The organism is Enterobacter cloacae complex sp. 372C4 (genome assembly GCF_050030615.1).
GTDB classification, from domain to species: Bacteria; Pseudomonadota; Gammaproteobacteria; order Enterobacterales; family Enterobacteriaceae; genus Enterobacter; species Enterobacter intestinihominis.
Genome location: NZ_JBLGUQ010000001.1, coordinates 1951577 through 2063979, shown reverse-complemented (window position 1 = coordinate 2063979; position 112403 = coordinate 1951577). Strand labels below are relative to the sequence as shown.

The window sequence follows — 112403 nt, the reverse complement described above, 5'->3', positions numbered from 1 at the left end:
CAAGTGGACCCCGATTGCCAGCGGTAAAACTGACCACGACGGGCGCATCAAATCGCTCTATCCGCAGGATCAGGATATGGCGCCAGGCGTGTATAAAGTGACCTTCAAAACCGCAGATTACTTCCACGGCAAAAAGCTGGACTCCTTCTTCCCGGAAGTGCCGGTGCTGTTCACCGTCACCCGCACCAATGAAACACTGCACATCCCGCTTCTGCTCAGCCAGTACGGTTACTCAACCTACAAGGGCAGCTGATTGCTCTTGATTTTAAAGACGATTAAAAAATAATCCCGTCAATACTTGGACAAAAACGCATTGTTGTGTAACTTTTAGATATGAGATCGGGAGGTGCACATCATGACAACAAAACCTGTGCTGGGTATTAGCGGATGTTTGACCGGTTCCGCCGTTCGCTTTGACGGCGGACATAAGCGTATGGGCTTTGTGATGGATGAGCTGGCGCAGTGGGTCGCTTTCCGCCCGGTATGCCCTGAAATGGCTATCGGCCTGCCCACGCCCCGTCCGGCGCTGCGCCTGGTGATGACCACTGGCGGCGAGACAGAAATGCGATTCAGCAAAGCGCCGCACGATGACGTCACGCAGAAGATGGCCGCATTTACGGCAGATTATCTGCCGAAAATCGGCGATCTGTCAGGGTTTATCGTCTGTGCAAAATCCCCTAGCTGCGGCATGGAGCGCGTGCGGCTGTACGACGAAAACGGCAACCGGGGCCGCAAGGAGGGTGTCGGGCTGTTCACCGCCGCCCTCCTTGAAACTTTCACCTGGCTGCCCGTCGAAGAAGACGGTCGCCTGCACGATCCGGTACTGCGGGAAAACTTTGTTGAGCGCGTTTTTGCTCTCCACGAACTGAACGTAATGCGTAAAAATGGCCTGACGCGCCGTGCCCTGCTGGACTTTCACAGCCGCTATAAGCTTCAGCTTCTGGCGCACCATCAGGCAGGCTACCGTGAAATTGGTCCGTTTGTGGCATCACTGCATGAGTGGGACGATCTGGACGCGTTTTTCGTGGCCTATCGCGACAAACTGATGAATATCCTGAAAAAACCCGCTTCGCGGAAGAATCATACTAACGTGCTGATGCACATTCAGGGCTATTTCCGTAACCAGCTGAACAGCCGCCAGCGCGGAGAACTGCGTGATGTGATCCTGCATTACCGGGACGGACTGCTGCCGATCCTCGCGCCGCTGACGCTGCTTAAGCATTATCTGGCTGAATACCCTGACCGGTACCTGATGACGCAAAACTACTTTGATCCCTATCCTGATGATTTGGGTCTGCGTCTGGCCGTTACCTGATAAGAAAGAAGCGAAGGCCCATTGACCCACAGAGGCCCAAAGCTGTACCCCGTTTAGACGACACCCTCACTGTCGTCTTTTTTTTGCGCTCAGCGTAAAATACTGTAATTCTGTACAGGTTAAGCATGCACAGCGGAGTACCCCGATGATCAAAAATCTGCATATTCAGAACTACCGCTCAATTCGCGATATGTCGCTTGAGCTGGAACAGCTCAACATCGTGTTCGGCCCCAACGGCACCGGAAAATCCAATATTTATAAAGCGATTTACCTGATGCACAGCGCGGCGCAGGGGCAATTCTCCCAGGCGCTGGCAAACGAGGGGGGAATTTTGAAAGTGTTCTGGGCGGGCAAAACCCGCAGCGATCAGCTGCGGCGCATGAACCTGGCGGTGGAAACGGAAACCTATGAATATGAGCTTCAGGTCGGGTTCGTGGAAAAGCTGCCCTACCCCTCACAGTTTCAGCTCGATCCGGTGATCAAAGAGGAATCTATCTGGCTGAGCGGCCAGCACCGTCGTCCGTCGTCACAGCTGATGAAGCGTAAGAACCAGGCCGTATTCCTGAACAACGTGCATCACGAAAAAGTGACCCACAGCGGTACGCTGTATGAGAACGAGTCGGTGTTCGGGCAGCTCGGCGAACCGCACCTCTACCCCGAAGTATCGCAGATGCGCGAGTCCCTGCGTAACTGGCGCTTTTATCATGAGTTTTCCGTCTCATCCGGCTCGGCGATCCGTGCGCCGCAGGTGGGTTTTCGTTCCCCGGTGCTGGCCAGCGACGGCGCGAACCTGGCCGCCGCGTTTCAGACCATTGTCGAAATTGGCGACGAGCTGCTGCTGATGCGCATTCTCGACCAGGCCTTCCCCGGCTGCGTGTTTTACAGCGACAACACCGGCGGGCGCTTCCGCATGATGATGCAGCGCGAGGGGCTGAGCAGGCCGCTGGAACCGGCAGAGTTCTCCGACGGCACGCTGCGTTTTTTGTGCCTGGCGGTGGCGCTGCTAAGCCCGCGCCCTCCCGCATTTATCGCCCTCAACGAACCGGAAAACAGCCTGCATCCGCAGATGCTGCCCGCTCTGGCAAGCCTCATTGCCGAGGCCAGCCGCTACTCGCAGATCTGGCTCACCAGCCACTCGCCGGAGCTGGCGCAGTTGATTGAGAAGCACCGATCGTTTGCGCTGTATCAGCTGTCGATGGTGGAGGGGGAGACGCGGATGGAGCGGCTGGGGTAATGCATTTCTTTTATGCAGTCACCACTTTCAAGGTCGCCATCAACGACGAAGATGATTTCCGTCGGTATATACCTTCGGCGAATTCTGCGCTCGCGACAGATTATCAATACTGCGAATATTGTCGGAGGGCAACATCTCAGCGACGGACTCGCACGGATTAAATTTATGGATGATATTCGGCAGTTTGTGATGCAACAATTTAGCGCTACCCGGGCGGCCAGAAGTGATGAGGAGTGCATGGAGTGCCTGAAAAACATCCGGGCTGAGAACGAAAGTCTTCTTGAGCAAAGCAGAATGCTTCGCTCCCGTACTGCTCAGCTTTTTGCTCAGATTAACTAGTTAAAGAAAATAACAAAGTCGTCGGTCACGTTATCTCCCGCTGGATTTCTACCGCAAAGTCGACGGAATGAATCGCGCAGCGCTCACTATGAAAATTGTCGGCTGGGGTGTCTCTGCAAAAGTCTCGTTTGATTTAATTTCTAATGCGTCTGGCCAGAACGAATGTATTTCTTTCTGAAGCGCCAGGCTTTGTAAGCAATGATTGGGGGTTGAAAAAACCAGGCAATAATCAATACGATGAAAAGAGAAATACCGCCGGAAACAATATTGTAATGTTCAGCGAAAAAAAGAAGCGCCAGGAAAATCAGAGCCACAGCCGCAGTAATACACAGTACCATGATGAAACGCTTGCCCAACTCAAGCACCACCTCGAGCAGGGATGAACCATAACGGCTAATGTTTCGGTTCAGATACGCTAATTCTTTTACGGTGAAACCTGATTCAAGTAACTGCGTTTCAATATTGTTCATGCCACTACCTTTTCTTCTGGAAAGTAACGTGGATTATCTTAACCGGAAGAGAAGTGCTAGTAACCCGTCTGATGCATACCCATTACCGCCCGCTTTAAAGGCAAAGAAGTCGCCCACGTCTTTTTATTCCATCTCGCCAGCGTTATTTTTCGCTGCAAACGGCTTAACGCGAAACGTCTTACGCCACTCCGCCGGACTGACGCCAAAGCGCGCCTTAAATTGCTGCCGATACGTCACCGCTGATAAAAACCCCACCTGCTCAGCGACGCTTTCGATTGGCAGACTGCCGGACTCCAGCAGGATCTGGCTGCGCCGCAGGCGCTCGGCGGTAAGCCAGTCGGCAACGCTCATGCCCGTCGCCTTGATAAAATGGCGGGTCAGCGTGCGTCGGCTCATCGACACCACGTCCGCCAGCGAATCCAGGTTATGCGGCTCGGAAATGTGCTGCTGAAGGTAGTCTATGAGACAGTTAATCCGCCCGTCGCGGGTATCTTTCGGCACAGGCTGCGCAATAAACTGCGCCTGCCCACCCTCGCGGTGCGGCGGGACGATCATCCGGCGGGCAATCTGATTGGCGACGACGCTGCCAAAGCGCTGGCGGATGATATACAAACAGCAGTCGAGCGCGGCGGCGGTACCTGCCGAGGTGATCACATTGCCGTCGTCCACGTAGAGCGCGTTGATGTCCAGTCGAACGTCCGGAAACAGCGTCTGAAACTGGTGTTCAAACTCCCAGTGGGTGGCGGCCCGTTTGCCGCTGAGTATGCCGGCATAGCCCAGCACAAACGATCCCAGACACAGCCCAACAATTTCCGCCCCGTTGTCTCTGGCCTTAACCAGGCTGTCGAGCAGCGTCTGAGGCGGGCGCTCCAGTACGTGCTGCCAGTAGGGTACAACCACAATTTCAGCCGATGCGATCGCGGAAAAATCCTGCGTCGCATGCAGGGCAAAACCGTCTTTCGAGGTCAGGAATCCCGGTTTTTCAGCGCAAATCGTGACGTTAAAGCGCTTTTCTCCGGATACCGTATCGCCAAACAGAATGCAGGGGACGGAGTAGTGGAACGGGCTAAACCCGTCCACCGCGACAATAGCAACGTTAACAAGCGGCATCTGTCTCTCCTTTCCCCTTTAACACTCAGAATATAACGGTTTCGCCGTCCTGAGGAATGCTCACCGCGTCACTTATCTCGTTGGCGTCAACATACTCGCGCAGCGCGCGGCGGGTCAGCAGGCAGTGGTTGATAGCTTCCATATGGGTCGCCACGATTTTCGCCTGCGGCAGCAGGAAATGCACGTTAAGCAGATCTTCTTCTCCCATGATAATTGGCCCAAACCCGATGACGTGGGCGTAACCAGCGTTGAGCACGACAACGTCCGGCTGATGCTTTTGCAGATCGGCCGCAACCGCGTCGCGCCAGATGGTATCCCCTGCGATATAAAGCGTCTTCTCATCGGGATGACGGAAGACCACGCCGCAGGCTTCACCCAGACGCTCTGCCAGCTCCGGCACGGCGTAAGCGCGGTCAGTGCCGTGCTGGCCGCCATAAGTTTTCGCAATCCGGATATCGCCGAACGTCGTTTCGTCGGTCATGACCGTCAGGTTGTGAAAGCCCTGTCCGCGCAGCAGCGCGGCATCGCTATCATTTTGCACGTAGATCGGCTTGTCTTTGGCGATCAGCTCAACGGCATACTGATCCCAGTGATCGTCATGGGTATGGGTGACGATCACCGCATCGGTGTCCAACAGCGTTTGAACGTCAACGGGAAGCTCGACCATCGGGTTGCGAATATCGGCCCGCGCCGTGCCGGGAAAACCCGGATAAGCGCCTTTTGGCGCCAGCATTGGGTCGATTAAAAAGCGTTTTCCCGCGTAAGTGATCAGCTGGGTGGCATTGCGAATTTGCGTAATGTTCATGGGCTATCCTCCGGTTGGTATGAGAAGGAGAATAGCCCCAGGGTGCCGTTAAGAATGTGGGCTAAAGGGCGATGATCGATGAAATCAGGTCAATCGATAAACCGCTTGCGTACCCTTTCCAGCGGCGCAATCAGCAGATTGATAAGCGGCTTACGATCGATAACGATATCGGCGTTCACCGTCATCCCGCCCATCAGCATGCGCTTTTTCTTGTCCGGGTCGGTAAACCAGGAGGGGACGCGCACTTTAGCCAGGTAGTAGTTCTGCCCTTCCTGGAGCGGGATCAGCGCCGAATGGGCATCAATGTTTACCTCATAGAAATCGGACAGCGTCGCCTCCACGGAACCGTATTTGTCCACGGGCCAGGAGTCGAAGCGCAGCTTGACCTTATCGCCTTTCGCCACGCGCCCCACCCCCGTTGCCGGAACATACAGGTACCCCTCCATCGTCGCCGCGGTATTTTTACGGATCACCACCACCACCTCGCTGTTTTGCGTAATGGCCCGGCCTGGCGGGAAGTTAATCGCCACCACGTAGCCATCTGAAGGGGCCAGCATCGCCATGGTGGAACTCCCCCGGCTGGACAGGTTGCGATCAATTTCGCTGATGCGGTTTTTCACGTACAGCTGCTCTTCGCTCAGCGAGTCAATTTGCGACTGGGTGCTGTCGGTCAGGCTGGTTTTGCGCGCCTCAAGCTCAAGAATAGTGCTCTCCTCCAGCGTCAGGTTGAGCTGGGCGTTGAGCACATCGTTATGGCTTTTATCGAGATCCACTTTGGAGACATAGCCCTTCCCGGAGACGGATTTCCACGCCTCGTAGGTGTCGGTGCTGTTTTTTAACAGCGCGCGCAGCTTCTTCACCTTATCGCGGGAAACGGCGATCTGCTTGTCAGTGAGAGCCAGCTGCTGTGCCAGATTTTTGCGATACGACGCAATCGAGTCCTCAATGGCCTGGATGCGCTGCTCGCTGCGCTTTTTCTCTGCTTCCATCTGCTGGCGGTCAAACTGCACCACCGAGCCCTGCTTGCCGCCATAGTCCTGCGACACGGTGAACAGCGGATCGTTTTCCTTCACGTACTGGCCGGGCCGGACGGCAAAATCAACAAGGGTTCCGGACTCTCTGGCGCGCACCTCCACATCGCCCTGAGCCGGGATCAGCACCCCGCGTGCCAGCGTGGTTTCCGAAAAGTTGAAAGCAATCGCAAAGACCAGCAGGCAGAGAAAAAAGGCGATGAACAGCGTCAGCACGGTTTTCAGCCGCGGCGCGTTGATTTGATAGCTTTTTGAGAAGTGGTGCGGGATTAGCGCCCGACGCTGTCGGCTTCGGTTTTTTAATTTCACGATATGTCATCCATGATAAATCACTGAAAGATCGTCCCATCCACTCCAGAGCGTGGGGGTTTTGCGCAGCGCGTTCAGCGTGTCGGCGGCGGCCAGACGGTAATCCTCTGGCGCATACGCCTGGCTCTCCAGCCCAAACTCTGCCGCGTGCAGCGAACAGACCGGCAGCAGCGTTCGGACGCTGTAGCCATAACGGGATAAAAACCGCGTGGAGACGTCCGTTAACCACGCCTTGCGATCGCCTGCCTGAATTGGGAACAGTGGCGCATCCGGCAGGCGTTCATCCATCAGCAGCACCGTCACCAGGCGCTGAGGGGCGAAAAACGAGCCGGCGCGCCGTCCGTCGTGTGCGGCCATCAGCTTGTGCAGCGCAGGGTGACGGGTAATAAACTGAAAGCGCACATCATCTGGCGCGGTGGCGAGCAGCGCATCCATAATCAGGCCAAAGCCCGCCCAGCGCATGCCCAGAAGCAGGGTGCGAGGCGAACTGTAAAACCCCTGATCCTGCGTCCACTGCGCCATGTACGCATGCAGATCGAAGCGAACGTTGCGCGCCCACAGCGCGGGCGGGAAAATCTGTTCCACGAAGTTAAACCCGCTCAGCTCATGGGCGTTCTGATGCAGAAAATCAGCCGGCACATCGGCCTCCGGGCAGGGCATAAACTGGCTGTAGTTTTGCGCAATCCGGTTTGCCATTAAGGTGCGTCCGGCCTGGCGCGCGCAGAGTCGGGCATAGAGACGCGGCAGAAACATCATGGCGCACTCTCCCGCAGGGTGCCGTTTTCCATGGTATAGAGACGCCCCTGACAGCCCACCACGTCCGGCGAGTGGGTAACAAATACCAGGCCAATCCCCAGGCTACGCAGGTTCGCCAGCACCTTTTGCGCGGTGGTCTTATCCAGGTTCGCCGTCACTTCGTCGCAGAGCAGTAGCTTAGGCTGGCTGTACAGGGCGCGCGCCAGGACCAGACGCTGCATCTCCCCGGCCGAGAAAAAGGTGTTCCCCGGCAGCATCTCCGTTTCGTAACCGTGCGGCAGACGGGCGACGACGTGGTCCACTTCCGCCAGCCGACACGCGGCGATGACCTGCTCTTTATCCGGCGCGCTGTCAAAGCAGGCGATGTTGTCCAGAATCGAGCCGGTGAAGAGAATATCGTCTGCATGGACAATGCGGATGTGCTGGCGTAGCGAGGAAAGATCGCACTCTTCAATGGGGATCTTATTGATCCGCAGCGTGCCAGACGATGACAGCAGCATGCCGGAGATCAGACGCAGCAGCGTGGTTTTTCCCGACCCGCTCTGGCCCACAATCACCGCCTCTTCGCCCTGCTTCAGGGTCATGTTGATATGCTGTAGCGTGGCCTCCCGGCCCGGATAGGCAAATGAGACATCCTCAAATTGCAGACAGACCGGCGAGGTGACAATCCGCTTCCCAAACTGGCTGGTTTCAGAGGGGGCAAACAGCAGGTCGCCCACGCGATCCAGCGGCCCCTTAAGGGCATTTTTGTCCAGCAGCTTCTGCGCCACCTGCACCATGGCATCGGAAAAATAGCGCTTATAGCTGATATAGGCGTACAGCATCCCGATGCTCATCTGCCCTTCCAGGATCAGCCACGCGCCAAAGCAGACCACCAGCAGCTGCTCGGCATTGATCACCAGCAGCGAAGCCACGTCAAAGCGGGCCAGCAGCCGCTCTTTACGCATCAGCCCGGCGATGTGTTCGCGCTGGGATTTGTCCATCACCGCATCCCGGGCCTGCTCCATGTTGTTCGCCTTGAGCGTAATGATCCCTTTCTGTGTCTCTACCAGCAGAGATTCATACTGGGCGGTACGCTCGATGGAGTCATCCACCGCGCGTTGATAGGGGCCGATCAGCGAAAAGCGGATCAGGAAAAACACGCCCATCAGCAGCATCGTCAGCAGCGCAATTTTGACGTTATACAGCAGCATAAACAGCAGGCTGGTGACGGCGATCAGGCTGGAAAAGAGAATTTGCACGTAACCATTGCTGATGAACTCCGCGCAGGCGTGGAGCGATTTTTCAATAGCCAGCACGATGCCCGGCGGGCGCGAGCGGAACCAGCTGGTCTGGGTGCGCAGCATGTAGTGGCGCACGGACTGGCTTAAATCGTCATAGGCAATATTACGCATCAGGATCTCAAGCAGCTGCTTGAGGAATTTACCGATGACTTCAAAGATAAAGACGATAGCGAAGATCGCGGTGAGCAGGATCACCAGATCGCTGTCGCTGCGGGAAATGGCCTCATCCATAATCAGCTGCACGTAGGTGGGGCTCGCCAGCATGGTGATGAGAGTAAAAATACAGAGCACAAACAGCAGCAGCTGGCGCTGGAACAGGCTCGGAGATTTATTGGCTAACCGGCCAAGCGTGAGCTTTTCATCCGGGGATTTCTTTTCGAAACACGGCGTGGGCTTAAGCTCAAGCACATACCCGGAAAACAGTTTTTCCGCCTCTTTCAGGCGGTAACGACGCACGCCGCTGGCCGGGTCGTGAACGGTCACGCTGCGGCTGTCGATCTTCACGATGACCACGAAATGGTTGCCGCGCCAGAAGGCGATGAGCGGCAGCTCAGACGTTTCTATTTCAGTGATTTCGCCTTTAAGCACCCGGCCAGACATATTTTTATCGCTGGCAAGGGTCAACAATTCCGCCATTGAGGTTCCCGCATCGGCGGAAACGGAAATCTCCCGGCGCAGCTGGCTGACGGAGACATGGTGGTCATAGTGCCCCAACACCATCGCCAGGCAGGCCAGTCCACATTCGGTAAATTCATGCTGGCGAATAACAGGGGTCTTACCCTGTTTTTTATACTGAAAGAGCGAAAACATAATGATCCGTGGCTGAAATAAAAAAATGGCCCGGCAATGCGGGCCATGCGTACACCGTGCTTCTCGCTTAGGCGCTGAAGAAACCGCCGATGAAGCCGCCCACCAGGCCGAATACGCCGCCGATGGTGCCGCCCAGCGCGCCTAACATCTGGCTGCCCGCGTTATAGCCCGCGCTTGCGCCCTGAATAGCGGCAGCAAACGGATCCCAACCACCGATGATGGCCTGTGCTTTTTTGAAATCGATAACTTGCATGATACTTTTCCTGTAAACGTGAATTAGTTGTAGCTACCAACCAGCGCGCCCAGGAAGCCCATTGCGCCACCCAGAACTCCGCCAACCACACCGCCAACCATGCCCATGATGCTAGCGCCAGTGTCGTAACCCAGCTGTGCACCTTTAACCAGACCAGCGAACGGGTTTAACGCGCCGCCAATAATGTCTTTCGCTTCTACGAATGAAATCGCTTTCATTTTTATCTCCTGTAGTAATGGATCTTTAGCATGATGCTAAAGGCTAATTTCCTTTTATGAAGGAAAGCGGTTGCTACGGGCAGGTGGTCAGCGGAATGATTTTATTGCCATAAATAATCATTCGCCTTGCAGCCTGCCCGGCATTATCTATTTCCAGCCGTTGCCCTGGAGGAATATATTTTGAATTATTGTATTGCGTACTGCACCCGACCGAGGAAACATATTTAAAATAGGTATTCCCGGTATTACTCACCACCCCGTTGCTAAACGCATAATCAAAATGTCGTGTCCATGGACGGACAATCAAAATAGCCTCAAGCGAGACCACCACATCAGACTGGATGCGCTGGCCTTTGCGCGTGATGACCTTTGCCTGGAGCGGCGTCTCGGTGAATTTTACGCGATAGTATCGCTCTTTGTTGTCATGCGGGCCGGTATAGTAAAATTTAAAACCCGCGCGCTCACCGCTCCCCAGCGTTAATTGCTTAGGCGAATACATGACTTCGCCGTCTTTTATTTCGGTTTCTTTTCCCTTCTCTTTAGGAACGTCTACCTGAATAAGCGAAACGGTATAATTCTGACGTTCGCTGGTATCGTTTTTTATCGGCTGAAAAACAACTTCTCTTTCGGGAAGAAAATCAATATTCAGACTTTCGATAATTAAAGCATTTGCCCCTGTGGAAATGAAGCAATTTATTGCAAAAATAGCCAGGAATTTTCCAGTCATGGTTGATTAATTCCAGGATGCGCTAACATCTATTCTTCCCTGCGCGGTCACTTCGCCAAACCAGCTATTTCCGTCATAGGTGGTCTTCGATACCGGATTATCCATAACGAACTGGAGGATCAGCGGTGTTTTCCAGAGCCACATATCGGTCACGCCGGAACTCATTTTGTCCCACTCTTCCGCATGGGTGGCCGGCGCCGGGATCGACAATACCTCGCCTTTACAGTTATGCGCCATGCGCGTCTGGCTTTTCCCCACCAGCACGTTGCCCGGAATGGGAACCGTAAAGCCGTTGCCGCTGAAGGCGCAGTAGTCCACCCCATTCAGGCTTTGAGTAGGCCCGGTGACTTTTACCGTGACCGCAATCGCCGCATCTTTTTGCGCCCCGCTGTAGGTGATGGTGTAGGGGATCTCAATGGGCGTTTCGCCGATGGTGCCTTTCCCGGAGCCGCCCAGACCGTCAGGATCGAGGGCGTAATCCGGGTTGTCGGGCGTAATCTCCAGCCCCGGCTGAATAGGGTTAATCACCAGGCCGCCCCCCGGCTGGAAGCAGAAATCCGCCGCCAGCGAGCTGTTGCCGGGCGTCAGGCACAGGCTGACGATATTGCCAATGCTGCTGCCGTCCCCCGCCTGCGCCACGCTCAGAATTAACGCTTTCGGCAAAAATATTTTAAGGTACGCTTTGCCGCCGTTTTTCTGCGGCGCCGCGAGGAAGGTGTTTGCCAGGACACGCGTATCACTCAGGATACCGCCGGAGATACTGTACCAGGTGTTTTCATCGAAGGTCAGCTCGGCAGCAAGCCCGGTGCCGCCGTTCATGTGCGATTGCAGCACGCTGTTGACGCGGGAAGAGGTGAGCGCCAGCCCCCCGTTGTAACCGGAGATATCTTCCCCAACAAACGTGTATTCAAGCAGGTCGCACAGCACGCCAGAGATCGTGTTGCGGGTGTATTTGGTGCAGGTGGCCCCTGTTGATCCATCGACAATCGTCACCTCGCCGCTGATCGGGTCAATCCCCAGGTTGAGCGCCCTGGAGTTGGTCATGGTCAGCGTGCCCACCTTGTGAAGCGTATTGGTGGTGGTCACTTTGTTGATGGAGCTGATTTGCGGCGTGGAGGTGATGGTCACTTCATCCCCTGGCGCGGCGTTGAGCAGATAGTTAAAGAACGGATCGCCCAGGACCCAGCGCCCGTATGACGTGCCGGGCTCCATCACCGGCGGCTTGACCACCATCGACGTATCGGTATAGCGGGTCGTCGGGGTGTAACCCGTGTTGCCGCAGGACGAGGAACACGCCGTCCCTTTAAAGAACGGAGAGGCGCTGGAACCGGTCACCGAAAAGTCGATGGTCAGCGCGCTGCCTGCCGGACCGCTGTAGCTGTTGTCCGGGATGTAAGTGGCGATACCGTTATTCGTTTTCGCGCTCAGCGTCGGCCACTCACGCGAACCGTGTAAAAACGCGGTCGAGGTGCTGTTCAGACTAAACAGCCCCGCGCTGTTTCCCGTACCGTTATTGTCCGGATTATTAATGGCGAAATAGGGCAGCTCCTGCGCATGGGCCACCGCGCTCATCAGCAGCAAATTAAGAGCGAATATCTTTTTCATCGTCACGTTCCTGCGTTCCTTTTGCTTCCTGCCAGACGAAATCGCCTTTGTCGCAGGAGATGTCCCCGAGCCACAGCGCACCGCGGTTAGACTCAATGTCCAGGCGCACTTCGCAGACGCTGTCGTCCGGCGTGGCGATACTCAGGACAGGGTTGTTCTTATCAACGTCGATCACGAAGCGTCCGTCGTTCTCCGTCCGGGTCAGCCCAACGTGGTTTTTGATCTGCGTGGCGCCAATCGGATTGCCGTTTGCATCCACAAGGCGGCCAAACAGGGTGACGATTTTCTTCACCTGCGGCTTCATCACCACGGTATTGCCCGGATAAACCGTGATATGGCGACGCGCATTCGCGCCAATCTCATAGCTTTCCGTACCGGTTTCACTGTTCATCACTTCCAGGTCATAAGCCTGGTATGCCGGCAGCGACAGCCAGGTTTTATCCCCTTTGATGCGTTCTGCCCGGCCGTTAAGCTTCAGGGTCAGCGCTTCATCAGATTTGAGACCGGTACTGACAATCACCCCTGCGCTTTCGGTGCCTTTCCCGGCGGCGATGGCCTCTTTGGACCAGCCCACGCTGCCGTCACTGGTCAGCGTGGAGTTCCAGCCTTTACTCATGCCGCTCTGGACGCTGAGGATGTTGCTGTTCCACGGCGTGTCGAAGTTCACGCTGCCGCCGCCGCTTACGCTGCGATCCTGGCGGCTGTTAAAGGCTTTGGAGACGTTGGCGGTGGCCGATTTCAGGTAATCGCCTTCAAACTGGCGGCTGGCGCTGACGTTCAGCGCCGTGCCGGTATCGCGATTGTGGGAAACGCCAACCGACACGGTATTGCCGAGCGGTATGGCGAAATCGAGCATCACGTAGCGATCTTTCTCTTCGTAATACCCGTCGTATTTGTTGCGCGACATCCCCACCCGCAGGCGCGCCGTACCGTAGCGACCGGCGTATAACCCCTGGGAGTAGTCCAGCTGATAGCGTTTATAGCGATAGAGGTCGTCCTCCTGACGCATCAGGCTCAGGTTGCCCGCTGAGGGCAGGCCGAACGACGGCAGGCTAAAGGAGGCGCCCCAGGTGTTGCCCTTGCTCTCATAGATATCGAGGAACTTGCCGCTGGAGAGCTGTTCATGGGAGTACCAGACCGAACCGATCTGCCACGGCAGGCTGAGATTCGCGCCGTAGTTGGCGCGGTACGTTCCGTCGGAGGCGGCCATGGTCTGGGTATTCACCGAGAAATAGCCCGTCAGGTTCAGGGAGGCCCACAGCTCGCTGACGATGTGTTCCCGCATCATGTAGGTGGAGGCGTTCCAGTCGACCATCCCGCTGCGCTTGCTGAACGAGGCCCCCACCAGCGACATGGTGTCTTTATGTTTGGTGTCGTAATCGTAGTAGTAGGTGTTGTCCTGCTCGTTTTTGTGTTTCGCGTATTTTTTATAATTGACGACGGATTTATCGCGGCTATACATCCCGCCCCACATCTGCCAGCGCAGTGTTTCCGACACGTTGCTGGAGAACGGCTTATTCACGGTGTACATGCTACGCGACACGGTGCGGCTTCCGCTCACCACCTCAACTTCGATGCTGTAGATCCCGTAGGGCAGGCTGCTGGTGTCAATTTCATGGTTGCCGACGTCAAAGCGCTGAATCCCGATAAGCTGCCCGTCACGACGAATACGGGCCTCGCCCGCCGTGGGGAAATAGACCACCACAGGCGTCAGAGAGAGCGTGTTATCGCGCTTACGGGAGTTGGCCTGGTTGCCCATGGAAACGCCGTAGACTTCACCGCCGGAAATCCCGCTGACGCTCGCCAGAGACTGCATCGCCCAGCCGTTCAGCATGCCCGCGGCGTAGCGCATCCCCTGATAGTCGCGCTCCCACATAACCGCGTTCATCTGGGTATCGCTGCTGCTCTCGTTGACGTAGCCAGAGCCGTCGATCAGCACATGATCAACGCCCATTGAGATCCAGTTTCTTGCGTTCAGATACCCCGACGACCAGCTGTCACCGTAGCCGCTCTCGGTGTGATACGCCCCGAGGTTGTAGGAGAACGTGCCGCTCAGGTCGTCAGACTCCGGCGCATCAATGTCCACCTCACGCGGGCGAATATTCACCCCGTAGTCGCTCTGCGACAGATTCAGCAACAGGCGCATTTTTTTCTGATCCAGCTCGAACGCCGAACCCGTACTTACCGGAATGCGCATCTGGTCATCAAACTGCTTGTCGTTAATGCTTTGCAATAACGTTCTCATCTCTTTTGACAGACGAATGCCGTTATCAGACTCCTGGACCTGAACGTCCCTCAGCCCCAGCTTCAGATCTTTTGCAAAGAGCGTCACGTCACCGATACGAACATATTCGCTCGCCGTGCCTTCGTGGTTCCCTTGTTGTGCTGAGTGTGGACGCGTATTCACCAGATAGACGGGAATTTTGATCCCCTGCTCCAGCAGTGCATAAAGCGAGTCGGGAAAACGGTAATTAGCGATAACCACGGAGCTTGAGGCTGCATGCGCAAGCGCGGGCAGCGTGCCGGATGCGCAAGCCATCATCACCGGCAACACTAATTTATTTTTCACCATGCATCCTTACTTAACAGGTATGAACTGTTTCAGGTCCCATATTCCGAGATGAAAATGGTTATCCGTAACGTTGATATCCTCAATAGCGCGCGAGGTATCCGGCATCAGGTAGAAGTTTTTGGTACACGGCGTAGTCGGTGATTCCGGATTCGGCTTCAGGCAGGTTCCGGTCGCATTGACGCGAAAAGCGGTGTTGCCCTTATTCGTTATTTTTCCCGCCACATAGACGAAGTCGATCTTCTTATCACGGGGCTGAACCACCAGAATGGTGCTCACCACCGCGCGCGTCATCCCGGTACCGTTTTTTGGTGAACCGCTGTCCACCTCTTCGCTCACCCCTTCATCCGTGAAGGTAATGCGGTAGTAACGCTCTTTGTTATCGGCGTTCCCGTGATAGTAAAATTTGACAATATTGCTGGTACCGGCGGGCATTACCATGCGCGTGGGCGTCAGCAACAGCTCGTCCACTTTCTCCGGATTAATGACGATCCCTTCATCCATTGGGCTGCTGATCCGCTGTGCGCGAACAGAAACAATACGCACGCTGTCTGCTTCGTTTTTTATTTCCTTGGCGGTGGAGTCAGCATCCGCAGGAATAATGGTGGTGACTTTTCCCACATTAATGGCCAGCGCGGAGGAAGAGATAAATAATAAAAATAAGAAGGCGGATTTGAGGTTAAACATGCTATTTCCCTAAACAGGGGCTTGCGCCCCTGGATCGATCAGGCCTTAGCCCCAGGTTGCGCGGAACGCAACAGATACGGTCCCTTCCCACAGGCTGTTGGTCAGGTCTTTGAACTCTTTCGCAGTACCCGCGTTGTCCTGAGCGGAGTCAACGTAGAAGACGAATTTGTCCTGGCCGGTAATTTCGGTATCTGCCGCCGCGCCTGCGCTGGTGGTCAGGTTCCACAGGCCAGAAGAGACGCCGGTGTTAGAAGAAGAATCAACCAGCGTGGTCCATGCGGTTGATTTCGCCCCCACGGTGCCACCGATAGAGCCCAGGTCGTTACCGCCCCAACGCGCACCCACTTTCAGCTTGGTCGCTTCACCGCCCACGCTGAACAGCGTGTTGTTTGAATCGTCGAGGATAGCTTCGAGTTTGAAGCTGGTCGCCGTAGAGTGATCGCCACGGATAGCCACATCAAACAGACCGGTATCGGTGTTGAAAGATTTGGTATTGGCGCTGTAAACGAAGTTCAAAGCACGCGTTGGCGTAACAACCAGGTCGGATTCGCTGTCTTTGGTCGCGGTTGCCTGCCAGGTGGCAGAAGCCGTCGTTTCTGCTGCATTAACTGCGCTCAGCGCAGAAACAGACAGCAGGGAGCCCAGAACGATAGCGTTCAGTTTGTTCATTTATTTAGTCCTTCAAAAAAGAATCCACGTGTATAAAAAGGGGAGCCCCTTTTTCGAGGCGGAGTATAGACAGCCGCAAAATAACGAGGCAATACAGAAAAATTCACTCGCCGGAGAATAACAATAAAAATATAAATAAATTTCTCGTATCTTATTGTTACGTATTGAGTAAATCACTCAATTTCCCGAGCAATAGATAAATATCGATTTTTCAATAAAGAGAAATATCAGGACGTCGGAACAGCCACACACATCATTACAGGCAAAACCAGCCCCTTAATTAACCAGGCGTGCGGTTTAACGCGGGTAATATAGAAGAAGTTGATATTATCAAGTAACATTTCGTTTACAACGCCATCCGGTGCCGCATCATCTTCAGATTTATTCAGCTTTTTATCCTTAATATAAAAGATATTGCTTCCGTCGACTTTTTCCACGCTGAGCGTGTAATTTCTGTCAATCAGGTAGCTTTTGCCCTCTTTCTTGAGTACGCCTTTATGAATAACCGTCACAACATCTTTGTTGTTAAACAGGAAAAGCGTGGTTAGCGACATATCGGTTAACTCACCCGTGGAATAGGTTTTCCAGGAAATGGTATCTGACTGGCAGCCAAACCCCTCATCCTGCGTTCTGGTAAAATAGATCCACAACAACGCGATGGCAGACAGCGCCAGTACGATACTGAACAGTACACTCATTTTAGTCCTTGACATATTTTAACTCCCGGTCAGGCTTCTGTAAGAAATGCAGTTCTTATAATCGTCGATACTGTCCTGCTGATAACAGATGGCCAGGAAATAATTTTCTATCTGCGACTTTTTAAACCTGGAATAGTAAGCATCTGCAACCTGGTGTTGACAGTCGATATGTTGACTGGCAATGACCTCTTTTACGTGATTAAAGTAGTGCTGTCGCGGCTGATACATATTCTTATCGATCAGGTATACCGTACACCGGTCCACTTTACCGAGCAGATGCATATCAGAATCTTTCAGGCTCTCGGCATAGGAATCCCTTTGGTGCAACAGTAAAACAGCGGTGCCGATAACGGTAATCAGTAATAACGTGCAAAGAGAAATAAAGAGTCTGTGCAGCGATATTAATTGTTTAGGCGGATCGGCATCTTTCTTATGCGCTAGCGTATCGAATGCTTCAGAGGCAGATTGTTCACTAAGCGTTGAAACAACCGGCGGCCTGACCGTGTGATGTTCAATATGCGCGGCAAGGCTAAATCCCTTGCCACGTATCGTTTTTATCAGTAAAGGATCGCATCCTAATGTACGAAATGCTTTTCTGATTTCACTTATGGCAACATTCAGACTCACCGAAGAACCAGAGAAACCATGATCCTCCCAGACCTTCTTTATCAGGTCGTCTCTGTCGAGAGTTTTACCATTATTGATGATAAGTTCATAAAGCAGACGACCCGCCTGGTTAGATAACTTAATGGATGACTCTTCCTCTCCATTAATCATGATCATACCGGTGTCGACTTCATAAAGCATTGTAAGATCAATGAGATACTTCATATTATTATTACGCCATTGTTAAAATTATGTGCATTTGCCAGGCAATAATAAGTCTAAAGTTTGTGTGGTCAAGTCGCGTGATATTAATTGAGAGATGAATTCATAAAGCTTCATTAATTAACAATTATTAAATCATTAATAAAAATATTCGAACTAACGCATTTAGGTTAAAACATTAAAAAAAACTAACTCGCAAGATTATAATCTTAAACTTTAGAAGTTGTTGGAATAATGTTTTGTTATGTACTTTTTTAGTGCAACATAATATCGTCAAAGCATTCTCCCGAGTCGCCATGCGTCTAGCCGGTACATCAGGGACATGTGTAGCCGATTAACATTCATTTTAAATAACACAAATCTTCATGGAGTTTATCATGTTCAAATCGATCATGACCGTATCACTGCTGGCCGCCGCTATTGCTTCTACCAGCGCAGTTGCCGCAGACAATTCAGCGGGTGGTATCATTAACTTTACCGGCGCTATTACCGATACAACCTGTACCATTAACGGCGGTAAAAGCGCGGACTTTACCGTTGCGCTTTCCCCTATTTCGGTAAAAGATGCAGGCACCACGGTTGGCCTGATCACTAAGAATAAAAAATCTATTGCGCTGACGTTCTCAGGTTGTTCACCAGCAGCCGGAACAACCGGTACCCCGCTGAAAGTGTATTTCTCCAGCGCGGATAATATTTCCACTGACGGTAAATACCTGCTGAATAACAGCGTGAACGAAAGCGATGCCAGTGTGGCACGTAATGTCGGTTTTGCGTTAGTGGAGCCAGGTTCGTCTACGCCAATTACCCTGAACCAGCCTTACACTACGGATATTATGGGTACAGCGACCGCGCCAGATTCCGAGACGCTGACGCTGGATGTTTATTACTATAAAACGAACGCCGCTGCCGCCACCGTGGGCGAGTTAAGCTCCAACGTAACGTATACCATTTCCTACCTGTAATAATGATTATTCAGGCTCTGTTTTCGCAGAGCCTGTATTTAAGGTTGCAATCATGCGCAAGGCAATTTTGCTGGCAGGCTTACTGCTAAGCACCGGTCACTCATGGGCCAATATTGTCATTAATGGCACCCGTGTCCTTTATCCTGAAAATAACAAAGAGGTGATCGTCCAGTTAATGAATACGGGCGATGCGCCCGCTCTGGTGCAATCCTGGATAGATGACGGTGATATTAATTCCACGCCGGAAACAGCCAATGTGCCGTTTCTGCTGTCGCCGCCGGTGATAAAAGTTAACGAACATAATGGCCAACAGCTTCGTATTAAAAAGCTGCCGTCCAGCTTGCCTGCGGATCGCGAATCCGTCTTTTTCCTGAATGTCCTCGACATTCCGCCCAGACCTGAAAATCTGCAAAATCAGAATACCGTTCAGCTGGCGATTAAATCCCGTATCAAACTTTTTTACCGGCCCGCTGCGCTGAAAGGCACGCTGGATGACGCGGTGGCGAAACTGACGCTCGCCGCCGAAGGCGATCGCTTTCGCATTACAAATAACAGTCCGTTCCATATTACGGTCGCCAATATTTCGCTGGGTAAAACGAAAATGCTCCAGGAGTCCCCGATGGTTTCCCCGTTTGGGCAGCTGACGGTCGCCGCAAAAAATACGGTTAATCGCGGACAGACCTTCCAGCTGATGTATGTGGACGATCTTGGCGCGTATAAAACCCGGACTTTCACCAGTCAGTGATCGGAAAGACTCACCATGAAAATGAAACAAAACAGACTCTGTCTGCTGGCAGTCTGCACGCTTCTGCTTTCGCATAAATCAGGGGCCGTCTCGTTTGATCCCTCCCTGCTTGCTGGCGCATCCGGTGAGTCCGATCTGTCTCGCTTTTCCGAAAACAACGCCATGCCTGCCGGCAGTCAGGAGATGGATATCTACGTAAACGGCAGCTGGAAGGGACGTTATACCGTCATCTACGGCGAGCAGCGTGACGACATCCGCCTTGCCTGGAAAGATGCCCGGTCGCTTGGCATCAACACCACGTCCGTACCTGCGCCCGCCATTGCGCACGGGCAGGTGCAGCTGCGCGATCTGGTTCAGGGCGGTGAAGTCAAAACCGATACCAGCACCCTGAGTCTGGCGCTTACCGTTCCGCAGGCGGCTGTGCTGCGTACTGAAGAAGGTTACATTGCCCCCCAGTTTTGGGACGAGGGGATCCCGGCGCTGATGCTCTCGTGGAACACGACCTGGTATAACACCCGTGCAAAAGGCGCTGCGAAAGACACAAATGATGATTTTTATGCCGGGCTGGATTCCGGCGCCAACCTGTTCGGCTGGCAGTTTCGCGACAGCAGCGCCTGGCGGAAAACGGCCAGCGGAGAGAGTAGCTGGCAGAATAATACCCGCTACCTGCGCCGTCCCCTGGCCTCGCTGAAATCCAACCTGACGCTGGGTGACTTTTATATTCCTGGCTATCTGTTTGATTCCCTGCGCGTGCGCGGCGTGTCGCTGGCGTCGGACATGAAGATGCGCCCAAATTCACAGCAGGGTTTTTCACCGGTGGTTCACGGCGTGGCACGGACGAACGCCCTGGTGAAAGTTATCCAGAATGGCAACGTGATCTATCAGGAGAACGTACCGCCGGGCCAGTTTACCCTCGACAGCATTCAGCCTACCGGCTCCGCGGGCGATTTGCTGGTGGTGGTGCGTGAAGCGGACGGTTCACAGCAGTCCTTCACGGTGCCGTTTTCCGCCGTGCCCGGGATGCTAAAAGAAGGGGTGAGTCAGTACAGCGTGGTGGCGGGTAAAGTGCACCAGAACACGCTCGATGCCGAACCCGCATTCATGCAGGCCACGCTGCGCTACGGGTTTAATAACCTCATCACCGGGTATACAGGAACGATTATTAGCGATAACTACCAGGCCGGGCTTGTCGGTACCGGGTGGAACCTTCCGTTTGGCGCGGTCTCGTTTGATGTCACCCACGCCAAAACCACCCTACAGGATCGCACCAGCAGCGGTCAGAGTTATCGCGTGTCGTACAGCAAATTTATCGATACCACCGCCACCAACTTCACCCTGGCGGCCTATCGCTATTCCACTAAAGGCTATTACAGCTTCAGCGACGCGCTCTATTCGCGCGAAGGGTATCAGCGCCTGAGAGCGCAGTACGACGACTATGAAGATCGGTTTGGCGTTGCGCCCGACATGTCGCTAAGCACCTGGGATGCCCTGCGCGCGGCGCAGCCCAAGAATACCTTTACGCTTAACCTTAATCAGCGCCTGCTCAATAACTGGGGCACGGTATTTGTCTCCGGCACACAGCGCGATTACTGGAACTCACAGCAAACCACGCGCGAATACCAGATGGGCTATTCCAACGCCATCGGCCGCGCCAGCTATACCCTGTCGGCCAGCCGGGTACGGAACAGGGACAGTGAAGAAGAGACGCGCCTTTACCTCTCCCTCAGCCTGCCGTTCTCGCTGTTTGATAATAATGCCTGGATCACCTCCAGCCTGACGGCCAGCGATTCGCATTACGAGCAGAGCAATATCAGCATGAGCGGGAACGCGCTGGCGTCGAACCGACTGAGCTACACCCTCTCCGGCAGTAATGCGCGGGGGGGTAAAAATGCGGCAAGCGTTAACGCCGCGTACCGTTCGAACTTCGCGACACTCGGTGGCTCTTACAGCGAATCCTCCAACTACCGCCAGACCGGGCTCAGCGGACGGGGAAGCCTGGTGGCCTACCCGTGGCACGTTCTCGCCTCAAACGAAACCGGCACAACCATGACTATCGTCGATGCGCCAAAAGCGGAGGGACTGATGGTGAACGGCGATGAAAGCATTATGACGAACCGCGATGGCGTGGCGCTGGTGCCTTACGCCACCCCGTATCGCAAAAACGCCATTACGTTATCGCAAACGGAAAACAGCGCTGGCGCGGAGGTGATCGGCAACATGGCTAACGTGGCCCCTTACGACGGGGCGGTGAGCTATATCCGCTTCGAAACCGACAAACGCCAGTCATGGGTACTTCATGCGACGCGTGCCGACGGCAAACCGCTGCCCTTTGGTACCGAAGTGCTTGATGAACACGGTGAATCTGTCGGGTATGTCGGCCAGGCCAGCGTACTGTATATCCGCGCTGAACAGCCGCCACGCGCGCTCAACGTGCATCTCCGGGGCGGGAAGTGCGAAATCTCCGCCCCAGCCTGGGGGCTGAACAGCCCCTCATCGGTTTGCCATTAATTACGGATTATCAAAATGTTACGATCATTCATATTCCTGCTCCTCTCCAGTATTAGTGGGATGAGCTATGCCACCTGCTCCGGCAGCAGCATCGTTTATGGCACACCGATTACCATTGATTTATCGGATAAGCTGAGCCCGGCCACGCCCACATGGACCGGCAGCTTCAGCACCCAGTACAGCGGCTCATTCAACTGTACGACAGGTAACAGTGAATTTTCTTACACGCCGATCCTCTCGACCGACAGCAAATACGCGACCATCCTCGGGTTCAGCAATAACAAGTATATGGTGCGGGCGGAGATCACCAATCCCCCGGCCAATAAAACCCTGACTGCCAGCGGTAGCCATACGGCGTCTGAGCTGAACACACCGTTTACGGTTCGCTTCACCCTCGTTAACCAGAGCGGCACTACCCTGACGGGGGATACGGCGAACATGAGCGACGTTCTGTTCGTCAGCGACATGAGTGGGTTATCCTTCTGGGAAATCATCACCTGGCCAATCAATCAGGTCATCAAGATAGCACAGTGGTTATTCAGCGGGTTCAAGTGGCCTTACGACAACCGCGATATGTTTGGTCAGCCGATGATCATCAAATACGCGCCAAAACTGACTACCTGTTCCTTTGATAATGCGGGGCTGACCGTAGCGCTGCCGACGCTCGGCATTCCCCAGCTCAGTGCATCCTCACAGCCGGGGCTGACGCCTTTTTCACTGAACATGAGCTGTCAGAACGTCGGGGTTAACGGCAATTCCGATCGGGCAATTGAGATGTTTCTGTCCAGCACGCAGCTGCTCTCAACCGACAGCTCGGTGCTGATCGACAGCGGCAGTAGCGCGGCGCAGGGCGTGGGGCTACGCCTGATAAAACGTGACGCCCCGCAAACGCCGGTGACCTTCTCTACCTCAACCACCAGCCGTGGCAACGCCACGATGATTTTCAGCGTGGCGGCTGGCGCGGCGCTGGACGAACATTTCACCCTTCCGATGGCGGCGTACTATTACGTGTGGGCGCCCGCCCAGGTGAGCCAGGGTAAGATCAATACATCGGCTACGCTGAATATTATCTATCCCTGATGTGAGCTATTTCTCCATCTTTCCAACCGCTTGCACATACTTAATCAGTTCGCTGTGGTTGGAAAGATTCAGCTTTTTCATCGCATTGTGCTTCTGCGTCGCAATGGTACTGACCGAACGGTTTCGATGACGGGCAATCTCCGTCGTTGAAAATCCTTCCACGATAAGATGGAGCACCTCCCACTCTCTGGCCGAGAGGATGGAGCGCGCCCGGGAACCGGACCGCATTACCCGCCTGAGCCACGAAGAGATCGACGGTGTTTGCCCGTCCGCCATGAGCAACGCGGGTAATTCCTTTTTCAGTTCAGTCAATTCATCCTGCTGACTGATGGTTAATTCAAATTTCATCTCCAGAACTTTTTTTAACAGCCCGTAAGGCAGCTCGGGCACCAACAGAACACGCCTGACGTGATGGGTTTTACATAAAGATGTAAAACGGCTGCTGACCTCCGCACTCCACTCTTTATGATTAAGCAGATAATTAAATTCAGTGAAGAAAACATCCACGTTATTATCCGCCACCGCCGCCAGCGCCTGTTCAGTGGAATCGACCTGAGTAATGTTCAGTACGTAATCGGGTAAAAGATCATGGAGCGCCCGGAATATTATCTCTTTAAATATATTTATTTTGTAAAACACCATTACCTTTACGATACGTTCAGTATTATTCATGTCTTTTCTAAATTCTCGTGACCGGAGGAAAATGATAATAGTTTATGTACTCATCACTCACAACCTCTTCACGCCAGTGATTTTATCCTTCTCAGGCTTAAAAATCTGAACAAGGACATTAAATTTATAGAAAAAATTCTATTTTATTCTGCACGCCGTTTCCTCTTGCAGATAAAGCTTTGTCGATAACCCTGCCGCGATCACAATTTTTCTTTCAGGAATAGCAGTAAGCCACTGAAAAAACGGTGGATAAACCCCATCAATCAACCTTCTGATGCTTATTAATCGCCCATTCACAGAATAAAAATCTGGCATGAATATTATTAGAAGATTAAAACAATTGCATATACCATTAAAACCATTTTTCAATTTTATCTTCCTCTAATAATTGGCATCGGCTTTACTCGACGGTTTGTATTGGCTTACATTGATGCCATCGCATCGCGTTATTTAAAAAGTGCTCGCCATTCTTTTAATAAGAGAGTGCGAACCGCCATTTTCTCTTATATGGACTGTTTACTCAGCGAAAGGAGAATGCCAATGCAAAATAAAAAAACAATTCACGTTGCCGTTGTTGACAGCTGCGAATTCACGATGATTGGCCTGCAATCGCTCGGAAAGCGTGAGCCTGATGAAAAACACGACGTTATTTTCCATGGGTTTACCCATATCGAAGAACTTGCTATGAGTGAACAACTCTTTGATATCATCATTTATGATCCGTTGAATACGCGTCATTTCCGGGTGACGACGAATGACGACATTCTCTGTATTAAACAGAAACAAGTGACGGCGAAGATCTATATCTATTCGTTATCCGCTGGCTATTTGAAATTCAAACATGTTGATGGGGTAATCAGCAAAAGAGTCTCCCTGGGGGATATCAAAGCGCTGTGGCAAATACTGATGAGCCAGACGCCGCAAGAGCCTGGTCGTTATAACGTAGGCATGACTACCCGCTTACGCACCCCGGCGAGGCTGTCCAGCGAGGAGGCCAGCGTATTGCGCGGCTATTCCTGTAATCTCAAAACCAAGCAAATCGCCCGTCAGCTGGGGTGTAACGTCAGGCTGGTTTACTTTTATAAAAACAACGCCATGAACAAGCTTAAGGCCGTGCGTGGCCCCTCGTTTTACCAGAGCATTCGCTGGATCCTGAATTAAGAATTTGACCGTGTGTCGTTTGCCTTTTGTTCCCGTGTCCGCGGGAACCTTTTTTTCATTTCCTGAAGGCTGTTCCATGTATACCGTTCTTCCCTCTCCCCTGTTGCAACGTATCTCAGGGCTGCGATTCCAGCCGCTTGTCGATCTTCATTCGGGCCAGATGTTCGCGCATGAAGTTCTCGTGGAGATCCATAACGTCAATCTGGAGATATTGTTTGCTTCTCTGCCTTCGCGCAGCGCGCTGCAAATCTTCTTCTGGCAGGCCAACACCCTGTTACAGATACCCGCCCGGGACGCTTACTGGCTAAACCTTCCGGCAGAGCACCTTCTCGACGAACGCGCTATCCGGTTGTTGCTGGCGTTACGCCATCAGCAGCGGTTAACGATTGAAATTCAGGATCCTCTCACCATCACACGGCTGAGTAAGGCTGAGCAACATCGTCTTCATGCCACGCTTGTTCGGTTAAAAGAGGCGGGATGGCAAATCTGGCTGGACGATTTAACCCGGGAGTTGGCTGAGGCGTTCGCGCGGCTTGCGCTGCCGCTGGATGGGGTAAAAATTGACCGTTCAGCGCTGCGCGAGCGCGCGCCGCTTGCCCCGTTTGTGCAGGAGGTCAGGGCAGGTATCGCGCAATCAATTCTTATCGAAGGCATCGAGAATTCGCGGGATCTGGCGCGCGCCCGCACGTCTGGCGCACAGTCTGGCCAGGGTTTTCTGTGGCCCGAAAGCCGCACCGATGCCCGCGTAACGCTGTGAGGGCCAGCTTACCGTGGCCTACCAGCCCGGCACCGCACCGCCGTTAAAAAGGGTCTCTGCCGCTTTCGCCACTTCCGGCGACTGATAGGACTGGATAAATTCCTTCACGTTTTCGGCGTCTTTGTTGTCTTCACGCGTGACTACTATATTCACGTAAGGCGAGTTTTTGTCCTCAATAAAGACGCTGTCATGTACCGGAGACAGCCCCGTTTGCTGAAGATAGGTGGTACTGATGATGGCCACATCCACTTTCGGATCGTCCAGCACGCGCGGCAGCTGCGCCCCTTCCAGCTCCATAATCTGTACGTTTTTGGGATTCGCGGTAATATCCAGCGCCGTTGGCAGCAGGCCAACATCTGGTTTAAGGGTAATCAGCTTCTCTTTTTGCAGCAGCAACAGCGCGCGGCCGAGGTTGGTGGGATCGTTTGGAATCGCAATGGTTGCGCCATCCTTCAGCTCAGACACCGATTTAATCTTTCGGGAGTAACCCGCCATCGGGAAGACGAAGGTATTGGCCACGGCGACCAGCGTGTAATTGTGCGCCTTGTTATCTTGTGCAAGGAACGGGCGATGCTGGAGGACGTTGGCGTCCAGTTCGCCCTGGTTGGTGGCATCGTTAGGTAGCAGCGAGCCACTAAAGCCCACCAGCTCAACATCCAGACCGTATTTCTCTTTTGCCACCTTTTTGGCGACTTCCGCCACGTCCTGCTCAGCGCCATTAATCACGCCGACTTTAATGTGTTTGGCATCATTGCCGCCTTGATCGCAACCTGCCAGCAGCAGGGCCGCGAGCACCAGAGCACTCAACTGAAATTTCACGAGACAGTTCCTTTCGACAGTGGTTTTGAAGACTATATCGACAACGAGACGGCAGGCTAAAAAACGAAAAGGAATCAGTAAGACGGTTAAGTTATATGCGGCCTGTTGCCGGGTGGCGCTGCGCTTACCCGGCCTACGTAACGGGCGAAGTGTAGGCCCGGTAAGCGTAGCGCCACCGGGCGATGGGCATCAGGCTACGGTAGTCCAGGCGCAAGCAGAACCGCTAACCTCACGCCTGCCGACGCAGCGGCGCTTCGCGCAAAAACCACGACAGCACAAACGCCAGCACCATAATCCCCGCCGCCAGCATAAACACCGCATGGATAGCCGAGCCGAACGCATCCAGATAGTCCAGACGCAGGGCATCAGGCAGATGGTGAATGGCAACGGGATTAAGTTCGCGCGGCAGTTCCGCCCCTTCCGGCAGCCTGTCGATCAGCCCTGATTGCAGAATATGGGTGAACACCGCGCCAAACAGCGCAACGCCAATCGCCCCGCCAATGGAACGGAACAGCGTCACCCCAGAGGTCGCTACGCCGTATTGATCGGCTGACACGCTGTTCTGCACCGCCAGCACCAGCACCTGCATCACCAGTCCCAGCCCCATGCCCAGCACGCCGGTAAACAGGTACAGCTGCCAGGTTGGGGAGGTGATTGAAATGCGCGTCAGTAACACCATCCCCACCACGCCGAGCAGCGTGCCGAGGATCGGGAACAGGCGGTATTTCCCGGTGCGGCTGATGATGCGCCCGCTGATGATGGAGGTGAGCAACAGCCCGCCCATCAGGGGGATCAGCTGCAAGCCGGCCTGCGTTGGCGTGGCGTCTTTCACCACCTGTAAATAGAGCGGCAGGAACGTTACCGAGCCAAACAGGGACATGCCGATGATAAAGCCAATCAGGCTACAGAGCAGGAAGCTGCGGTCGCGGAAGAGCGACAGCGGGATAATCGGCTCCCACGCCAGCCGCTCTTCGTAAATAAACCCGGCGATCCCCGTCAGGCCGAAGGCCAGAATGCACCACAGCTGCGGGTCGTTCCATTGGCGGATCGTACCGCCCTCGGTGGTAAACAGAATGATGCACAGCAGCGCCATGCTGAGGTAAATCGCCCCCAGGTAATCAATCTCATGCTTGCTGCGCCGCGCGCTGCCGTGGAATACCGCGCCAATCACCAGCAGCGCAAACAGCCCCAGCGGCAGGTTGATGTAGAAAATCCAGCGCCAGGATGCGTGCTGAACGATAAACCCGCCGATCAGCGGCCCTATCACCGTCGCCAGGCCAAACACGCCGCCAAACAACCCCTGATAGCGACCCCGATCGGCAGGCGGGATCACGTCCGCCACGGCAGCCATGCTGATCACCATCAGACCGCCGCCCCCCAGCCCTTGCAGGGCGCGCATCAGCACCAGCTGGGTCATGTTCTGCGCCAGACCGCACAGCGCGGACCCTACAAGAAACAGCACAATCGCGATTTGCAGAACGATTTTTCGGCCAAACAGATCGCCGAATTTGCCATACAGCGGCACCACGATGGTCGAACTGAGGATATAGGCTGTCACCACCCAGGAGAGCTTATCCAGCCCGCCCAGCTCGCCGACGATGGTCGGCAGCGCGGTGGAGACAATGGTCTGATCCAGCGCCGAGAGCAGCATCACCAGCAGGAGGGCGCTGAACAGCAGCTTAATCGACGGTGCGTTTTTCGCAGGTTGAGTCATTACGTCAGACTCCATAAGAGATCGCTTGAAATTAATTAATCGAATAATTAATATTCAGGTAAGTTATGGATAAGATCAAGAGACAGCGTGACCGTGCCAGCACTAAAAGACAATTCTGAACCCCGCCGCCCCGGACGTCCGCGCGGCGGCAAGCGCGTTACCGCCAGCCGTGAACAGCTGCTGGATATCGCCCTGAATCTCTTTTCCCGCCAGGGGATCGCCAATACGTCGTTGAACGCTATTGCCCGCGAAGCCGGCGTGACGCCCGCCATGCTGCACTACTACTTCAACTCCAGAGAACAGTTGCTGGATGCGATGATTGAGGAGCGCTTCCTGCCGTTACGTGAGCGGATCGGGGCAATTTTCGCCGACAACCGGGATTCGCCGGTGGATGCCCTGACGGAAATGGTCAGGGTGCTGGCCGAACTGGCGGAAAAGTATCGCTGGTTTGCCCCGCTGTGGATGCAGGAGGTGATCGGCGAGATGCCGGTACTGCGTACGCATTTGCAGGAGCGCTTTGGCGATGAGAAATATCACACCACGCTGGCAACCATCAAAGGCTGGCAGCAGGAAGGAAAGCTGAATCCGGCGCTGGCCCCCGAACTGCTGTTCACGACGCTGCTGAGCCTGGTGCTGGTGCCGTTCTCTCGCATGCGCAATGACGAGAGGCTTAATGCTCTCTCGCCGGAGATCGTTGTGCGCCACGTGTTAGCCGTGATCGGCAACGGGATCGGTGGTTAAAGATCCCTGGTCAGATAGTGTCTCTGCATTCCCTGATAAGGGTAATCCTGTAAGGACATCTGCACCTGATAACCCTGTTTTTCATAGAACGGACGCGCCTGGAAGCTGACCGTATCCACCAGCGCGTGACGGCACCCTTTGCGACGGGCCTCCTCTTCAGCCGTTTTGATCAGCTGGCTGCCGACGCCCGTTCCCCGCACCCTGTCGCTGACCCACAGAAAGTCGATATTCAGCCAGTCGCCTTTACGTACGCCGATTAACCCGCCCAGCATGACGCCGTTGTCGTCTCGCACATATACGCCAATATCGCCACTAAACGTCGCCAGATCTAAATACTGCACGTTATAGGCTCTTAGCCCCGTTAATAATTCTTCTTTTTCTTCAGCCGTGACTTTATCTGTAATGCTCAGATGCATAAATCTCTCCTTATTTTCAGCGCAATCTGAATATCTCACAGCTTAACCTTCATAAAAACTCCTTATTTCCTCCATTGTTTAAACAAGGAAATATTCATTCAATATGTAAATAAAAAAAACCTTTCCAATAGGCTCCGAAAACGTATAATGAGAACGATCATTCTCACTTTTTACGGTAGCCGACGATGAGCACAAAGCTGGAAGAACGACAAAAACTACGGCAGGACGAAATCATCACCGCCGCGCGCCGCTGCTTTCGCGCCAGTGGATTTCACGCTGCCAGCATGTCGCAGATCGCCAGCGAAGCCAGGCTCAGCGTCGGACAAATCTATCGCTATTTCAGTAACAAAGACGCGATCATTGAAGAGATGATCCGGCGCATTATCGACTCACGTATTGAGGAGATGCAGGGCAAAACCCTGGTTGAAGGGATGCCGCAGGCGCTTGCCTGGCGCCAGACGCTTAACGAAGATGATGATGCGCTAATGCTCGAAATGTCCGCAGAGGCCACGCGCAATCCGCTGGTGGCAAACATGCTGATCGAAGCCGAAGCCCGCATGTTCGCCAACGCCTGTGAGCACCTGAAAAAGCAGTTCCCCCACCTGAGCGATGAGCATATTCGCTGCTGCGTGGAGATTACCGCCGTGATGATCGAAGGCACGATTTACCGTCGACTCACGCCTTTAAAAGTACCGTCAGAACAATTAGAGCCCATATACCAGAATATTTTAAATATGCTTTTCTCTGCGAAGTAATCGCATGTGAATAATTAGCGGAAATAAGTAATTTCCCTTTTTTCATTTCTGGCTCTGCCAGAGATGCGGGATCGCTGTGCTTTTAATTAGCCCTCCTCCCTGTTAAGCGATTAACAGGGCAGGCTTCGTTCACCCTGGAAAAAGATTATGAAAACCATAACAACCTCCATCGCAGCATTACTCCTCCTGACAGGGTGCGATAATGCGCAAACATCTGCTCCCCAGCGTCCTCTTCCGGAAGTGGGGATTGTCACACTCATGAGCCAGCCGGTGTCCGTGGTCAGCGAGCTGACCGGCCGCACCGCCGCCGCGATGAGCGCCGAAGTGCGCCCTCAGGTGGGCGGCATTATTCAGAAACGGCTCTTCACCGAAGGCGATACGGTCAAGGCCGGGCAGGCGCTGTATCAGATCGATCCTTCCAGCTACCGCGCCGCTTATGATGAAGCTGCCGCCGCACTGAAACAGGCGCAGGCGCTGGTGCAGGCCGACTGCCAGAAAGCCCGGCGCTATGCGCAGCTGGTTAAGGATGACGGCGTATCACGTCAGGATGCGGAAGACGCGAAGTCCACCTGCGCGCAGGACAAGGCCAGCGTCGAGTCAAAGAAAGCCGCGCTGGAAAGTGCCCGCATTAACCTCAACTGGACCACCGTCACCGCGCCGATTGCCGGACGTATCGGCATCTCCTCTGTGACCCCCGGCGCGCTGGTGACCGCCCAGCAGGATACCGCGCTGGCCACTATTCGCGGGCTGGACAGTATGTACGTCGATTTAACCCGTTCCAGCGCCGATCTGCTGCGATTACGCAAGCAAACCCTCGCCAGCAACAGCGATACGCTGAACGTGTCGTTGATCCTCGAAGACGGCAGCAGCTACAGCGAAAAAGGCCATCTGGCGTTAACCGAAGTGGCGGTGGATGAGTCTACCGGCTCAGTCACCCTGCGCGCCGTCTTCCCGAACCCGCAGCATCAGCTTCTGCCGGGCATGTTCGTCCGCGCCCGAGTGGATGAAGGCATCATGAATGACGCGATCCTCGCGCCGCAGCAGGGCATCACCCGCGACGCCAAAGGTACCGCCACCGCGCTGGTGGTGAACGCCAGCAACAAGGTCGAGCAGCGTCAGCTGGAGACGGGCGACACCTATGGCGATAAATGGCTGGTGCTGAATGGCCTGAAGGCGGGCGATAAGCTGATTGTGGAAGGCACCGACAAAGTCACCGCCGGGCAGGAAGTGAAAGCTGAAGAGATGAAAACCAACGGAGGAAACGCCTGATGTTTTCCCGTTTCTTCGTGCGTCGCCCGGTCTTTGCCTGGGTTATCGCCATTCTCATCATGCTCGCCGGGATACTGGCGATCCGCACGCTGCCCGTTGCGCAGTACCCGGACGTTGCCCCGCCGTCGATCAAAATCTCCGCCACCTACACCGGCGCCTCCGCACAAACGCTGGAGAACAGCGTGACGCAGGTGATCGAGCAGCAGCTCACCGGGCTGGATAACCTGCTCTACTTCACCTCCACCAGCAGCTCGGACGGTTCGGTGAGCATCAACGTCACGTTTGAACAGGGAACCGATCCGGACACCGCTCAGGTACAGGTGCAGAACAAAGTCCAGCAGGCGGAATCACGCCTGCCGACCGAGGTGCAGCAGTCCGGGATCACCGTCGAAAAATCCCAGAGCAACTTCCTGCTGATCATGGGCGTGTATGACAAAACCGATACCGCCAGCAGCTCGGATATTGCCGACTGGCTGGTGAGTAATATGCAGGATCCGCTGGCGCGCGTGGATGGTGTCGGCAGCCTGCAGGTGTTTGGCGCAGAATACGCGATGCGCATCTGGCTCGACCCGGCTAAGCTGGCGTCGTACTCGCTGATGCCCTCCGACGTGCAGAGCGCGATTGAAGCGCAGAACGTCCAGGTCTCCGCCGGTAAAATCGGCGCGCTGCCCTCGTCGAACGCCCAACAGCTGACCGCCACCGTCCGCGCTCAGTCGCGTCTGCAAACGGTCGATGAGTTCAAAAAAATCATCGTCAAGAGCGAGTCCAACGGTGCGGTGGTGCGCATCAGCGACGTCGCGCGCGTGGAGATGGGCAGCGAAGATTACACCGCCACCGCGAAGCTGAACGGCCACCCGGCGGCGGGTATGGCGGTGATGCTCTCGCCGGGCGCCAACGCGCTTAACACCGCCACGGCGGTAAAAGACAAGATCGCCGAGTTCAAAAAGTCGATGCCGGAAGGCTACGACGTGGCCTACCCGAAAGACAGCACCGAGTTCATCAAGATCTCCGTTGAGGACGTGATTCAGACCCTGTTCGAAGCCATTATCCTCGTGGTGGTGGTGATGTACCTGTTTCTGCAAAACATCCGCGCGACGCTGATCCCGGCGCTGGCGGTGCCGGTGGTGCTGCTGGGCACCTTCGGCGTACTGGCGCTGTTCGGTTACTCCATCAACACCCTGACGCTGTTTGCCATGGTGCTGGCGATAGGACTTTTGGTGGATGACGCCATCGTGGTGGTGGAAAACGTCGAGCGTATTATGCGAGACGAAGGGCTGCCCGCCCGGGAAGCGACCGAAAAATCGATGGGCGAAATTTCCGGCGCGCTGATCGCCATTGCGCTGGTGCTCTCTGCGGTATTCCTGCCGATGGCCTTCTTCGGCGGCTCTACCGGGGTCATTTACCGTCAGTTCTCGGTCACCATTATTTCGGCGATGTTCCTCTCCGTAGTGGTGGCGCTGACCCTGACGCCCGCGCTGTGCGGCTCGATCCTGAATCACACCGCTCCGCACAAAAAGGGCTTCTTCGGCGCGTTTAACCGCTTCTACAGTAAGACCGAGCACGGCTATCAGAATAAGGTTCTGCGCGCCCTGCGCCGTTCCGGCGGCATGCTGGTGATCTTCGCCCTGCTCTGCGGCGCGATGGGGTTCGCCATGCTGAAACTGCCGGGCAGCTTCCTGCCAACCGAAGACCAGGGAGAAATCATGGTGCAGTACACCCTCCCTGCCGGCGCAACCGCGGTGCGTACCGCAGAGGTAAGCCGCCAGGTACGCGAGTGGTTCCTCACCAAAGAGAAAGCCAATACCGACGTGATCTTTACCGTTGAAGGTTTCAGCTTCAGCGGCAGCGGCCAGAACGCCGGGATGGCGTTCGTCTCCCTGAAAAACTGGTCAGAGCGTAAAGGCGAGGAAAACACCGCGCAGGCCATTGCCCTGCGCGCTACGCAGGAGCTGAGCGCCATCCGCGATGCCACCATCTTTGCGATGACACCGCCGGCAGTGGACGGTCTGGGCCAGAGCAACGGCTTTACCTTTGAGCTGATGGCGAGCGGCGGCACCGACCGCGACGCGCTGCTGAAACTGCGTAACCAGCTGATTGGCGAAGCGAATCAGGACAGCTCGCTGCACGCCGTCCGCGCCAACGATCTGCCGCAGATGCCGCAGCTTCAGGTGGATATCGATAACAACAAAGCCGTGTCGCTGGGGCTCTCCCTGAGCGACGTCACCGACACCTTGTCCAGCGCCTGGGGCGGCACCTACGTGAACGACTTCATTGACCGTGGCCGCGTGAAAAAGGTCTACATCCAGGGCGACAGCGACTATCGCGCGGTACCGTCGGATCTCAACAAATGGTATGTGCGCGGCAGCGACAGCACTATGACCCCATTCTCCGCCTTCGCCACCACCCGCTGGGAGTATGGCCCAGAAAGCCTGGTGCGCTACAACGGCTCGGCGGCGTATGAAATTCAGGGCGAGAACGCCAGCGGCGCCAGCTCCGGTACGGCGATGAGCAAAATGGAGCAGCTGGCGAATAACCTGCCGTCCGGCAGCACCTGGGCGTGGAGCGGTTTGTCGTTGCAGGAAAAACTGGCGAGCGGTCAGGCGATGAGCCTTTATGCCCTCTCCATCCTCGTGGTGTTCCTGTGCCTGGCGGCACTGTATGAGAGCTGGTCGGTGCCCATTTCGGTGATCCTCGTGATCCCGCTTGGGGTGCTGGGCGCGGCCATTGCCGCCTCCCTGCGCGGCCTGAGCAACGATGTCTATTTCCAGGTGGCGCTGCTGACCACCATCGGTCTGTCGTCGAAGAACGCCATTCTGATTGTCGAGTTTGCCGAAGCCAAAGTGGCCGAAGGCTACTCACTGACGCGCGCCGCCCTGCGGGCCGCCCAGACGCGTCTGCGTCCGATCATCATGACCTCGCTGGCGTTTATCGCAGGCGTGACGCCGCTGGCGATTGCCACCGGCGCGGGGGCCAACAGCCGCGTGGCGATCGGCACCGGCATTATCGGCGGGACGCTGGCCGCGACGCTGCTGGCTATCTTCTTTGTTCCTTTATTCTTTGTACTGGTGAAACGTCTGTTCTCCGGTAAGCACGCAAACCGGAGGTCATAATGTTTCGTGTAACTGTTTTAGCGTTAGCACTGCTGAGCGCAGGCTGTGTGTCATTAGATCCCACGTATCAGCGCCCGGACGCGCCCGTTCCGGCCACCCTACCCGGCGCGCACGGCGAAGCCAGCGCCGTGGTGAGCCAGTGGCAGCAGGTGATGAATGATGCGCGGCTGAAAAGCGTGGTGACGATGGCGCTCAACAGCAACCGCGACGTGCAAAAAGCGATTGCGGATATCGACGCCGCCCGTGCCCAGTATGGCGAAACGCGCTCGTCCCTGTTCCCGACGGTGGACGCGGAACTGAGTCATACCCGCAGCCGTACGCTGGCGAGCGGCGTCGCGACGAGCGACGAAGCCAACGGCACGGTCTCCAGCTTCGAACTGGATCTGTTTGGCCGCAACCAGAGCCTGTCGCGCGCCGCGCGTGAAACCTGGCTTGCCAGCGAGTTCACCGCGCAGAACACGCGCCTGACAATGGTCAGCGAGCTGACCACGGCCTGGGTGACGCTGGCGGCGGATAACAGCAATCTGGCGCTGGCGAAATCCACCCTGGAGAGCGCCGCGAACTCGCTCAAAATCGTCAAACGTCAGCAGGAAGTAGGTGTGGCAGCGGCCACGGACGTCAGTGAAGCGATGGCGGTTTACCAGCAGGCGCGCGCCAGCGTGGCGAGCTACCAGACGCTGGTGATGCAGGACAAAAACGCCCTTAACCTGCTGGCGGGCGATACGGTGCCCGAGAACCTGCTGCCCGGCACGCTGGAGAGCCTGAGCGATAACGCCATCACGCTGATCCCGGCGGGCGTCAGCTCCAGCGCGCTGCTGCGTCGCCCGGACATTCAGGAGGCGGAACATAACCTGCTGAGCGCTAACGCCAACATCGGCGCGGCACGCGCCAACTTCTTCCCGACCATTTCACTGACCGCCAGCGCGGGCGTCGGCAGCGATTCGCTGTCATCCCTGTTCAGCCACGGCATGAAGGTCTGGTCGTTCGCGCCGTCCATCACCCTGCCGCTGTTTAGCGGGGGCAACAATATGGCGCAGCTGCGCTATGCGGAAGCGGAGAAGAAGGGGCTAATCGCCACCTATGAGAAGACCATCCAGAGCGCGTTTAAGGACGTGGCCGACGCGCTGGCGCGGCGCGAAACGTTGAGCGAACAGCTTGATGCCCAGCGTGAATACGTGGCGGCGGAGCAAAAAACGCTGGATGTGGCGACGCGCAGTTACAAGGCTGGCGCGGGCGATTATCTGACGGTGCTCACCGCGCAGCGATCGCTGTGGTCAGCACAGGAATCACTGATTGCCTTGCAGCAAACCGACCTGGAAAACCGCATCACGCTGTGGCAATCGCTGGGTGGAGGGGTTCAGTAACGGCCTGAGAGGGCGATTCTCATACCAGGTGAAAAGTAAATTCATACTTTCGGCTGGAATCGCCTGCCTGAATGTAACGATACATTTCAGGGAAAGCCTGTGACTTTACCGGAGGTCTCAATGAAATCTGCACACCTGGTTTGCCTGCTCGTTTGCCTGATTTTCGCTGCGTTTGTTCACGCGCAGGAGAAGAGCGCTCCGGAGAAAGAGGCCCAGATAAAACAGCAGGTCCTGAAAGATGTGAAGAAAACCTGTACCCCGCAGAAAAAGCAGAGCGATAAGGCCTGGCAGGCGATGATTTTGTCGTCTGAGGCCAATCAGCTGCTGATCAAAAATGCCATCACCGCCGTGAAGCGTGACAACCTTAACGCCTACTGGGATGCAGTAAGTCAGGTGGATTGTATGGAAGATTACTGAGGGTTGAGCGCCGGGTGGCGGCTGCGCCTTACCCGGCCTACATCACATGTTTAACGCTTCCGCACATCCGGAATAATCAAATCCCCACGCAGAACGTAGGACCCGAGCATCTGCGTTTTCGCCGTCAGCCAGCTCACGATGCGCGCCGCCATGGCGTCCATGGAATACTCAATGGCCGGGATCACCGGAATACCCGGGAGATGCAGCGAACCGCCGAGGCTGAAGACCATGATGTCTTCCGGTACCGATTTATTAAACGCCTGTAACTGCGGGATCACCCGCTGGGCTTCCTGCTCGTCTGCCACCAGCAGCGCGTTGAAGTTCAGCGTGGACGCGTTGTTGAGTAATTCCTGAAGCGCAACGGACGATGAAGTCGCGTCCATAAACACGAGGTTGCGATTAAAGGGCAGGAAGTTTTTCTCCAGCGCATGTTTGTAACCCAGCAGCACCTGATCGGCAAAGCCGCTGCCGTGCGGGTGGATCAGTGCTATCTGGCGACGCCCCTGGCTGGTGAGATAGTTGCAGGCCGTTTCAGCCGCGAACGCGTGATCGAACTGAATGCTGTTGGCGTTATCGGCTTCCATACAGTCGACCAGAATGACGTTGTCCATGTCCACGTCCAGCGGGAAACGCGCGCCAATCACCAGAATGTCATCACATAAGCCGCAGGAGAGTTCTTCAAGGGCGTTCATCACTTCTGTTTTCGTGTGTGCGAAACGCAGCAGCAGATGTTTTTGATGCTGGCTGAGGTGTTTTTCCAGCGCGTACAGGTAACCGGTGGTCTGGTTAATGTTCTCCTGCGCGCAAATCACCCCAATGCAGCCCGTCGACTGGCTGAGCAGCGACTGGGCGATCACGTTCGGACGATAGTTCAGCTCATCCACCGCTCTCAGAACAGCCTGTCGGCTGGCTTCTTTAACGCCACGCGACCCGCTCAACACCCGTGATACCGTGGCTTTGGACACCCCGGCCAGACGCGATACATCGTTGATTGTAGACATCTCTCTCCCCTGTCAGACGCAACTGGCGTCTGTAATTTCCATCACCGCTACGGCTCACATTATAGCCAGAACGGAGTATATCCGTTTCCGTTTTCCATGGAAACCGATTTTCCGTTTCCACTCAATTTGATGTCAAAACAGCCGAATTATGTGACCCACATCCGGTTAATTAGCGTCATAAGTAGTGGATATTGATGGTTGTCACACTTCTGTCTTTTATGAATGGAAACCGGTTTCCGTATCATGTCCAATCATCATCGCAATAACTTTTTACACTTTGAGGATGGTCGTCGATGTTCAAGATTATGCTGTGCTGCTCTGCCGGGATGTCCACCAGCCTGCTGGTCAGCAAAATGATCGATGTTGCAAAAGAACGGGGCTTGCCCGTGAAGATAGATGCGTATGGCGTATCCGAATTTGATACGCATTTTCCGCACTATCAGGTGGTGCTTCTCGGACCGCAAGTGAAATACATGTTAAAGACACTCTCAGACAAGGCAGCGACGCAAGGCATACCGGTGCAGCCCATCGACATGATGGACTATGGCATGCAGCGTGGCGATAAAGTACTGGACTATGCTCTGTCGCTCATCGAAGCGGCACACTAAAAGGTGTTCACATGAGTTCGTTATATCAATCCATGGTCGCGGTGATTGAACAGTCAATTACGCCGCTGGCCGCGAAGCTCGGTCAGCAAAAGTATGTGATTGCCATCCGCGACGGCTTTACCGCCGCGCTGCCGTTTATGATCATCGGCTCGTTTATGCTGGTGTTTATCTTCCCGCCGTTTTCGGCGGATACCACCAACAGCTTCGCCCGCGGCTGGCTGGATTTCTCCGAGACCTACCGCGAACAGCTGATGCTGCCCTTTAACCTCAGCATGGGCGTGATGACCTTCTTCATCTCGGTGGGGATTGGGGCGAGCCTGGGGCGTCAGTTTAACCTCGATCCGGTGATGTCCGGTCTGCTGGCCTTTATGGCCTTCCTGCTGGTCGCCGCGCCGTATGCCGACGGCAAAATTTCGACGCAGTATCTGTCGGGTCAGGGCATCTTCACTGCGCTTATCACCGCGATCTACTCCACCCGTGTGTACGCGTGGCTGAAGCAGAACAACGTCACCATCCGCCTGCCGAAAGAGGTGCCGACCGGCGTGGCGCGTTCGTTTGAGATCCTGATCCCGGTGATGGTGGTGATTGGTACCCTACATCCGCTGAACCTGTTCATTGAAGCGCAGACCGGGATGATCATCCCGCAGGCGATTATGCACCTGCTGGAGCCGCTGGTGTCCGCGTCTGACTCGCTGCCCGCGATTCTGCTCTCCGTTCTGCTGTGCCAGATCTTCTGGTTTGCCGGTATCCACGGGTCGCTGATTGTCACCGGCATCATGAACCCGTTCTGGATGGCGAACCTCTCTGCAAACCAGGCGGCGCTGGCGGCGGGCGCGGCGCTGCCGCACGTTTATCTGCAAGGTTTCTGGGATCACTACCTGCTGATTGGCGGCGTAGGCTCGACCCTGCCGCTGGCGTTCCTGCTGCTGCGCAGCCGCGCCACTCACCTGCGCACCATCGGCAAAATGGGCGTTGTGCCAAGCTTCTTTAACATCAACGAACCGATTCTGTTCGGCGCGCCGATCATCATGAACCCGATGCTGTTTATCCCGTTCGTGTTTGTTCCGCTGGTCAATGCCTGCCTGGCGTACGGCGCAACCAAACTCGGCTGGCTGGCCCAGGTGGTTTCGTTAACCCCGTGGACCACGCCCGCGCCGATTGGCGCCTCGTGGGCGGCGAACTGGGCGCTCAGCCCGGTGGTGATGTGCCTGGTCTGCATGGTGATGTCGGCGCTGATGTACCTGCCGTTCCTGCGCGCCTATGAGCGTACGCTCATCAAAAATGAAGAGCAGAAAGCCCAGGCAACCGTCGGCACCGCTGAAACAGTTAGCAATTAAGTCAAAGAGGAAGGGTCATGAAATACGCATTTCCCGATAACTTCTGGTGGGGCAGCGCAAGCTCCGCTCTCCAGACGGAAGGGACACGAGAGGGTGAAACCACGTGGGACTACTGGTTTTCCCGCGAGCCGAACCGTTTTCACAACGGCGTGGGACCGCAGCATACCTCCACGTTTTATCAGCACTGGAAAACGGACATTCAGCTGTTGAAGCAGCTGAACCACAACAGCTTTCGCACCTCGATTAGCTGGGCGCGCCTGATCCCCGACGGTATCGGTGAAGTGAACCCGGACGCGGTCGATTTTTATAATCAGGTCATTGATGAGCTGAATGAACAGGGCATCACGCCGTTTATCACCCTGTTCCATTTCGACATGCCGATGGCGATGCAGGAGATCGGCGGCTGGGAAAACCGTGACGTAGTGGACGCCTACGCCCGCTATGCGCAGATCTGCTTCGAGCTGTTTGGCGACCGCGTGCTGCACTGGTTTACCTTCAACGAGCCGATCGTGCCGGTGGAAGGCGGTTATCTGTACGATTTCCATTACCCGAACGTGGTGGATTTTCGTCGGGCGGCGACCGTGGCGTATCACACGGTGCTGGCCCATGCGAAGGCCGTTCAGGCTTACCGCGCCGGGCATTACGCGGGGGAGATCGGCATCGTGCTGAACCTGACGCCGTCATACCCGCGTTCGCAGAACCCGGCGGACGTGAAGGCGGCGCATATCGCGGATCTGATGTTTAACCGCAGCTTCCTCGACCCGGTGCTGCGCGGGGAGTATCCGGCCGACCTGGTGGCATTGCTGAAATCTTACGATCAGCTACCCGCCTGCAAGCCGGAAGACGGTTTCCTGATTGCGGAAGGGAAAATCGACCTGCTCGGCGTTAACTACTATCAGCCGCGTCGCGTGAAGTGTCGCGACAGCGCGGTGAACCCGCAGGCGCCGTTTATGCCGGAGTGGTTCTTTGATAGCTACGAGATGCCGGGCCGTAAGATGAACCCGTACCGCGGCTGGGAAATCTACGAGCCGGGTATTTACGATATTCTGGTTAACCTGCGCGACAATTACGGTAACCCCCGCTGTTTTATTTCTGAAAACGGGATGGGTGTCGAAAACGAGCAGCGCTTTATTGAAAACGGTCAGATAAACGATCGGTACCGCATCGAATTTATTTCTGAGCATTTAGCGTGGCTGCATAAAGGTATTAGCGAAGGCTGCAATTGTCTGGGCTACCATATGTGGACGTTTATTGATAACTGGTCGTGGTGCAATGCCTATAAAAACCGCTACGGTTTTATTCAGCTCGATTTGGAGACGCAGCAGCGCACCATTAAAAAAAGCGGAGAGTGGTTTGCCGCTACCGCCTTAAATAATTGCTTTGATAAAGAGTAAAAATGATGATCGCATTAGAAGAAGCCGTAATGGAAATTATCGTCAACGCCGGTCAGTCCCGCAGCCTGTGCTTCGAAGCGCTGCATGCGGCGCGCCAGGGCAACCTTGACGAAGCCAAAAGCCTGCTGCGTGAAGCCGATGGCTACGCGCGCCAGGCACACAAGATGCAGACCAAACTGATCGAGCAGGACGCGGGCGAAGCCCGCCAGCCGATGACCTTAATTATGGTGCACGCGCAGGATCATTTAATGAATTCGCTATTAGCGCGTGAATTATCTGAAGAGATTATTCATTTATATCAGAGATAGTCTATGGCGAAATAAATTAATGTAATACCTCTGTACCTAAAACTAGAAATCCACTTGTTCTGATGATAGCGACATATTCTGTCAGATCGGAGCGGGATGGTTATTGTCTGAATAAAATTAAACTATATTGAGATAACCATGAATACGATTAAAAAACTTCCATTAACCATGGCGGTTATCGCCGCGCTTTGTCCAATTTCCGTGCTCGCGCAAGAATTTACGCAGGAGCAAATCGACGCCATTGTGGCGAAAGCGGTGGATAAAGCCCTGGCCGAGCGTCAGGCGAAAATGGATGCGGCGGTCGCGAAAAAAGCGGACGTCATCACCGAGCCGCAGAGCGCAGCGCAATCCCCGGACATGGCGATTCCGTTTGGCATCAAATTTACCGGCTACGCCCGCTACGGCGCGCACTTCCAGGCCGCTGACCAGAAGTATGTGGCGGTGGACGGCTCCTACAACGGCGCGTCCGCGATTGGTCGTCTGGGTAACGAAGGCAACGGCGGGGAATTCCAGCTCTCCAAGGCCTTCAAGGGTGATAACGGCGCCATCTGGGACATCAACGTGATGATCGACCACTGGGCCGACGAAGTTAACCTCAAAAAAGCCTACGCCGGGGTGACCAACATTATGGCCTCCAACCCGAACGCCTACTTCTGGGCCGGTCGTGACTTCCACCAGCGTCCGCAGCAGGGCATCAACGATTACTTCTGGATGAACCACGATGGCCAGGGCGCCGGGGTGAAGAACTTCGACATCGGCGGTGTGCAGTTCGACGTGGCTGCCGTGGCGGCGGTGGAATCCTGTAGCCCGGAAGTGATGGAAGATGAATCCAACCCGTCGCGCATCACCTGTACCGGCGGCTCCGGCACGGGTGACAAGGGCAACTACGCTGCCACCTCAAAAATCCACGGCATGAAGCTCGGCCCGATCGACCTGGAGCTGTACGCCAACTACGGTTTTGACTCCAAAGCCGTTGAGAGCGACGAACGTCTGAACGCCTGGCAGGGCGGCGTGGTGCTGAGCCACACCAACGACAGCGGTGTGAACAAGGTGATCGCCCGCTACTCCGATAATTCGGACAACAGCGTGTTCAACAAAACCGAAGATCTGACCACGGTCTACGCCAGCTTCGAAGGGCTGTATAAATTCACCCAGGCCACGCAGGTGGAGTACATCCTCGCCTTCCACGACTATGACAACAGCCGTGATGACACCGACAACCGTAAGAACTACAACGCCATCGTGCGCCCGATGCACTGGTGGAACGACGTTCACTCCACCTGGCTGGAAGCGGGCTGGCAGCACGTAGATTACGACAACGGCGGCGACAACAAGGGCTGGAAGCTGACCCTGTCGCAGAACATGTCTATCGCCATGGGGCCGGAGTTCCGTCCGATGCTGCGCTTCTACGTGACCGGCGGCAAAGTGGACAACGAACGCACCGCGCGCGTGAACAACACCAAAGATGAGACGCTGGACGACTTCAACGTCGGCGCGATGTGGGAGGCGTGGTTCTAAGGTCAACAACATGCCGGGTGGCGCTACGCTTACCCGGCCTACGGTTTTCCCCCTCTCCCCGTGGGAGAGGGCCGGGGTGAGGGCATCAGGCCGCACACAACCATGCTATGCTGTTGGCCAATTAACGACAACATAACAGGGGAGAACATGGGTTCCACACGCAAAGGGATGCTCAACGTCCTGATCGCCGCCGTTTTATGGGGCAGTTCCGGGGTTTGCGCGCAGTACATCATGGAGAAAAGCCACATTTCTTCGCCTTACCTGACCATGGTTCGTCTGCTGTTTACCGGCGTGATCCTGCTGACGCTCTCCTTCGTTCACGGCGACAAGATTTTCTCGGTCATCAAAAACCGCAAAGACGCCCTCAGCCTGCTGTTTTTCTCACTGGTTGGCGCGCTCACCGTGCAGCTCACCTTCCTGCTGACGATTGAAAAATCCAACGCCGCTACGGCCACCGTGCTTCAGTTCCTGTCGCCAACCATCATAGTGGCGTGGTTCGCCCTGGCGCGGAAAACGCGTCCCGGCATATTTGTCTTATCCGCGATTTTGACATCGCTTGTGGGTACCTTCCTGCTGGTGACCCACGGCGATCCGACGTCGCTCTCCATCTCGCCTGCCGCACTGTTCTTCGGTATCGCCTCGGCGTTTGCCGCGGCGTTTTACACCACCTATCCATCAACGCTTATCGCCCGCTACGGCACGCTGCCGATTGTCGGCTGGAGTATGTTGATTGCGGGACTAATGCTGACGCCGTTCTACGCCGGACGCGGCACCACCTTCGCCATTGACGGCGGCCTGCTGCTGGCGTTTTTCTACCTGGTGGTGATTGGCACCGCGCTGACGTTCAGCCTGTATCTGAAGGGCGCGCAGATGATCGGCGGGCCGAAGGCAAGCATTTTGAGCTGCGCCGAACCCCTGAGCAGCGCGCTGCTGTCGGTGGTTTTGCTGGGGGTGGCATTCACCCTGCCGGACTGGCTGGGAACGCTGCTGATTGTGTCGTCGGTGGTGCTGATTTCGATGGATTCACGCAGAAGGGTTAAGGCATCGGCGTAAGCGAATGTCCCCTCACCCCGGCCCTCTCCCCAAAGGGGCGAGGGTGAAAAGACAGCACCGAGCAGTCCCCTCTCCCCTATGGGGAGAGGGTTAGGGTGAGGGGGAAAATTGACTACTTCGCCTTAACCTTCCCCGCCACCAGCAGCGCGGTCAGCAGCATCAGCGTACCGGAGATCACCAGCGGTGACGTCAGCCCCAGATGGTCGAGCGCTACGCCGCCCACCGCCGCGCCGCAGGTGTTCGCCAGCTGGATCACCGCCACCTGAATCGACCCGGCTTTTTCCGCCTGATCGGCAAGCGAGCGGGTGATCCACGTCGACCAGCCCACCGGCACCAGCGCAAAGGCAAAGCCCCAGACAATCGCAATCGCCGATGCGACCCACTTGTCGCTGCCCCACAGCACCAGCACCGCGGCACTGATCGCCAGCACCAGCGGCGCACCCGCCAGCGCCACCTTCAGGGAGCGCTTCAGGAACTGAGACGACAGTGAGGTGCCGACGAAGCTGGCGATACCGAAGCTCAGCAGCACCAGCGTCAGGCCATCCACGTCAAAGCCCGCCATGGTCATATACACCGGGCGAATATAGGTAAAGAAGGCAAACTGCCCGGCAAAGGCCATGAAGATGGCGGTCATCCCCGCCAGCACGCCCGGACGCTTGAGCAGCGCGAACATGTTCTGTTTGTGGTGCGCCGCTTCACCCGGCAGAGACGGTAGCGCTTTCCACACCCAGATAATGCACAGCACGCCCATCACTGCCGCCGCGTTAAAGACGTTACGCCAGCCGATAATCCCACCAAGGAAGCTGCCCAGCGGCGCGGCAATCACCAGCGCAATAGAGACCGCGCCGAAGATAACGGACAGCGCTTTTGGCACGGTGCGCGCGGGCACCAGGCGCATGGTCAGCGAGGCCGACATCGCCCAGAAGCCGCCTAACCCCAGCCCCAGGCAGGCGCGACCCAGCAGCAGCAGGGTGAAGCTTTCAGCGAAAGAGACCAGCAGGCAGGAGAGCGTCAGCAGCACGCTGAACAGAATGACCACTTTACGACGGTCAATGGTGCCAATCGCCTGGGTGATAAACAGGCTGGCGAACATCGCCACAAAGGCGGTGACGGTAACGGACTGCCCCGCCACGCCTTCGGAAATGCCCAGATCCTGCGCCATCGGCGTCAGCAGGCTGACCGGCAGAAACTCAACGGTGATCAGGCAGGCGACGCAAAATGCCACGGAGAAAACCGCCGACCAGTTGGGGCGAGACACCTCTTTGGCCTGCGGCGGAGTCGTGGGCTGGATATGTTCTGTCATGGCATCACCTGAGATAAAAACGTGCGGAAAAGTCGCGCAGTTTATCATCAAAAGTGTGACGAATTTAACGATTTGACAACTTTTGCCGTTTTTAAAGATTCGGAAGACAGATCGGCGGTCACTGATACCTTTTCAGCATAACGAAAATGAAAATTCAGTAACCACAATTGAGGTGAAACAATCATAGCGTCTGAAAAGGAGAAACTATGAAAACACGTACTTTATCTCAAAATCTTACCGTCAGTGCCGTCGGCTACGGTGCCATGGGTCTGAGTGAATTTTATGGCCAGACTAATGACAAAGCCTCACTACAGGTATTGCATAGCCTTATCGATCTAAATGTGACGTTTATTGATACCGCAAATTTATATGGTCGTGGTCATAATGAAAGACTGATTGGTCATTTTCTTGCCGGTCTGGATAAAAGCACTCGTGAGCAGTTTAAAATCGCCACGAAGTGCGGCATCGATCGCTCTCCTGACGAGTCCTACGCCCGCACTATCAACAATACGCCTGATTATATCATCCGCTGCTGTAATGAGTCCCTAAAGCGGCTTGGCGTGGAACGAATCGACCTCTTTTATCTTCACAGAGTGAGCAACGCAACCCCGATCGAAGAGAGTATGGATTGTCTGCGCACCCTTGTTAAAGAGGGCAAGATCAACCACATCGGCCTTTGCGAAGTGTCGGCTTCAACGCTGCAACGGGCTCATGCGGTGCATCCGGTCACCGCATTGCAAACAGAATATTCTCTGTGGACACGAGACATCGAGGAAAACATTTTGCCGGTCGTGAAAGCGCTAGGTATTGGCCTGGTGCCCTACTCACCTCTTGGCAGAGGCTTCCTGACGGGAAAATACCTGAACAACAACGATTTTGCAGAAGGTGATTTCCGCAAGAATAACGAACGATTTGTTCAGTCCAGCCTCGATCATAATCGCCAGTTGCTCGATATCATTACCCCACTGGCGACAAAGTACGGCTGTACCGCAGGTCAGATTGCGCTTGCCTGGCTGTTAGCACAATACGATCGGCTGGTTCCCATTCCGGGTACTAAGCACGTCAACTATCTGGCCGAAAACGCGCGCGCTGCCGATACTGTGCTTGAGAAGAGCGATATCGAATCGTTGAACAACCTTCATCGCCGGGTAGCGATTAAAGGCGATCGTTATTCTGCCGAGGGTATGAAGGGCGTGAATGCCTGATACAGCATCTTGAAAATAAAAAACCGGGTTTCCCCGGTTTTTTTATATTCACAGATACGCCGTTAGCGATAAACGCTCAACGCGACGCCTTCCCCGCCGCCAACGCACAGTGCGGCAACGCCACGCCTGGCATCATTACGGATCAGGGAATGAACCAGCGTCACCAAAATTCGGCAGCCAGATGCACCTATCGCATGCCCAAGCGCGATTGCCCCGCCGTATGGATTGATACGATCCGGAGAAATCCCGGTCTGCTGAATCACGGCCAGCGCCTGGGCGGCAAACGCTTCGTTGGATTCAAGATGATCGACATCCTCAGGCTTCCATCCCGAGCGGGAAAGACAGTCGGCAATGGCCTGAATCGGGGCTGCACCCATTAATGCCGGCTGGATACCGGAATTGGAAAATACGCCCAGCGATGCCAGAACCGGCAAGCCACGCGCTTCGGCAGTCTCACGCGTACAAAGCAGGACCGCAGCGGCACCGTCATTCAACGATGAAGCATTTCCCGCCGTCACCGTACCCTCTTTTCGGAAGACAGGCTTCAGTTTCGTCAATTTTTCGATACTGGTTGCACGGGGTCCTTCATCCCTCTCCACGCTTATCGTTTCACCTTTTCGCGTCTGCCACTCAACAGGGATAATTTCACGCTCGAAAATGCCACGCGCCTGCGCTTCAAGCGCATTGTGGTGAGAGACAAGGGCATATTCATCCTGCATTTCGCGGCTGATACCAAACTCCGTCGCAACATTCTCTGCGGTGATACCCATGTGATAATCGTTGAAGGCATCCCAGAGCCCGTCAGAAACCAGGCTATCTTTGAGAGTAATATTACCCAGCCGCGTTCCGCTACGCGACGTCGTGGCGATATGCGGCGCGTTGGACATACTCTCCTGGCCACCGGCGATAACAAACTCAGCTTCACCCGTCTTCAGCGCCTGCATGCCAAGATGGACCGCCTTAAGCCCGGACCCGCACACTTTGTTTACCGTCAGGCATTGCGTATCTACGGGCAATCCAGCATTCAGTGCCGACTGTCGGGCCGGGTTCTGGCCGCACCCCGCAGTAAGAACCTGTCCCATAATGACCTGAGAGATATGACTGGCTTCTACGCCAGATTCTTTCAGGAGCGCCTGAATGACGCGGCTTCCCAGGTCAGAGGCTGAATGCTCCGCAAGCGCGCCCTGAAATGCGCCCGTCGCCGTGCGGCGGGCTGCAATAATAACAATCTCGCTCATGCGTCACTTCCCTTCAGTCCTGGCAAGGTATGGCCCGTCGCGGCCATTGCCGCGCGGTATGCAGTAAGACCATTCATGCAGGCGGGAACGCCAGCATATACCGCCATCTGTATCACAATTTCAAGCAGCTCTTCCGGCGTCACGCCGGTATTGAGCGCGCCTCTCATATGCAGTTCTAGCTGCGGCATGGCATTACCCAGCGTCACAAGCGAGGCGACGGTCAACATTTCGCGCGTTTTGAGATCCAGTCCCGGACGACCCACCACATCCCCGAACGCATAGTCGGTAATCAGGGCGGGCAGCCCCGGGTCCAGCTCGCTCAGGCGGCGGGTGACTTTATCCGCGAGCCCCGCTTCAAGACGGTCCATAATCTCTCTGCCATAACGCGTGCGGTCATTAATTTGACTCATAAGATTTCTCCATACGGGATTGTTTTGCGGTCAACGTTGCCGGAATAACCGCGACAAGCAGAACGGACAGACCGATGGCCGTACCGGCGACGATATACAGGAGCGGCATTGAAAATGATGAAACCATCCAGGCACCGACTGACGCACCGATACCAATGGCGGTATTGAAAAACGAAACGTAGATTGCGGAGGCCGGGAAGGCTTTATCCTCTGCCATACGTAAAACCCACGTCTGGAAACCGACAAATATTCCTGATACGGCGACACCCCAGATAACCATACTTGTGAAGATCAACGCAGCAGAGAGCGAGGAACCAGACAGGCCCAGGAACAACAGCACTGCACAGATTAGCAGTACAGACAAAGAGACCGTCAGCTTGAGATACTTATCAATCAACACGCCGGTCAGGAAATTACCTGCAAGTCCCGCGATGCCGTAAACAAAAAGCACAGCAGGAATAATGGTGGTGGACAGTGAACTCTGCGTGTGTAGCCAGGGTTCAATGTACGTAAAGGCGGCAAAGTGAGCTGTCACAGCCAGCAAGGTTGCTGAGTAGATTTTCCATAATGTTGATGATTTCAGCACGCCTTTAAGCGCATCCAGCCCGAGCGCGCTTTTGCTGGTAATCCGGGGAACAAGAACGCTAATACCCACAAAGGCAATTACGCTCAGCGCGGCCATCAGCCAAAATGCCTGACGCCAGCCGAAGTGAATACCAATATAGTTGGATACCGGTACGCCAAAAACGCTTGCTGCGGAAACACCACCAAATACGATTGACGTCGCGGCCCCTATATATCTGGCAGGGACCATAGCCACCGCCGTCGCGCCGATCATCGCCCAGAATGCGCCGTGAGCGAGCGCACCCAGTACGCGGGCGCTAAGCAGCATGCTATAGACGTTTACCGTCGCAGCCATAACGTTAGAGACCAGAAGCACCACGGTGAGCACAAGTAAAAGCCGCTTTCTGGACACATTTCCTAAACAGACGGAGGCAAACAGCGCACTCAACGCCCCCACCCAAGCATAAAGCGACACGGTCATGCCCACCGCAGATTCCGAAGACTGTAGCCCCTCTGCGATTGGCGTTAATAATCCGACTGGCGCCAGTTCGGTGGTGACAATAGTAAAGGTTGAAATAGCCAGAATGAATAAAGCAAGCCATGACCTTAACGTCATATTTTGCGGAGAGAGTTCTGAAGTCATACTACTTACCTCAATAAGGATTTAAATAATGTGCCAATTTTTTTCAGTTGCATATCTGGTAAGCGCGGAATGCTTTCCCACACACACGGGATGGCCAGTGGCTTCAAGCATTGGAATATCCGAAAGATCGTCGCCGTAGGCATAACAATCCGCGGGGTTAATCTCTTTATCATCGCAAAAGGCTAAAAGCGCGTCTTTTTTACCTGTTCCAATTGTTTGAGGCAGGCCGATTTCACCCGTCAACTCACCTGCGTCATTTATTATCACCGGCGCACAGAGTACTTCCGTTACCCCAAGATATTTTGCAATAGGTGAAAGAATCGGAAGCATAGAGCCCGATATAAATACGGTATACATGTTCTGATTCTGATGTTTTTTAAGGGCTGAAACAGCACTCTCAGTAAAAAACTCGCTTTCCAGCTTACGCCTGAACCACTTCTCACCCATTTCTTCCAGATAACGACAAGACACACCTTTAAACTGGCGATAATATTCTCGGTTCAGAGTCTCCCTTAGCACACCGTTTTTTACGTCGGCGCGAAAACGAGACATATAGCGTTGAAGACGATCGTTTTGATTATTTTCCCTGCACCAGAAATCATAGAAATCAAACATGCTTTTAATATTTATAAGCGTTTCATCAACATCAAAAAAAGCGGCATGTTTACGCAAACTTTATTCCTCGTAGTTTTTTCTTCGACTCTTAACAGGAAAATCTTTATCCTTCCCAGACACGCCTGCATCCGCCCAGCGGGAAGGGGCAATTTCAGAAACCACCACGGAAATTTTATCGAGCGGCGCACCCGTATTTTTGTGAACGGCAAATGTAATATCTTCCTGGAGTCTGATGATTTGATTTTCATCTTTCGCAGGCCAGGTCATAACATGAACAAATGGCATACTTTTCTCACTCTATAGTTGTAAATTCATCGAAGGAACGGCCTTTGAGTTTTAATTGGGCATGGATATCGCCACCAAGACCGTAAAAGCCAATTGCACCGCCGTAGCTCTGACGCGAGCTCATATAAAGTACGACTACGTTAATAATTCTGTTTCCTTTCCTCGCCGGAGCCGGAAAAGGATCGGTCAACTCTGCCCAATATTCGGCATTACCTTCGCTATCGGTTATAAATACGTTGGGTATTCCCAGCGGACCTGGCCTGCTCGGATCCTCCGAGGCTAGATCGTTTTCCCTGAGACTCATCACGGTGTAAACGCTATCCGGAACAAGGCTCCGGAACGAAAACGTGAACCTGGCTCGTTTCTTATCTTCGGACAATGTGACCTCAAAGGTGCCCTCTGCCTCTAGCCAGGCAGCGAGGGTCACTGGCTCGATCTCTCGCTTTCCATCGCTGCTTCGATAATCCGCGATATAGCCTTCATGAAGTGGCAGGCCAGGCCTTATTTCATTATTGGCCTGCGGCCGCTGTTCTGGGGAGAAAATCATCCGATAGTTGTTCATCGGAATGGGTAAAGGAAGAGTATGAAGAATGATGTCCTTCAACGCGTCCTGAGTCATCTTTTTCAGATCGCACAGAATGTTATAGGGTGCGACTTCCCCAAATGCCGGAAGCGGGCTGTCCGGAGAGACAATGACGCTTCGCCACTGCAGTCCATTATCTCCTGGCACCATGCCAACCACGACAAAATTACCCTTCCCGTCCATGACCTCCGCAGGGGGGTAAAGCGGCCCCTGCGTGGTAGCAGCCAGACGGTATTTCTGGCTACGCAATTCAGGCATGCGTTACCCCCTGAGTCACCCCTTGCTGCTCAACAATGGTCGCCTGCATGGCAACCTCAGCCAGAGATTTCTCTCTCTCTGTAATCAGGGCGGAAGGATAAACGGTGAACGAGACATCCATTGTCGCGCAAAGCGTTTGGTGCTGAGTGACGCGAACCTGAGCCTTGAAACGCCCCCGGCGGTCGTTAATATCTTTTTCAAGAAATTCAAAGTGGACCAGCGCCGGTAAAGGGAACAGGAAACTGGCGAAATTGATTGCCATGCTGTTAATGACGTAATAGCGTCCGCTTTCCTGTTGGTAAATAAATTCTTCGGTGACGCCAATAAAGGCCTGTCGGCTGGCTTCAACCAGGAGCATTCCCTGAATATGCTGCCCCGTCTGATGATCCGCCATCAATTCGCAACGCTCATCGATTAACAGCGGCATCGCATAAAGATCGTGGTTATGCTCAGCTTGTTCCGCAGGTCCTATAAGTACATTCTGTTCCAGTCTTTTATGGCAATAAGCATTTTTTTTGTCGCTAACCAGTTTTTCCAGAGAGCATATTTTCAACTTATTACCATGGATCGCATTTCTTGCCTGATTTGAAATTACCTTTCCAGCAAAATCCTTGCGCACGCCCTGCCCAACAATAATTTCATGTTCTTTATCAATGATATTCGCAGGGATTTGAGTCAATAATTCTAGCTGAGATATAGTCAGTACATCTTTACCATTGGCAAATTCATTAAATTTATCGCCAACAACTACCAACTTTTTACAGTTCATTCATTGTCCCTCAACAACAGCAAGCACGATAGATACGTGTATAAAGGCCGTCGTTACCGCCAGTAATGAAGTTATCGCCGGCCTGTTGAATAATTTCCTGATAACGCGCATTGGTAAATGCTTCTTTATATGCTGATTTATCGCCGTTGAATGAGGAGATAAACATTACACCCGGAACACCGCTGATCAGTGAATGAAACGCTTCGAAACTTTCAATCTTATCTTTGTTATCTCTTACAACATTAAAAATGGTTTCATCGCGCCACTGACGGTACTGCTGATAGTTATGCGCAGGCACTTCGACGTGTCGGAGTTGAATATAATTTGATTCTGGCAAGCTATTTTTATTATCAATTGGGGATTCAACAAACTTAAGCAGTTCGCGACGGATATCGGCAGAAAGAACCTCAGAGAAACGATGGAACATGGATTCCATTTCATTCTCAACCCATGCAATCTCTTTAATATCATTGAATGCGCGTAATTCCAACAACTCATTAACGCCGTTTTCTTCACAGGTATAGTAGCGAACGGTTTCACTGCTTTTTAAGGAAGTAAATTCTTTTTCAGAAAAAGTGTTTTTTAATGGGAAGCGTGATACCAGTACATATTTAGACGACATAATTACTCCGAGTATTGATTAAGTGAGGATTCGGATAGAAATTTATCAATACAGGAAACTATTGGAATTGTTAAATTTGTAATATATTTTTTGTATTACTGTTAAAACGGGTTTTGCTGCCAGCATTTAGCGTGTAATATCGAAATGGAAAAAGACGAAATACCTTTTCGCACTTAGGACCCACGTATGGCTACAGCAGAACATTTAATCAGCAATAACCTGCCCAGTATCAAACAATTACAATGCTTTCTCGCTGTTGCACATGAACTGAACTTTCGTAAGGCTGCCGAACGTCTGCGCATGACTCAACCGCCTCTGACGCGTCAGATAAAATGTCTTGAAGCGGTGTTGAAACGTCAGTTGTTCAGTCGCAGCACGCATGACGTTAGCCTTACTGAAGCAGGTCGAGCGTTGGTCGTTCAGGCAGAAAAAATACTCAAAGACATCAGCAGCTTAAAAAAAGACCCTCACTCTTCAGAAACGAGTCTGCGCATCGGTCTCACGCGCACGCTTAATTTTGAATATATTGAACCTGTAAATACCCAGCTTCAAAAAATGAACGCCGGAGATGACGTTGAAACGCCCGACCTGACGTCAGCACAGCTGCTGCAAAGCTTGTCTAAAAATATGCTGGATCTGGTGCTGACCGGGGAAAAAGGGACGGGTCATGAAGACATTGTTCAATACCGCTGGGTATGCCAGGAACCGTTGCTCATCGCAATGCCTTCTTTACATCCTGCCAGTCTGAAAGAGAAAGTCTCGCTGCAAGACATTAGCGATCTTCCACTTTTTTGGTTTTCGAGAAGCGCTAATCCGTCATTCTATGACAAATGCGAAAGCTACTTTGACACGCTGAAAACGCCGCTGAAGCGTATTAAAGAGCCGGATGATTCCCTCGTGATGCTAAGCCGTATCGCAAGAGGGAAAGGGTTTGCGCTGCTGCCTCAGTCAAAATGCACCTTCAATCAGGAGGGGCTATGCTATCGCGAACTAACGGACGATGAGGCAAAGAGATTAAATATTGATATCTATGCTGCAACTCGCCTCAATGAAAACAGAGAGGAGATCCTGAACGCTCAGAATATCTTGTGCGCCAAAAAGGCTTAATGCAGATAAAACACACCTTCTTCCGGCAGAAATAGCTGGTTATAGCGCAGCTGGAAGGCGTTCAGCTCCTGCGGATCGGGCTCCATTTCGCGCATAAAGCCAAGTGCCAGTCGAATTTGCGCATCGGTAATGGGTGCGGCAAGGCGGGCTTTACGCAGCATACGGTGCCAGGTATGCAGATTCTCTTCACTGCCGTCGACAATGCAGACCTGCCAGATGAGCAGCACCTGCGCCGCATTTTGCAGATGTGCCTCGTCGGGGCGCTCGAGGTAGCGGATAAACTCATTGCCCGGCGTTTTACCGAACTGATCGATCATCGACTCGACCGGCATCGGGGTGATGCCCAGCCGCTCGCTTAAACGTTTGATGGCGCGGCGGGAGTCTGAGGTCAGGACACGAAATCCAACCACAAATACCACGGCAAGCGTTGCCAGCATTATCCAGACCATGCGTTCTCCTTAGACTAGCCGCCCATCATAGCGGGAAACGCAGCGCGTCAACAGCGGGAACGGCCAGAATAGTGAACCGAAAAAAGCTGGATAATTGCGATGAAAGCAATCCCGCGCAGGCGTGGCTGCGCGGGCTGTTGCTGGAGACCCGTCAGCGCGCCTGAAGCCCTTTCAGCAGCGCGTCGTGGAAACGTTCAGGATCCTGCATCTGCGGCGCGTGGCCCATGTCGTTAAACTCGACCAGCGTCGCGTGCGGAATGCGCTTCGCCGTCTCTTTGCCCAGCACCGCGTAATTGCCGAGCGTCTTGCGGATCTCCGGTGGGGCGAGATCTTTCCCGATGGCGGTATTGTCCTTAGTGCCGATCATCAATAATACCGGCATCTTCAGCTCGCTAAATTCATAGACAACCGGCTGGGTATAAATCATGTCGTAGAGCAGCGCCGAGTTCCACGCCACGCGAGCTTTGCCCGGCCCGTTGTTCAGCCCGGCGAGCATAGTGACCCAGCGCTCGTACTCCGGCTTCCACTCCCCGGCGTAGTAGGTGTTTTTCTCGTACTGACGAATACCGTCGGCGCTAACTTTCAGCTCGCGCTGGTACCACTGGTCGACCGTAATATGCGGCACGCCGCGCGCTTTCCAGTCTTCCAGACCAATCGGGTTCACCATCACCAGCTGCTCCACCTGCTGCGGCCACATCAACGCATAGCGGGTTGCCAGCATGCCGCCGGTCGAATGTCCTATAACCGTCACGCGCTCGACGCCCAGCGTTTTCAGCAGCGCGTGGGTGTTATCCGCCAGCTGCTGGAAGGTGTACTGGTAATGCTCCGGCTTGGTGGATTTACAAAAACCAATCTGGTCAGGGGCGATCACGCGATACCCACCGGCCGACAGCGCGCGGATAGTGCCGTCCCAGGTGCCAGCACAGAAGTTTTTGCCGTGCATCAGCACCACGGTGCGGCCGTTGGGTTTTTCCGGTTTCACGTCCAGGTAAGCCATATCCAGAGGCTGGTTCTGCGAGGTAAAGGTAAAGTGTTTTACCGGCCAGCCGTAGTCAAAACCTTCCAGCTTCTCGCCGTAGGTGGGGGCATCCGCGGCCATTGCGGGGGACGCCAGCGCCATCAGCAGCGCAAGGCAGGACAATCGTCGGGTTAACATGCAAGCTCTCCGTTAGCAAAAGGGCTAAGGCTGCACGAAAGGCGGCAGCAAAAACACTGTAGAGCATAGAGAGGAGCGAGTGTGTAAAGCGGAGTAAAGGTAGGCCGTGCAAAATAAAAAAGCCCGGCATCACACACCGGGCAAAGAAGTTACCTGCACACTCAGGCTACTTTTAATTTCTGCGCACGATTCTCACGTCGGATCTTACGCTCTTCCAGCACCGCAACCATCGCCATCAGGACGATACAGCCAATCGCGGCGGCATCCAGCGCGGCGAAGGTGCCCGCCCAGCCGGTAAGGCCGAAAATTGGCGTGCCGTCGGCGATCATCCCCAGACCCAGCTTGGCGAAGCTGTCGCCGATCAGGTAGGCGAAGGTGCCCTTAATCCCATCGGCGGCGCCGATCGCTTTTTTCGGGACGAAGCCCACTGCCGCCACACCGATCAGTAATTGCGGACCAAACACCAGGAAGCCGAGCGCGAACAGGGACGCCAGGTAAATGTACTGGTTGCTGGCGTGCTGGTAGACGCCAAGGGTGGCGATAATCAGCGCCAGCGCGACGCAGGCCACCAGCGCGCGGCGGCCATTGGCGAGGTCGGAGAGCCATCCCCACAGCAGCGTGCCGACCAGCGCGCCCACTTCAAACAGGGTGAAGCCCTGAATCGCCACTTCTTTAGAAAGCTTCAGCTCCTGGAAGGCATACACTGTGGACCACTGGTCAATGCCGATACGCACCACGTACAGGAAGATATTCGAGAAACAGAGCAGCCAAATCACTTTGTTTTTCAGCACGTACTCAACAAAGATCTGCCATTTGGACATCTCGTTTTCTTCGGTCTCTTTGTCCTCTTCGCTGATCTCTTCCCCGAACAGCTCTTCGGCTTTGCCGAGGCCGTACGACTCCGGGGAATCGCTGCCGTAGCGCAGGCCGATAAAGCCAACAATCAGGGCAATAATCGACGGGAAGATAAACATGCCGATGACGTGACCGTCGAACAGGTAGTTCGCGCCGAACAGCGCCACGCCTGCCGCACCCGCTCCGCCGAGGTTGTGGGAGATGTTCCACATGCCGAGGTACGACCCCCGCTTGCGGCGCGGCGTCCATTTGGTGATGGTGGAGTAGCTGCACGACCCGCCGGTGCTCTGGAAGAAACCGCTCAGGGCGTAAAAGGCGATCATCAGGAACAGGCTGACGGAGCCCGCGCCCATGCTGGCGCTGAAGCCGAGCATACAGATGGCAGAGAGGATCAGCATAAACGGCAGGAACTGCTTGGTGTTTTTGCCGTCCGCATAGTAGGAAACGACAGTTTTCCCCACGCCATAGGTGATGGAGAAGCCCAGGCCAATCATCCCCAACTGCGTCATGCTCAGCCCGTAGGTGGAGATCATGTCGTTCTGCGCGATGTTAAAGTTTTTGCGGATCAGGTACATAGTCAGGTAGCCGATGAAGACCACCAGATAGGACTGCATGAACGGTTTGAACCACATTTTGCGCCGCACGTCGAGCGGCAGATCCAGGGTCGGCTTGCGCACCTGATTTAAGAAGGCCAGCATGACTGAGTTACTCCTGAGCTGATTTTTGCAGCATTGTAAAAACCAGCCAGGAGAGATGCCTGAGACAGCGTCCAGGTGAAACCGGGAAAATTTCTTAGTTTTGCGCGACTCGACAGCAAAAGGTGAGGCGCGTCACGCTTCGCGTGGTGCCTGCGCGTGCAAAAACGGCAGCAACAGCAGGGCGGAGATGCCCGCCGCGATGGCGATCACCGCGAAGAACCCGCTCCAGTGCCAGATGTCGATCACCCGCGCCAGCGGCCAGCCGGAGAGCGATGCGCCGAGGTAGGCAAACAGCCCGACAAAGCCCGTCGCCGCGCCTGCCGCCTCTTTGTGGGAGCACTCTGCCGCCGCCATGCCGATCAGCATCTGCGGGCCAAAGACGAAAAAACCGATGGTGAAGAAGCACGCCGCCTGCATCACGTAGCTGGCGAACGGCATCAGCCACAGCGAGCCGACGGAGAGCAAAATTCCGGCGGCGAAGATCAGGTTCATCGGCCCGCGGTTGCCGTTGAAGAGCTTGTCCGAGCCCCAGCCCGCCACCAGCGCGCCGATAAACCCGCCCAGTTCAAACATGGTCACCGCCGAGTTGGCGGTCACCAGATCCACACCGAGCGTCTCGGACATGTACAGGTTGCCCCAGTCGTTGATGGCCGCGCGCACCACGTAGACCAGCACGTAGCAGAGCGACAGCAGCCAGATGTAGGGGTTTTTCAGTACGTATTTGGTGAGGATCTGCTGGCGGGACAGCCCGGCCCCCTCCTGCTGCTGGGCGATCTCCATCTCGTCGTGCCGCCAGTCGCCCACCGGTGGAAGGCCGACGGTTTGCGGCCTGTCGCGCAGGCGCCAGCAGAGGAACAGCCCGGCGACAATCGCGAGGCCACCGGCAATCATCATCCCCGCACGCCAGCCGTAGTGCAGCGCGGCAGCCCCCACCACCATCGGGATCAGCGCTCCGCCGACGTTATGCGCGGTGTTCCAGACGGCCCACCAACCGCCGCGCTCATTGCGCGAATACCAGGCGGTCAGCAGACGGGCGCAGACCGGCGCGCCCCAGCCCTGGAAAAAGGCGTTCAGCGCCCACAGCAGGGCGAAGGCCCACAGCGACGTCGAGAAGCCAAACAGGATGTTCACCACGCCGGTGGCGATCAGCCCAACGCCCATGAAATAGCGCGCATTGGAGCGGTCGCTGACGATGCCGGAGAAGAACTTCGACAGACCGTAGGTGATGTAAAACAGCGTCGCCAGCAGGCCGATATCGGTGCGCGCCATCACGCCGCTGGCGAGGATCTCCGGCGCGGCGGCGTTGAAGCTTTTGCGGGTGAAGTAGAACAGCGCGTAGCCGAGCCAGATAGTGACCAGGATATGACGTCGCCAGTAGCGATAGCGGGCGTCGATTTCCGCTTTGTTGCCTAGCGGGGCGGCGCTGGCCGGGGTTTTAAACATGGTACGTCCTTAACGGCAAACTGACGCTGACGCGCGTCCCGTGGGTGCAGGAGATCGTCAGCGTGCCGCCCAGCGCCTTCACGCGCTCGCGCATCCCCGCCAGGCCAAAGCCCTGTTGGCCGGATCCCGGCGGTAGGCCGCAGCCGTCGTCTTCAATCACCAGCATCAGGCGCTCGTCCTGCTGCCAGCCCTGGATCGTGACCGCGCTGGCACTGGCGTGTTTGACGATGTTGTTCAGCCCTTCCTGGCAGACGCGGAACAGCGTCACACGCTGGCCTTCGCTCAGCGCAGGTTCGTTAATGCGCCAGTCGAGATGGCTGACAATCCCGCGGCTCTCCAGCTCCATCTCGCGCATCAGAGAGCGTATCGCCTGCTCGAGCGAGAGATCGTCAAGCTGGCGCGGACGCAGCCGCCCTAACAGGCGACGAACGGAGTCATAGACACCCAGCGAAAGCTGTTCGATATGCGCCCCGCCCTGCTTCACACCCGCGTTTTCTGCCGCCAGGCGCTGGACAATGCCCGCCTGGGTGCGGATGGCGGTGATGGTCTGGCCGATGTCATCGTGCAGCTCGCGGGCGACCTCCTGCCGCACGCTCTCTTCCGTCTCCAGCAGACGCTCCGCCAGACGGCGGTTGCGCGCCAGCTCGGCTTGCAGAGACTGGTTCAGCTCGCGCAGGCGCTGGATGCCCGCCCCCAGCAGCAGCCCGGTCAGGCTCTGGGCCAGCAGCGAGAGCAACAGATCTACCGGATGATCGTGCCAGGTCTGGCTGGCGATCAGCGCGATGGCGTTCATTAGGGTCGCGATCAGCGCCCCCTGCCAGCCGTAGTGCCAGGCGAGGGCGATGATCGGCAGCGCCAGACAAAACGGCGTGAAGCGTGATAATTCAGCGGGGAGACCAAGCTGCAACCACAGGCTCACCACAAACAGCAGCAGATACCAGATCAGGTGCCGGGCGCGCCAGTTCACCGGCTGGGAGACCAGCGCCGGGCCGAGCGGCTGCCAGACGGTGCTGGTGAGGTAGTGCCAGAAAACCAGGCAGGTCGGTGCCAGCGTCAGGCCGCCGGTGAGGGTCAGCAGCAGGGCGTTGAGCCCCTCCTTTTCGCCCACCCACGGCAGGGACTGCAACAGCGCGGCGGCAATCAGCGCCGCCCCCTGACGCAGCAGCGTGCGCCAGTCGCGCTGGTGACGGTAGCGGGAAATCAGGGCGACCGGGATAAGCGTGAGCAGGCTTCCGGTCATCAATAAAGGCAGATGCGCCAGCGCCACTTCCTGCGCCAGCCAGATCAGCATCAGCCACTCTGCGCCCAGCAAAACGGGCCAGTATCCGCGCGGGCACTGAAGCATCAGTCCCAGACGCAGGCCAAAGGGGAAAAGCAGCACCGCCAGCTCCGGGCGTTCCACCAGATGCAGGCTGATGCTCCACAGGCAGAACCATGCGGCGGAGAAGATAAAAAAGCTGGCGACGACGGCGATCAGCCGTGAAAAAACGGGGCTCATTGCCAGCTGTCAAACATACGGCGCGCCAGCTCGACATCGTTACTGACGTTGAGTTTTTCCATCAGGTTGGCGCGATGAACATGCACGGTTTTCGGGGACAGATCCAGCTCCGCGGCAATCTCTTTCACCGACATGCCCTGGGCAAGTTTCTCTGCCACCTGACGCTCGCGTCTGGTGAGCGGATCCTGCCGTCCCGCCGCCAGCTTGATGGCGATATCCGGCGTCAGGTAGCAGCCGCCGGTGGAGACGGTGCGCACGGCGGCAATCAGCTCGTCGGGGCTACAGCGTTTAGAGAGGAAGCCGCGCGCGCCCGCGTTGAGCGCCTGCTCGACCAGCGCCGGGCTGTCGTGGACCGAGAGCATAATGGTCGCCATCCCTTTCGGCAGCTGGCTTAACAGCTCCAGCCCGGAGAGATCCGGCATTGAGATGTCGCAGATACAGACCTGCACCCCGCGTCCCGGCAGGCCCGCCAGCGCCTCGCGACCGGAGCCAAACTCGGCCACGACCTGAAAATCCGGTTCGAGGTTTAAAAGCTGGGCAAAGCCGGAGCGGACGATAAGGTGGTCGTCGATAAGGGCGATGGTGGTCATGGTTTGATCCTGATGCGTGAACACGCCGGATGGCGGCGTAAACGCCTTATCCGGCCTACGTGTAACGTCCTTGCAGGCTGGATAGGCGCAGCGCCATCCGGCAAAAGCCTTTTACCTTAAGTGATTTACTCGAAAAACACCGCAATTTTGTTAAACATGGTGGGATCGGACTGGTTGCGTGCCACTTTGGTGACATCTTCCAGCTTGTCGATCTGCGCCATCATCTGCTCCAGACGCTGGTCGTCGTTCACCAGTAGCCAGATGCGGCTGTGCTCGCTGCCCTGAATCGGCAGGCACAGAATGCCTTCCACGTTAAACGCACGTCGGGCAAACAGCCCGCAGACGTGGGTCATGACGCCAGGGTGGTTGCGGACGGTGAGTTCCAGAATGACATTATCACATTGTTTCTGCATGGCTTATTCCCCCACCATCTCAGTATTGGCCGCACCCGGCGGCACCATCGGATACACTTTTTGTTCAGGGTCGATACGCACGTGGATCAGCGCCGGGCCAGGGCGAGAAATCGCATCCTGCAACGCCGCGTGGGCATCTTCTTCGGCGTTCAGATCGCAGGTGTGCAGGCCAAAACCAGCGGCAATCTGCATGAAGTTGATCATCCCCGGATAGGTCGCCGCAAACACGCCCTGCTTATAGAACAGGCTCTGCTGCTGGTGTACCAGGCCCAGCGCCTCGTTGTTCATCAGAATGATTTTGACGTCTAACTGGTTTTCGGCTGCCGTCGCCATCTCCTGAATGTTCATCATCAGGCTGCCGTCACCGGAGAAGCAGATCACCTTACGGTCCGGGTTGGCGAGCGCCGCGCCAACCGCTGCTGGCAGGCCGAAGCCCATGGTGCCAAGGCCGCCGGAGGTCAGCCACTGGCGCGGGCGGTTAAGCGGATACGCCTGGGCGGTCCACATCTGATGCTGGCCGACGTCGGTGGTGATAATCGCGCTGTCATCCACGCAGGCGGCAACGGCGTTGATAAGGCCATAGTGGCTCAGCGGGTCGCCCTCGGTTGGGATAGCGCCCGGGAATTCGCGTTGCAGATCGGCCACCAGCTGGCGCCAGTCGGTGCGGTCGGTTGCCTCCGTCTGTGGGATCAGCTGTGCCAGCACCTCGGCCACATCGCCCTGAATCGCCACGTGCGGCTGCTTGATTTTACCCAGCTCGGCGCGGTCGATATCCACGTGAATGATTTTGGCGTTCGGGCAGAACTCCTCGGTTTTGCCAATCGCCCGGTCATCAAAACGCGCCCCCATAACAATCAGCAAATCCGCCTCTTGCAGGATGTAGTTGGTGCTGCGCGCGCCGTGCATGCCCAGCATCCCTAAAGACAATGGGTGCGCTTTTGGCAGCATGCCGAGCGCCATCAGGGTCATGGTGGTAGGCAGGCTGGCTTTTTCAGCGAACTGACGGATTTCATCCGCGGCGTTGATCGCCCCGCCGCCCAGATAGAGCACCGGGCGTTTGGCCGCGTTAATCATGGCGGCGGCATCGCGCACGCTCTCAACGCTGAATTCCGGCGCCGGGGCACGCTTGCCCGGCTCGGGCAGGACGTCGATCTCAATTTCTGCGGTCTGGACATCCTTAGGAATGTCTATCCACACCGGACCCGGGCGGCCAGACTGGGCAATGCGAAACGCATCGCTGATCACCTGAGGCAGCTCGCTGATATCGCGAACTAAATAGTTATGTTTGGTGATGGGGATAGAGATACCGTAGGTATCCACTTCCTGGAACGCATCGGTACCGATCATCGAGGACGGCACCTGGCCGGTAATGCAGATCAGCGGAATGGAGTCGAGGCGCGCATCGGCGATGGCGGTCACCAGGTTAGTGGCGCCCGGCCCGCTGCAGGCCATACAGACCGCCGGTTTACCCTGGGTACGCGCCATGCCCTGAGCGATAAAGCCTGCGCCCTGCTCGTGGCGCGCCAGCACGTGGCGGATCTGTGTGCTTTGGCTTAACGCATCATACAGCGGCAGCACGGTCCCACCCGGGATGCCCGCAACGGTGGTGATGCCTTGTCGTTCCAGTAAATGAACAATCAGCTGCGCGCCTGTAAAACGCGTTTTTGTGTATGTTGTGCCCGAACTTGCCATGCTCCAGTCCTTTTCTTCTGGGCCGACTTTCCGGGGAGGCTCTTAAACGAAAAACCCCGCCCGGTTTGCGCCGGCGGGGTTTTGGATTCGTGTGTTGATCCAGTCCCTACGGCGCATTGCCGACGACCACCACCACACGCACGACGACCACTGCGGCAGGTTGCGCAGTTTTTAGTAGGGTCGAAGTGAAGATGGATGAAGTCATTGGGGACCTGTGTTTGGAATCATTGATAGAATTTATACAAACACAGGTTTTCGGATGTGACAATGGAAATATTTTCAACTGCGCAAAAATGCGTCAGGGATCACGTTTTGTTTGTTGGGCGATGACACTCAATAAAGGGTTTTTACTCACTCAATAAATAGCGCAGGTGATACCCCAAATCTGACCGCCAGCTTTTTAATATGGTTCAGAGTAAGCTGTCTCTGACCATTCAGAACCCGTGAAACCATCGATTTACTACCAATTTCATCCTTAAAATCCGATATCGTCAGATTGTATTGATCCATCAAGGTTCTCAAAACTGCAATTCCGACGGGAACGGACTCCATCTCCTTGCGTAATGCGACTATCTCTGGCCGATTAGCTTCGTAATGGCTAATTCTGGCGCAAACAATATCCAGCAAGGGGCTATTGGGCTCGTTCATAAGGAGATACTCAACCAGCTCAAGCGCATCCTTATAATCTTTCTCGCTCGGCTGTTCACCCAGTAAAGGAACGGCCGCAACAAGGGCGTGCGTAGCTTTCATTGCATCAGCGACGATCATCATTTCTTCCCCTTAGTGCGATGTTTCTCCGTAAAACGGTCATATTCCTTATGAGTAAAAACATGGCGCACATAAAACTTTTGGCTTTCAAAGAATATGAGAGCCACTACTCTGAGATTGTTATTTGCAATATCAATAACATAATGCTTATCAAGATACTTGAAGTTATCCAGCGTTGGGAAAAGTTTTCTCAGTGCAGCGGGCGTCGGGCAGTGGCTCTTTTCAATAACTCGTCCTAAAAAGAGAAGCTCTTCTCTGTATTGCGGGAACTGGCTTACCGCATCCAAAATTGCCTTCATTGAGATTAAATGCATCCTGCTTGCCTGCCGCGTCCGTTGCCATTATGGCAACGATAACACCTATTGCCAATAAGTCAACGGAGGATACTATTTTCACTTCGTCAGAAAACAAAAAACCCCGCCTAAGCGAGGTTTTTATCAGGGTTTTGCGGTTGGTTGCCGCAGAACACACTGTGTTACGTCAACGCGAAAAGTATACGCGATCGAAGACGAACGCGCAATTCCGGCACGGATTTTGACGTTTTTGAGTATGGATCGCCTTCCAAAATTTGTCCATAAAATACTGTTCATACATACAGTATTTATCTATACTGAGGGTGTTCGCAGTGAGCGAGGGGCCGCAGTTTACCGGCGCAACGAAGTCCTGGCTGAAACGGGTGGTGCCGTCAGTGCCTTAACCCCTGAAGTGAGCACACTGTGTTACGTCAATCCAGGTGCTGGCCACAGGCGGCGGAAAGGTACGCCAGCATCGTGCTCCTTTTAACCAAAAGGAGACGCGTATGAGCGTCGTGGATATGGTCATACTTGTCCTCAAACTCATTGTTGCTGTATTGCAACTGCTTGATGCTGTCCTGAAATACGTTAAGTGATTCAGGTTCAAGTCGCACCTGAGAGGGGCGGGCAACCGCCCCTCTTTAATAACGAGGGAATGCTATGTCGCGTCTGTTAATTGAGCCCGTCACGCCCGATGAACCGGGCTATATCGCCCTGAAGGCCGAGAGTATCGCGTTAAATTTCAATATGCTGCGCAGGCTGGAAGAGAACTGGCAGCGCGGTGAGAATCGCTTTAACGCGCCGGGTGAAAAGCTGCTGGGTGCGTTTCTTAACGGCAGGCTGGTGGGCGTGTGCGGTCTAAATCGCGATCCATTCAGCCAGCAGCCGCGCGCCGGACGTATTCGTCATCTCTACGTCAGCGAAAAGTGCCGTGGGCTGGGGATTGGAAAACAACTTTTGACCGTGGTGATGGCGGATGCCAGCATCTGGTTTGATTTTCTTAATACCCATGCGCCGGAAACCGCGTACGGATTTTATCATCGGGCGGGCTTCAGGCTTGTGTCAGACGAGCCCCGGGTGACGCACCGCCTTTTTTGCGCAGTGTAAGCGGCTGGCAGCCTCGACGGGGGAATGTTACAGTTGGATGACATTTCACCAACCGATCCGCCATGTCCATCACCGTTTTCTGCATTTTACTGTTCGCCGCACTGCTGCATGCCAGCTGGAACGCCATCGTTAAAGCCGGAACGGACAAGCTCTACTCGGCGATCGGGGTCAGCGGTTCAGCCGCGCTTATTGCCCTGATTTTACTGCCTTTCTCTCCCCAGCCGACTGCCGCAAGCTGGCCATATTTGTTCGTCTCCTGTGCGTTACACTGCTCGGCGGCGTCGGGACGATGGGATCTTACGGTCTGGCACTCTGGGCGATGACCCAGGCGCCGCTGGCGGTGGTCGCCGCACTACGTGAAACCTCAATTCTCTTCGGCGCATTCATCGCATTTGTGCTTTTAAAAGAGAAGGTTGTGGGCCTGCGCATCGCGGCGGCGCTGGGTATTGCAGCCGGTGCGGTCCTGCTGCGCCTGGCGTAATTCGCTGGCAACATTAGTTGCCGATCTTGTTTACAAATCCTGCCTTCACGCCTTCTGTCATTCATCACAGTAATACTTAAATTGTCATCTCTCTGTGGTAGATTCCTCGCGCATTTATGGGAATGCGTAGTCACTTATTCTTTATTTATCTCTTTTGGCAAAAGTATTCAGCGACATGAAAAAGCAACGGAACGTGAACTTATTGTTGATGCTGGTGTTACTGGTGGCCGTCGGGCAGATGGCGCAAACCATCTACATTCCGGCGATTGCCGATATGGCAAAAGATCTGAGCGTCCGCGAAGGTGCGGTACAGAGCGTGATGGCAGCCTACCTGCTGACCTATGGCGTTTCACAGCTGGTTTATGGTCCCCTGTCCGATCGCGTCGGGCGTCGTCCGGTCATTCTGGTGGGCATGAGCATTTTCATGGTGGCGACGGTGATTGCCATTACTACGCACAGCCTGACCATCCTGATTGCCGCCAGCGCCCTCCAGGGCGTGGGCACCGGCGTCGGCGGGGTCATGGCGCGTACCCTGCCGCGTGATATGTACCAGGGCACCCAACTTCGCCACGCCAACAGTCTGTTAAATATGGGCATTCTGGTCAGCCCGCTGCTCGCCCCGCTGATTGGGGGTCTGCTGGACACCGTCTGGTCCTGGCGCGCCTGTTACGCCTTCCTGCTGGTGCTGTGCATTATTGTCACCTTCAGCATGGCGCGCTGGATGCCGGAAACACGTCCGCAGGACGCGCCGCGCACGAAGCTCATCGCCAGCTACAAAACGCTGTTCGGTAATGGGTCCTTTACCTGTTATCTGTTGATGCTAATCGGCGGCCTGGCGGGCATTGCGGTGTTTGAAGCCTGTTCCGGCGTGCTGCTGGGCGCAGGCCTTGGCCTGAGCAGCATGGTGGTGAGCATTTTGTTTATTCTGCCGATCCCGGCGGCGTTCTTCGGCGCATGGTTCGCCGGACGTCCGAACAAACGCTTCTCTACGCTGATGTGGCAGTCGGTGATCAGCTGTCTACTGGCCGGGCTGATGATGTGGATCCCGGGGCTGTTTGACGTGATGTCGGTCTGGACGTTGCTCATCCCGGCGGCGCTGTTCTTCTTCGGCGCGGGCATGCTGTTCCCGCTCGCCACCAGCGGCGCAATGGAGCCGTTCCCGTTCCACGCGGGCACGGCTGGTGCCCTGGTCGGCGGTTTACAGAATATCGGTTCCGGCGCGCTGGCCTGGCTTTCGGCTATGATGCCGCAGACCGGGCAGGCGAGTTTGGGCCTGCTGATGACCCTGATGGGGCTGCTGATTTTGCTGTGCTGGCTGCCGCTGGCGTCGCGCGTCCCGCATCACGAACAGCCGGTTTAACCGCATGATGGCCCGGCTTCTCGCCGGACTTTTCACACACGGGCGCAATCATCGCCTGTAATAACGGCTCTGGCGCAGGCCGCCAGGCACCCTCTTCCCCGTCATAAAACTGGAAGTCCGCGTTAAGCGCATACGGGATTTTCGCCTTTTGCAGCTCGCAGGCCATAAAGTTGGCGAAGGCCATTTGCGAAGCGGTTGGCGTGAGGTGGTTTGACTCCCCCACGCCCCAGCCCCCGACCCAGCTAACGTGCCCGGTTTTTTGCTGCCAGTGCAGCGCGGCATTGATTCGGTTACGGATAGCCGCTTTCTCAGCCGCGGTTCCGGACGTCCACGGGTATTTGCCGTTCGTTTTCAGCGGACCCCAGGGGAAAATATGCCATTCCGCCAGCAGGTAATTCTGGCTGTGTGCGGGCAGCTTCAGGCTGGATAAATCCTCCGGCGCGGCGCGCAGACGAGGGGCGATAAAAATCATGCGGCTGGCATCAATGGCGTGAATGTCTTTGATCGCTTTCTCATACACCCGGTTGAGCGAAGCAACGTTGTGGTTGAGCTTGTCCGCCGGTTCGTAGATCAGGTCAAACCCCAGCAACGGCGAGCGCTGACCAAAATAGTGCGCCACGGCAATCCACCAGTTGATCACCGCTTTTTCGGTATCCGCTTTCGGGTCGTTTTTATATTCATCGGCCTGATAAGCGATGATGGGGATGACGCCGTATTGCTCGCAAGCCTCCACCAGCTTACGCAGGTGAATCAACCGCGCTTCCGTCGGTTCGCCCGCCACCCGAATACGGACATGATGTATGCCTTTCGCCTGGAAATCACGGACCACCAACGGGTCGAATTCGCGTATACCGCGCTCGGTGCGGGCCCAGTCGACATCCATTCCGACGCCCAACATCTGCGCGTAACGGGCAGCCGTCAGGGGTGGCTCAGCGGCACAGGCCCAGCCGGAAGCGAGCGCTAACACGGTGACAATTAACGGCTTTAACACGACGCCCCTTGCAAATAATCAAATGCTTTACTCTGTATTTAGCATGCTTTTTCACAATTGGTGTAGAGTCAAGACGAACTAAATTCTGAGACAGATTATGAAAACGACTGACCTGACCGGCCTCATTGACCGGTTTCCGCTGCTGGCGGATTTGATTGCCCTGAAAGAGATCACCTGGCTTAATCCGAACACCACGACGCTGGCGGAAGGGTTGCCATATGTCAGGCTGACCAAAGCCGACGTGGACGACGCGCATGCGCGCCTGAAACGCTTCGCGCCGTATCTGGCGAAAGCCTTCCCGGAAACGGCGGCAACGGGCGGGATTATCGAATCCGAACTGGTCGCTATCCCGGCGATGCAAAAGCGGCTGGAGAAAGAGTCCGGCAAGGCCATTCCAGGCACGCTGCTGCTGAAAAAAGACAGCCATCTGCCGATTTCCGGCTCCATTAAAGCGCGCGGCGGTATCTATGAAGTGCTGGCCCACGCGGAAAAACTGGCGCTGGAAGCCCGGTTGCTGAGCGTTGAAGATGACTACAGTATCCTGCTGGAGCCACGCTTTAAAGCCTTCTTCAGCCAGTACAGCATCGCGGTGGGTTCAACCGGCAACCTGGGGATGTCCATCGGCATTATGAGCGCGCGCATCGGCTTTAAGGTCACGGTGCATATGTCCGCCGACGCCCGCGAGTGGAAGAAAGCCAAACTGCGCAGCCACGGCGTGATCGTCGTGGAATATGAGCAGGATTATGGCGTGGCGGTGGAGCAAGGGCGCAAAGCGGCGGAAAGCGATCCAAACTGTTTCTTTATTGACGATGAGAACTCACGCACGCTGTTCCTGGGCTACGCGGTTGCAGGTGAGCGCCTGAAAGCGCAGTTTGCCGCGCAGGGGCGCGCGGTGGATGCTGAACATCCGTTGAATGTCTATCTGCCGTGCGGCGTCGGCGGCGGCCCCGGCGGCGTGGCGTTTGGCCTGAAGCTGGCCTTTGGCGATAACGTCCACTGTTTCTTCGCCGAGCCCACGCACTCCCCGTGCATGCTGCTGGGCGTTTACACCGGGCTGCACGATGAAATCGCCGTGCAGGATCTGGGTATTGATAACGTGACGGCGGCGGACGGTCTGGCGGTAGGTCGCGCGTCCGGCTTCGTGGGCCGCGCGATGGAGCGTCTGCTTGACGGGTTCTATACCCTCTCAGATCAAAGCATGTACGACCTGCTCGGCTGGCTGGCGCAGGAAGAAGGCATTCGTCTGGAGCCGTCGGCGCTGGCGGGGATGGCCGGGCCGGTACGCATAACGGCGAATGCTAACACTACACACCTGGTCTGGGCGACCGGCGGCGGCATGGTGCCGGAAGACGAGATGGCGAAATATTTAGCGAAAGGGAAGTAAATATGCCGGGTGGCGGCTGCGCCTTACCCGGCCTACAGGTGCAAAATTTGTTGAATGTGGGTGACCGCAAACAGCAGTGACAGCGACAGCACGGCCAGGGCGATAAGGAACTTATCCCGCACCGCCTTCGGCTGTACAAAGTCGCTCTGCGCCACGTCCATCAGGTTACGGCTGCGGGTGTAGCGCCATAAAATGATGGCTACCAGCGCCAGCACAACAATGGAGATCCAGAATGGCGCCCCCGTGCGGTGCCAGTTGTGCTTAATGGCAAGCGCGATCAACGCACCATACCCAAGCAGCGTGCGCAGCCAGGCCAGCGAGGTTCGCTCCGGCTGAAGCCCGGGGTCCGCTTCCCGCCGCGCTTTGCGGCTATCCGGCATACAGCACCAGTAACATCACTACGCCCGCAACCATCAGCAAAATCGTACTGATGATGAGCAAACCGCGCGTGTAGGGGAGATCCTGCTTCAGACGCATCGCCTTTTCATTTCTCAGCCAGCGCAGATAGCCATAAATCGCCAGCACGCCGGCAATCAGGCACAGCAGCAGGGCCAGCACTTCGCGAATCAACGGAGTGGCAAAATCGGGGGCGAGCTGATCAAGGCCGACGCCTGCGGCCAGAAAGCCCAGGGCGGTGCGGATCCACGCTAAGAACGTGCGTTCGTTAGCCAGTGAGAAGCGGTAGTCCGGCGCTTCACCGAGGCGGGAAATGTTCATGAAGGTTCCTTGTCGTGCAGCATGCAGGCTTCAGCATAGCGTAATTCAGCCAGGACAAGGAGACCGGCATCTGGCGATGCCGGTCAGAAAGATTAGTGCAGCTCTGGCCAGTAATCCTTATTAGCTTCAATCAGCTCGTCCAGAATCGCCTTCGCCACCGATGCGCTCGGTACGGTTTTCGACAGGGTAATCGCCTGCCAGAGTTTCTGATACGAGCGCTGCTCCCAGGCGTCCACCACCAGTTTTTCCACCGCCACCTGCTGGCTCATGAGCCCTTTCTGGAAGTGAGGAATATCACCCACGGTCAGCGGCTCCGGTCCGTTGTGGCCGACCAGACACGGAATTTCTACCATCGCGTCGGCGTCAAAATTATGGATAGCCCCATTGTTAGGCACAATCAGCAACATGCGTTCCTGGGTGTTAAAGGCAATCGCGGTCGCCAGATCGACGATGTACGACGCATGTTCGTCGATTTCCAGTTCACCGGCAGAAGAATGACCGGCTTCGATAATCGCCCGGCATGAACTGAATACATGCTTCTCACGGTGATCCATCACTTCATTGGCGCGGGTACGCTCCGGGTTGGAATGGGCGACCACATAGTCCGGGAACAGGTAATACTTCAGGTAGGTGTTCGGCATGGTGTCCGGATCCAGCGCCTGTACGTCTTTGGCCTTGGCGAAGGTATCGTTCCAGCTCGCTTCAGTATGCACATCTTCCGAAGGCGGAACATAACCGTTTTTCGCCACGTATTCGCGCAGTTTCGGCATCAGATCGTTTCCGTTCAGATCTTCAATCGACGTCCACCAGCCGAAGTGGTTCAGACCGTAGTAGCGCACGCGCATCTCTTTGCGGTCTTTCAGGCCGACGATTTGCGCCATACGGCCTTCAATGCCGATCGGCATGTCGCAGATGTTGAGGATTTTCGCGTTCGGACGCAGGCGGCGCGTGGCTTCCGCGACAATCGCCGCCGGGTTGGAGTAGTTCAGCATCCACGCTTTCGGGGAGTACTGCTCCATATAATCTACCAGCTCAAGCACGCCGCCGATGGAGCGCATGCCGTAGGAGATGCCACCCGGCCCGCACGTTTCCTGGCCCAGCACGCCGTGGCGCAGCGGGATTTTTTCATCTTTTTCACGCATCGGGTATTTGCCCACGCGAATATGCGCCATCACGAAATCCACATCGGTAAAGGCTGCTTTCGGATCGGTGGTGTAACTAAATTCAATCTCAGGCGCCTGCTCCCTGAGGATGATTTTGCACGCCTCGGCGATAACCTCCTGACGTGCTCCGTCATTGTCATAGAACTTCAGCGCACGCAGCGGGAAACGGTCACGGTTGGCTAACAGCATCAGGACGATACCAGGCGTGAATGTACTGCCGCCGCCTGCAATAACAACTGAGAATTTTTTCATGATATAGCCTCTGTCAGAGTGGTTTGTTCGTTTGTTAAAGGGGTTTTCATCAGCGATTCCAGCTGGTCGCGCACCTGAGGAACGTGCAGACCGACAATCACCTGAATGCCGTTGCCGCGTCGCACCACACCGTGTGCGCCCAGGGCTTTGAAGACGTCGTCGCTTTGGGTTTTCGTCATATCCACCAGGGCGATACGCAGGCGGGTGGCGCAGTTATTGATACTTTCGATATTTGCTGCGCCGCCGAGCGCCTGTAAGAACCCAGCGGCCTGTCCGACCTGCTGGCTGGCTGCTGCCGGGGCGGTGGTTTGCCCACGCGCCGCCTTATAGTCGGCCTTGCTGTAGAGCTTGATTTCGCTCTCTTCCCGGCCCGGCGTTTTCAGATTCAGACGTTCGATAAGCGTCCTGAAGACCACGAAATAGAGAGCGGTGAAGCAGAGGCCGATGCCAATCTGGGTGAATACCGTCGAGGCGTGGTTATGGAACATCGGGATCCAGTTTTGCGGCAGGAACTGGTCCAGCAGACCGCCCCCCATGTTCCCCACCACCCCGAAGGTATACATCACCGTCGTCATCGTTGCGGCCAGCACGGCGTGGATGGCAAACAGCAACGGCGAGATAAACAGGAAGGTGAACTCCAGCGGTTCGGTAATACCCACCAGCACGGCGGTAAGCGTGGCCGGAACCAGCAGCCCCGCAACCTTGACGCGGTTTTCCGGCGACGCGGTGTACCAGATCGCCAGCGCAATCCCGACCGAGCCAAACACTTTCGAATTGCCGTGCAGGGCGAAGCCGCCTTCAGGGAACAGTGTTTTTAGCGGCACAGTGCTCTGGCTGAATTCCTGCAGGTGCTGAGCCCAGTAGACCTGAATGCCGCCCTCTACCGCCGCCGGGCCGAAGATAAACGGGCCGTAGACAAAGTGGTGCAATCCGGTTGGGATCAGAATGCGTTCCAGGAAGGTATAGACCCATACGCCGAGCGCACCGGCAGAGCGCAGGAACGCCTGCAGGGACTCAATGCCCATCTGCACTTTCGGCCAGCCCAGCAGCGTCAGCCAGGCGCAGGGGATCATCACGAAAAACGCGAGGATAACGACAAACGAGGTGCCCTGGAAAATCCCCAGGAAGACCGGCAACGGCTTGTCGAAAAATCGGTTGTGGATGGCGGTGACGAGCCCGGAAATGATAATCGCCCCGATGATGCTGGTATCAAGCGTTTTGATTCCGGCAATCATCGCCAGCCCGCTGCCAGCAGTGGGTTCAGCAGAGAAGTCGACGCCAAAGAAGTGACCCCAGGTCATCCCCATCGCGTTGATAAAGTAGTTCCAGGTCAGAAAGCTAATCAGCACCGCCAGACAGGCGCGGCCCTGCGCCTGCTTTGCCAGGCCAATCGGTAAGCCGACAGCAAAAATCAGCGGCATATTGCGGAACACCGCCCAGCCGCCCTCTTCGATGATGTGAACAATCTGCGCGAACAGATGATCGGGGGCCGTTAAAGCTTCGCCGACAAACAGCGGGTTGCGAAGCATGATGGCGATCCCGACCACGATCCCGGCAAAGGGAAACAGTAAAACCGGGGTGAACATGGCGCCGCCAAAACGTTGTATTTGACTGAGCATTTTTAAATCCTCATGAAACAACCTGTAGGGGTAGAGGCCTTTATGATTTTTTACTGGCCTGAGGTGAGCATAAGAAGTTACTGATGCGGGAACATGGCGTGCCGCTGCGATTCGTGATCGCATTCATGGTTTTAATTTGACCAATCAGGTCTACTTTTGATAGCAAATATGGACAAGTTAAGACGTAATCCACGCCATAACGGGCGAACAGAGGTCTACAGGTGATCTACAAATCTATTGCCGACAGATTGCGGCTACGACTCAATTCGTCGGACTACAACATTGGCAGCCCGTTACCCGGCGAAAAAGCGCTGGCAAAGGAGTTTGGCGTAGCCCGGATGACCATCCGCAAGGCATTGGATCTGCTGGTAAGCTGGGGGCTGGTTGAACGTCGACACGGCAGCGGGACGTTCGTGGCGCGCAAAGACGTTCATCATGAAACGACTAACCTGACCGGGCTGGTGGAGGTACTGCGCCAGCAGGGGAAAGAAGTGCAGAGCAAGGTGTTGCAGTTTGAAGTGATGCCCGCGCCGCCCGCCATCGCCAGCCAGTTGCGGATTCAGGTTGATGAGCGGATCTATTTTTCAAGGCGGGTACGTTACGTGGACGGAAAACCGCTGATGCTGGAGGACAGCTTTATGCCGGTGAAGCTGTTCCGCAATCTTTCCCTGGCGCATCTCGAAGGGTCTAAATTTGATTACATCGAGAAGGAGTGCGGGATCACCATTAGCGGCAACTACGAGAGCCTGACGCCAGTGCTGGCAGATAAACAGCTGGCCGGTTATATGAATCTGCCGGAACAGACGCCGCTGCTGCGCATCACCTCTCTTTCCTACAGCGACAGCGGCGAGTTCCTCAACTATTCCGTGATGTTCAGGAACACCAGCGATTACCAGGTGGACTACCATCTGCGGCGTATCCACCCGGAAGACTTATTAGCCCATCCCCCAGAACAGCACCGCCAGTAGTTGCGGGGTGATAATGCGCAAAAACATCACCAGCGGATAGACCGTGGCGTAGGACAACGCCGCCGCGCCGCTGGTGGCGTGCAGGTTATTGGCGAACGCCAGGGCGGGCGGATCGGTCATGGAACCGGCCAGCATGCCGCACAGCGTGAGATAGTTCATTTTAGCGAACATACGCGCCAGTAATCCGACCGTTATCAGCGGGATGGCGGTAATGAATATGCCGTAGCCTACCCAGCTCATCCCTTCGCCGTTAACCAGGGTATCGACAAAATCGCCGCCGGATTTCAGTCCCACCACCGCCAGAAACAGCACGATGCCCAACTCCCGCAGCGCCAGGTTAGCGCTCGGCGGCATAAACCAGTAGAGCTTACCGATGGAGCCGATACGCCCGAGGATCAGCGCCATAATGAGCGGCCCGCCTGCCAGCCCCAGCTTCAGGGCTACCGGGAAGCCGGGCACGTACAGGGGGATGGAGCCAAGCATGACGCCAAGCCCGACGCCGATAAAGACCGGCAGCATCTGCACCTGCTGGAGTTTTTGCTGGGCGTTGCCCACCATGTCCGCTACGGCATCAATGGATGAAGGACGCCCGACGAGGTTGAGAATATCACCGAATTGCAGGCTGGCATCCTGGCTGGCCACCAGCTCGACACCAGCGCGGTTTAGCCGGGAGATCACCACGTCATAACGCTCTTTTACCTGCAAATCGCGTATTTTCTTGCCCAGGACCTTCTCATTGGTCACTACCACGCGCTCCACGCGCATGTCCGTTCCACGGGTTGAGAGCGAGGTATCCACCTCCTGACCAATCACCAGCCGGGCATTGTTTAAATCCGCCGGTTGCCCTACCAGATGCAGGAGATCGCCGTGCTGAATGAGTGTGTCAGGTGAAGGCACCATCAGCGTGTCGTCACGTTTCAGGCGTGAACAGATAATGGTCGCGCTGTTCAGAATGGGGACATCCTGTATCGCCATATTATTCAGGTTGGGGTTTTCGACGCGAATGTTGATGGTTTTAATAAGCGCATGGCCGTTGGTCAGCGTGCTTTCATGCTCTTTCGCCTCCTGCTCGACGTTAATGCGGAACAGCACGCGCACCAGCCACATGGAGAGCAAAATACCGCAAATGCCAAACGGATAGGCCATGGCGTAGCTCATCCCCATCTGATCGACGACATCAGCAGGGATACCCAGATCGCGCAGAATTTGCTGGCCCGCCCCGAGCGCGGGCGTGTTGGTTACGGCGCCGGAGAAGATGCCCAGCACGACGGGCAGCGGAATAGCGAAGAGTTTGTGCAGAATGGCGGTGACCAGCCCACCCATCACGACGATGCCGAAGGCAAAGAGATTAAGGCGTAAACCGGAGACGCGCAGGGAAGCGAAGAAGCCCGGCCCCACCTGAATACCGATGGTATACACAAAGAGGATCAGGCCGAACTCCTGGATGAAATGCAGCATATCGGCGCTGAGCACCCACCCAAGCTGGTCGGCAAAATGGCCGACAAAAATCCCGCCGAAAAGCACCCCGCCAATCCCAAACCCGACGCCGCGGATTTTGATATTCCCCAGCCATAGCCCCACTACCGCGACAAGGGCCAACACGCTGACGGTTAACGCGATATCACTCATGTTCCACATCCTGTGCATAACCTTAGTTATATCAAGGATTCTCTCAGAGCTGGCGGCGGTTGTATGGGCGATGGCGCACAAAAAAGCCCTGCCGGGGCAGGGCCTTGTGCGGTCTGTGAGCGTTGTCGGGTGGCGGCTGCGCCTTACCCGACCTACAGTTTCGGCGGGTTTGTTAACTGTTTAACGCCGGCCTGTCGCTAATGGCGATGCGCTGCGGCGCGATAGCTTCCGGCACGTTACGGGTGAGGTCAATATTCAGCAGCCCGTTAGTGAACGTCGCGCCAGAAACTTCCATATGGTCTGCCAGGGTAAAGCTCAGGCTAAACGGCTGAGTGACAAGCCCCTGATGCAACCATTTGGTCTCGGTGTCAGGTTTTTCCGGTGACCCTTTAACGGTCAGGCGCGTACCCTCAAGCTGGATGTCGAGATCTTCCTGACGGAACCCGGCCAGCGCAAGCGTGATGCGGTAGTGGTTATCATCGCTTTTTTCGATGTTGTACGGCGGAAACGTCTGCTGTTCGGTTGCGCTTTGCAGCGCGTTAGCCAGTTTGTCAAAACCGATCCACTGACGCAGCAGGGGGGAAAAATCATAGTTACGCATACTAAATCTCCTTCTGAGAAGCGAGTTCGGCACAGTTTATTTTTGTGCGCAGTTGTACCTGCAAACCCTTACGGATTCGCATATGCTCCCTTTACGGCAAGCAATTTCAGGTGGGCCGCAGCCGCGACCCGCTTAATTAATTGATTTCGATACGACGCGGTTTTTTCTCTTCCGGAATCACACGTTCCAGCTCGATAAACAGCAGGCCGTTCACCAGGTTCGCGCCCTTGACGTGGATGTTCTCAGCCAGCTGGAACTTGCGTTCAAAGTTGCGCTCTGCGATGCCCTGGTAGAGGTAGGTTCGTTCTTTCTGCTCGCCCGCATGGGAGCCTTTCACCACCAGCAGATTGTCCTGCGCGGTGATCTCCAGTTCGCTCTCTGCGAAACCGGCGACAGCAATCGCAATGCGATAGTGGTTTTCGTCAACCAGTTCAACGTTGTAAGGAGGATAGCCGTTGCTCTGGCTCTGGTTGTTTTCTAAGTGGTTGAACAGACGATCAAAACCAATGGCAGAACGGTATAGCGGAGAGAGATCGAAATTACGCATAGATAAAAACTCCTGGAATCAGCGAGAAAATGTAGCCTTCCACCATGGACAGGCTTCTGCTTCCCCGAACACCCATCAGGCGTGTCCGTTATCGGGTTACATTCTTAAAATGGGTCTGGATACGGCCTTTTCAAGCCTGTTGATGTGAGATTTTTTTGCACTTTGCTGGTTGTCGCATAGACTCAGGGGCACAGCACAAAGGGTTAAATTGCGATGGCGACCACAGTGCGGGAGTTTTGAGCTATCCATTTTGAACGCGCCTCGCTATAACCCTGAGTTGCAGGTCAATGCCGTGCTACTAATGATGACTGAGTGATGATGAGAAATGTTCTGATTAAGCTGGCGACGTTCAGCGGGGTTGTTTTACTTTGCGGGTGTTCGAGCGTGATGTCGCACACCGGCGGTAAAGAAGGAACATATCCGGGGACGCGCGCCAGTGCCGCCATGATCTCTGATGATGAGACAAACTGGGGTACCAAATCTCTGGTGATTCTTGATATGCCGTTTACGGCGGTTGCCGATACGCTTCTGCTGCCGTGGGATATGTTCCGCACCGACAGCTCAGTGCGTTCGCGCGTTGAGAAAAGCGAGCAGGAGACGCTGGCGACTAACTCCGTCATCCCACCCGCAGAGATGACCCCGCGCTAATTCTGTGCGGTTTCCGTTAGCCACAGCTGGCGGAAACCGTCCTTCTCTTCCATCCACGCAACAAAACGTCCGTCCGGGGAAAACACCACAGCGTCAGCAGACGGCGGGTTGCCATGATCGGACGTCAAAAACGTCACCTCTCCGGTCTGCGCATCGCAGCAGGCAATGCAGCCTGCAAGCACAAATCCCAGCCCGTTGCCGGAAGGATGCCAGTTAAAGGCCGACTGAATATCGCTCTCAGCGTGGGTCAACTGACGCGGCTCACCGCCTTCAGGGGAGATAAGCCACAGCTGCACAATGCCGTTATCGTCCCGCATTAAAAACGCAATCTGCGTCCCCTGTGGATTGCTGCGCACCCAGTGGCGCGGCACGTTCACCAGCCCCGGATACGCCTTCTGATGGGTGAAGGTAAGGCGGCGTTGCATGACGCCCGCAGGCGGCGCGGGCATTGTATCCGGCGTCCCCTGCAACGGCGCATCGCCCGCCCGTTTCCAGCCCTGCTCGTCCTTGGGAAGGTTCACAATAAACAGTTCGGGCACTTTCTCGCCTTTCGCAGACACCGTATCGCCGATAAACGCCAGCCTGTCGTTGTCCACCCAGCCCTCTTCATAGGCGCGGTTGATCTCATCGCTGCCCGGTTGCGGGTTCGGCGTTGTCCGGCTTACCAGTACGCTCCAGAAGGTTCCGGCATATTCCCGCGGATGGTTCCCCTGTGGGTTTACCGGACCAAAAGGCGCCGCCACCCCGACGTTACGCAAATCCAGCTGCGGATCGCGCGCGTGCAGCACATGGTCGTTATAGGTAAAGCTGACGAACTGCCCGTTCGGGCTAAAAACGTGAACGTGGGTGCCGCCACGCAGCGCACCTGCCGTGTAAGGCGCGGTGATATCCATCGCATCAAGATTGCTCACCTGACCATTGTGCGCAATCACCCCCTGACGATGGTGAAAATCATACTGCCAGTCTGCATCCGGGTTTTTCGGGCCGTGGATAAAAACATATTTGTCCTGCGCCGGATGAACGGTCACCACGCCGACATGCGCGCCGTCAGTCGCACGGTAGATCACCTCAACCTCGCCCGTACCGACGTTGACCCGCTCAATGGTTTTACCGGTAAAAGACGCGCCGGACGGGCGGACATCATAGACAAGCCACTGGCTGTCTGGCGTCCAGATGTTGATGTTGGTGAGCTGGTGGTTGCGGGAAGCGAAGGTGATTTGTTTCATGAAAATACCCTGATGCGCGGTTATCGCATCAGGGTAAAACATCCGAAGGGATTAGCCTACTCGTTTCACGTCACCTACCAGCAGGATGTAGGAGAGCGCGCCGATCAGCGCCACGGCAGAGATATACACCAGAGCCGGACCAAAGCCGTAGTCCTGCGCCAGGTAACCGATGACCAGCGGCACGGTGATCCCGCCCAGGCCGCCAACGAAGTTAAACACGCCACCGGTCAGGCCAATCAGCCGCATCGGTGCCAGGGACGACACCAGCGACCAGGTGATGGAGGCAAAACCGTTCCCGAAGAACGCTACCGCCATCAGGGTCATGATCCACACTGGATCGTTGGTGTAGTTCGCTCCCATGATGCAGGTAGAGATCAGCAGTCCGCAGATAATCGGCGTTTTACGCGCAACGCCCAGTGAGAAGCCTTTTTTCACCAGCTTATCCGCCAGCCAGCCCGAGAGCAGGACGCCGAAAAACGCCGCAAGGAAGGGTACGGTGGTCATAAAGCCCGCCTTCAGCGCGGTTATCCCTTTTTCCTGGGTCAGATAGTTCGGGAACCAGGTGAGGAAGAACCACAGCGTGGAGGTCACCGCGAACTGTCCCAGATACACGCCCACCAGCTTACGGTGGAAGACCAGCTTCCAGTCCGCTCTGGTCAGCGGCTGGCGCGCCTCTTTTTTCACGGGCGCATCGCCATCCACCAGGCCACCGCCGTCGCGGATGTAGTCCAGTTCGGCTTTGGTGATGCTTTTGGTCAGACGCGGCGGCTGATAGACCTTAAACCAGATTAACGACCAGATAATGCCGATCCCGCCGGTGACGATGAACACCCAGTGCCAGCTCAGCAGCTCCTGGATCCAGATTAACAGCGGCGTCAGAAACGCCAGACCAACAAACTGCCCGGAGGTGTAAAAACCAACAGCGGAAGCGCGTTCGTGTTCAGGGAACCAGCTGGTCACCATGCGGTTGTTGGTCGGGAACGCGGGCGCTTCAAACACCCCGGTGATGGCGCGCAGGCCTATCAGCGACATCAGCCCGGTGGCGAAGCCCTGGAACAGGGTCGCCACGGACCAGCCCAAAATAGCGATAAAGTAGGTCAGACGTGACCCCACGCGGTCAAGGAACCAGCCGCCGGGGATCTGGCAGAGCGTATACAGCCAGGCAAACGCCGAGAAGACGTAACCCATTTCCGCTTTGGTGATGCCAAACTCTTCCTGAATATGGGCCGAGGCCACGGCGAGGTTGGCGCGGTCGACATAACAGATGACCACGGTAATAAAGATCATGATCAGCGTCAGGTAACGACGACGCCCGGTTTTTGCAGCAGTAACTGGAATATCCATCGCAATCTGTCTCCAGATTTTGGGCATAGCGAAGCCGCTCACCATGCCCTGTAATTTACAGAGGGTTATATTTTTTCTATGTACGTTTTTTTTGCCCGGTGGCGCTTCGCTTACCGGGCCTACGAGAGAGTAGGCCGGATAAGCGTAGCGCCATCCGGCGATTTACCACTCGGCTACGGAACCGTCTTCAAGACGCCACAGTGGGTTACGCCAGTCCGGCGCACTTTTACTCAGCTCAATGACTTTGGCTTCGTCGATCTCCACGCCAAGGCCCGGCTTCGTTAACGGTTTAAAGAAACCACCTTCCATGCTGAAGTCTTCTTTGTTTTTCACAAAGTCGAGCAGCTCCGCGCCCTTGTTATAGTGAATGCCCATGCTTTGTTCCTGGAACACCGCATTGCGGGAGACGAAGTCGACGTGCAGGCAGGCCGCCAGCGCAATCGGCCCAAGCGGACAGTGCGGCGCCAGCGCCACATCGTAGGCTTCTGCCATGCCGGCAATTTTGTAGCATTCGGTGATGCCACCCGCGTGGGAGAGGTCCGGTTGCAGGATCGCAATGCCGCCCGCTTCCAGCACGCGCTTAAACTCGAAGCGCGAGAACATACGCTCCCCCGCCGCGATGGGAATGTGCGTCTGTTCAGCCAGTTTTGGATAGTATTCCGCCTGCTCGGCCAGAACAGGCTCTTCAATAAACAGCGGGCGATACGGCTCCAGCTCTTTAATCAGCACTTTGGCCATTGGCGCGCTGACGCGGCCGTGGAAATCCAGGCCAAACTCAATCTCGTTGCCGAAAGCCTCGCGGATTTGCGCCACGGTGTTCACCGCCCGGTCTACCGCGCGCGAGTTATCGATAACGCCCATCTCTTCGCAGCCGTTGAGTTTGAAGGTGTCAAAACCGATGTTGCGCAGCTGCCGGATACCGTCGATCACTTCCGCAGGGCGGTCACCGCCCACCCAGCTGTAGGCTTTGATTTTGTCTCGCACCAGGCCGCCCATTAATTGCCAGACCGGGGCATTCAGAACTTTGCCTTTGATATCCCACAGCGCCTGATCGATACCGGCGATGGCGCTCATCAGGATCGGACCGCCACGGTAAAATCCCGCCCGGTACATGACCTGCCACAGGTCGTTGATGCGCGCCGGATCCTGGCCAATCAGGTATTCACCCAGCTCGTGAACCGCGGCTTCAACCGTACGCGCACGGCCTTCAATCACCGGCTCGCCCCAGCCAACCACGCCTTCGTCGGTTTCGATTTTCAGGAACATCCAACGCGGGGGTAAACGGTACGTGGTAAGTTTGGTTATTTTCATTGCACTGCCTCTCGATACGCTTTCACAAATGCTGCCGCCTGCTGTGCGGTACGCTCAACGGGCTGTCCGGCACGATAGAGATCGCTGCCCAGCCCCGCGCCCGCACAACCTGCTTTTATCCACTGCACCAGGTTTTCCGGCGTGACGCCGCCCACGGCAAAGACCGGCACGCTGGCGGGTAAGACCGCTTTCAGCGCTTTGATGTAATCCGGACCAAAGGCCGACGACGGGAAAATTTTGAGAGACTGTGCGCCCGCATCGAGGGCGGCAAAGGCTTCTGTGGCCGTGGCGCAACCCGGGCATACGGTCATGCCGTAATCCACCGCCCGGCGGATCACCTCGGGGTTGATATTCGGTGTGACGATAAGCTTGCAGCCCATCTTCGCCAGTTCATCCACCTGCTCCGGCTGTAATACGGTACCAGCACCAATCAGCGCCTTATCACCGAACGCCTTAACAACTGCCGGAATGCTTTTTTCCCATTCCGGGGAGTTGAGCGGGATTTCCACCGCGTCGAACCCGGCGTCGATCACCGCGCCAACGTGCGCTAAGGCCTCACCGGGCGTGATACCGCGCAAAATCGCGATCAGGGGAAGTTCAGTTTGCCACTGCATGAGCGATGCTCCTTATGCCTGCCTGAAATGCCGTGTCGCCTTCCACCGCAGCAACATCCCGTCCGATAGCGTGGAACGCCTGGCGGTAACGAGACGTCAGCGATGAACCCGCGACGAGCGTGATGGCCTGCTGCCCGGCGAACCCGTCGCTCAGGGCGGCGACTTCTGCGCCAATCAGCAGGCCGGACAGAAATTCGCTGACCTGCTCGCGCGGAAGATTTCCCAGCACGTGCGAGGCGCGAACCTCAAAAAGTTGCGGCAAAACGGCAGGGGATGCGATCCCGCGCTCAAGCCCGGCGGCAAACGCTTCCGGCGAAGGGGTTTGCTCCGGCAAACCGGCCCCCACCAGCGAATGCTTAAGCAGCAAGTGGTGCAGTTCGCCGGTCATCACCGTGCGGAAATCATGAATTTGCTCAGCATCCGCCTGGACCCATTTGCAGTGCGTCCCGGGCATGACGTAGACAGAAGAAGGAGAAAGGGTGCGCGCCCCGAGCAGCTGCGTCTCTTCGCCGCGCATCACGTTATGGTTATCGTCGCGAGAGACGCATAAACCGGGAATAATCCAGACATTATCGCCAACGGACGTTAACTGCTCGCCAACGGCGGTGAAATGCACCGGAACCGACAGGTAAGGCGCAACCTTCCAGCCCACGTTACTGCCGACCATTCCGGCCATCACCACTGGCGTAGTACCGTCGCGCCAGTTTTGTGTCACCTCTGCTAACACCGCTTCGGGGGATTTACCGTTCAGGCGCGTCACACCTGCTTCTGATTGCCTGCTTTCCAGACACTGCTCGCCCTGGTAGAGCCAGGCGCGCAGATTGGTCGATCCCCAGTCAATTGCGATGTAGCGTGATGTCATGTGATTTCCTTCAACCTTCGTGTCGAGCTGGCGATCATGGTTAGCGCCGCCTGCTCTGCCGCATCGCCGTCCTGATGCCGTATCGCATCGAACAGCGCTTTATGTTCCTGAAGCGTTTTCGGCATGTTGGCCTCATCGCCCATCCAGGTACGTTCAAATACTGCTCGCTGTAGCGAGCTGATCGCCACGCTAAGCTGCTGTAAAACCGGGTTATGCACCGACTGCAATACCGCCTCGTGATAGCGAATGTCCGCTTCGTTGAACGCCTCCCGATTCTGGTTATTGGCGATCATGTCGTTCAACGCCGACTCAATCTGTGCCAGGTCACCTGACGTTGCGCGCTCTGCTGCCCAGCGGGCAATGGCCGGTTCCACCAGATTTCGGACTTCGCTCATCGCGCCGATAAGCCGTGGGTCGTAGTCGTTTTCCAGTACCCATTGCAGAACATCGGTATCGAGGTAGTTCCACTGGTTACGCGGCGCAACAAACGCCCCGCGATAGCGCTTCATTTCAATCAGACGCTTCGCCATTAGCGAGCGGAACACTTCCCGGATGATGTTGCGCGAGGTTTCAAACTCTTCGCACAGTTCGGCCTCTGCTGGCAGCGGCGAACCGGGAACGTATTTGCCACCCACAATCTGGGTGCCCAGCGTGATGACAATGCGATCGGTTTTATTGAGTGTCATGGAGAGTCCTTGTGCTCTGTAAGTCCATCACTACTTTACCGCGACCGCTGAATTTCGCCTCACTTTTGCAGTACAAACGTGAGGCCATTCGTCTTTGCCGTGGTGACAATGTAGTACAATCATTTAATGTTGTACTACAATCCAGATCACAAAAAGAACAATTCGGTAAATTCAGGGCAAAAAAAAGCCCCGGTTGATAACCAGGGCTGATGATTTAAGCGTTTGTTACGACAGAACGAATTTCTCGATCGCCCAGGCAACGCCGTCTTCCAGGTTAGATTTGGTAACGAAGTTCGCCACGTCTTTTACCGACGGGATGGCGTTATCCATCGCCACGCCCATGCCCGCATACTCGATCATCGCAATATCGTTTTCCTGATCGCCCAGCGCCATGATCTCCTCAGGCTTAATGCCCAGCGCATCGGCAAGCGATTTCACGCCCGTGCCTTTATTGACGCGTTTATCAAGGATTTCGAGGAAGTACGGCGCGCTTTTCAGCACGGTGTATTTCTCTTTTACCTCAGCCGGAATGCGTGAGATGGCTTTGTCGAGGATCGCGGGTTCGTCGATCATCATTACTTTCAGGAACTGGGTTGCCGGATCCATGTTTTCCGCTTCGCAGAACACCAGTGGAATGGTTGCAACGTAGGACTCGTGCACCGTGTAGTAGCTGATATCGCGGTTGGCGGTGTAAAGCGTATTACGATCGAGCGCGTGGAAGTGGGAGCCTACTTCGCGGGACAGTTTTTCCAGGAACAGGTAGTCATCATAGCTCAGTGCAGTTTGCGCCACCGTGCTGCCATCTGCTGCCTTTTGCACCAGTGCGCCGTTATAGGTGATGCAGTAATCGCCAGGCTGATTCATGTGCAGCTCTTTCAGGTAGCTGTGCACCCCGGCATACGGGCGTCCGGTGGTGAGCACCACGTTCACGCCTTTTTCGCGTGCGGCGGCGATCGCATTTTTAACGGCAGGAGAGATAGTGTGGTCTGGCAGCAGCAGCGTGCCGTCCATATCGATTGCAATGAGTTTGATAGCCATGAGGTCCCCGGGATAAATGAGTGCTATTTCATGCTAACGCGATTAAGCACACAAAAATAGAGCTACCTTGCGTAACAAAAAGCCCCTTTTATATTTATCCCGGGAACAAGAACTCACTCGCGGGTGAGAACGATTTTGCCAAACGCACCGCGATCCAGATGCTCAAGCGCCTGTTCCAGTTCGTCAAAACGATAGCGATGTTCAATCACCGGTTTTAACTCCGTGACATCAACAGCACGGACAAAATCTTCCAGCGCCCGGCGGTGTCCAACCCCAATTCCCTGAATGACGGGGGATTTCAGCAGCAGCTCGCCAGCAGGCAGGGAAATGTCCGTTCCGGCCAGCACGCCAATAACGGAGATACGCCCGTGAACGGCTACCGCGCGAAGGGAATGTCTCAGGTTCTCCCCACCCACGGTTTCGATAATGTGGTCGATGCCGCGATCCTGCGTCAGTGCCAGCGTATTTTCAGCCCAGTCGCCTTTCAGTCGGTTGATGCCCTGGCTGGCTCCCAGCTTTTTGGCTAGTGCCAGTTTTTCATCACTCCCCGACGTAACAATAACTTCTGCGCCGTGCGCTTTTGCTATCTGCAAAGCGAATAGCGCCACACCGCCCGTGCCTTGTACCAGCACCGATTGCCCGGCGCGTAAATGACCGCGCTCCACCAGCGCAAACCATGCGGTAAGCCCCGCGCAAGGAAGCGTGCTGGCCTCAGCGTCATCCAGGCTTTCCGGGGACGCCACCAGCGCGTTTTCACTCACAATCACATATTCGGCCAGCATGCCCTGGAAGTATCCACCGGACGTTTTATAGGGCAAATCGCGCGCGTCTGCCTGCGGCTTGCCGTCGATCCATTCCGGGAAGAAGGTTGAGATGACGCGTGCGCCGGGTTTGAAACGCGTAACGCCTTCACCAATGCTGTCCACCACGCCCGCCATGTCAGACGCCGGGGTAAACGGGAAGGAAAGCGGGATCGGCATTGTGCCTTCAACAACCATTTTATCCCGGTAGTTGAGCGCAACGGCATTAACCCTTACGCGAACCTCCCCCGGGCCTGGCTGTGACACAGGCACCTGAACAAGCTGAAGGCTCTCGCGCCCAAGGGCGTTCATTGACCAGCGCTGCATTGTTTCTGTCATTTTTTCTCTCCTGCCATCAAATAAGCTTTAGGACTGACAGTCTACCGTTGACGCCTGGTCGCCAGTGGCGATAAGTTTTCCCATAATTGATGACGCAGTGGATACAATCCATGACCGATACGCTGAAGGATATACCTGTATTTGTGGCCGCCGTTGAGGCGGGAAGTTTTGCGCAGACCGCCGTCCGTCTGCATTTGTCGCGCTCGGCGGTAGGAAAAAGCATTGCTCGTCTTGAAGAGCGGCTGGGCGTACGTCTTTTCCAGCGTACCACCCGCAGCCAGAGGCTGACCGACAACGGCGCGCTTTTTTATGAACGCTGCCTTCGCGCGCTGGAGGAGATTCGGGGCGCGGAGTCGCTGCTTGAAACAGGGAAGCAGCAGGTCAGCGGCCGCCTGCGCGTCGCCATGCCGGTTCTGTTTGGTCGCCAGTGCGTCGCGCCACTGCTGATAGAACTGACGCAGGAACATCCTGGGCTTGAGCTTGAAATGTCATTCAGCGACCGCGTGGTGGATCTGGTAGAGGAAGGCTTTGATATGGCGGTACGTAACGGCACGCTGCAGGACAGCAGCCTGCTGGTCGCCAGAAGGCTGGGCGAGCATCGCATGGTGCTGTGTGCCGCCCCGGATTACCTGATGAAGAACGGCCATCCAGAAAACGTTGCTGATTTACCCCACCACACTGCCATTAACTATCTGCGATCAGGCAGAGTGCTGCCCTGGCAGCTAATGGATAGCGAAGGGAGATCGCACACCTTTACTCCCCGCTCATCGCTCAATATGGATGATTTACAGGCAATCTGCGACGCTGCGCTGGCCGGACACGGCCTTGCGTGGTTGCCCTGCTGGATGGCCCGCAGAGAAATACATCAGGGAAAACTCATCCCGCTTTTAAAGCAGGCACCGGACGTGCGCTTCGACGTTCATGCAGTCTGGCAGCAGACGCCGCATCTGCCGCTGAGGGTTAGAATAGCGATAGATACGCTGGCGAGCCGTTTACCGTCCGTGATGTCGCTGGATATGCCTGCGCCCATAAAAAAGCCGCGCTAAAAGCGCGGCCTGTTATCGTGCGGTATTACGACGATTAAATATCGATATTCGCCGCTTTCAGGGCGTTCTCTTCGATGAAGGCGCGACGTGGTTCAACCGCATCGCCCATCAGGGTCGTGAACAGCTGATCCGCTGCGATTGCGTCTTTAACGGTGACGCGCAGCATGCGACGGCTTTCCGGATCCATGGTGGTTTCCCACAGCTGATCCGGGTTCATTTCGCCCAGGCCTTTATAACGCTGAATAGAGAGGCCACGACGGGACTCTTTCACCAGCCACTCCAGCGCCTGTTCGAAGCTGGCTACCGGCTGACGACGCTCGCCACGTTCGATGAACGCGTCGTCTTCGATCAGACCACGCAGCTTCTCGCCGAGGGTGCAGATACGGCGGTATTCCGGACCGGTAACAAACTCGTGCTCCAGCGGGTAGTCGGTATCGACGCCGTGGGTACGCACGCGAACAATCGGCTCGAACTGCTGCTCAGCGTTCTGCTGAACGTCGAACTTCCACTGGCTGCCGTGCTGCTCTTTCTCGTTCAGCTCGCTCACCAGGGTGTTCACCCAGCGGGTGACGGTCTGCTCGTCGCTCAGATCGGCTTCGGTCAGGGTCGGCTGATAAATCAGCTCTTTCAGCAGCGCTTTCGGATAGCGACGCTCCATACGGCCAATCATTTTCTGCGTGGCGTTGAACTCGGAGACCAGACGCTCCAGCGGTTCACCGGCCAGCGCTGGCGCGCTGGAGTTTGCGTGCAGGGTCGCACCATCAAGGGCGATCGCGATTTGGTACTGATCCATCGCCTCGTCATCTTTAATGTACTGTTCCTGCTTGCCTTTCTTCACTTTATACAGCGGCGGCTGGGCAATGTAGACGTGGCCGCGCTCAACGATTTCCGGCATCTGACGATAGAAGAAGGTCAACAGCAGCGTACGAATGTGCGAGCCGTCGACGTCCGCATCTGTCATGATGATGATGCTGTGATAGCGCAGTTTGTCCGGGTTGTACTCGTCGCGACCGATGCCGCAGCCGAGCGCGGTGATGAGCGTCGCCACTTCCTGAGAAGAGAGCATCTTGTCGAAGCGCGCTTTCTCAACGTTAAGGATTTTACCCTTCAGCGGCAGAATCGCCTGGTTCTTGCGGTTACGGCCCTGCTTTGCAGAACCGCCCGCGGAGTCCCCTTCCACAAGGTACAGTTCAGAAAGCGCCGGATCGCGTTCCTGGCAGTCAGCCAGTTTGCCCGGCAGGCCTGCCAGATCCAGCGCGCCTTTACGACGGGTCATTTCACGGGCTTTACGCGCCGCTTCACGGGCACGCGCCGCATCGATAATTTTACCCACCACGATTTTCGCGTCGGACGGGTTTTCCAGCAGGTATTCGCTCAGCAGTTCGTTCATCTGCTGTTCAACCGCCGATTTCACCTCAGAAGAGACCAGCTTGTCTTTGGTCTGTGAGGAGAATTTCGGATCCGGCACCTTCACGGAGACCACGGCAATCAGGCCTTCACGGGCATCGTCACCGGTGGCGCTGACTTTCGCTTTTTTGCTGTAGCCTTCTTTGTCCATGTAGGCGTTCAGGGTACGGGTCATCGCCGCGCGGAAGCCCGCAAGGTGAGTACCGCCGTCGCGCTGTGGAATGTTGTTGGTAAAGCAGTAGATGTTTTCCTGGAAACCATCGTTCCACTGCAGTGCCACTTCCACGCCGATACCGTCTTTTTCAGTAGAGAAGTAGAAGATATTCGGGTGAATTGGCGTTTTGTTCTTGTTCAGATACTCAACGAACGCCTTGATACCGCCTTCGTAGTGGAAGTGGTCTTCTTTGTTGTCGCGTTTGTCGCGCAGTCGAATCGACACGCCGGAGTTCAGGAACGACAGTTCACGCAGGCGTTTCGCCAGGATCTCGTACTCGAATTCGGTGACGTTGGTGAAGGTTTCAAGGCTCGGCCAGAAACGCACCATGGTACCGGTTTTGTCGGTATCACCGGTAACGGCCAGCGGTGCCTGCGGCACACCATGGGTGTAAATCTGGCGGTGAATTTTGCCTTCGCGCTGGATAACCAGCTCCAGCTTCTGCGACAGGGCGTTTACTACGGATACGCCTACGCCGTGCAGACCGCCGGAAACTTTATAGGAGTTATCATCGAACTTACCGCCTGCGTGCAGAACGGTCATGATAACTTCCGCAGCAGATACGCCCTCTTCCGGGTGAATACCGGTTGGGATGCCACGACCATCATCGGTAACGGACACGGAGTTGTCCGCATGGATCGTGACCACGATGTCTTTACAGTGACCCGCGAGCGCTTCGTCGATAGCGTTATCTACCACCTCGAATACCATGTGGTGCAGACCGGTGCCGTCATCCGTGTCGCCGATATACATACCCGGGCGCTTACGCACCGCATCCAGTCCTTTCAGGACTTTGATACTGGAGGAGTCATAAGAATTCGACATCAACGTTTCTCGCTCATTTCAACTTGGGTTAATCCGTTATTTTACCCTTTTCCACGGTAAACATCTTCGAATTTTCGTCCGACATGTCCATAACGTGTTCAGCGCTAATGGCGCTGACGAAAACCTGCGACTGCGTGGCTTTTAAGCGGCTGGCAAGTAGCCCGCGCCGCGCGTCGTCAAGTTCCGAGGCAAAATCATCTATCAGGTACAGGCAGCGTCGCCCACTTTCGCGGGTGAGGAACTCCCCCTGCGCCAGGCGCAGCGCGCACATCAGGAGCTTCAGCTGCCCGCGCGACAGCGTGTCTTCCACCGGCGCACCGTCGGCACGAATGCGGAAATCCGCCTTGTGCGGGCCGTGCGCGGTGTAGGTCAACATGCGATCGCGCTCGAAGCTTCTCTCTAACACCTCGGCATAATCCGTCTCTTTTTCCCAGCCACGCTGGAAAGAGAAGGTGAGAGAGAACTCGGGTAAAAACTGTTTGCAGGTATCGGCCATGTCTTCGGCGATACCTGCGCTGTATTCGGCACGCCAGCGGCTGATTTGTTCCGCAAGAGGAATTAATTCCATGTCCCACGGACGCAGCTGGGCGTAGCGCGTGACCTGGCGCAATGCGGCGTTACGCTGTTTAAGCAGACGCTTCAGATTGCTCCAGGCGTTAAAGAAACCGGCTTCATTGTGAAAGCATCCCCAGTCGAGGAACGCTCTTCTGTATTTGGGGCCGCCGTTGAGTAAAGTAAACCCCTCCGGCGTAATCAGCTGCATCGGCATCAGCAGTGCCAGCTCCGCCACCTTGTGGCCGTCGGTGCCGTCGATGCGCACCTTGCTGTCGCCCTGCTTGTCTTTGGTCAGGCCGATGGCAGTTTCCCGCTCGGCACCCTGTAAGCGCCCATGCAGCACAAACGCATCCTGCTCGTGGCGAATCACGCGACCAATCTGCAAACTGCGAAACGCCCGGCCATGACCGAGCGTATAGATGGCTTCCAGCACGCTGGTTTTGCCGCTGCCGTTCGCGCCAACCAGGAAATTAAAGCCAGGGGATAAAGCGAGATCCGCGCTCTCGATGTTGCGAAAGTCGCGGATCAACAGACGGGTGAGCGACATTACAGTCTCATTGGCATGACAACATAAGCAGCCGACTGTGATGCGGCATCTTCAATCTGTACGCTCGAAACGGAGTCAGTCAGCAGGATGCGAACGTTCTCGCATTTCAGTGCATTCAGCACATCCAGCACATAGCTGACGTTGAAGCCGATTTCCATCTCAGCCCCGGCGTAGGTGACGTCCAGAATCTCTTCTGCCTCTTCCTGCTCCGGGTTGTTGGCGGTGATTTTGATCTGGTTTTCACTCACGTACAGACGTACGCCGCGGAATTTCTCGTTGGAGAGAATAGCGGCGCGCGCGAACGCCTGCTTGAGGATGTCGCAACCTGCCTCCAGCGTTTTGTCCGGGTTCTTCGGCAATACGCGGCGATAATCCGGGAAACGTCCGTCTACCAGCTTCGATGTGAAGACAAAATCGCCCACGTGGGCACGAATATTGTTGCTACCGATCTGCACGCGCAGCGGGGTGTCGCCGCCGTCGAGCATACGCATCAGTTCAATTACGCCTTTACGCGGTACGATCACCGAATGGTTTGGCAGTGAATCGCCAATCGGCATGGAACAGACCGCCAGACGGTGACCGTCTGTAGCCACGGTACGCAGCTCTTCACCTTCGGTTTCGAACAGCATGCCGTTTAAGTAGTAACGAACGTCCTGATGCGCCATGGAGAACTGCGTGGCTTCAATCAGACGCTTCATCGTCGCCTGCGGCAGGGTAAATTCAACTTCGCTCTGCCAGTCATCCAGGTTCGGGAAGTCCGCAGCGGGCAGCGTGGAGAGGGAGAAACGGCTGCGGCCAGAGCGCACCAGCATGCGGTCGCCCTCCAGCTGCACGGCGATTTCAGCGCCTTCCGGCAACCCACGGCAAATATCAAAGAATTTACGTGCCGGAACCGTGGTCGCGCCCGCGTCGTGCGGCTGAGTCAGCGTAACGCGCGCGATCATTTCCATTTCCAGATCTGTGCCGGTCAGCGACAGCGTACCGTCAGCGACCTGAAGCAGCAGGTTTCCAAGAATAGGCAGCGTAGGGCGGCCGCCTAATGGGCCACTCACCTGTTGCAGCGGTTTTAATAAATGTTCACGTTCAACGGTAAATTTCATAGCGTCACGATGATAATGTTCTGATTAAATTGGAAAAATCTTCTTTTATGTCGTGGCTTTCTTCGCGTAACTGCTCAATCTTGCGACAGGCGTGCAGCACGGTCGTATGGTCACGGCCACCAAACGCATCACCGATTTCCGGCAGGCTGTGGTTGGTGAGCTCTTTTGCCAGCGCCATCGCCATCTGACGCGGACGCGCCACCGAGCGGGAACGACGTTTAGACAGTAAATCTGCCACTTTGATCTTGTAGTACTCAGCCACCGTCTTCTGAATATTGTCGATGGTGACCAGTTTTTCCTGCAATGCCAACAAATCGCGCAGCGCTTCACGCACAAAATCGATGGTGATCGCACGACCGGTAAAATTGGCGTTGGCGATAACGCGGTTCAGTGCCCCTTCCAGCTCACGAACGTTGGAACGCAGGCGCTTGGCAATAAAGAACGCCACTTCACCCGGCAGGCGAATGTCGTTCTCGTCGGCTTTTTTCATCAGGATCGCGACGCGGGTTTCCAGCTCCGGCGGCTCGATCGCCACGGTCAGGCCCCAGCCGAAGCGGGATTTGAGACGATCTTCAACGCCGTTGATCTCTTTTGGATAACGATCCGAGGTCAAAATGATCTGCTGATTGCCTTCCAGCAGGGCGTTAAAGGTGTGGAAAAACTCTTCCTGCGATCGTTCTTTATTGGCAAAGAACTGGATGTCATCGATCAGCAGCGCATCAACGGAACGGTAGTAGCGTTTAAACTCTTCGATCGCATTGTTTTGCAGGGCTTTTACCATGTCCTGAACGAAGCGTTCGGAGTGCATATACACTACTTTGGCATTGGGCTTACGCGCCATAATGCCGTTGCCCACCGCATGCAGCAGGTGCGTTTTACCGAGACCCGTGCCGCCATAAAGGAACAGCGGGTTGTAAGCACCACCGGGATTATCGGCAACCTGACGGGCCGCCGCGCGCGCCAGCTGGTTCGACTTACCTTCAACGAAGTTATCGAACGTGTGTTTCACGTTAACATTAGAGCGGTAGGTAGGCTCAGCGGGGGCCGGAACGTTATCCCAGCCCTGACGAGCCGGTGCAACGCGAGGCGCTGGAGCGGGCGCCGCCTGTGCAGGGGCTGCCACATTGACAACTTCACGAACGGTTTGGGTGACCGGCTTTGTGCCCACTTCAAAACGCAGCTGTGGGGCATCTGACCCGCAGAAATCGTTCAGCAGTCCATTGATGTTATTAAGGTATTTATCCCTTACCCAATCGAGCACGAAACGGTTTGGCGCGTACAAAGCCAGCGTGTTATCGCTCAGTTCCGCCTGCAATGGGCGGATCCACATACTGAATTCTGTGGCTGGTAACTCATCCTGCAATCGGGCAAGACACTGCTGCCAAAGCGAAAGTGACACGGCGGACTCCACTCGAACAATAAAAGAAAACTATTGAATATTCATGATTGTTGGCGCACATCGACATGACCCCATCAGGGTGATGTGCGAACCGCTATCTGCGGTTATACACGCTATCGTTGATACAGCCTGAACGATGTTGTGTTTATGTCCGGCCAGGATCGCTGGATCCCGATCAGGACCGCGGATCATAGCCTAAACTGAGCCAGAGATCTTCTGTTTCTCACAGATTCTTCCCGATTTATCCACAGGAAGATCCGGAATCGGGTAAGTGTAAACGATCCTGACGCGAGTGCCTCGCGATTTAGGCCGCATATTGGAAAATTTAATGAGCACAGACAATTTTGGGCTTAAATGATCTAACGAAGATCCAGGAGGATCCTTGCGCTTTGTTGGCGAGCCCGTATAATCCTCGACCCGGCGCGTGATGCTCATCTTCCTGCGTCGTTCGTTGCTCATTTTCCACGCGAAATCGTGCGGAAATACGCAGGGATTTAAGGAAAGAGAATTGACTCCGGAGTGTACAATTATTACAATCCGGCCTCTTTAATCACCCACGCTGAGGCGTTAGTCGTTCGAATCTCGTTCGGGTATACGCAAAAGTCAGTGAATTTATTCAAGTTTAGGTAGAAATCGCCATGAAACGCACTTTTCAACCGTCTGTACTGAAGCGCAACCGTTCTCACGGCTTCCGTGCTCGTATGGCTACTAAAAATGGTCGTCAGGTTCTGGCACGTCGTCGTGCTAAAGGCCGCGCTCGTCTGACCGTTTCCAAGTAATAAAGCTAACCCCTGAGTGGTTAAGCTCGCATTTCCCAGGGAGTTACGTTTGTTAACTCCCACTCATTTCACTTTCGTCTTCCAGCAGCCACTACGGGCTGGCACGCCGCAAATCACCATCCTCGGCCGCCAAAATTCGCTGGGGCATCCCCGCATCGGTCTCACAGTCGCCAAGAAAAACGTTAAGCGTGCGCATGAACGCAACCGGATTAAACGTCTGACGCGTGAAAGCTTCCGTTTACGTCAGCACGAACTGCCTTCAATGGATTTCGTGGTGGTGGCTAAAAAAGGGGTTGCCGACCTCGATAACCGTGCTCTCTCGGAAGCGTTGGAAAAATTATGGCGCCGCCACTGTCGCCTGGCTCGCGGGTCCTGATAGCCCTCATTCGGGTCTATCAACGCCTGATTAGTCCGCTACTCGGGCCACATTGCCGTTTCACGCCAACATGCTCAAGCTACGGAATTGAGGCATTGCGCAGGTTTGGAGTGATAAAAGGCAGTTGGTTGACGGTGAAACGCGTATTAAAATGCCACCCTTTACACCCAGGTGGAGACGACCCCGTCCCTCCAGGACCTTTTGATACCAGAGAACACTAACGATGGATTCGCAACGCAATCTTCTTATCATCGCTTTGTTGTTCGTGTCTTTCATGATCTGGCAGGCATGGGAGCAGGATAAAAATCCTCAACCCCAGCAGCAGACCACGCAGACCACGACCACCGCAGCGGGTAGCGCCGCCGACCAGGGCGTACCGGCCAGTGGCCAGGGGAAACAGATTACGGTTAAGACCGATGTGCTTGAGCTGACTATCAACACCCGTGGTGGTGATGTTGAGCAGGCGCTGCTGTTGACCTACCCGAAAGAGCTGAAGTCTACCGAACCGTTCCAGTTACTGGAAACCACGCCTGAGTTTATCTACCAGGCACAGAGCGGCCTGACCGGTCGTGATGGCCCGGATAACCCGGCGAACGGTGCGCGTCCACTGTATAACGTCGAGAATGACACCTTTGTGCTGGCTGATGGTCAGAACGAACTGGTTATTCCGATGACCTACACCGACGCGGCAGGCAACACCTTCACCAAAACCTTCACCCTGAAACGCGGTGAATATGCGGTGAACGTGGGCTACAGCGTACAGAACACCGGTGCGAAACCGCTGGAAATCTCTACCTTTGGTCAGCTGAAGCAGTCCATCAATCTGCCGTCTCACCGTGACACCGGAAGCAGCAACTTTGCGCTGCATACCTTCCGTGGCGCGGCTTATTCCACGCCAGATACCAAGTACGAGAAATACAAATTCGACACCATTGCCGATAACGAAAACCTGAACGTCAGCTCTAAAGGCGGTTGGGTCGCAATGCTGCAACAGTATTTCGCGACGGCGTGGGTACCGAATAACGACGGTACGAACAACTTCTACACCGCGAACCTCGGCAACGGTATTGCAGCCATCGGCTACAAATCTCAGCCGGTTCTGGTGCCGCCGGGTCAAACCGGTAAGCTGGCAAGCACCCTGTGGGTCGGCCCGGAAATCCAGGATAAAATGGCTGCCGTTGCGCCGCACCTGGATCTGACCGTTGATTACGGTTGGTTGTGGTTCATCTCTCAGCCGCTGTTTAAGCTGCTGAAGTTCATCCACAGCTTCCTGGGTAACTGGGGCTTCTCCATCATCGTTATCACCTTTATCGTTCGTGGCATCATGTACCCGCTGACTAAAGCGCAGTACACCTCCATGGCGAAGATGCGTATGCTACAGCCGAAGATTCAGGCTATGCGTGAGCGTCTGGGCGATGACAAACAGCGTCAGAGCCAGGAGATGATGGCCCTGTATAAAGCAGAGAAAGTGAACCCACTGGGTGGTTGCTTCCCGCTGCTGATTCAGATGCCAATCTTCCTTGCGCTGTACTACATGCTGATGGGTTCCGTTGAGCTGCGCCACGCGCCGTTCGCCCTGTGGATCCATGACCTGTCCGCACAGGACCCGTACTACATCCTGCCGATCCTGATGGGCGTGACGATGTTCTTCATCCAGAAGATGTCTCCGACCACCGTGACTGACCCGATGCAGCAGAAGATCATGACCTTTATGCCGGTCATCTTCACCGTGTTCTTCCTGTGGTTCCCGTCAGGTCTGGTGCTGTACTATATCGTCAGCAACCTGGTGACCATCATCCAGCAGCAGCTGATTTACCGTGGTCTGGAAAAACGTGGCCTGCATAGCCGCGAAAAGAAAAAGTCCTGATTCGGTAACTTAACGCTAAAATAAGGGCGGTCGATTGACCGCCTTTTTTATTTGTATTGAACGAGAGCAACCATGAGCCATAACGACACTATCGTCGCCCAGGCAACCCCACCGGGACGCGGTGGTGTAGGCATTCTGCGCATCTCCGGCCTGAAGGCGCGTGAGGTGGCCGAAGCGGTGCTGGGTAAACTGCCAAAGCCGCGCTACGCTGATTATCTGCCATTTAAAGATGCCGACGGCACCTCGCTGGACCAGGGCATTGCGCTGTGGTTCCCCGGCCCAAACTCCTTTACTGGCGAAGACGTGCTGGAGCTTCAGGGTCACGGCGGCCCGGTGATCCTCGACCTGCTGTTAAAACGTATTCTGACCCTGCCAGGCCTGCGCATTGCGAAGCCGGGTGAGTTCTCCGAGCGTGCCTTCCTGAACGATAAGCTCGACCTGGCTCAGGCCGAAGCGATTGCCGACCTGATCGACGCCAGTTCCGAACAGGCAGCCCGCTCCGCGCTGAACTCGTTGCAAGGGGCATTTTCCGCACGCGTGAATCACCTTGTGGAAGCACTTACTCACCTGCGAATCTATGTTGAAGCGGCTATCGACTTCCCGGACGAGGAGATTGACTTCCTTTCTGACGGCAAAATCGAAGCCCAGCTCAACCAGGTGATGAACGATCTGGATGCCGTTCGCGCCGAAGCGCGCCAGGGCAGCCTGCTGCGTGAGGGCATGAAGGTGGTCATTGCTGGTCGCCCCAACGCCGGGAAATCAAGCCTGCTGAACGCCCTGGCGGGCCGTGAAGCGGCGATCGTGACCGACATAGCCGGTACCACCCGCGATGTTCTGCGCGAGCATATCCATATCGACGGCATGCCGCTGCACATCATCGATACCGCTGGCCTGCGCGATGCGAGCGATGAAGTCGAGCGTATCGGTATCGAACGCGCCTGGCAGGAGATCGAGCAGGCCGACCGCGTGTTGTTTATGGTGGACGGCACCACGACCGACGCCGTTGACCCGGCTGAAATCTGGCCAGACTTTATCGCCCGTCTCCCGGCCAAACTGCCGATCACCGTGGTGCGCAATAAGGCCGACGTTACCGGCGAAACGCTGGGCATCAGCGATGTGAATGGTCACTCACTGATCCGCCTGTCGGCGCGGACCGGTGAAGGCGTGGACGACCTGCGTAACCATCTCAAGCAGAGCATGGGCTTTGATACCAGCATGGAAGGCGGCTTCCTGGCGCGTCGCCGTCACCTGCAGGCGCTGGAAGAGGCGGCACGCCATCTTGACCAGGGCAAAGCGCAGCTGATCGGCGCTTGGGCCGGCGAGCTGCTGGCGGAGGAACTGCGTCTGGCGCAGCAGAACCTGAGCGAGATCACCGGGGAGTTTACGTCGGACGATCTGCTTGGACGAATTTTCTCAAGCTTCTGTATTGGTAAGTAATTCCCGATAGAACATGGTGATTTCCTCCAGGGAAATCACCATTGTCCCAATGGCAACTCGCTTAATCCCCCCATGCCCCCTATCCTGCTTGCCTGCATCTATGGGGGATTTATGGCTCGTTTTCTGTTTTGTAGTTTCGCATTAGTTCTGCTGTATCCGTCCGGCATTGATATGTATCTGGTGGGGCTACCGCATATTGCCCGCGATCTGGGTGCCAGCGAGGCGCAACTGCACATCGCGTTTTCGGCCTACCTCGCGGGTATGGCGTCGTCGATGGTATTTGCCGGGAAAATCGCGGACAGAGCCGGCCGTCAACCCGTCGCCATTACGGGGGCGGTTATCTTTACGCTGGCATCGGTACTGTGTTCAATGGCTCAGGAAAGCACAATGTTCCTGTCAGGGCGCTTTATCCAGGGTATTGGCGCGGGCGGCTGTTACGTGGTGGCGTTTGCTATTCTGCGCGATACCTTGAGCGCCCAGCGCCGCGCCAGGGTGCTGTCGATGCTGAACGGCATTACCTGCATCATCCCGGTGCTGGCACCGGTTGTAGGCTACCTGATCATGCTGAAATTTCCATGGCAGAGCCTTTTCTGGACTATGGCCACAATGGGCGCCATCGTCTTTATACTGTCCGTGACGGTGTTGAAAGAGACCCATCCCGGTTCGCAGCAGACGCACCACGCTGCTACCATTCATCCGGCTGAAAAGCTTCTGAATCGCTTTTTCCTGAGCCGCCTGGCCATCATCACGCTCAGCGTGGCGGTGATCCTCACCTATGTAAACGTTTCCCCGGTGTTAATGATGGAGACGATAGGCTTCGATCGCGGTGAGTATTCGACGGTGATGGCGCTCAATGCGATGGTCAGCATGGCGGTTTCATTCTCGATGCCCTTTGCGCTCAATATCTTCCGCCAGCGCACGCTGATGCTCGCTTCACAGACGCTGTTTCTCGCCGCAGGCGTAATTCTGGCGACCGCCACCTCACATGCGCTGATGCTGGTGGGTATGACCCTGATCTGCGCCGGATTCTCCGGCGGCTTCGGCGTGGCGATGAGTCAGGCGCTTGGCCCGTTCTCACTGCGGGCAGGCGTGGCAAGCTCGGTGCTGGGCATTGCGCAGGTCTGCGGTTCGTCGCTGTGGATTTGGCTGGCGGCGGTGATCGGCCTTAACGCGCTGAATATGCTGATCGGGGTTCTGATTGGCTGTAGCATACTCTGCATTACCTTACTTATGGTCATCCAGCCCGCGGCGCACTATGAAGAAGCCCATCAGCAGTCTCGATCTTAATCTTTTACTTTGCCTGCAGTTGTTGTTGCAGGAGCGCAGCGTCACCAAAGCCGCGAAGCGAATGAACGTGACGCCGTCCGCAGTGAGTAAATCGCTGGCGAAGCTGCGCGACTGGTTCGACGATCCGCTGTTTGTGAAAACGCCTTTAGGGCTACTGCCCACGCCGCTAACGGTGAGTCTGGAACAGGATCTGGCCGACTGGATGCAGATTGGCAATCAGATCGTCGATAAATTCCACCATAGCTCTCCAGGCGGGCTCAAGTTTGTGCTCGCCGCCGAAACGCCGCTGATGCTGATTCGCTTCAACACCCTGCTGGAGCAGGTGAATGAGCGCTACCCACAGGCGACGGTGAAGTTGCGCCAGTGGGATTATGATTCGCTGGACGCCATTACGCGCGGGGAGGTCGATCTCGGTTTTACCGGCCGCGAAACGCACCCGCGCTCCCGCGAGCTCCTAAAGCTGATGCCGTGGTTTATTGACTACGAAATCCTGTTCAGCGACCGTCCGTGCGTCTATCTGCGAGAAGATCATCCGGCACTTCACGAAGCGTGGAACCTTGAGACGTTTCTGCGCTACCCGCATATCAGCATCTTCTGGGAGCGCAGCGATACCTGGGCGCTTGATGAAGTGCTAAAAGAGATGGGCCGGGAGCGCAACGTCGCCATGAGCCTGCCCGGCTTTGAACAGTCGATGTTTATGGCGGCTCAGCCGGACCACAACTACATTGCCACTGCGCCCTACTACTGCCATCACTACAATCAACTCCACCAGCGTAATCTGGTCTGCCTTCCCATTCCCATCGATGAGGCGCAGGCAGAAAAGCTGACCGTACCCTTCACGCTTATCTGGCATAAGCGGAACAGCCATAATCCGAAAATTATCTGGCTGCGCGAAACTATAAAAGCCCTGTATACCGCGCCAGGTCAGGTTTTTGCCTAAGATAATGTAAAGTTCGGTCCTCAGGCTTCTCTTATTTCTATTTACTGATTAAAACAGAAGCTGAGTTAAGCGATAATCATGTAACCGTTTAACCGACTACGACCATTATCAGGGAGCGAAAAATGGCTACGCACTTTGCACGAGGAACATTAACGGAAGGGCATCTCGTATCGGCCAGAATTTCTTCAGCCTGTCACAGTGAGGCGCTCAAACTACCTGAACACCGCAGGACGCGGTTTTTAGCTTCCAGAGCGCTCCTCGCAGAACTGCTTTTTATGCTGTACGGCACCAGCGAATTACCGGACATACTCACCCAGCCAGAAGGTCGCCCGGTTTTTGCGGACCCGGCACTCCCCCATTTTTCCATTGCGTACACTGGCAACATTGTTGGCGTCGCGCTGACGACTGAAGGTGATTGCGGCCTGGATATGGAGCTGCAACGCGTCACGCGCAGCTTCCATGGTGCTAACGCGCTCGATGAATACCCGCTCTCCAGCAATGAAAAGCTGTGGATACGTAACCAGAACGATCCCGTTGAAGCCAGAGCGCAGCTCATCACCCTTCGCCAGAGCATCCGTAAACTGAGCGGCGCGGCATCAGACGACGCCAGCCTGTTGCAGCTGCTTCCCGGCTCCGGACGCCTGCGTGCCGCGAAAGCGTCGCTGGTAGAGGCGCTCAGCGACGCTGAGGACGTACTGATCTGGTCCGTTGCGGTGAGCCCCGCCATCGAACGGCTGAAAATCTGGGAGTTTGACAGTATTCGCGGTTGGCGTAGTCTTCCGGATGTACCTGAGCGCGCCAACGAGCCCGCCGCGCGCCTGATGCGATTAACCAGTTTACCGGCAGAAAAAGCATACACCCATAGCTGATCCGTCCAGGGTCATCATGATGAAACAGGAGTAATCATGTCTGATACGTTGAAAGTTGTTACGTTACTGGGAAGCCTGCGCAAAGGTTCGTTTAACGGGATGGTAGCGCGCACGCTGCCACAGCTGGCGCCTGCGGGAATGGAGATCAGCGCCCTGCCGTCTATTGGCGACATCCCGCTTTATGATGCTGACGTTCAGCAGGAAGAAGGGTTCCCGCACAGCGTGGAGGCGATAGCCGAGCAGATCCGTCAGGCTGATGGTGTAGTGATTGTAACGCCAGAATATAACTACTCGGTTCCGGGTGGTCTGAAGAACGCGATTGACTGGTTATCCCGTTTACCGGAGCAGCCGCTGTCAGGCAAACCGGTGCTGATCCAGACCAGCTCAATGGGCGCCATCGGCGGTGCGCGCTGCCAGTATCACCTGCGACAGATCCTGGTGTTCCTGGATGCGATGGTGATGAACAAGCCGGAATTTATGGGCGGCGTGATTCAGAACAAAGTCGACCCGCAGACGGGTGAAGTGGTGGATCAGAGTACGCGTGACCATCTCTCTGGTCAGCTGACTGCGTTTGGGGATTATATTAAGCGGGTTAAAACCTGATAAAAAAGCCCGGTGGCGCTAGCGCTTTCCGGGCCTACACTCGTCAGTAGGTCAGGTAAGCGAAGCGCCACCTGACACCACACACCGCACCTTAGTGCGCGTCAATAAACACAATCTTGAGCACAAACAGCAGCGCCACAATCATCACGCACGGGCTGAGTTCGCGGAAACGGCCGGTACCGATCTTCATCACACAGTACGAGATAAAGCCCAGCGCGATACCTTCGGTGATCGAGAAGCTGAACGGCATCATCACCGCGGTAATAAACGCCGGAACGGCTTCCGTCAGATCTTCCCACTTCACGCGCGCCAGGCTCGAGGTCATCAGCACGCCGACGTAGATCAGCGCGCCAGCTGCCGCGTACGGTGGCACCATCCCCGCCAGCGGAGAGAGGAAGATCACCAGCAGGAACAGCAGACCCACGACTACCGCCGTCAGGCCAGTACGGCCGCCCACGGACACGCCGGAAGAGGATTCAATGTAAGCGGTAACAGACGAGGTGCCGATGAAAGAACCCGCAACGGACGAGATGCTATCCACATACAGCGCCTGCTTCATGCGCGGGAATTTGCCTTTCTCGTCCGCCAGACCCGCTTTGTCCGTCACGCCAATCAGCGTACCGGAGGAGTCAAACAGGTTGACCAGCATGAAGGAGAAAATCACTCCGGCCAGACCCAGGTTCAGCGAGCCCGCCAGATCAACGTGACCAATCACGGTAGAAACGCTCGGTGGCGCAGAGACAATACCGCTGTAATGCACGTCACCCAGCATCCAGCCCAGCAGCGTGGTCACGATGATAGAGACCAGCACCGCAGCGTGGATGTTACGCGACGCCAGGATCGCGATAATAAAGAAGCCCAGCACGCCCAGCAGCACGCTGTGAGAGGTCAGGTTACCAATGCTCACCAGCGTTTCCGGGTTCGCCACGATTACGCCAGCGTTTTTCAGCCCCATCATGCCGATAAACAGACCGATACCGCTGGTGATGCCCACGCGCAGGCTCACGGGAATGTTCGCAATCATCCAGTAGCGCACACGGAAGATGGTCAGCAGCAGCAGGCCGACCGCGCCCCAGAAAATAGCCCCCATCCCAACCTGCCACGGCAGGCCCATCGCCTGAACCACCACGAACGCAAAGAACGCATTCAGACCCATTGCCGGGGCCAGCGCCACGGGCAGATTAGCGAAAACGCCCATCAGGATGCTGCCAAGGGCCGCGATCAGACAGGTGGTAACAAAGACGGCGCTGGTGTCCATGCCAGCCACGCCCAGAATTTGCGGGTTAACGAAAACGATATAGACCATCGTCAGGAAGGTAGTAAAACCGGCGATCACTTCGGTGCGTGCCGTTGTGCCGTGCTCGCGCAGTTTGAACACGCGCTCAAGCAGCCCCTGACCAGATGTCTGGGTAGTGTGTTGTTGACTCATCATCAATTTCCGAACAAGGAGGGAAAATTCGTCGCTATCCTATACCAAAATGCGACAATAGTGGCGGTTACGGGATACTTTTTTCATTGATTTTGCTTATACGGCAACGATTGCGTCTCGTTAAACTGTCGTACGTAAACGTTAAACTTGTTAAAAGGGAAAGGCATGTCCGGAATTGAAGCGGTATTTTTCGACTGTGACGGTACGCTGGTCGACAGTGAGGTCATTTGTTCCCGCGCGTATGTCGCCATGTTCCAGGAATTTGGCATTACGCTCGATCTCGAAGAGGTGTTTAAACGCTTTAAGGGCGTGAAGCTGTACGAGATCATCGACATCATTAACGAAGAGCACGGGGTGGATCTGGCGAAAGTGGATCTGGAACCGGTGTACCGCACCGAGGTCGCACGCCTCTTCGACGCCGAGCTGGAAGTTATCGCCGGCGCTAACGCGCTGCTGGATGCGATGACGGTGCCGATCTGCGTGGTCTCTAACGGCCCGGTCAGCAAAATGCAGCACTCACTCGGCAAGCTGGACATGTTGCACCACTTCCCGGAAAAACTGTTCAGCGGCTACGATATCCAGCGCTGGAAGCCGGATCCGGCATTGATGTTCCACGCGGCGAAGGCGATGAACGTCAACGTGGAGAACTGCATCCTGGTGGATGACTCGTCTGCGGGCGCGCAGTCGGGGATTGATGCGGGGATGGAGGTGTTTTACTTCTGCGCCGATCCGCACAACAAGCCGATCGATCATCCAAAAGTGACGACCTTTACAGACCTGGCGCAGCTGCCGGAACTGTGGAAGGCGCGCGGGTGGGATATTACTCGCTGAAAAAACAAAGCCGGATGGCGCTAACGCTTATCCGGCCTACAAGGATCGTAGGGCGGGTAAGCGATAGCGCCACCCGCCACACACATCACTCTTTCGGATCTTTACCCGCCAGCAGCTTGTCCAGCTCGTCGCCGCCCACGTGACGGAAATCCTGTCCCTTCACGAAGTAGAAGATGTATTCGCAAATGTTCTGGCAGCGGTCGCCAATACGCTCAATTGAGCGCGCGCAGAACAGCGCGGTCAGCACGCTTGGAATGGTACGGGAATCTTCCATCATGTAGGTCATTAGCTGACGCACTATGCCTTCGTATTCCTGGTCAACTTTCTTATCTTCACGGTAGATACGGACCGCTTCGTCCAGATCCATGCGCGCGAAAGCGTCCAGCACATCGTGCAGCATCTGCACGGTGTGGCGACCGAGAGACTCCAGGCTCACCAGCAGCGGCTGGTGCTGCTGGGAGAATTTCTCCAGCGCGGTGCGGCAGATTTTATCCGCCACGTCACCAATACGCTCCAGCTCGGCGATAGTTTTGATGATCGCCATTACCAGACGCAGGTCGCTCGCGGTTGGCTGACGCTTGGCAATGATGCGCACGCACGCTTCGTCGATGGCGACTTCCATCATATTGACGTTGTGATCGCCTTCGATAACGCGCTTCGCCAGCTCGCTGTCCTGGTTGTGCATTGCCGTAATCGCATCAGAAAGCTGCTGCTCGACCATGCCGCCCATGGTCATCACCTGGGTGCGAATGCTTTCCAGCTCTGCGTTAAACTGGCCGGAAATGTGTTTATTAAGATTGAGGTTGTCCATGGTTTCTCCACATGCACTAAGGCAAATCAACCGTAGCGGCCAGTAATATAATCTTCGGTTTGTTTCTTCGCAGGACGGGTGAACAGCGCGTCCGTATCGCTGAACTCAATCAACTCGCCCAGGTACATAAACGCCGTGTGGTCAGAGCAACGGGCTGCCTGCTGCATGTTGTGAGTGACGATCACCACGGTGTAATCCTGCTTCAGCTCGGTGATCAGCTCTTCGATACGCCCGGTTGAGATCGGGTCAAGGGCTGAGCACGGCTCATCCAGCAGCAAGACTTCCGGGCGAATGGCGATACCGCGCGCAATGCACAGACGCTGCTGCTGTCCACCGGAGAGAGAGTACCCGCTCTGGTGAAGTTTATCTTTGGTTTCGTTCCATAATGCGGCCTTGGTCAATGCCCACTGCACGCGCTCGTCCATATCCGCACGGGAGAGCTTCTCAAACAGACGCACACCAAAGGCGATGTTGTCATAGATCGACATCGGGAACGGCGTGGGTTTCTGGAACACCATCCCCACTTTCGCACGCAGCAGGGCGATATCCTGGGTATTGGTCAGGATGTTGTCACCGTCCAGCAGAATTTCACCTTCTGCGCGCTGCTCCGGATAGAGCGAATACATTTTGTTAAAGGTGCGCAGCAGCGTGGATTTACCACAGCCAGACGGACCGATAAATGCCGTGACCTGGTTCTTCGCGATATCCAGGTTGATATTCTTCAGGGCATGGAATTTGCCGTAGTAGAAGTTCAAATCACGAACCTGAATCTTACCCGGGGCAGTATCAACCATACTCATTGACTCATTTCCTCATTCGGCGCCGCGATGTGCCGCGCCGTAAAAATTTAACCGTGTTTCTGCTTCGCGAAAATGACGCGCGCCAGAATGTTCAGCAACAGTACGCAAAGGGTGATGATCAGCACCCCGGCCCAGGCCAGCTGCTGCCATTCCGCGAATGGGCTCATCGCAAATTTAAAGATCGTCACCGGCAGGTTGGCGATCGGCTGCATCATGTCCGTACTCCAGAACTGGTTGGAGAGGGCGGTAAACAGCAGCGGTGCGGTTTCACCAGCGATACGGGCGATAGCCAGCAGGATACCGGTCATGATCCCCGAGACGGACGCTTTCAGGGTGATCGCCGAAATCATTTTCCATTTCGGCGTGCCCAGCGCGTAAGCCGCTTCACGCAGGCTGTCCGGCACCAGTTTCAGCATGTTTTCAGTGGTACGAATAACGATAGGCACCTGCAACAGCGCCAGCGCAATCACACCCGCCCAGCCGGAGAAGTGTTCCATTTGCGCCACCACGATGGTGTAAACAAACAGACCTACCACAATCGACGGGGCAGAAAGCAGAATGTCGTTAATAAAGCGGATGACTTCAGCGATCCAGGACTTGCGGCCATACTCCGCCAGATAGATACCCGCCATGATGCCCAACGGCGTACCGAAAACGGTCGCCCACAGGATCAGCAGGCCGCTGCCCGCCAGGGCGTTTGCCAGACCACCACCCGCCGTGTTTGGCGGCGGCGTCATCTCGGTGAACAGCGCCAGGGACATTCCATCAATACCACGGGTGATGGTGGACATCAGGATCCAGATCAGCCAGAACAGGCCGAACGCCATCGTGGCCATGGAAAGCGTCAGCGCAATGCGGTTTTTAATCCGGCGCTTTGACTGCATTTTGCGACGTGATTCCGCAAGCTGAGCGGTGTTTTGCATGTCGAGAGTCGCCATTAGCGTGCCCCCTCGTTTTTAGCCAGACGCATAATCATCAGCTTGGAGATAGCCAGCACAATAAAGGTAATAACAAACAGGATCAGGCCTAGTTCCATCAGCGCTGCGACGTGCAGCCCGGATTCCGCTTCGGCAAATTCGTTCGCCAGCGCAGAGGTAATACTGTTCCCCGGCATGTAGAGCGACACGCTGTCGAGCTGGTAGGTGTTGCCGATGATAAAGGTCACCGCCATGGTTTCACCCAGCGCGCGGCCTAAGCCCAGCATGATGCCGCCGATCACCCCATTTTTGGTGAACGGAAGGACGATGCGCCAGATAACCTCCCAGGTGGTGCAGCCGATGCCGTAAGCCGACTCTTTCATCATCACCGGGGTTTGTTCGAAGACATCGCGCATGACCGCCGCAATGTACGGAATAATCATGATGGCGAGTATCACGCCAGCCGCCAGAATACCGATACCGAATGCCGGGCCAGAGAACAGGGCCCCCACAAACGGAACGGCGGAGAGAACATTACCCACCGGCTCCTGGAAGTACGTCGCAAACAGCGGAGCAAAGATAAACAGGCCCCACATGCCGTAAACGATACTTGGGATGGCCGCCAGCAGTTCAATGGCGATACCCAGCGGACGTCGCAGCCAGCCCGGCGCCAGCTCCGTCAGGAACAGGGCAATACCGAAGCTTACCGGCACCGCAATCAGCAGAGCGATAAAAGAGGTCACCAGCGTGCCGTAAATCGGCACCAGCGCACCGTAGATATCGTTCGGCGCATCCCACTCTTTGGTCCACAGGAAGGCGAAACCAAATTTTTGAATGCTCGGCCAGGAGGAGAAAATGAGGGACACGATAATGCCGCCCAGCAGCAATAGCACAATCAGCGCAGCCAGTTTCACCAGCGCGCTGAAAATCATGTCACCTTTTTTACCCGGAGGGTTAAATGCAGGCTTGGTTGCAGCCATAAATTACTCTTCTTTATGAGACGTCTTACGAATATGCCCGGTGGCGCTGGCGCTTACCGGGCCTACAGGATGAACCGTAGGGCGGGATCGCTGCGCGCCACCCGCCATCTTCGTCAAAAATATCCTGTTAGTACAGCGCTTTACCGCTGCTGTCTTTCACGTTGGTTTTCCATGCAGCACGGATCTGCTCAACCACGCTGTCTGGCAGGCTGGCGTAATCCAGGTCATTCGCCTGTTTGCCGCCGTTTTTGTATGCCCAGTCGAAGAACTTCAGCACTTCAGCACCCTGCTCAGGCTTCTTCTGCTCTTTGTGGACCAGAATGAAGGTGGTAGACGTGATAGGCCATGCATCGTCGCCTTTCTGGTTGGTCAGGTCCTGAGCGAAGGATTTGCTCCAGTCAGCGCCTTTTGCGGCGTTAGCGAAGTTCTCTTCGGTCGGGCTAACCGGTTTGCCGTCAGCAGAAACCAGTTTGGTGTAAGCCAGGTTGTTCTGTTTCGCGTAAGCGTACTCTACGTAGCCGATAGAGCCAGGCAGACGCTGTACGAAGGCAGCGATACCGTCGTTGCCTTTACCGCCCAGACCGGTTGGCCAGTTAACGGTAGAGCCGGAACCGACTTTAGATTTCCACTCTTCGTTCACTTTCGCCAGGTAGCTGGTGAACACGAAAGAGGTACCAGAGCCGTCAGCACGACGAACCACCGCGATATTCTGCGAAGGCAGCTTAACGCCCGGGTTCAGTTTCGTGATGGCTTCGTCATCCCATTTTTTGATTTTGCCCAGGTAGATATCACCCAGGGTTTTGCCGTCCAGCACCAGCTCGCCTGATTTCAGGCCAGGGATGTTAACAGCCAGCACAACGCCGCCGATCACGGTCGGGAACTGGAACAGGCCTTCCTGATTCAGTTTCTCATCAGACAGCGGAGCGTCGGATGCGCCGAAATCAACGGTATTCGCGGTAATTTGTTTTACGCCACCGGAGGAGCCGATACCCTGATAGTTGACCTTGTTACCGGTCTCTTTCTGGTAGGTATCCGCCCATTTGGCATACACCGGCGCAGGGAAGGTTGCACCAGCGCCAGTCAGGCTTGCTGCTGCGAAAGCAGAGAAAGCGCTCAGAGATAAGGTCGCGGCGACAACAGTTGCGACAGTGGTACGCATAACTTTCATAATGTCTCCTGCAAGGATTTCGTAAATCATTGTTTAAGTGGCTACGATGAGCAAAATAGGACAAACAGGTGACAGATAAATGTACGAAATATGACAGTTTTATGACAAAGAAAATTTCACTTAAAATTAAGCAAAAATCCATAAATAAATTATAAACTTAATGATTATTATGACAGCTTGTTTTCAGTAATATTTTCTTTATGTGACACTGATAAAATAGCTGAAAATGACGGATTGTCATAAAAAAAGGCTCCACCGGATGGCGGAGCCTGGAAGGATTATTCTACGGTAACGGACTTCGCCAGATTTCGCGGCTGGTCAACGTCGGTGCCTTTGATCAGCGCGACGTGGTAAGCCAGCAGTTGCAGCGGTACGGTGTAGAAGATCGGCGCAATCACCTCTTCCACATGCGGCATCTCGATGATGTGCATGTTGTCGCTGCTGGCGAAACCGGCATCTTTATCCGCAAAGACGTACAGTACACCACCACGGGCGCGCACCTCTTCGATGTTAGATTTCAGTTTTTCCAGCAGTTCGTTGTTCGGTGCCACCACGATAACCGGCATATCCGCGTCGATCAGCGCCAGCGGACCGTGTTTCAGCTCGCCTGCCGCGTAGGCTTCCGCGTGGATGTAGGAGATCTCTTTCAGCTTCAGCGCGCCTTCCAGCGCGATAGGGTACTGATCGCCACGGCCCAGGAACAGAGCGTGGTGCTTATCAGAGAAATCTTCAGCCAGCGCCTCAATGCGCTTGTCCTGAGACAGCATCTGCTCGATACGGCTCGGCAGCGCCTGGAGACCGTGAACGATATCATGCTCAACGGAAGCATCTTCGCCTTTCAGACGCGCCAGCTTCGCCACCAGCATCAGCAGAACGGTCAGCTGAGTGGTAAACGCTTTGGTGGAAGCGACGCCGATTTCGGTGCCCGCTTTAGTCATCAGCGCCAGATCGGATTCACGCACCAGCGAGGAGCCCGGTACGTTACAGATGGCCAGCGAACCCAGGTAACCCAACTCTTTAGACAGACGCAGCGCCGCCAGGGTATCGGCCGTTTCGCCAGACTGGGAAAGGGTGATCATCAGGCTGTTACGGCGCACAGCGGATTTACGATAGCGGAACTCAGATGCGATTTCGACGTCGCACGGCACGCCCGCCAGGGATTCAAACCAGTAGCGAGAGACCATACCGGAGTTGTAAGAGGTACCGCAGGCCACGATCTGAATGTGCTCGACTTTGCTCAGCATTTCGTTGGCATTGGCGCCCAGCTCGCTCAGATCCACTTCACCATGGCTGATGCGCCCGGTCAGAGTGTTTTTAATGGCGTTTGGCTGTTCGTAGATCTCTTTCTGCATGTAGTGACGGTAAGCGCCTTTGTCGCCCGCGTCGTATTGCAGGTTTGATTCGATTTCCTGGCGCTTAACCTGCTCGCCTTTCGTGTCGAATACGGTCACGCTGCGACGTGTCACCTCGGCAATGTCGCCCTCTTCCAGAAAGATAAAGCGACGGGTAACCGGCAGCAGCGCCAGCTGGTCGGAAGCGATAAAGTTTTCACCCATGCCCAGACCAATCACCATCGGGCTACCGGAACGCGCGGCCAGCAGCGTGGACGGGTCACGGGAATCCATGATCACCGTACCGTAAGCACCACGCAGCTGAGGGATAGCGCGCAGCACCGCATCACGCAGTGTACCGCCCTGTGCCAGCTCCCAGTGCACCAGGTGAGCAATCACTTCGGTGTCGGTTTCAGAGACGAAGGTATAGCCGCGCGCTTTCAGTTCTTCACGCAGCGGTTCGTGGTTTTCGATAATGCCGTTATGCACCACCACAATGTGTTCAGACACATGCGGGTGTGCGTTGCCTTCAGATGGCTCACCGTGAGTCGCCCAGCGGGTATGCGCAATACCGGTGCCACCGTGCAGCGGATGTTCCTCCGCCGCCTGGGCCAGCATCTGCACTTTACCGAGACGACGCAGACGGGTCATATGACCTTCTGCATCGACGACAGCCAGACCGGCTGAGTCATAACCACGGTATTCCAGACGACGTAAACCTTCGAGAAGGATTTCAGCAATATCACGCTGCGCAACTGCGCCAACAATTCCACACATAGTTAGATTTCCTGATTATGGCGTTATGCCATGCGTTGTCGCTGACCTGTATTTGCCCTTTCCGGGCACCCCGAGCCTTGTAGAGAGTGGGGTTATTTTTATGGGTACTGCTGGTGGGGGGAGGATTATGTTATCCCCTCACCCCGGCCCTCTCCCCAAAAGGGGAGAGGATGAAAACCGCACCATTCAGTTCCCCTCTCCCCTATGGGGAGAGGGTCAGGGTGAGGGGTGTATATTGTCGTTACTTTTTCTTCACCGGGCGTTTCCAGCCCTGCTTACTGACCTGCGGAACGCGGCTTAACACCAGCTCGTTCTCGGCCACATCGCGCGTAACGGTTGTCCCGGCGGCAATGGTCACGCCTTTGCCCACGGTAACAGGCGCCACCAGCTGGGTATCGGAACCTACAAACACGTCATCACCGATGATGGTTTTAAACTTATTGGCACCGTCATAGTTACAGGTAATCGTCCCTGCACCGATGTTTACGTTGTCGCCAATTTCCGCATCGCCCAGATAGGTCAGATGACCGGCTTTCGAGCCTTTACCGAGACGTGCTTTTTTCATTTCCACGAAGTTACCTACATGAGCGCCTTCCAGCAGCTCAGCGCCCGGGCGCAGACGCGCAAACGGGCCGATGGTACAGGCGGGATCCAGACGCGCATCTTCTACCACGCTGTACGGGCTGATTTCGCAGTCGTCACCGATCACGCTGTTTTTAATCACACAGCCGGTGCCGATTTTGACGCGGTTGCCCAGCGTGACGTTACCTTCCAGGATAACGTTAGTATCTATTTCAACGTCGCGCCCGTGGGTCAGCGTGCCACGCAGATCGAAACGCGCCGGATCGCGCAGCATAACGCCCGCCAGCAACAGTTTTTCTGCCTGCTCGGACTGGTAAATACGCTCCAGGCGTGACAGCTGTAGACGGTTGTTTACCCCGTCCGTTTCGCTGATACGCGCCGGATGAACGGCGGCAATCTCACGCCCTTCCTGGTACGCCATCGCAATGATGTCGGTGATGTAGTATTCACCCTGCGCGTTGTTATTATTGAGTTTGGACAGCCAGCGCTTCATATCTGCACCGTTCGCAATCAGGATGCCGGTGTTGATCTCCTGAATCTGACGCTGTTCGTCAGTGGCATCTTTATGCTCAACAATCCCGGTTACCTTGCCGTTTTCACGCGTAATGCGGCCATAGCCGGTTGGATCGTCCAGCACGACGGTTAACAACCCAATGCCACCCTGCGGTTTGGCTTCACGCAGGCGAGTGAGGGTTTCAACGGAGATCAGCGGTACGTCGCCGTAGAGCATCAGGATGTCTTCATCATCAGCGAAGAAGGGTGCAGCCTGCTGCATTGCATGACCCGTACCCAGCTGTTCTGCCTGTAGCACCCAGTTGAGATTGTCGTCACGCAGCGTTTTTTTCAGCAGATCGCCGCCATGTCCATAAACCAGATGCACCTGGCTGGCGCCTAATTCATTAGCTGCATCAATAACATGCTGCACCATTGGCTTTCCTGCCAGTGTGTGGAGCACTTTAGGCAGATCGGAATACATGCGGGTACCTTTGCCTGCGGCAAGGATCACCACGCTCATCGCACTGTTTAACATACGCATCCTGACGGTAGTTTGTGTGAGAAGTAAAAACGTTTGATGCTTAAAATTCTACATCTTTTTCATCATGAATTAAGGCCGAAAAAAAAAGCCAGCCTGGGATCCAGACTGGCTTTTGTGCTTTTCAAGCCGGTGTTACATCGCTTTTTTGGTCAACTCGATAACGCGCAGTTTCGCGATCGCTTTGGCCAGCTCCGCAGACGCCTGAGCGTAATCCACGTCACCATGAGAGCTGCTAATGTGCTCTTCAGCCTTACGCTTCGATTCCAGGGCTCGCGCTTCGTCGAGATCCTGGCCACGAATAGCGGTATCGGCCAGAACGGTCACACTGCCTGGCTGCACTTCAAGAATGCCGCCGGACAGATAGATAAACTCTTCATGACCGAACTGTTTAACGATGCGGATCATACCAGGCTTAATGGCGGTGAGCAGCGGTGCGTGACCCGGGAAAATACCCAGTTCACCTTCACTACCCGTTACCTGGATTTTCTCGACCAGACCAGAGAACATTTGTTGCTCTGCGCTGACGACGTCCAGGTGGTAAGTCATTGCCATATCACCCTCCGATTAAGGCGTTAAAGTTTTTTGGCTTTTTCCACGGCTTCTTCGATGGAACCAACCATGTAGAACGCCTGCTCTGGCAGGTGATCGTATTCGCCTTCCATGATGCCTTTAAAGCCACGGATGGTGTCTTTCAGGGAAACGTATTTACCTGGAGAACCGGTGAATACTTCCGCAACGAAGAACGGCTGGGACAGGAAGCGCTGGATCTTACGCGCACGTGCTACCACCAGTTTGTCTTCTTCAGACAGTTCATCCATACCCAGGATGGCGATGATGTCTTTCAGTTCCTGGTAACGTTGCAGCAGGGACTGTACGCCACGCGCGGTGTCGTAGTGTTCCTGGCCAACAACCAGTGGATCCAGCTGACGGCTGGTAGAGTCCAGCGGGTCAACGGCCGGGTAGATACCCAGAGACGCGATCTGACGGCTCAGTACCACGGTTGCATCTAAGTGAGCAAAGGTGGTGGCTGGAGATGGGTCAGTCAAGTCATCCGCAGGTACGTATACCGCCTGAACGGAGGTGATAGAACCAGTTTTGGTAGAGGTGATACGTTCCTGAAGAACACCCATCTCTTCCGCAAGCGTAGGCTGATAACCTACCGCTGAAGGCATACGACCCAGCAGTGCAGATACTTCAGTACCGGCCAGGGTGTAACGGTAGATGTTATCAACGAACAGCAGAACGTCACGGCCTTCGTCACGGAACTTCTCAGCCATCGTCAGGCCAGTCAGCGCAACGCGCAGACGGTTTCCTGGTGGCTCGTTCATCTGGCCGTAAACCAGGGATACTTTATCCAGAACGTTGGAGTCGGTCATTTCGTGGTAGAAGTCGTTACCCTCACGAGTACGTTCACCAACACCCGCAAACACGGAGTAACCGGAGTGCTCGATCGCGATGTTACGGATCAGCTCCATCATGTTTACGGTTTTACCTACACCCGCACCACCAAACAGACCAACTTTACCGCCCTTCGCGAACGGGCACATCAGGTCGATAACTTTGATGCCGGTTTCCAGCAGTTCCTGAGAGCTGGACAGCTCTTCGTAGGAAGGTGCCGCGCGGTGGATAGCCCAACGCTCTTCTTCACCGATGTCGCCTTTCATGTCGATTGGTCGACCCAATACGTTCATGATACGACCCAGTGTTGCTTTACCTACCGGGACTTCGATCGGGTGCTCAAGGTCTTTCACTTCCAGACCACGACGCAGACCGTCGGAAGAACCCATGGCGATGGTACGCACGATACCGCCGCCGAGCTGCTGCTGAACTTCCAGCACCAGGCTCTCGTTACCATTTTGTACCTCAAGCGCGTCGTACACGCGTGGTACGGCGTCCTGAGGGAACTCGACGTCCACCACGG

The 112403-nt window shown here is 55.5% G+C and carries 110 protein-coding genes, 2 pseudogenes and 1 other annotated feature (2 of these 113 running past the window's edge); of the genes and pseudogenes, 42 read left to right on the top strand and 70 right to left on the bottom strand.

Annotated elements, in window-relative coordinates; translation table 11 throughout:
• The 4 genes from uraH to ACQG11_RS09910 all read left to right on the top strand — a co-directional run.
• Positions 1–253, top strand: partial view of a hydroxyisourate hydrolase gene (uraH, locus tag ACQG11_RS09925; protein WP_426728343.1) — the 3' portion only. It extends 158 nt beyond the left edge of the window; the window shows 253 of its 411 coding nt (coding positions 159–411); the start codon falls outside the window, past its left edge; it ends in the stop codon at positions 251–253.
• Positions 254–355: 102 nt separating this feature from the next.
• Entirely contained in the window at positions 356–1315 is a 960-nt protein-coding gene (locus ACQG11_RS09920; RefSeq protein ID WP_426728342.1) for a YbgA family protein, read from the top strand.
• Between the two features lie 145 nt (positions 1316–1460).
• On the top strand, positions 1461–2549 hold the full coding sequence (locus tag ACQG11_RS09915; protein ID WP_426728341.1) for an AAA family ATPase: 1089 nt from the start codon (positions 1461–1463) through the stop codon (positions 2547–2549).
• 165 nt (positions 2550–2714) lie between these two features.
• Entirely contained in the window at positions 2715–2888 is a 174-nt protein-coding gene (locus ACQG11_RS09910) for a hypothetical protein (protein WP_159425306.1), read from the top strand.
• Between the two features lie 140 nt (positions 2889–3028).
• On the opposite strand, the gene ACQG11_RS09905 is transcribed toward ACQG11_RS09910, so the two are convergent.
• From ACQG11_RS09905 to ACQG11_RS09835, 15 genes are all read right to left on the bottom strand, one after another.
• Positions 3029–3358 carry a hypothetical protein gene (locus ACQG11_RS09905; protein ID WP_199126552.1) on the bottom strand — a complete coding sequence of 110 codons (330 nt, stop codon included), beginning with the start codon at positions 3356–3358 and terminating at the stop codon, positions 3029–3031.
• A 123-nt stretch (positions 3359–3481) separates the two neighbouring features.
• Positions 3482–4468 carry a GlxA family transcriptional regulator gene (locus ACQG11_RS09900; protein WP_045621011.1) on the bottom strand — a complete coding sequence of 329 codons (987 nt, stop codon included), beginning with the start codon at positions 4466–4468 and terminating at the stop codon, positions 3482–3484.
• Positions 4469–4493: 25 nt separating this feature from the next.
• A complete protein-coding gene (locus tag ACQG11_RS09895; protein ID WP_063148187.1) occupies positions 4494–5273 on the bottom strand; it encodes an MBL fold metallo-hydrolase in 780 nt (259 codons plus the stop codon).
• 89 nt (positions 5274–5362) lie between these two features.
• On the bottom strand, positions 5363–6613 hold the full coding sequence (locus ACQG11_RS09890; protein ID WP_023298992.1) for an HlyD family secretion protein: 1251 nt from the start codon (positions 6611–6613) through the stop codon (positions 5363–5365).
• A gap of 6 nt (positions 6614–6619) precedes the next feature.
• Positions 6620–7369 (bottom strand): hypothetical protein, encoded by a 750-nt coding sequence (locus ACQG11_RS09885; protein WP_048966529.1) that lies wholly within the window; start codon positions 7367–7369, stop codon positions 6620–6622.
• The gene (locus ACQG11_RS09880; RefSeq protein WP_048966528.1) at positions 7366–9462 is read right to left on the bottom strand and encodes a peptidase domain-containing ABC transporter; all 2097 of its coding nucleotides are present in this window, start codon (positions 9460–9462) and stop codon (positions 7366–7368) included. Before ACQG11_RS09880 ends, ACQG11_RS09885 begins: the two co-directional genes overlap by 4 nt.
• A 67-nt stretch (positions 9463–9529) precedes the next feature.
• Entirely contained in the window at positions 9530–9715 is a 186-nt protein-coding gene (locus ACQG11_RS09875) for a hypothetical protein (protein ID WP_001196016.1), read from the bottom strand.
• 23 nt (positions 9716–9738) lie between these two features.
• Positions 9739–9933 (bottom strand): hypothetical protein, encoded by a 195-nt coding sequence (locus ACQG11_RS09870; protein ID WP_022646586.1) that lies wholly within the window; start codon positions 9931–9933, stop codon positions 9739–9741.
• Between the two features lie 73 nt (positions 9934–10006).
• Complete coding sequence (locus tag ACQG11_RS09865; protein ID WP_006812468.1) at positions 10007–10660, bottom strand: hypothetical protein; 654 nt, start codon at positions 10658–10660, stop codon at positions 10007–10009.
• Between the two features lie 6 nt (positions 10661–10666).
• Positions 10667–12265, bottom strand: a complete 1599-nt coding sequence (locus tag ACQG11_RS09860; RefSeq protein ID WP_320679886.1) for a receptor — start codon at positions 12263–12265, stop codon at positions 10667–10669.
• Positions 12243–14837, bottom strand: a complete 2595-nt coding sequence (locus ACQG11_RS09855) for a CS1-pili formation C-terminal domain-containing protein (RefSeq protein ID WP_032622041.1) — start codon at positions 14835–14837, stop codon at positions 12243–12245. Before ACQG11_RS09855 ends, ACQG11_RS09860 begins: the two co-directional genes overlap by 23 nt.
• 6 nt (positions 14838–14843) lie before the next feature.
• Positions 14844–15521: a fimbria/pilus periplasmic chaperone gene (locus tag ACQG11_RS09850; protein ID WP_022646582.1), complete on the bottom strand. Its 678-nt coding sequence runs from the start codon at positions 15519–15521 to the stop codon at positions 14844–14846.
• A gap of 45 nt (positions 15522–15566) precedes the next feature.
• The gene (locus ACQG11_RS09845) at positions 15567–16190 is read right to left on the bottom strand and encodes a common pilus major fimbrillin subunit EcpA (protein WP_003860995.1); all 624 of its coding nucleotides are present in this window, start codon (positions 16188–16190) and stop codon (positions 15567–15569) included.
• Positions 16191–16417: 227 nt separating this feature from the next.
• A complete protein-coding gene (locus ACQG11_RS09840; protein WP_022646581.1) occupies positions 16418–16888 on the bottom strand; it encodes a hypothetical protein in 471 nt (156 codons plus the stop codon).
• Between the two features lie 18 nt (positions 16889–16906).
• The gene (locus tag ACQG11_RS09835) at positions 16907–17719 is read right to left on the bottom strand and encodes a winged helix-turn-helix domain-containing protein (protein ID WP_022646580.1); all 813 of its coding nucleotides are present in this window, start codon (positions 17717–17719) and stop codon (positions 16907–16909) included.
• 374 nt (positions 17720–18093) lie between these two features.
• Between ACQG11_RS09835 and ACQG11_RS09830 the strand changes: the two genes are divergently transcribed.
• Genes ACQG11_RS09830 through ACQG11_RS09815 form a run of 4 tightly spaced genes read left to right on the top strand, consistent with a single transcriptional unit; the run spans position 18094 to position 23011 of the window.
• On the top strand, positions 18094–18678 hold the full coding sequence (locus tag ACQG11_RS09830; RefSeq protein ID WP_022646579.1) for a fimbrial protein: 585 nt from the start codon (positions 18094–18096) through the stop codon (positions 18676–18678).
• Between the two features lie 52 nt (positions 18679–18730).
• Entirely contained in the window at positions 18731–19423 is a 693-nt protein-coding gene (locus tag ACQG11_RS09825; RefSeq protein WP_165715880.1) for a fimbrial biogenesis chaperone, read from the top strand.
• A gap of 15 nt (positions 19424–19438) precedes the next feature.
• Positions 19439–21931: a fimbria/pilus outer membrane usher protein gene (locus tag ACQG11_RS09820; protein WP_426728340.1), complete on the top strand. Its 2493-nt coding sequence runs from the start codon at positions 19439–19441 to the stop codon at positions 21929–21931.
• A gap of 15 nt (positions 21932–21946) precedes the next feature.
• Positions 21947–23011 carry a fimbrial protein gene (locus tag ACQG11_RS09815; protein ID WP_045308241.1) on the top strand — a complete coding sequence of 355 codons (1065 nt, stop codon included), beginning with the start codon at positions 21947–21949 and terminating at the stop codon, positions 23009–23011.
• A 6-nt stretch (positions 23012–23017) separates the two neighbouring features.
• On the opposite strand, the gene ACQG11_RS09810 is transcribed toward ACQG11_RS09815, so the two are convergent.
• On the bottom strand, positions 23018–23653 hold the full coding sequence (locus ACQG11_RS09810) for a LuxR C-terminal-related transcriptional regulator (RefSeq protein ID WP_032622107.1): 636 nt from the start codon (positions 23651–23653) through the stop codon (positions 23018–23020).
• Positions 23654–24223: 570 nt separating this feature from the next.
• On the opposite strand from ACQG11_RS09810, the gene ACQG11_RS09805 reads away from it, so the two are divergent.
• Together ACQG11_RS09805 and ACQG11_RS09800 are read left to right on the top strand one after the other, a co-directional pair.
• Positions 24224–24844, top strand: a complete 621-nt coding sequence (locus ACQG11_RS09805; protein WP_058646779.1) for a LuxR C-terminal-related transcriptional regulator — start codon at positions 24224–24226, stop codon at positions 24842–24844.
• 76 nt (positions 24845–24920) lie between these two features.
• On the top strand, positions 24921–25601 hold the full coding sequence (locus tag ACQG11_RS09800) for an EAL domain-containing protein (RefSeq protein WP_022646575.1): 681 nt from the start codon (positions 24921–24923) through the stop codon (positions 25599–25601).
• 18 nt (positions 25602–25619) lie between these two features.
• Here ACQG11_RS09800 and nlpA read toward each other — a convergent pair whose 3' ends face one another.
• Together nlpA and ACQG11_RS09790 are read right to left on the bottom strand one after the other, a co-directional pair.
• Positions 25620–26420: a lipoprotein NlpA gene (gene nlpA, locus ACQG11_RS09795; protein WP_426728339.1), complete on the bottom strand. Its 801-nt coding sequence runs from the start codon at positions 26418–26420 to the stop codon at positions 25620–25622.
• Positions 26421–26649: 229 nt separating this feature from the next.
• Positions 26650–28149 (bottom strand): MDR family MFS transporter, encoded by a 1500-nt coding sequence (locus ACQG11_RS09790; protein ID WP_046621848.1) that lies wholly within the window; start codon positions 28147–28149, stop codon positions 26650–26652.
• 78 nt (positions 28150–28227) lie between these two features.
• On the opposite strand from ACQG11_RS09790, the gene ACQG11_RS09785 reads away from it, so the two are divergent.
• Positions 28228–28875 (top strand): TetR/AcrR family transcriptional regulator, encoded by a 648-nt coding sequence (locus ACQG11_RS09785; protein ID WP_032622106.1) that lies wholly within the window; start codon positions 28228–28230, stop codon positions 28873–28875.
• On the opposite strand, the gene ACQG11_RS09780 is transcribed toward ACQG11_RS09785, so the two are convergent.
• Positions 28872–29291, bottom strand: a complete 420-nt coding sequence (locus tag ACQG11_RS09780; protein ID WP_426728338.1) for a GNAT family N-acetyltransferase — start codon at positions 29289–29291, stop codon at positions 28872–28874. The genes ACQG11_RS09785 and ACQG11_RS09780 overlap by 4 nt on opposite strands.
• 185 nt (positions 29292–29476) lie before the next feature.
• Here ACQG11_RS09780 and ACQG11_RS09775 point away from each other — a divergent pair, with 185 nt between their 5' ends.
• From ACQG11_RS09775 to ACQG11_RS09755, 5 genes are all read left to right on the top strand, one after another.
• Positions 29477–30046 (top strand): TetR/AcrR family transcriptional regulator, encoded by a 570-nt coding sequence (locus ACQG11_RS09775; RefSeq protein WP_022646570.1) that lies wholly within the window; start codon positions 29477–29479, stop codon positions 30044–30046.
• 147 nt (positions 30047–30193) lie between these two features.
• Positions 30194–31315: an efflux RND transporter periplasmic adaptor subunit gene (locus ACQG11_RS09770; RefSeq protein ID WP_038414997.1), complete on the top strand. Its 1122-nt coding sequence runs from the start codon at positions 30194–30196 to the stop codon at positions 31313–31315.
• Entirely contained in the window at positions 31315–34425 is a 3111-nt protein-coding gene (locus ACQG11_RS09765) for an efflux RND transporter permease subunit (RefSeq protein WP_038414996.1), read from the top strand. Before ACQG11_RS09770 ends, ACQG11_RS09765 begins: the two co-directional genes overlap by 1 nt.
• Positions 34425–35789, top strand: coding sequence for an efflux transporter outer membrane subunit (locus ACQG11_RS09760; RefSeq protein ID WP_022646568.1), 1365 nt, complete (start codon positions 34425–34427; stop codon positions 35787–35789). The genes ACQG11_RS09765 and ACQG11_RS09760 overlap by 1 nt, the downstream gene beginning before the upstream one ends.
• A gap of 120 nt (positions 35790–35909) precedes the next feature.
• Complete coding sequence (locus ACQG11_RS09755) at positions 35910–36206, top strand: YicS family protein (protein ID WP_063150646.1); 297 nt, start codon at positions 35910–35912, stop codon at positions 36204–36206.
• Positions 36207–36256: 50 nt separating this feature from the next.
• Here ACQG11_RS09755 and ACQG11_RS09750 read toward each other — a convergent pair whose 3' ends face one another.
• Positions 36257–37207 (bottom strand): LacI family DNA-binding transcriptional regulator, encoded by a 951-nt coding sequence (locus ACQG11_RS09750; protein ID WP_022646566.1) that lies wholly within the window; start codon positions 37205–37207, stop codon positions 36257–36259.
• A 293-nt stretch (positions 37208–37500) separates the two neighbouring features.
• Between ACQG11_RS09750 and ACQG11_RS09745 the strand changes: the two genes are divergently transcribed.
• The 6 genes from ACQG11_RS09745 to ACQG11_RS09720 all read left to right on the top strand — a co-directional run bounded on the left by ACQG11_RS09745 (position 37501) and on the right by ACQG11_RS09720 (position 43425).
• Complete coding sequence (locus ACQG11_RS09745) at positions 37501–37815, top strand: PTS sugar transporter subunit IIB (RefSeq protein WP_058646772.1); 315 nt, start codon at positions 37501–37503, stop codon at positions 37813–37815.
• An 11-nt stretch (positions 37816–37826) separates the two neighbouring features.
• Positions 37827–39152 carry a PTS sugar transporter subunit IIC gene (locus ACQG11_RS09740; protein WP_022646565.1) on the top strand — a complete coding sequence of 442 codons (1326 nt, stop codon included), beginning with the start codon at positions 37827–37829 and terminating at the stop codon, positions 39150–39152.
• Positions 39153–39169: 17 nt separating this feature from the next.
• Positions 39170–40546 (top strand): glycoside hydrolase family 1 protein, encoded by a 1377-nt coding sequence (locus ACQG11_RS09735; RefSeq protein WP_022646564.1) that lies wholly within the window; start codon positions 39170–39172, stop codon positions 40544–40546.
• Positions 40547–40551: 5 nt separating this feature from the next.
• Entirely contained in the window at positions 40552–40854 is a 303-nt protein-coding gene (locus tag ACQG11_RS09730; RefSeq protein WP_014168006.1) for a PTS lactose/cellobiose transporter subunit IIA, read from the top strand.
• 138 nt (positions 40855–40992) lie between these two features.
• Positions 40993–42372, top strand: coding sequence for a carbohydrate porin (locus tag ACQG11_RS09725; protein WP_426728337.1), 1380 nt, complete (start codon positions 40993–40995; stop codon positions 42370–42372).
• Positions 42373–42519: 147 nt separating this feature from the next.
• Positions 42520–43425 carry an EamA family transporter gene (locus ACQG11_RS09720; protein ID WP_023305152.1) on the top strand — a complete coding sequence of 302 codons (906 nt, stop codon included), beginning with the start codon at positions 42520–42522 and terminating at the stop codon, positions 43423–43425.
• Positions 43426–43537: 112 nt separating this feature from the next.
• Here the strand turns inward: ACQG11_RS09720 and nepI are convergent, their stop codons facing one another.
• Positions 43538–44728 carry a purine ribonucleoside efflux pump NepI gene (gene nepI / locus ACQG11_RS09715; protein WP_023298972.1) on the bottom strand — a complete coding sequence of 397 codons (1191 nt, stop codon included), beginning with the start codon at positions 44726–44728 and terminating at the stop codon, positions 43538–43540.
• Positions 44729–44934: 206 nt separating this feature from the next.
• Between nepI and ACQG11_RS09710 the strand changes: the two genes are divergently transcribed.
• Entirely contained in the window at positions 44935–45933 is a 999-nt protein-coding gene (locus tag ACQG11_RS09710; RefSeq protein WP_045308246.1) for an aldo/keto reductase, read from the top strand.
• Positions 45934–45995: 62 nt separating this feature from the next.
• On the opposite strand, the gene ACQG11_RS09705 is transcribed toward ACQG11_RS09710, so the two are convergent.
• Genes ACQG11_RS09705 through ACQG11_RS09670 form a run of 8 tightly spaced genes read right to left on the bottom strand, consistent with a single transcriptional unit; the run spans position 45996 to position 51920 of the window.
• Complete coding sequence (locus ACQG11_RS09705; RefSeq protein WP_045308247.1) at positions 45996–47171, bottom strand: acetyl-CoA C-acetyltransferase; 1176 nt, start codon at positions 47169–47171, stop codon at positions 45996–45998.
• Positions 47168–47581, bottom strand: a complete 414-nt coding sequence (locus ACQG11_RS09700) for a carboxymuconolactone decarboxylase family protein (RefSeq protein WP_028014973.1) — start codon at positions 47579–47581, stop codon at positions 47168–47170. Before ACQG11_RS09700 ends, ACQG11_RS09705 begins: the two co-directional genes overlap by 4 nt.
• Complete coding sequence (locus ACQG11_RS09695) at positions 47568–48788, bottom strand: MFS transporter (protein ID WP_063148196.1); 1221 nt, start codon at positions 48786–48788, stop codon at positions 47568–47570. Before ACQG11_RS09695 ends, ACQG11_RS09700 begins: the two co-directional genes overlap by 14 nt.
• A gap of 21 nt (positions 48789–48809) precedes the next feature.
• Positions 48810–49460 carry an HAD family hydrolase gene (locus ACQG11_RS09690; protein WP_426728336.1) on the bottom strand — a complete coding sequence of 217 codons (651 nt, stop codon included), beginning with the start codon at positions 49458–49460 and terminating at the stop codon, positions 48810–48812.
• A gap of 3 nt (positions 49461–49463) precedes the next feature.
• Complete coding sequence (locus tag ACQG11_RS09685) at positions 49464–49688, bottom strand: 2-hydroxymuconate tautomerase (RefSeq protein ID WP_045308251.1); 225 nt, start codon at positions 49686–49688, stop codon at positions 49464–49466.
• A gap of 7 nt (positions 49689–49695) precedes the next feature.
• A complete protein-coding gene (locus ACQG11_RS09680; protein ID WP_045308252.1) occupies positions 49696–50529 on the bottom strand; it encodes a hypothetical protein in 834 nt (277 codons plus the stop codon).
• Positions 50522–51298 carry an AfsA-related hotdog domain-containing protein gene (locus ACQG11_RS09675; RefSeq protein ID WP_045308253.1) on the bottom strand — a complete coding sequence of 259 codons (777 nt, stop codon included), beginning with the start codon at positions 51296–51298 and terminating at the stop codon, positions 50522–50524. The genes ACQG11_RS09680 and ACQG11_RS09675 overlap by 8 nt, the downstream gene beginning before the upstream one ends.
• A gap of 10 nt (positions 51299–51308) precedes the next feature.
• Positions 51309–51920 (bottom strand): hypothetical protein, encoded by a 612-nt coding sequence (locus ACQG11_RS09670; protein WP_045308254.1) that lies wholly within the window; start codon positions 51918–51920, stop codon positions 51309–51311.
• Between the two features lie 186 nt (positions 51921–52106).
• On the opposite strand from ACQG11_RS09670, the gene ACQG11_RS09665 reads away from it, so the two are divergent.
• Positions 52107–53027, top strand: a complete 921-nt coding sequence (locus tag ACQG11_RS09665) for a LysR family transcriptional regulator (RefSeq protein WP_063150649.1) — start codon at positions 52107–52109, stop codon at positions 53025–53027.
• On the opposite strand, the gene ACQG11_RS09660 is transcribed toward ACQG11_RS09665, so the two are convergent.
• From ACQG11_RS09660 to ACQG11_RS09610, 11 genes are all read right to left on the bottom strand, one after another.
• The gene (locus ACQG11_RS09660) at positions 53024–53476 is read right to left on the bottom strand and encodes a DUF1198 domain-containing protein (RefSeq protein WP_014830062.1); all 453 of its coding nucleotides are present in this window, start codon (positions 53474–53476) and stop codon (positions 53024–53026) included. The genes ACQG11_RS09665 and ACQG11_RS09660 overlap by 4 nt on opposite strands.
• Before the next feature lie 151 nt (positions 53477–53627).
• Entirely contained in the window at positions 53628–54632 is a 1005-nt protein-coding gene (locus ACQG11_RS09655; RefSeq protein ID WP_023298971.1) for an alpha/beta fold hydrolase, read from the bottom strand.
• Between the two features lie 161 nt (positions 54633–54793).
• The gene (gene uhpT / locus ACQG11_RS09650; RefSeq protein ID WP_023298970.1) at positions 54794–56185 is read right to left on the bottom strand and encodes a hexose-6-phosphate:phosphate antiporter; all 1392 of its coding nucleotides are present in this window, start codon (positions 56183–56185) and stop codon (positions 54794–54796) included.
• Positions 56186–56317: 132 nt separating this feature from the next.
• Positions 56318–57628 carry an MFS transporter gene (locus tag ACQG11_RS09645; protein ID WP_023298969.1) on the bottom strand — a complete coding sequence of 437 codons (1311 nt, stop codon included), beginning with the start codon at positions 57626–57628 and terminating at the stop codon, positions 56318–56320.
• Positions 57621–59126, bottom strand: coding sequence for a signal transduction histidine-protein kinase/phosphatase UhpB (uhpB, locus tag ACQG11_RS09640; RefSeq protein ID WP_426728335.1), 1506 nt, complete (start codon positions 59124–59126; stop codon positions 57621–57623). Before uhpB ends, ACQG11_RS09645 begins: the two co-directional genes overlap by 8 nt.
• Positions 59123–59716, bottom strand: a complete 594-nt coding sequence (gene uhpA, locus ACQG11_RS09635; RefSeq protein ID WP_022646555.1) for a transcriptional regulator UhpA — start codon at positions 59714–59716, stop codon at positions 59123–59125. Before uhpA ends, uhpB begins: the two co-directional genes overlap by 4 nt.
• Positions 59717–59841: 125 nt before the next feature.
• Complete coding sequence (ilvN, locus tag ACQG11_RS09630; protein WP_015570113.1) at positions 59842–60129, bottom strand: acetolactate synthase small subunit; 288 nt, start codon at positions 60127–60129, stop codon at positions 59842–59844.
• A gap of 3 nt (positions 60130–60132) precedes the next feature.
• Positions 60133–61821: an acetolactate synthase large subunit gene (gene ilvB, locus ACQG11_RS09625; protein WP_426728334.1), complete on the bottom strand. Its 1689-nt coding sequence runs from the start codon at positions 61819–61821 to the stop codon at positions 60133–60135.
• Positions 61822–61927: 106 nt separating this feature from the next.
• Positions 61928–62026, bottom strand: coding sequence for an ilvB operon leader peptide IvbL (gene ivbL, locus ACQG11_RS09620; protein ID WP_057979964.1), 99 nt, complete (start codon positions 62024–62026; stop codon positions 61928–61930).
• A 146-nt stretch (positions 62027–62172) separates the two neighbouring features.
• A complete protein-coding gene (locus ACQG11_RS09615; protein WP_023305145.1) occupies positions 62173–62592 on the bottom strand; it encodes a helix-turn-helix domain-containing protein in 420 nt (139 codons plus the stop codon).
• On the bottom strand, positions 62589–62903 hold the full coding sequence (locus tag ACQG11_RS09610) for a type II toxin-antitoxin system HigB family toxin (protein WP_022646552.1): 315 nt from the start codon (positions 62901–62903) through the stop codon (positions 62589–62591). Before ACQG11_RS09610 ends, ACQG11_RS09615 begins: the two co-directional genes overlap by 4 nt.
• A 485-nt stretch (positions 62904–63388) precedes the next feature.
• On the opposite strand from ACQG11_RS09610, the gene tisB reads away from it, so the two are divergent.
• The 4 genes and pseudogenes from tisB to emrD all read left to right on the top strand — a co-directional run bounded on the left by tisB (position 63389) and on the right by emrD (position 65830).
• On the top strand, positions 63389–63478 hold the full coding sequence (tisB, locus tag ACQG11_RS09605) for a type I toxin-antitoxin system toxin TisB (RefSeq protein WP_022646551.1): 90 nt from the start codon (positions 63389–63391) through the stop codon (positions 63476–63478).
• Positions 63479–63542: 64 nt separating this feature from the next.
• Positions 63543–63989 (top strand): GNAT family N-acetyltransferase, encoded by a 447-nt coding sequence (locus tag ACQG11_RS09600; RefSeq protein WP_023298965.1) that lies wholly within the window; start codon positions 63543–63545, stop codon positions 63987–63989.
• A 62-nt stretch (positions 63990–64051) separates the two neighbouring features.
• Positions 64052–64470 (top strand): annotated as a pseudogene (locus ACQG11_RS09595) (EamA family transporter).
• A gap of 175 nt (positions 64471–64645) precedes the next feature.
• The gene (emrD, locus tag ACQG11_RS09590; RefSeq protein ID WP_069597078.1) at positions 64646–65830 is read left to right on the top strand and encodes a multidrug efflux MFS transporter EmrD; all 1185 of its coding nucleotides are present in this window, start codon (positions 64646–64648) and stop codon (positions 65828–65830) included.
• On the opposite strand, the pseudogene ACQG11_RS09585 reads toward emrD, so the two are convergent.
• Positions 65736–66821 (bottom strand): annotated as a pseudogene (locus tag ACQG11_RS09585) (cellulase family glycosylhydrolase); the annotation flags it as partial. The gene emrD and the pseudogene ACQG11_RS09585 overlap by 95 nt on opposite strands.
• Positions 66822–66918: 97 nt before the next feature.
• On the opposite strand from ACQG11_RS09585, the gene dsdA reads away from it, so the two are divergent.
• Positions 66919–68205 carry a D-serine ammonia-lyase gene (dsdA, locus tag ACQG11_RS09580; RefSeq protein ID WP_426728333.1) on the top strand — a complete coding sequence of 429 codons (1287 nt, stop codon included), beginning with the start codon at positions 66919–66921 and terminating at the stop codon, positions 68203–68205.
• A 32-nt stretch (positions 68206–68237) separates the two neighbouring features.
• On the opposite strand, the gene ACQG11_RS09575 is transcribed toward dsdA, so the two are convergent.
• The 4 genes from ACQG11_RS09575 to ACQG11_RS09560 all read right to left on the bottom strand — a co-directional run bounded on the left by ACQG11_RS09575 (position 68238) and on the right by ACQG11_RS09560 (position 71956).
• Entirely contained in the window at positions 68238–68585 is a 348-nt protein-coding gene (locus tag ACQG11_RS09575) for a DUF202 domain-containing protein (protein ID WP_022646545.1), read from the bottom strand.
• Positions 68575–68922, bottom strand: a complete 348-nt coding sequence (locus ACQG11_RS09570; protein WP_003861080.1) for a YidH family protein — start codon at positions 68920–68922, stop codon at positions 68575–68577. The genes ACQG11_RS09575 and ACQG11_RS09570 overlap by 11 nt, the downstream gene beginning before the upstream one ends.
• 92 nt (positions 68923–69014) lie before the next feature.
• Positions 69015–70337: a 6-phospho-alpha-glucosidase gene (locus ACQG11_RS09565; RefSeq protein ID WP_426728332.1), complete on the bottom strand. Its 1323-nt coding sequence runs from the start codon at positions 70335–70337 to the stop codon at positions 69015–69017.
• Positions 70334–71956, bottom strand: a complete 1623-nt coding sequence (locus ACQG11_RS09560) for an alpha-glucoside-specific PTS transporter subunit IIBC (protein ID WP_426728331.1) — start codon at positions 71954–71956, stop codon at positions 70334–70336. Before ACQG11_RS09560 ends, ACQG11_RS09565 begins: the two co-directional genes overlap by 4 nt.
• A gap of 221 nt (positions 71957–72177) precedes the next feature.
• On the opposite strand from ACQG11_RS09560, the gene ACQG11_RS09555 reads away from it, so the two are divergent.
• Positions 72178–72924, top strand: a complete 747-nt coding sequence (locus ACQG11_RS09555; RefSeq protein ID WP_022646541.1) for a GntR family transcriptional regulator — start codon at positions 72178–72180, stop codon at positions 72922–72924.
• Here ACQG11_RS09555 and ACQG11_RS09550 read toward each other — a convergent pair.
• The 3 genes from ACQG11_RS09550 to ibpA form a co-directional block, all read right to left on the bottom strand.
• Positions 72892–74553: a putative transporter gene (locus ACQG11_RS09550; protein ID WP_032626695.1), complete on the bottom strand. Its 1662-nt coding sequence runs from the start codon at positions 74551–74553 to the stop codon at positions 72892–72894. The two genes, ACQG11_RS09555 and ACQG11_RS09550, sit on opposite strands and share 33 nt — an antisense overlap.
• A 172-nt stretch (positions 74554–74725) precedes the next feature.
• Complete coding sequence (gene ibpB, locus ACQG11_RS09545) at positions 74726–75154, bottom strand: small heat shock chaperone IbpB (RefSeq protein WP_022646539.1); 429 nt, start codon at positions 75152–75154, stop codon at positions 74726–74728.
• A 136-nt stretch (positions 75155–75290) separates the two neighbouring features.
• Positions 75291–75701, bottom strand: coding sequence for a small heat shock chaperone IbpA (gene ibpA / locus ACQG11_RS09540; RefSeq protein ID WP_003861094.1), 411 nt, complete (start codon positions 75699–75701; stop codon positions 75291–75293).
• Positions 75695–75769, bottom strand: a sequence feature (ROSE (Repression Of Heat Shock gene Expression) occurs in the 5'-region of heat shock genes and acts as an RNA thermometer to modulate expression.). It overlaps the preceding gene by 7 nt.
• A 247-nt stretch (positions 75770–76016) precedes the next feature.
• Between ibpA and ACQG11_RS09535 the strand changes: the two genes are divergently transcribed.
• Positions 76017–76349, top strand: coding sequence for a YceK/YidQ family lipoprotein (locus tag ACQG11_RS09535; protein ID WP_426728330.1), 333 nt, complete (start codon positions 76017–76019; stop codon positions 76347–76349).
• Here the strand turns inward: ACQG11_RS09535 and ACQG11_RS09530 are convergent.
• The 8 genes from ACQG11_RS09530 to ACQG11_RS09495 all read right to left on the bottom strand — a co-directional run bounded on the left by ACQG11_RS09530 (position 76346) and on the right by ACQG11_RS09495 (position 84569).
• Positions 76346–77575 (bottom strand): DUF3748 domain-containing protein, encoded by a 1230-nt coding sequence (locus tag ACQG11_RS09530; RefSeq protein WP_426728329.1) that lies wholly within the window; start codon positions 77573–77575, stop codon positions 76346–76348. The two genes, ACQG11_RS09535 and ACQG11_RS09530, sit on opposite strands and share 4 nt — an antisense overlap.
• 51 nt (positions 77576–77626) lie before the next feature.
• Entirely contained in the window at positions 77627–78964 is a 1338-nt protein-coding gene (locus ACQG11_RS09525; protein ID WP_161496779.1) for an MFS transporter, read from the bottom strand.
• A 117-nt stretch (positions 78965–79081) separates the two neighbouring features.
• The gene (dgoD, locus tag ACQG11_RS09520; RefSeq protein ID WP_017694024.1) at positions 79082–80230 is read right to left on the bottom strand and encodes a galactonate dehydratase; all 1149 of its coding nucleotides are present in this window, start codon (positions 80228–80230) and stop codon (positions 79082–79084) included.
• A complete protein-coding gene (locus ACQG11_RS09515; protein WP_038414979.1) occupies positions 80227–80844 on the bottom strand; it encodes a 2-dehydro-3-deoxy-6-phosphogalactonate aldolase in 618 nt (205 codons plus the stop codon). The genes dgoD and ACQG11_RS09515 overlap by 4 nt, the downstream gene beginning before the upstream one ends.
• On the bottom strand, positions 80828–81706 hold the full coding sequence (locus ACQG11_RS09510; protein ID WP_023298955.1) for a 2-dehydro-3-deoxygalactonokinase: 879 nt from the start codon (positions 81704–81706) through the stop codon (positions 80828–80830). The genes ACQG11_RS09515 and ACQG11_RS09510 overlap by 17 nt, the downstream gene beginning before the upstream one ends.
• Complete coding sequence (gene dgoR / locus ACQG11_RS09505; protein ID WP_003861109.1) at positions 81703–82392, bottom strand: D-galactonate utilization transcriptional regulator DgoR; 690 nt, start codon at positions 82390–82392, stop codon at positions 81703–81705. The genes ACQG11_RS09510 and dgoR overlap by 4 nt, the downstream gene beginning before the upstream one ends.
• A 225-nt stretch (positions 82393–82617) precedes the next feature.
• Positions 82618–83430, bottom strand: a complete 813-nt coding sequence (yidA, locus tag ACQG11_RS09500) for a sugar-phosphatase (protein ID WP_045308263.1) — start codon at positions 83428–83430, stop codon at positions 82618–82620.
• A gap of 113 nt (positions 83431–83543) precedes the next feature.
• Positions 83544–84569 carry a zinc-dependent alcohol dehydrogenase family protein gene (locus tag ACQG11_RS09495; protein WP_063853998.1) on the bottom strand — a complete coding sequence of 342 codons (1026 nt, stop codon included), beginning with the start codon at positions 84567–84569 and terminating at the stop codon, positions 83544–83546.
• A gap of 110 nt (positions 84570–84679) precedes the next feature.
• On the opposite strand from ACQG11_RS09495, the gene ACQG11_RS09490 reads away from it, so the two are divergent.
• Positions 84680–85615, top strand: a complete 936-nt coding sequence (locus ACQG11_RS09490) for a LysR family transcriptional regulator (RefSeq protein ID WP_426728328.1) — start codon at positions 84680–84682, stop codon at positions 85613–85615.
• A 34-nt stretch (positions 85616–85649) separates the two neighbouring features.
• On the opposite strand, the gene gyrB is transcribed toward ACQG11_RS09490, so the two are convergent.
• Genes gyrB through dnaA form a run of 4 tightly spaced genes read right to left on the bottom strand, consistent with a single transcriptional unit; the run spans position 85650 to position 91662 of the window.
• On the bottom strand, positions 85650–88061 hold the full coding sequence (gene gyrB / locus ACQG11_RS09485) for a DNA topoisomerase (ATP-hydrolyzing) subunit B (protein ID WP_023298951.1): 2412 nt from the start codon (positions 88059–88061) through the stop codon (positions 85650–85652).
• 28 nt (positions 88062–88089) lie between these two features.
• Entirely contained in the window at positions 88090–89163 is a 1074-nt protein-coding gene (recF, locus tag ACQG11_RS09480) for a DNA replication/repair protein RecF (protein WP_022646527.1), read from the bottom strand.
• Positions 89163–90263, bottom strand: a complete 1101-nt coding sequence (gene dnaN, locus ACQG11_RS09475) for a DNA polymerase III subunit beta (protein ID WP_003861122.1) — start codon at positions 90261–90263, stop codon at positions 89163–89165. Before dnaN ends, recF begins: the two co-directional genes overlap by 1 nt.
• Before the next feature lie 4 nt (positions 90264–90267).
• A complete protein-coding gene (gene dnaA, locus ACQG11_RS09470; RefSeq protein ID WP_003861124.1) occupies positions 90268–91662 on the bottom strand; it encodes a chromosomal replication initiator protein DnaA in 1395 nt (464 codons plus the stop codon).
• Positions 91663–92300: 638 nt separating this feature from the next.
• Between dnaA and rpmH the strand changes: the two genes are divergently transcribed.
• From rpmH to ACQG11_RS09425, 9 genes are all read left to right on the top strand, one after another.
• Entirely contained in the window at positions 92301–92441 is a 141-nt protein-coding gene (gene rpmH, locus ACQG11_RS09465; RefSeq protein ID WP_000831330.1) for a 50S ribosomal protein L34, read from the top strand.
• Positions 92442–92457: 16 nt separating this feature from the next.
• Positions 92458–92817, top strand: a complete 360-nt coding sequence (gene rnpA, locus ACQG11_RS09460; protein WP_006808764.1) for a ribonuclease P protein component — start codon at positions 92458–92460, stop codon at positions 92815–92817.
• A complete protein-coding gene (gene yidD, locus ACQG11_RS09455; protein ID WP_001307474.1) occupies positions 92781–93038 on the top strand; it encodes a membrane protein insertion efficiency factor YidD in 258 nt (85 codons plus the stop codon). Before rnpA ends, yidD begins: the two co-directional genes overlap by 37 nt.
• 2 nt (positions 93039–93040) lie before the next feature.
• Positions 93041–94684: a membrane protein insertase YidC gene (gene yidC, locus ACQG11_RS09450; protein WP_426728327.1), complete on the top strand. Its 1644-nt coding sequence runs from the start codon at positions 93041–93043 to the stop codon at positions 94682–94684.
• Positions 94685–94756: 72 nt separating this feature from the next.
• On the top strand, positions 94757–96121 hold the full coding sequence (mnmE, locus tag ACQG11_RS09445) for a tRNA uridine-5-carboxymethylaminomethyl(34) synthesis GTPase MnmE (protein ID WP_058677089.1): 1365 nt from the start codon (positions 94757–94759) through the stop codon (positions 96119–96121).
• Between the two features lie 111 nt (positions 96122–96232).
• On the top strand, positions 96233–97408 hold the full coding sequence (locus ACQG11_RS09440; protein WP_426728326.1) for an MFS transporter: 1176 nt from the start codon (positions 96233–96235) through the stop codon (positions 97406–97408).
• Positions 97377–98348 carry an HTH-type transcriptional regulator YidZ gene (yidZ, locus tag ACQG11_RS09435; RefSeq protein WP_022649883.1) on the top strand — a complete coding sequence of 324 codons (972 nt, stop codon included), beginning with the start codon at positions 97377–97379 and terminating at the stop codon, positions 98346–98348. Before ACQG11_RS09440 ends, yidZ begins: the two co-directional genes overlap by 32 nt.
• 122 nt (positions 98349–98470) lie before the next feature.
• Positions 98471–99217, top strand: a complete 747-nt coding sequence (locus tag ACQG11_RS09430) for a 4'-phosphopantetheinyl transferase family protein (protein ID WP_023298947.1) — start codon at positions 98471–98473, stop codon at positions 99215–99217.
• A gap of 36 nt (positions 99218–99253) precedes the next feature.
• On the top strand, positions 99254–99820 hold the full coding sequence (locus tag ACQG11_RS09425; protein WP_022649881.1) for an NADPH-dependent FMN reductase: 567 nt from the start codon (positions 99254–99256) through the stop codon (positions 99818–99820).
• A gap of 91 nt (positions 99821–99911) precedes the next feature.
• On the opposite strand, the gene adeP is transcribed toward ACQG11_RS09425, so the two are convergent.
• On the bottom strand, positions 99912–101249 hold the full coding sequence (gene adeP, locus ACQG11_RS09420; protein WP_139152660.1) for an adenine permease AdeP: 1338 nt from the start codon (positions 101247–101249) through the stop codon (positions 99912–99914).
• Positions 101250–101414: 165 nt separating this feature from the next.
• Between adeP and yieH the strand changes: the two genes are divergently transcribed.
• Complete coding sequence (gene yieH / locus ACQG11_RS09415; protein WP_426728325.1) at positions 101415–102080, top strand: 6-phosphogluconate phosphatase; 666 nt, start codon at positions 101415–101417, stop codon at positions 102078–102080.
• Between the two features lie 85 nt (positions 102081–102165).
• On the opposite strand, the gene phoU is transcribed toward yieH, so the two are convergent.
• The 9 genes from phoU to atpD all read right to left on the bottom strand — a co-directional run.
• On the bottom strand, positions 102166–102891 hold the full coding sequence (phoU, locus tag ACQG11_RS09410) for a phosphate signaling complex protein PhoU (protein WP_003861153.1): 726 nt from the start codon (positions 102889–102891) through the stop codon (positions 102166–102168).
• Between the two features lie 26 nt (positions 102892–102917).
• Positions 102918–103691 carry a phosphate ABC transporter ATP-binding protein PstB gene (gene pstB, locus ACQG11_RS09405; protein ID WP_003861154.1) on the bottom strand — a complete coding sequence of 258 codons (774 nt, stop codon included), beginning with the start codon at positions 103689–103691 and terminating at the stop codon, positions 102918–102920.
• 47 nt (positions 103692–103738) lie between these two features.
• A complete protein-coding gene (gene pstA, locus ACQG11_RS09400) occupies positions 103739–104629 on the bottom strand; it encodes a phosphate ABC transporter permease PstA (RefSeq protein WP_022649878.1) in 891 nt (296 codons plus the stop codon).
• Complete coding sequence (pstC, locus tag ACQG11_RS09395; protein WP_022649877.1) at positions 104629–105588, bottom strand: phosphate ABC transporter permease PstC; 960 nt, start codon at positions 105586–105588, stop codon at positions 104629–104631. The genes pstA and pstC overlap by 1 nt, the downstream gene beginning before the upstream one ends.
• A gap of 127 nt (positions 105589–105715) precedes the next feature.
• Positions 105716–106756, bottom strand: coding sequence for a phosphate ABC transporter substrate-binding protein PstS (gene pstS / locus ACQG11_RS09390; RefSeq protein WP_022649876.1), 1041 nt, complete (start codon positions 106754–106756; stop codon positions 105716–105718).
• A 278-nt stretch (positions 106757–107034) separates the two neighbouring features.
• Positions 107035–108864 (bottom strand): glutamine--fructose-6-phosphate transaminase (isomerizing), encoded by a 1830-nt coding sequence (gene glmS, locus ACQG11_RS09385; protein WP_032626716.1) that lies wholly within the window; start codon positions 108862–108864, stop codon positions 107035–107037.
• Between the two features lie 241 nt (positions 108865–109105).
• Positions 109106–110476 (bottom strand): bifunctional UDP-N-acetylglucosamine diphosphorylase/glucosamine-1-phosphate N-acetyltransferase GlmU, encoded by a 1371-nt coding sequence (gene glmU / locus ACQG11_RS09380; RefSeq protein WP_022649874.1) that lies wholly within the window; start codon positions 110474–110476, stop codon positions 109106–109108.
• Positions 110477–110614: 138 nt separating this feature from the next.
• On the bottom strand, positions 110615–111034 hold the full coding sequence (locus ACQG11_RS09375) for a F0F1 ATP synthase subunit epsilon (RefSeq protein ID WP_006177560.1): 420 nt from the start codon (positions 111032–111034) through the stop codon (positions 110615–110617).
• A 20-nt stretch (positions 111035–111054) separates the two neighbouring features.
• On the bottom strand, positions 111055–112403 hold the 3' portion of the coding sequence (gene atpD / locus ACQG11_RS09370; protein WP_426728324.1) for a F0F1 ATP synthase subunit beta. The gene runs 34 nt beyond the window's last position; 1349 of the gene's 1383 nt are visible here — the last part of the coding sequence; the start codon falls outside the window, past its right edge; its stop codon occupies positions 111055–111057.

What these genes read in the sequence shown, in the direction of transcription:
- ACQG11_RS09530 (WP_426728329.1), bottom strand. Translation starts at nt 77,575, where the DNA reads ATGAAACAAATCACCTTCGCTTCCCGCAACCACCAGCTCACCAACATC.
- ACQG11_RS09860 (WP_320679886.1), bottom strand. Translation starts at nt 12,265, where the DNA reads ATGAAAAAGATATTCGCTCTTAATTTGCTGCTGATGAGCGCGGTGGCC.
- pstC (WP_022649877.1), bottom strand. Translation starts at nt 105,588, where the DNA reads ATGGCTGCAACCAAGCCTGCATTTAACCCTCCGGGTAAAAAAGGTGAC.
- ACQG11_RS09735 (WP_022646564.1), top strand. Translation starts at nt 39,170, where the DNA reads ATGAAATACGCATTTCCCGATAACTTCTGGTGGGGCAGCGCAAGCTCC.
- yidD (WP_001307474.1), top strand. Translation starts at nt 92,781, where the DNA reads ATGGCGCCGCCACTGTCGCCTGGCTCGCGGGTCCTGATAGCCCTCATT.
- ACQG11_RS09750 (WP_022646566.1), bottom strand. Translation starts at nt 37,207, where the DNA reads ATGTCTACAATCAACGATGTATCGCGTCTGGCCGGGGTGTCCAAAGCC.
- phoU (WP_003861153.1), bottom strand. Translation starts at nt 102,891, where the DNA reads ATGGACAACCTCAATCTTAATAAACACATTTCCGGCCAGTTTAACGCA.
- ACQG11_RS09755 (WP_063150646.1), top strand. Translation starts at nt 35,910, where the DNA reads ATGAAATCTGCACACCTGGTTTGCCTGCTCGTTTGCCTGATTTTCGCT.
- rpmH (WP_000831330.1), top strand. Translation starts at nt 92,301, where the DNA reads ATGAAACGCACTTTTCAACCGTCTGTACTGAAGCGCAACCGTTCTCAC.
- ibpA (WP_003861094.1), bottom strand. Translation starts at nt 75,701, where the DNA reads ATGCGTAATTTCGATCTCTCTCCGCTATACCGTTCTGCCATTGGTTTT.
- ACQG11_RS09490 (WP_426728328.1), top strand. Translation starts at nt 84,680, where the DNA reads ATGACCGATACGCTGAAGGATATACCTGTATTTGTGGCCGCCGTTGAG.
- ACQG11_RS09440 (WP_426728326.1), top strand. Translation starts at nt 96,233, where the DNA reads ATGGCTCGTTTTCTGTTTTGTAGTTTCGCATTAGTTCTGCTGTATCCG.
- uhpT (WP_023298970.1), bottom strand. Translation starts at nt 56,185, where the DNA reads ATGCTGGCCTTCTTAAATCAGGTGCGCAAGCCGACCCTGGATCTGCCG.
- glmS (WP_032626716.1), bottom strand. Translation starts at nt 108,864, where the DNA reads ATGTGTGGAATTGTTGGCGCAGTTGCGCAGCGTGATATTGCTGAAATC.
- ivbL (WP_057979964.1), bottom strand. Translation starts at nt 62,026, where the DNA reads ATGACTTCATCCATCTTCACTTCGACCCTACTAAAAACTGCGCAACCT.
- ACQG11_RS09855 (WP_032622041.1), bottom strand. Translation starts at nt 14,837, where the DNA reads ATGGTGAAAAATAAATTAGTGTTGCCGGTGATGATGGCTTGCGCATCC.
- ACQG11_RS09790 (WP_046621848.1), bottom strand. Translation starts at nt 28,149, where the DNA reads ATGGAGTCTGACGTAATGACTCAACCTGCGAAAAACGCACCGTCGATT.
- ACQG11_RS09900 (WP_045621011.1), bottom strand. Translation starts at nt 4,468, where the DNA reads ATGCCGCTTGTTAACGTTGCTATTGTCGCGGTGGACGGGTTTAGCCCG.
- ACQG11_RS09775 (WP_022646570.1), top strand. Translation starts at nt 29,477, where the DNA reads ATGAGCACAAAGCTGGAAGAACGACAAAAACTACGGCAGGACGAAATC.
- uhpA (WP_022646555.1), bottom strand. Translation starts at nt 59,716, where the DNA reads ATGACCACCATCGCCCTTATCGACGACCACCTTATCGTCCGCTCCGGC.
- dgoR (WP_003861109.1), bottom strand. Translation starts at nt 82,392, where the DNA reads ATGACACTCAATAAAACCGATCGCATTGTCATCACGCTGGGCACCCAG.
- ACQG11_RS09705 (WP_045308247.1), bottom strand. Translation starts at nt 47,171, where the DNA reads ATGAGCGAGATTGTTATTATTGCAGCCCGCCGCACGGCGACGGGCGCA.
- ACQG11_RS09695 (WP_063148196.1), bottom strand. Translation starts at nt 48,788, where the DNA reads ATGACTTCAGAACTCTCTCCGCAAAATATGACGTTAAGGTCATGGCTT.
- ACQG11_RS09675 (WP_045308253.1), bottom strand. Translation starts at nt 51,298, where the DNA reads ATGAACTGTAAAAAGTTGGTAGTTGTTGGCGATAAATTTAATGAATTT.
- gyrB (WP_023298951.1), bottom strand. Translation starts at nt 88,061, where the DNA reads ATGTCGAATTCTTATGACTCCTCCAGTATCAAAGTCCTGAAAGGACTG.
- ACQG11_RS09920 (WP_426728342.1), top strand. Translation starts at nt 356, where the DNA reads ATGACAACAAAACCTGTGCTGGGTATTAGCGGATGTTTGACCGGTTCC.
- ACQG11_RS09700 (WP_028014973.1), bottom strand. Translation starts at nt 47,581, where the DNA reads ATGAGTCAAATTAATGACCGCACGCGTTATGGCAGAGAGATTATGGAC.
- ACQG11_RS09425 (WP_022649881.1), top strand. Translation starts at nt 99,254, where the DNA reads ATGTCTGATACGTTGAAAGTTGTTACGTTACTGGGAAGCCTGCGCAAA.
- ACQG11_RS09560 (WP_426728331.1), bottom strand. Translation starts at nt 71,956, where the DNA reads ATGCTCAGTCAAATACAACGTTTTGGCGGCGCCATGTTCACCCCGGTT.
- ACQG11_RS09725 (WP_426728337.1), top strand. Translation starts at nt 40,993, where the DNA reads ATGAATACGATTAAAAAACTTCCATTAACCATGGCGGTTATCGCCGCG.
- dsdA (WP_426728333.1), top strand. Translation starts at nt 66,919, where the DNA reads ATGAAAACGACTGACCTGACCGGCCTCATTGACCGGTTTCCGCTGCTG.
- ilvN (WP_015570113.1), bottom strand. Translation starts at nt 60,129, where the DNA reads ATGCAGAAACAATGTGATAATGTCATTCTGGAACTCACCGTCCGCAAC.
- ACQG11_RS09800 (WP_022646575.1), top strand. Translation starts at nt 24,921, where the DNA reads ATGTATACCGTTCTTCCCTCTCCCCTGTTGCAACGTATCTCAGGGCTG.
- tisB (WP_022646551.1), top strand. Translation starts at nt 63,389, where the DNA reads ATGAGCGTCGTGGATATGGTCATACTTGTCCTCAAACTCATTGTTGCT.
- pstA (WP_022649878.1), bottom strand. Translation starts at nt 104,629, where the DNA reads ATGGCGACTCTCGACATGCAAAACACCGCTCAGCTTGCGGAATCACGT.
- pstB (WP_003861154.1), bottom strand. Translation starts at nt 103,691, where the DNA reads ATGAGTATGGTTGATACTGCCCCGGGTAAGATTCAGGTTCGTGATTTG.
- ACQG11_RS09820 (WP_426728340.1), top strand. Translation starts at nt 19,439, where the DNA reads ATGAAAATGAAACAAAACAGACTCTGTCTGCTGGCAGTCTGCACGCTT.
- ACQG11_RS09765 (WP_038414996.1), top strand. Translation starts at nt 31,315, where the DNA reads ATGTTTTCCCGTTTCTTCGTGCGTCGCCCGGTCTTTGCCTGGGTTATC.
- ACQG11_RS09535 (WP_426728330.1), top strand. Translation starts at nt 76,017, where the DNA reads ATGATGAGAAATGTTCTGATTAAGCTGGCGACGTTCAGCGGGGTTGTT.
- yieH (WP_426728325.1), top strand. Translation starts at nt 101,415, where the DNA reads ATGTCCGGAATTGAAGCGGTATTTTTCGACTGTGACGGTACGCTGGTC.
- ACQG11_RS09865 (WP_006812468.1), bottom strand. Translation starts at nt 10,660, where the DNA reads ATGACTGGAAAATTCCTGGCTATTTTTGCAATAAATTGCTTCATTTCC.
- ACQG11_RS09745 (WP_058646772.1), top strand. Translation starts at nt 37,501, where the DNA reads ATGTTCAAGATTATGCTGTGCTGCTCTGCCGGGATGTCCACCAGCCTG.
- ACQG11_RS09760 (WP_022646568.1), top strand. Translation starts at nt 34,425, where the DNA reads ATGTTTCGTGTAACTGTTTTAGCGTTAGCACTGCTGAGCGCAGGCTGT.
- mnmE (WP_058677089.1), top strand. Translation starts at nt 94,757, where the DNA reads ATGAGCCATAACGACACTATCGTCGCCCAGGCAACCCCACCGGGACGC.
- ACQG11_RS09495 (WP_063853998.1), bottom strand. Translation starts at nt 84,569, where the DNA reads ATGACAGAAACAATGCAGCGCTGGTCAATGAACGCCCTTGGGCGCGAG.
- ACQG11_RS09515 (WP_038414979.1), bottom strand. Translation starts at nt 80,844, where the DNA reads ATGCAGTGGCAAACTGAACTTCCCCTGATCGCGATTTTGCGCGGTATC.
- ibpB (WP_022646539.1), bottom strand. Translation starts at nt 75,154, where the DNA reads ATGCGTAACTATGATTTTTCCCCCCTGCTGCGTCAGTGGATCGGTTTT.
- ACQG11_RS09885 (WP_048966529.1), bottom strand. Translation starts at nt 7,369, where the DNA reads ATGATGTTTCTGCCGCGTCTCTATGCCCGACTCTGCGCGCGCCAGGCC.
- ACQG11_RS09740 (WP_022646565.1), top strand. Translation starts at nt 37,827, where the DNA reads ATGAGTTCGTTATATCAATCCATGGTCGCGGTGATTGAACAGTCAATT.
- ACQG11_RS09805 (WP_058646779.1), top strand. Translation starts at nt 24,224, where the DNA reads ATGCAAAATAAAAAAACAATTCACGTTGCCGTTGTTGACAGCTGCGAA.
- ACQG11_RS09665 (WP_063150649.1), top strand. Translation starts at nt 52,107, where the DNA reads ATGGCTACAGCAGAACATTTAATCAGCAATAACCTGCCCAGTATCAAA.
- ACQG11_RS09905 (WP_199126552.1), bottom strand. Translation starts at nt 3,358, where the DNA reads ATGAACAATATTGAAACGCAGTTACTTGAATCAGGTTTCACCGTAAAA.
- glmU (WP_022649874.1), bottom strand. Translation starts at nt 110,476, where the DNA reads ATGTTAAACAGTGCGATGAGCGTGGTGATCCTTGCCGCAGGCAAAGGT.
- recF (WP_022646527.1), bottom strand. Translation starts at nt 89,163, where the DNA reads ATGTCGCTCACCCGTCTGTTGATCCGCGACTTTCGCAACATCGAGAGC.
- ACQG11_RS09375 (WP_006177560.1), bottom strand. Translation starts at nt 111,034, where the DNA reads ATGGCAATGACTTACCACCTGGACGTCGTCAGCGCAGAGCAACAAATG.
- ACQG11_RS09915 (WP_426728341.1), top strand. Translation starts at nt 1,461, where the DNA reads ATGATCAAAAATCTGCATATTCAGAACTACCGCTCAATTCGCGATATG.
- dnaN (WP_003861122.1), bottom strand. Translation starts at nt 90,263, where the DNA reads ATGAAATTTACCGTTGAACGTGAACATTTATTAAAACCGCTGCAACAG.
- ACQG11_RS09670 (WP_045308254.1), bottom strand. Translation starts at nt 51,920, where the DNA reads ATGTCGTCTAAATATGTACTGGTATCACGCTTCCCATTAAAAAACACT.
- ilvB (WP_426728334.1), bottom strand. Translation starts at nt 61,821, where the DNA reads ATGGCAAGTTCGGGCACAACATACACAAAAACGCGTTTTACAGGCGCG.
- ACQG11_RS09565 (WP_426728332.1), bottom strand. Translation starts at nt 70,337, where the DNA reads ATGAAAAAATTCTCAGTTGTTATTGCAGGCGGCGGCAGTACATTCACG.
- ACQG11_RS09780 (WP_426728338.1), bottom strand. Translation starts at nt 29,291, where the DNA reads ATGCATCTGAGCATTACAGATAAAGTCACGGCTGAAGAAAAAGAAGAA.
- ACQG11_RS09850 (WP_022646582.1), bottom strand. Translation starts at nt 15,521, where the DNA reads ATGTTTAACCTCAAATCCGCCTTCTTATTTTTATTATTTATCTCTTCC.
- ACQG11_RS09730 (WP_014168006.1), top strand. Translation starts at nt 40,552, where the DNA reads ATGATCGCATTAGAAGAAGCCGTAATGGAAATTATCGTCAACGCCGGT.
- ACQG11_RS09810 (WP_032622107.1), bottom strand. Translation starts at nt 23,653, where the DNA reads ATGGTGTTTTACAAAATAAATATATTTAAAGAGATAATATTCCGGGCG.
- ACQG11_RS09835 (WP_022646580.1), bottom strand. Translation starts at nt 17,719, where the DNA reads ATGAAGTATCTCATTGATCTTACAATGCTTTATGAAGTCGACACCGGT.
- ACQG11_RS09680 (WP_045308252.1), bottom strand. Translation starts at nt 50,529, where the DNA reads ATGCCTGAATTGCGTAGCCAGAAATACCGTCTGGCTGCTACCACGCAG.
- ACQG11_RS09430 (WP_023298947.1), top strand. Translation starts at nt 98,471, where the DNA reads ATGGCTACGCACTTTGCACGAGGAACATTAACGGAAGGGCATCTCGTA.
- ACQG11_RS09685 (WP_045308251.1), bottom strand. Translation starts at nt 49,688, where the DNA reads ATGCCATTTGTTCATGTTATGACCTGGCCTGCGAAAGATGAAAATCAA.
- ACQG11_RS09710 (WP_045308246.1), top strand. Translation starts at nt 44,935, where the DNA reads ATGAAAACACGTACTTTATCTCAAAATCTTACCGTCAGTGCCGTCGGC.
- ACQG11_RS09845 (WP_003860995.1), bottom strand. Translation starts at nt 16,190, where the DNA reads ATGAACAAACTGAACGCTATCGTTCTGGGCTCCCTGCTGTCTGTTTCT.
- yidC (WP_426728327.1), top strand. Translation starts at nt 93,041, where the DNA reads ATGGATTCGCAACGCAATCTTCTTATCATCGCTTTGTTGTTCGTGTCT.
- ACQG11_RS09570 (WP_003861080.1), bottom strand. Translation starts at nt 68,922, where the DNA reads ATGAACATTTCCCGCCTCGGTGAAGCGCCGGACTACCGCTTCTCACTG.
- ACQG11_RS09910 (WP_159425306.1), top strand. Translation starts at nt 2,715, where the DNA reads ATGGATGATATTCGGCAGTTTGTGATGCAACAATTTAGCGCTACCCGG.
- pstS (WP_022649876.1), bottom strand. Translation starts at nt 106,756, where the DNA reads ATGAAAGTTATGCGTACCACTGTCGCAACTGTTGTCGCCGCGACCTTA.
- uhpB (WP_426728335.1), bottom strand. Translation starts at nt 59,126, where the DNA reads ATGAGCCCCGTTTTTTCACGGCTGATCGCCGTCGTCGCCAGCTTTTTT.
- ACQG11_RS09525 (WP_161496779.1), bottom strand. Translation starts at nt 78,964, where the DNA reads ATGGTGAGCGGCTTCGCTATGCCCAAAATCTGGAGACAGATTGCGATG.
- emrD (WP_069597078.1), top strand. Translation starts at nt 64,646, where the DNA reads ATGAAAAAGCAACGGAACGTGAACTTATTGTTGATGCTGGTGTTACTG.
- ACQG11_RS09510 (WP_023298955.1), bottom strand. Translation starts at nt 81,706, where the DNA reads ATGACATCACGCTACATCGCAATTGACTGGGGATCGACCAATCTGCGC.
- ACQG11_RS09550 (WP_032626695.1), bottom strand. Translation starts at nt 74,553, where the DNA reads ATGAGTGATATCGCGTTAACCGTCAGCGTGTTGGCCCTTGTCGCGGTA.
- ACQG11_RS09575 (WP_022646545.1), bottom strand. Translation starts at nt 68,585, where the DNA reads ATGCCGGATAGCCGCAAAGCGCGGCGGGAAGCGGACCCCGGGCTTCAG.
- ACQG11_RS09610 (WP_022646552.1), bottom strand. Translation starts at nt 62,903, where the DNA reads ATGCATTTAATCTCAATGAAGGCAATTTTGGATGCGGTAAGCCAGTTC.
- ACQG11_RS09830 (WP_022646579.1), top strand. Translation starts at nt 18,094, where the DNA reads ATGTTCAAATCGATCATGACCGTATCACTGCTGGCCGCCGCTATTGCT.
- ACQG11_RS09825 (WP_165715880.1), top strand. Translation starts at nt 18,731, where the DNA reads ATGCGCAAGGCAATTTTGCTGGCAGGCTTACTGCTAAGCACCGGTCAC.
- yidZ (WP_022649883.1), top strand. Translation starts at nt 97,377, where the DNA reads ATGAAGAAGCCCATCAGCAGTCTCGATCTTAATCTTTTACTTTGCCTG.
- ACQG11_RS09840 (WP_022646581.1), bottom strand. Translation starts at nt 16,888, where the DNA reads ATGAGTGTACTGTTCAGTATCGTACTGGCGCTGTCTGCCATCGCGTTG.
- ACQG11_RS09880 (WP_048966528.1), bottom strand. Translation starts at nt 9,462, where the DNA reads ATGTTTTCGCTCTTTCAGTATAAAAAACAGGGTAAGACCCCTGTTATT.
- ACQG11_RS09655 (WP_023298971.1), bottom strand. Translation starts at nt 54,632, where the DNA reads ATGTTAACCCGACGATTGTCCTGCCTTGCGCTGCTGATGGCGCTGGCG.
- nepI (WP_023298972.1), bottom strand. Translation starts at nt 44,728, where the DNA reads ATGACAGAACATATCCAGCCCACGACTCCGCCGCAGGCCAAAGAGGTG.
- adeP (WP_139152660.1), bottom strand. Translation starts at nt 101,249, where the DNA reads ATGAGTCAACAACACACTACCCAGACATCTGGTCAGGGGCTGCTTGAG.
- ACQG11_RS09720 (WP_023305152.1), top strand. Translation starts at nt 42,520, where the DNA reads ATGGGTTCCACACGCAAAGGGATGCTCAACGTCCTGATCGCCGCCGTT.
- ACQG11_RS09875 (WP_001196016.1), bottom strand. Translation starts at nt 9,715, where the DNA reads ATGCAAGTTATCGATTTCAAAAAAGCACAGGCCATCATCGGTGGTTGG.
- ACQG11_RS09895 (WP_063148187.1), bottom strand. Translation starts at nt 5,273, where the DNA reads ATGAACATTACGCAAATTCGCAATGCCACCCAGCTGATCACTTACGCG.
- dgoD (WP_017694024.1), bottom strand. Translation starts at nt 80,230, where the DNA reads ATGAAAATAACCAAACTTACCACGTACCGTTTACCCCCGCGTTGGATG.
- ACQG11_RS09770 (WP_038414997.1), top strand. Translation starts at nt 30,194, where the DNA reads ATGAAAACCATAACAACCTCCATCGCAGCATTACTCCTCCTGACAGGG.
- ACQG11_RS09600 (WP_023298965.1), top strand. Translation starts at nt 63,543, where the DNA reads ATGTCGCGTCTGTTAATTGAGCCCGTCACGCCCGATGAACCGGGCTAT.
- ACQG11_RS09660 (WP_014830062.1), bottom strand. Translation starts at nt 53,476, where the DNA reads ATGGTCTGGATAATGCTGGCAACGCTTGCCGTGGTATTTGTGGTTGGA.
- ACQG11_RS09870 (WP_022646586.1), bottom strand. Translation starts at nt 9,933, where the DNA reads ATGAAAGCGATTTCATTCGTAGAAGCGAAAGACATTATTGGCGGCGCG.
- ACQG11_RS09615 (WP_023305145.1), bottom strand. Translation starts at nt 62,592, where the DNA reads ATGATGATCGTCGCTGATGCAATGAAAGCTACGCACGCCCTTGTTGCG.
- ACQG11_RS09815 (WP_045308241.1), top strand. Translation starts at nt 21,947, where the DNA reads ATGTTACGATCATTCATATTCCTGCTCCTCTCCAGTATTAGTGGGATG.
- ACQG11_RS09645 (WP_023298969.1), bottom strand. Translation starts at nt 57,628, where the DNA reads ATGTTTAAAACCCCGGCCAGCGCCGCCCCGCTAGGCAACAAAGCGGAA.
- yidA (WP_045308263.1), bottom strand. Translation starts at nt 83,430, where the DNA reads ATGGCTATCAAACTCATTGCAATCGATATGGACGGCACGCTGCTGCTG.